Genomic DNA, 103,647 nt, shown 5'->3' with positions numbered 1-103,647 from the left:
TTAAATGTTGCAGATTCCCAACACTCAAGACCTATTGGTTGTAATGGTTGCGTTCCTGAAATATCCCAACTACAAGTTGTAGCATTAAAACTAGTGGTTTCCCAACATTCTAATTCTGTAGGTTGTGTTGGCTGACTTCCTGAAACTTCCCATAAACACGTACTATCATTAAATGTTGCAGATTCCCAACACTCAAGACCTATTGGTTGTAATGGTTGCGTTCCTGAAATATCCCAACTACAAGTCGTAGCATTAAAACTAGTAGTTTCCCAACATTCTAATTCTGTAGGTTGTGTTGGCTGTGTTCCAGATACTTCCCACAAACACGTACTATCGTTAAATGTTGCAGATTCCCAACACTCAAGACCTGCTGGTTGTATTGGCTGTGTTCCTGTAATTTCCCAACTACAAGTTGTTGTATTAAAACTAGTAGATTCCCAACACTCTAATCCAGAAGGTTCTGTTGGCTGTGTTCCAGATACTTCCCATAAACATGTTGAACTATTAAATGTTGCTGTTTCCCAACAGTCAATAGTTGGTGGTGCTGGTTGTGTTCCGGAAATATCCCAACTACACGTTGAAAAATTGAAGCTAACGGTTTCCCAACATTCCAATCCTGTTGGTTGTATTGGCTGTGTTCCTGTAATTTCCCAATCGCATGATACATCATTAAACACTGCTGTTTCCCAACACTCTAAAGTTGGTGATACTGGTGCTTGAGTGATTAAAATTTCAAAAACATTAGAAAACGTATTACAATCTGTATTGTTCAAATTAGAAGCATATTCTGCAACTTTAGCTCTGTAATATGTTGTTGATGTCACACCAGAAACAATCAAATTTTCAGTTGTCTCTCCTACAATATCAACCCAATTTATGTTGTCAAAACTTTCCTGCCACTGATAAAAATGACTACTAAAGACTGCATTATCTGGTGTTGCTGTAAGTGTCGTATTATAAGGTGCTAACGCACTACATAAAGAAACGCTATCATTAGAATTTGTGTTTTCTACTGCAATAAAATCACCACAACTTTTAAATATAATATCATCTAATGCTAAATCATTCCCACAACCACCAGAACCATTATTTATCATTTTTAAAATCACTGAGGTTTGCCCTACAATCGTTTGAAACACTAATGCATATTGTTGCCAATTAGGTGAAAATGAGGCTGAGATATTCCCTGTATCTCCTGTTGCTAACAAATTAGAATCTGTATTATCCCAAATTTCAAATTTCACATTAACAGGAATTGCTCCTGCACCACAAAAACCATTTGAAGGTGTGAGATTTAGTATCCATGATGAAAACTCATAGGATGTATTTTCACAAAGACCATTAATAGTCGTTCTATAAAACTCTCCTGCTGCAGATGCAGAATTTACTAAGAGCATTCTTCCATTAGTATCATCAGGTGTGTGATCTTGAGCGTCGAACCAATCAAAGTAATTAGTATTGCTAGTTACAGTGTATCTTCCATCATTTGGTTCGCCTCCATTTGCGTAATTGTAGGTTGTCGTTCCTGCTGGTAAAGGAGAATCTGTAGTCCCTGTTCCGAAAGTTTCATTGAAAATTGGATCACCAGAATTACCTTGACAAAAACCTAATTGGGCATATCCTTTTTCCGAAGAAAAAAATAAGCAAAAAATTAAGATAACTTTAATACAAATGAAGCTTTTTTTCACGTTAAATAGGAATAGTTGTTTGCTGAAATTACCTATATTTATTAGAAGACAATTATTAAAACTAATAAAAACCACTCTTGTATAGTTCATGTATAGGTTAATCACATATTTTAAGAGAAATAAAAAGAAAACGATTGTATTTTCAGTCCTAATAATCGTTTATTTTTTCTGTCTTCCTCGTGATTTATTTAAAGATCCAACTGCAACTGTAATCACGAGCAAAAACAATGAGCTTTTAGGAGCTCAAATTGCCTCAGATGGTCAATGGCGATTTCCTCATAATGATAGTATTCCAGAGAAATTTAAAATCTGTATCGTACAATTTGAAGATGAGTATTTTTATGATCATCCTGGTTTCAATCCCATTTCTATTTTTAAAGCATTAAGAGATAATGTAAGTTCTGGAGAAGTTAAACGTGGCGGCAGTACTCTAACACAACAAGTGATTAGATTATCTAGAAAAGGGCAAGCAAGAACCTATTTAGAAAAAGTAAAAGAAATTATTTTAGCCACACGATTAGAAGTAAGAGATTCTAAACACGAAATTCTAGCATATTACAGTAGTAATGCTCCTTTTGGAGGTAACGTTGTTGGTCTAGATGCGGCTTCTTGGCGTTATTTCAATAGAGATGCACATCATTTATCTTGGGCAGAAAGTGCAACATTAGCTGTTTTACCAAATGCACCAAGTCTCATTTATCCTGGGAAAAATCAAAAACGTTTATTAGAAAAACGCGATAGGTTATTAGCTAAACTTGTAGAAAATAAAATAATAGATAGCTTAACTTATCAATTATCCATTTCCGAAGAGCTTCCGCAAAAACCTTATGCATTACCACAAATTGCGCCTCATTTACTTCAAAAAGTAGCGACTACAAATCGCGGTGAACGTACACAAACCACAATTGATCGAAATCTTCAAGAACGCGTCAATTATATTGTAAAAAACCAATACAACATCTTAAAACAGAATGAAATTCATAACGCTTCTGTATTAGTTTTAGACGTTCATACTCGTAAAGTTTTAGCCTACGTTGGCAATACTCCAACAGATAGAGCGCATCAAAAAGATGTTGATATTATTGATAAACCAAGAAGTACAGGTAGTATTCTAAAACCATTTTTATATGCTGCCATGTTAGATGCTGGAGATTTATTGCCTAATACTTTGGTTACCGATGTTCCGAGTCAGTTTGGGAGTTATAATCCAGAGAATTTCAATAAAGAATATGATGGAGTTGTGCCTGCAAGTCGTGCGTTGTCTCGTTCTTTAAACGTTCCTGCAGTGCGAATGCTTCAGGATTTTGGACTAGATCGCTTTCATCAATATCTAAAACAATTACAGCTTAAAGATTTAAAATATAATGCCAATCATTATGGATTATCGTTGATCCTTGGAGGCGCAGAAAGTAATTTATGGGATTTGTGTAAAAGTTATGCATCTATGTCATCTACACTAAATCATTTCTCTGAAACGTCTAGCGAGTATTATACTAATGAGTTTGTAGAGCCTACTTTTTTTGCTTCGGAAATTGTAAACTTTGGAGATAAGTCTACTGAAAAAACACTCTTTGATGCTGCATCAATTTACCTCACTTACGAAAGTTTAAAGAAAGTAAATAGGCCTCAAGGTGATGAAAGTTGGGAATTTTTTGATGACTCCAAACAAATTGCTTGGAAAACAGGAACCAGCTTTGGTTTTAGAGATGCTTGGGCAATTGGGACTACAAAAGATTTTGTGGTTGGTGTTTGGGTTGGCAATGCAGATGGTGAAGGTCGTCCAGGATTAGTAGGTGTTCAAACTGCAGCACCAATTTTATTTGATGTATTTGATGTGTTACCAAATAGCGATTGGTTTGCTAAACCTTTTGACGAAATGCAAGAAGTGACTATTTGCTCTAAAAGTGGACATCGAGCATCAACCAATTGTGATGTGACTGAGCAAAATTATATACAAAATAGCGGATTGAAGACTGAACCGTGTCCTTATCATATTCTTGCTCATGTGGATAAAACTGAAACATATCAAGTTAATTCTTCATGCGAGAATCTAAGTGATATCAAACATAAATCTTGGTTTGTATTATCACCTTTAAAGGCTCATTATTATAAAAGTAAAAATCCGTTTTATAAGCCATTGCCCAAACTGCGTTTGGATTGTATGGGAGAACATCAAGTATCGATGGATTTTATTTATCCTAAAGAGAATAACTCGATTTTCCTTCCGAAGGATTTCGATGGCGAAACCAATGAACTTATTTTAAAGATTGCACATTCTAAACCAGCATCTAGTGTGTTTTGGTATGTTGACGAAACGTATATTGGGACGACGAGAGATATTCATGAACTAGCTATTCTTCCGAAGAAAGGAAACCACACCATAACTGTAGTTGACGAATTTGGAAATGAAGTGAAACGCTTGATTTCTATTTCAGAGTAAAATATCGTTTAAATTATTACCTTTGGATTATAATTTAAAACCATAACGATGTACGAAGTTGTTAAAATGATTCACTCTTACTGGGCTTACCTAGTAGTAATTATGCTAGTTGTAGCCACATTTAATGCATTAATAAAGTTTTTTGGAAATAAAGAATTTCATGCAGTAGATTTTAGAATTTCTCTATTTACTTTAATTGTAATGCACATTCAACTTTTAATTGGTTTGGTATTATATTTTACGTCACCTTTTGGATTGAAAAATATCACTGCAAACGGAATGGGAGGATTAGATCCATTTGCTAGACTCTTAGCAGTAGAACATCCATTTGTTGGCATCCTTGCTGTTACTTTTATTACAATTGGATATTCAAAACATAAAAAGAAATTGACATCAAAGCCAAAATTTAAAATGTTAGCTATTTTTTACACTTTAGGTTTACTTCTTGTCTTATCTAGAATTCCTTGGTCAAACTGGCTATAAGAAGATATATGAACAAAAAAATGCGCTATTAATAGCGCATTTTTTATTATTTCTCTACTTGAATATTATTGTACTACTTCTTTAATTAAGTGCACATATACTGGAAAGTGATCACTAAATCCATCTGAAAAACTACCGTCGGCAAAGCTTCTAAAAGGATATCCTTTCCATCGTCCTCTTTTATTAGTCAAGAATTGTTTATTATAAATTCCTGCTCTGTAAAATCTAAAAGAAGAATAATCATCTTTTTTTATTAGTTCTTTAGTAAACATAATTTGATCAAACAAACTCCACGCATCTCTGTATGCAGTAGTTCCTAATCCTTCTTTAGTAAACATGTTTTCGTAAGGATTGTAAATGTCTTTTAATTCAACATCTTCTTTATTACTTTTTGCGTTTAATACACCTTTTACACTTTCATTTGTTGGATCATCATTTAAATCACCCATAATAAAAATCTTAGCATATGGGTCTTTAACCATCAAAGAATCTTTAAGATACTTAGTCACTCCGGCTGCAGCGACACGGTTTGGTCTACTACGTGCTTCTCCTCCACTTCTTGAAGGCCAATGATTGACAATGATATGGATAAGATCTCCATCTAACTCACCACTTACCAATAATTGATCTCTAGTTTGCTTACGTTCTTTTGTATTATGATCATAAATTTTAACCTCATATGATCCATGAGTTATTGGTTTAAATAGGGCTTTTTGATACAATAATGCTACATCAATACCTCTAGCATCTGGAGATTCGTAATGAATGATACCGTAATCTTTACCAAGTAAAAGTGGATCATTGACGACATCTACTAAAACCTGTCTGTTTTCTACTTCACAAACACCAATAACGGCTGGCGAGTTTCCTGTCATATCTGCACCAATCTCTGCAATAACGCGTGCCATATTTTTAACTTTCTTAACATAGACTTCTTCTCTATTAGCATTCATTTCCATGATAGGACTAGCTTCATCAAACTTAGTTGTATCATTGATAGTATCAAATAAATTTTCTAAATTGTAGAATGCAACAGTGTGAATTTTAAAACGTTTTTCTTTTTTCTCTTCTTGAGAAAAGCCACTAAAAGTGATTAAAAAACAAAAAATTGCTATTGAAAAATGTGTTAGTTTCATAGTATGTAAATTATTTTAACATTATGATATAAGCAAATGTTGAGCCAAAAGTATGTATTTATTATAAATAATGTAAATTTGCAGGCTTTTAAATCTTAATATTTAGTTAAGCAAGATCTATTAATCATTAAAATAAGGTATGAAGAAAAGTTTTTTTATTCTATTATTCGGAATTTTCACTGTTCTCACATCATTTGCACAAGATACTATTGTAAAGGGTAGTGTGTTAGATGGTGTCACTGGTGAACCAATTCCTGATGTAACTATTACAATAGAAGAAACCGGTCAAGTTGTTAAAACTGATGTCAATGGTGAATTTCAATTTCCAGGCATTGTCCCTTTGGGAGAACAAGTATTAAAAATTGAAAAAGATGGTTTTATAACCAAACGTTATCCTATTGTTGTAAACGAAGGTAAAACCGTAGATATAAGCGGAATGACATTAAATATAGATGTCTCTGATTCTGTTGATTTATTTACTATTTCACTAACAGACGATGAATTAAATGATGATACAAGTGCTTCAGATAATATTTCTGGGTTATTACAATCATCTCAAGACATTTTTCAACGTACTGCTGCGTTTGAATTCAGTTCTTCTTTCTTTAGAGTTAGAGGTTTAGATTCAGATAATGGTTCTGTTTTAATTAACGGAATAGAAATGAACAAGATCTACAACGGTAGACCACAATGGAGTAATTGGGGAGGACTTAATGATGTTATGCGTAACCAAGAATTAACTTCTGGATTAACACCTTCAGCATATAATTTTGGTGGAATTTTAGGAACTTCAAATATTAGCACTAGAGCTACTGCATACAGACAAGGTGGAAGAGTTACATATTCTTCTTCAAATAGAAGTTATGCTAATCGTATAATGGCTAGTTATTCTTCTGGTTTAGTTGAAGGTGGATGGGCTTATACTTTTTCTTTAGGAAGACGTTGGGGAAATGAAGGTTTCCAAGATGCCTCTTTATATGACTCTAATTCGTTTTTTGCTTCCGTAGAGAAAAAAATAAATGATAAGCACAGTATTAACTTCACATCAATTTACGCACCAAATAGAAGAGGAAAGTCTTCACCTAATACTCAAGAAGTCTATGATTTAAAAGGTATTAAATATAACGAATATTGGGGTTATTTAGATGGAGAAAAACGTAACTCTCGTATTAAAGAAGTTGAAGAACCAATTTTGATGTTAAACCACTATTGGGATATTAACAGTAAAACATCTTTAAATACTAATGTTGGTTATCAATTTGGTAAATTAGGAAATAGTCGTTTAGATTATTCTGGAGGTGGAAATCCAAGTCCAGCTTATTACCAAGATTTACCTAGTTACTATTTAGCTGATGATGATGGTCCTGACAATGCAGGAGCTTATATTGCTGAACAAAATTTTATAAACGACGGTCAACTTGATTGGGAACGTATTTTAGATGCGAACGTGACAAATAATGATCCAACTAATGGTGGAGCTTCTCCAGCTGCTTATGTTCTTTATGAAGATAGAAGTGATGATAAGCAATTAACTATAAATTCAATTTTAAGTTCAGAAATTAATGAGAATATCTTATTAAACGCATCTGTTAACTATAAAAGATTAAAATCAGAGAATTTTGGAGAAATTATAGATTTACTAGGTTCTAATGTTGGTGCCTTAAACGTCGATTCTTTTGACGGTTTCCAATATGACGCACAAAACCCAGACCGTATCGTTGGTGAAGGAGATAAATTTAGATATAACTATAATTTATTTGCTAATATAATTTCTGGTTATGCTCAAGGTCAATTTAAATATAACAAAGTAGATTTTTATGTATCTGCAAGTGTTACAAACACAACTTACCAAAGAGAAGGCTTATGGGAACATAGTAGATTTGCTGGTGAAGAGTCTTTAGGTAAAGGAGATGAATTAACTTTTACTGGTATTGGAGCTAAAGGAGGATTTACTTATAAAATAACTGGTAAGCATTTAATAGATGTTAATGCTGGTTACATTACAAGAGCGCCTTCATTACGTAACACCTTTTCTAACTCAAGAGAGAATAGTAGTGTAGTAAGAGGAATAACAGAAGAAAAAGTAAGCTCAATTGATGCTAGTTACATTTTTAGATCTCCAATTGTAAAAGCAAAACTTACAGGATACTATTCTAAAATTGCAGATGCTAATGAAGTTGGCTTTTATTATGCAGATGGTTTAAGTGGTTTTGATATTGAAGACAATGACACTTCTGCATTTGTTCAAGAAGTATTACAAGGTATAGACAAAAAGCATATTGGAGTTGAACTTGGTATTGAAGCTCAAGTAACACCAACTATTAAATTAAAAGGTGCTGCTTCTGTTGGTCAATATACTTATGATAACAATCCTAACTTATATTTAACATCTGCTAGCTTTACATCTACTGATGGTTCAATTTCTTACGGACAAGCTAATTTAAAAGATTACAAAATTGCTGGAGGACCTCAACGTGCTGGTTCAATTGGTTTCGAATATCGTGATCCTGACTACTGGTGGTTTGGTGCAACAGCAAACTTTTTCTCTAATGCATATATTGATATAAATACTCTAACTAGAACAGAAAACTTTTATTTAGATGCAGATGGCTTACCATTTAATGATTATGATGAAGACATTGCTACAGGCTTATTAAAACAAGAGAAAATAGATGATTACATGGTTGTTAACCTTATTGGAGGGAAATCATGGAGAATTGATGATTACTATATTGGCTTTTTTGCAAGTGTGGGAAATATACTAGATAAGCAATACAAAACTGGAGGTTTTGAGCAAGGTAGAAATGCAAATTACAGAGAATTAAGAGATGATAATTCTAATCCTCAACGTGTTTTTGGGCCTAAATATTGGTATGGACGTGGTACAAATTACTTTGTAAATGTGTACTTTAGATTTTAAAAAAAAACAATTATGAAAAAATTAATATTAACACTTATGAAAACGAATAAAATTTTTACACTTTTCACGATTATAGCTATGAGTTTTGCTGTAACATCGTGTGTACAAGACGATGATTATACAGTGCCTAGTAGTTTAGGAGATGAAGAAAATGCACTTTTAAACGACTTATTATCAGGAAGCGCAATTGAAGTTACAATTGATCAAGTAAAAGCTATGTATTTAGTAGAATTTGACCCAGGAGATAATGCAGCAGTACTTATAGATGAAGACATTTATGTTAAAGGATATGTGTCATCATCTGACCAAACTGGAAACTTCTTTAAAGAATTTTATATCCAAGACAGTCCTACTAATCCTACAGGAGCTATAAAAATAGCAATTGATCAAGTAGATACATACAATCAATATAATTTAGGTAGAGAAGTCTATGTAAATTTAAATGGCCTTTATGTAGGAGAGCAAAGAATTGAAGATGGTGTTATCACAATTGGTGGTGATTCTGAAACAGATCAATTTGGTACTACAGTTGTAAGACTAAACGAAATCCAAAAATCTAGACAAGTATTAAGGTCTCCAACAACTGAAGTAATGGAACCATTAGTAACAACTTTTTCTCAATTAACAGCAAACTCTGTTGGACTGTTAGTTAGCATTGAAAATGTTGAATTTGCAGATAACTTAGCTGGAGAAGCTTATTTTGATCCTATTCAATCTTTTGATACTCAAAGAACTCTTCAAGCTTGTGAAGGAGCAACATATACTACATTCAACTTAGAAACAAGTAGTTTTGCAAACTTTAAAAATAACCCATTACCTCTTGGCAATGGAACAATTACAGCTGTTGTAAATAAAACTTTTGATGGTAGTAGCTTAATTTTAGCATTAAACTCACCTGATGATGTTGATATGACTAATCCAAGATGTGCTTTATTAACACCTGCATTCTTTGAAGATTTTCAAGATGTACAAGATAACTCGAACCTTGATCTTCCTGGTTGGGTTAATTTTGCAGAAGTAGGTGGTGAGTTATGGACAGAACAATATTTTGATCCAATTGGTACAGCAGAATTCTCTTCTTTTAGTACAGGAGACTCTGTAAACATTGGTTGGTTAATTTCTCCAGGAATTGACATGGATGCTCAATCTGGTGAAATATTAAACTTCAAAACAGCACAACACCATTTAGATGTTGACTCTGAAGATAATGGAATTAAAGTATTTGTATCTACAGATTTTGATGGTACTGATGTATTAGGAGCTACTTGGGAAGAAAAAACAGCAACGTTCCCAACGTCTAGTAATAGCTGGTATGATTTAATAGGATCTGGTCCAATTGATTTATCATCTTATACAGGAACATTATATGTAGCATTTAGAGTTACAGGTTCTGGAACAAATACAACTCTTGACGGAGCTTTTCAAATTGATGATGTTTCAGTCGTAGGACTTTAATTTAAAATAATTATAATAAAAGCCTGCTAATTTATTTTAGCAGGCTTTTTTTTAACCATTTATATAATGACAACCTTCAACACCCTTTTTTTTAATGTTTTTGAGCATTATAAACCTACCAAAAAGAAAAAAGCAAACACTATAGCCTTGTATTATATAACTACTCTACAATGTAGCTTACTATTATTATCTGGCATCTTTATAACTGCATTTTTAAATGAAATGAACTCTATATCTTTTTCTTCGGAAAGTGCTTGGGTGTTATTCATTTTATTATGCATTGTAATTATTTTTAGAAATTGGATGCAATATAGTGGCAAGAAACGAACAGTGCTAAAGGCAAAACTTAACAGTAAAAAAACGAAAGAACACTACAATATTAATTTATTATGGTTTTTACTAGCTGTTAGTATCGCATTACCTCTAGTAATGTTAAGTGTAATCTAAAACGTGTTTCAATTAGTACAAAATGACAGTATTCCTTTCTTTTTTAGTATGAGGTTAGAATTAACGAAACAACTACAATAGATTAAAAAGGCTAGTATAAGATTCATTAATATTACAAGTGAATATTCTTCCGAAGTGAAAAAATAAGAAGTTATTTATTTTGTTTTTATAAAACCATAATTAAAAAAGCCTCAAGCAAATATATGCTTAAGGCTTTTTAGTTATAAATTTGGTTGATTATTTCTCTCTTTGTAAGTATACCCAACCGGTTTCACTTTCTCTGTCTTCAAAGTCTACAGAATAGAAATAAGTTCCTACTGGCAACTCGTCTCCTTTATCTGATTGACCAGCCCATTCATCAACATAATTAGCTTTTTGATATACAGAAGAACCATATCTATTAAAGATTTCTAATCTAGTAACTCTAAAGTTACTTAAATCAAAACTATCATTCATACCATCACCATTTGGTGAAATTCCTTGTGGAATAAAACAACTCTCTAATTGAATAACTTCTTGCGATTGAGAAGATGTACATCCAGTATCATTAAAAGAAACCTCAATAGTATAAATACCTCCTACTAAAACAGGAAGTGTTAAACCATTTTCTCCTGCAATTAGATCTGGTGTTGCACTAGCATCAAAAGCATAATACCAACTAATTGATACTTGTGAAGCGTCATAGTTTACTGGAGTAGCCTCAATAATAATTGGTACAACTGCATTAGGACATACCTCATAATCAAAATCTTCAGTAAATGTGGTTTCAGGCTCAATACCTAATACTAAATTAAAACTTGTTGTATTAGTACAACCAGTTACATTATTAGTTACAAGTGCATACACTGTTTGAGGGTCAGAAACACTAGTGTAAGGACTCATTAATGGATCTACACCATCAATAGCATCTTGCTCAGTGAAATGATATGTTACAGTAAAATCAGAAGGACTTTGAGTATCTCCTAAAATAGAAAGATCATTGTCTGGTAAATTAAAAACTGCTGTGTCATTACCAATAGAACATCCAACTAAATCTGGAGGTGTGTTTGCAATTGGTAATGGTAAAAATTCTACAATAATATCATCTGATATAATACATGTTGGTGAAAATATAATTTGAGTTGTATAAGTACCATCTTCAGTAACAACTAAAGTATTAGTTGTTTCACCATCGATTTGAAAACCATCTTTAAACCAAACATGTGCAACAGAAGGTGCTTGTGTTTCAAGAATTACTTGTTCTCCAATACAAGCAGCAGTACCAGCTGCAACAGTAATATCTGCTCCCAACTCTACTTCACCAATATCAAAACTTCCAGCTTTTAAGAATACACCAGAATCAAGTGCGGCATCAGATGCATCAGCAATTACCAATTTAATATGATATGTTTCACCAATATTTACTGGTGAGAATGCTGTAAACACTTCTGTTCTTCCATCAAAAGAGATTGGAGGTAAATCTTGTGGTGTATAACCTCCAAAATATTCTTCATTAATAGCAGGACATCCAGGATTTTGTGGATGAATATTTGTTACTAATATTGGTGTAGTTGTTCCAGGTAAAACTGCTAAATTGGTTGTTATATTGTTTTCATCGGTTAATAAGAAAGCAAATGCATCAGAATATGTACATTCAAACGTTCCGCCTGTTGCTCCATTATATTCTTCTGAAGCCATTAAGAAATCAAAACTAATCTCATCGGATAAAGGCACAAAATCAAATTCTATAATCGAAGCATTGTTAGAGTTTATACCAACTTCAGTATCTAAATCAGCATCACCAACCCATGCAAATCCACCATCACTCATTGCATTGAAATTAGGACCACCAGCTAAAGAAGCGTCACCAGAAGTAAGTAAAATACCTTCTTCAAAAGGAAAACTATCTTCATCAGAACTAAAATATCCAATTCCATTTACATCACCAAAATCAGTTCCTGTAGATGAAGTAATGTTGGTAATTTGAGCACAAGGACTATTTATTAAAATATCCACAACCAATTCTTCAATAGTGTACGTTGTTTGATCGATTGCTACATTTCCAGATCCTGGTCTAATACATAAATCAAATGTATAATCAACTGGGTCTGAACCTGCAGAAAATACTCTTACATAATACGTATTACCAACTGTTAAAGATGGAGTTAAACTCGCATCAGCATCAGAACAATACAATTCTACTAGAGCATCACAAGTTCCTTCATAAACTGCATGGTCAAGATTCTCGAAAAAACCACTACTATCTATATTTGTTAACTGAATAATTTGAAATTCATTAAGTGCAGTAAATTCAAACCAAACATCATCATCTGGATCACCAGTACAAGAACCTGCTATTATACCAGAATCTGTTGCTTCTAATAATGTTCCAGAAGTCACAATATCACAACTATCGTCTGCATTTACTCCTGCAACAGTTGCGTTACAAGGATTATCATTATCTGGCGGACAAGCTTCTAATCTAATAGGAGAACTGTTAATTATACAATTAACATCTTGATCATTACTTAAAGTAATTACAACGTCTGTAGCAAAAGGAAATGGTCCCACTTGGTAAACACCTGCTGCTGTTACAGGAACTGTATTTGCATCAATATTATTTGAAATTGTAATTGAGGTAGCATCTCCAATAGTTGTAACATTTACATCCACTAAAAATTGTTCTCCATTTACACAATCATCAATAATTTGATATGTTGCAGCTGGATTTATACATGTAGCACAAGCTACTGTAAAATCTATACCATCTGAACAACAGAAACTATTTGCTTCACAACTTACAGAACCGTCTGACGTGACTTGAAAAGAAATGGTATCTCCAGTAGATTGAAACGTTAATCCTGAAATATCTCCATCATTACCTTCATCATTATAAAGCTCAGATCCATCTGTGTCATAAACAACTAAGAAATCAAATGGAGCACCTTCAACCTCACCTGCTATAAAAGATAAATTAAGTTGTGAACCATCTGTACTTGTATATGTTAAAATTATTGAGTCATTATTTCCGTAGCAGAAAAAACCTGGTAATGGACCTGCTCCACAGTCTACATCAAAATTTGATTGAATTGTAGTGTTAAATTCTCCTGGACCAACCCAACTACTTAATCCGTTTGCATCACAGTCTGCTCTTACCCATACTTCATATGCTGTATCAAACTCTAATCCTGTTATAGTTACCGTATTAGTTGTAGTTACAGTTCCTGCAGTTGTTGGAGGTCCTGTACCAGCAGGAATAACTATATATTCCCAACTTGTTTCAGCACCACCAGCATTCCAACTAACATCTAATGTAGATCCAGTAACATTTGCTATTGTTAATCCAGTAGGCTCTTGACATGAAGGTATTACTCTTACTCTAAAGTTATCTACAAAAACATCATTATCTTCTGTATCATCTACTGTTCCTTCAGATCCTAGAATACCAAACTGTACTATTTGTCCTGCATAAGCAGTTAAATCATATACAACCTGAGTACCTGTTGCTGGTACAACAGTTGTATTATCAAATGTTATTAGGTTTGTCCAAGAAGCTCCATTATCTGTACTTATTAAAAGCTCTACAGTATCATCAGAGCCTAAAGTTCCTGCAGTTGTCTGACTACCAAAAGTCATAATACCGAAATCAAAATCTACTTGGAATGGTCCACCTGTTAAATCAAACTGTGGAGATAAAATCCAATCACTTTTAAATGCTTGCCATAAATTAATTTTATAAGCACCTGTAAAACCGTTATTCAAAAACCCGTCAGGATTCCAATCACCTGCACCTAGACCTGTTGGACCAGTTACTGCATCTCCATCTCCAGCTTCATCCCAACAATCTGGTATTATAGTACCAAAAGACTCTAAATAATCTGGTATAAACACATCGCAACCAGTTTGAAAATTCACTGGTCCAACCCAACTACTTAAACCTTCAGCATCACAATCTGATCTTACCCAAACTTCATAGTCTGTAACTGGAGTTAATAGTGTTGCTGTATATGGATTATCTTGCGTAGCTGTTCCTGGACCTGAAGGTAAACCTGTACCAACTGGTTGAATAGCAACTTCCCAATCCATTTCTGATCCTCCAGCAACCCAGTTAATACCTGCAGTAGAAGCTGTAATATTATCTACTGTTAATCCTGTTGGTTCAGGACATGTTGGTATAGCTCTTACTCTAAAGTTATCTACAAAAACATCATTATCTTCTGTATCATCTACTGTTCCTTCTGATCCTAGAATACCAAACTGTACTATTTGTCCAGAATATGCCGTTAAATCAGCGACAACCTGAGTTCCTGTTGCTGGTACTACACTTGTATTATCAAATGTTATTAAGTTAGTCCAAGAAGTACCATTATCTGTACTAATCAATAATTGTACTGTATCATCAGACCCTAAAGTTCCTGCTGTTGTCTGACTACCAAAAGTCATAATACCAAAATCAAAATCTACTTGAAATGGACCACCTGTTAAATCAAATTGCGGAGATAAAATCCAATCGCTTTTAAATGCTTGCCATAAATTAATTTTATAAGCACCTGTAAAACCATTATTCAAAAATCCATCTTGATTCCAATCTCCTGCACCTAAATCTGTAGGTCCAGTAATTGCATCTCCATTGCCTGCTTCATCCCAACAATCTGGGATTATGGTTTCAAAATTTTCAACATATTCTGGAAAAAATACATCGCATGCTGACTGAAAGTTCACTGGACCTGCCCAAATACTAAAACCATCGGCACCACAATCTGATCTTACATAAACCTCATAATCTGTTATAGCAGTTAAAGTTGATATGGTATAAGGATTGTCGTTAGTCATAGTACCTGAACCTGAAGGTTCTCCAGAACCTGCTGGTTGTACAACAACTTCCCAATCCATTTCAGATCCACCTGCTATCCAGCTTATTTCTGCTGAATTTGCTGTAATACTTGCTACAGTTATATCTGACGGGAAATTACATGTAGAGTTATAAACTTGTACGTTATCAACTAACCAATACCAAGCCCAATTATTTCCATCATTATAGATAAATCTAATCTGCATATTAGCATTAGAATATGCTGTAATATCAATATGCTGTTGATCTGGAGCATTAAACGCTCCTGCATTAGCATTTTGATTTAATATTTCAACCCAAGTTGTACCATCAAATATTTCAACAACTGCTGTATCTGTTCCTATATTATTATAAAATTGATCAAAATCTAAGAACAATGCTATTGCACCAGTAGTGTCAAAAACTGGAGAAGTTAATGTTTCTATTAATTCAGTTCCATTTCCATTTGAATCACTATCAACAATGGCACTATTGGTACCATCAAGACTGTTCCCTGCTCCTTGTTGACCAGAAATCCAAGAATCTCCTGTAGCGCCACCACCATCTGTAATAGTCCATGTTGCAGGTATTTCTGTATTAAAATCTTCTTGTAAATACGTTTGCGCATTTACCCAAGAACAGGTTAAAATTAACGCAATTATTAAGGTAATATTTTTCATTTGTGTTGGTTGTTACTTTTCCTTATTACATAATTATTTTTTCGTAATTGAATATAAACGAACAAAAGCCCTGATGATTAATCAGAGCTTAAGGTTTAAATTTTATTGTTGTAGTGGACCACCACTAACAATAATAAATTCAGATCTTCTATTAAGTTGGTGTTCTTCATCAGTACAATTAGAACCACAATCTATTTTTAATTCATTTTCGCCTTTACCTACTCCTGAGATTCTAGACTTATCAATTCCTTTAGAAATCACATATTGAACGGTAGTTTTTGCTCTTCTATCTGATAATCTTTCGTTATATGAAGCTGGACCTCTATTATCCGTATGCGAAGTAGCATTGATTACTAAATCTGGATATTTAGTCATAATTTGAACTAATTTATCCAATTCAAAAGCTGCTTGTGCTGTTACATTTGACTTATCAAAGTCAAAATAAATAGGATTTAGATTAATGGTTTCTGGTCCTACTATTTCTTCTATTGGATCTAACATAACACTTACTTCTACTTCCTCCTCTTGTGAAGCTGAAACTGTTATCTTTTGACTTTCATAACCATCCATGGTTACTTCCAACTCAGAAGCTTTGTCACATTCTACTATAAATTCTACAGTACCATCTGAATTAGTCACTTTAGATAATACTTTATTTCCTTGATCATCATACATTGTTACAGATGAAGCGTTAATTGGATTCCCAGTTTTGCTATCTGTTACTGTTCCTGTAATTAAGACATCACATAAAGGTTGTAGTTTTTTAATTCCGTAGATATCATCACTACCTAATCCACCTTCTCTGTTAGAAGACACATAACCTTCTTCAGTTTCTTCATCTAAACTAAATGCAAAATCATCGGCATTACTATTAATAGGAATTCCGACATTTCTAATAGGTGCCATTTTACCATCAATTTCCTTAGTATAAAAAACATCTAAATTACCTAAACCTAAGTGACCGTTTGAAGAAAAGTAGATTGTATTGTTGCTACTTATAAATGGAAACATCTCTTGACCTTGAGTGTTTACTTTTTGACCAAGGTTAACTGCTTCACCTAATGATCCATCAGTATTAATAGATGCTTTATAAATATCGAATAACCCATAACCTCCTGGCATATTAGATGCAAAATAAAGTGTTTTTCCATCTGGACTAACAGATGGGTTTTTAACAGTATATTCTTTACTGTTAATAGAGAAACCTTCTACATTACTCCAAGTATCTCCATTTTTAGTTGCTTTGAACAAATGTAATTGACTCTTTTTGTAGTTTGTTAATGAATCTTTTTCAAACTCATTTTCAAAATAACTCTCACGTGAAAAATACATTGTTTTTCCATCTGGAGAAAAAGACACTAAACCTTCGTGATATTTAGTATTCACTTTATCTTCAACTAATGAAGCTGCTTGATAACTTCCATCTTCACCTTTAGCTAATTCATAAATATCTAAAAACGGTTCTTCATTCCACCCATAAGTTTTACGTGATGTATTTCTTGCTGATGTTATATATAGTTTGCCATCTTTAAGTGTACCTCCAAAATCAGAATACTTGGTATTAAAACCTAAATTTTGAATATTAAATTTCTTTCCTTTCTCTAAAATTTTTGGTAGATAATCTGGATTTTTATTGAATGCTATTGCTCTATCATCACTAGGTCGCATTTTAGCAAACTTTGTCATTTGAACATTAGATTCTTCATATTTTCCATTTGCTTTAAGCATTTGTGAATACTTAAAAATCATTTCTGGACTATCTGAACTCTCTAAAGCTTTAGCATACCAACGCTCAGCTTCTTGAGTGTTAAATACATTATAATAGGCTTCAGCTAGTTGACTGTAAACATAGGTATCTCCTTTACCATTTTCAACTAATTTTGCATAGTCTTTTGCTGCTTCAACAAATTCAAATTTGTTAAAATGTTTATCAGCTTTTTTGGTACTTGCATTTTGTGCAATTAAGCTAAAACTACTTAACGCTGCGATTGTAAAAAGTGTTAATATTTTTTTCATAATAATTAGCTTAACTGTTTAGAAATATCTTGGTGAACGTGAAACTTTTTTCGGGAAATTTAAATCAAATAATAATAAGAATTCATGTGATGCTGGTGCATACTTCTTAATATCTGAAGTCACAGCATCATACGCATATCCTATTCTCACAGATGGCGTAATAGCAAAGTTTATTAATCCTGAAAAAGAATCATCTAATCTATATGAACCACCTAGTTCAAACTTCTTGAAAAAACGTGCATTTAGGTTAACATCAAAAGATGTTGGTGCTCCAAAAGCAGACTTAACCATAAATGATGGTTTAAGCTCTGTATTGGCAGATAAGTCAAACACATAACCTCCTGTGAAAAAATAGTGTGCTTTCTCTGATCCAATTTTATTACCATTGGCATCTAAATGAACAGAGCTTAAAATATTAGGTACAGAACCTGCAAAATAGTACTTGTCTGTATAATAAAAGAAACCTGCTCCTATATTAGGTGTCGTTGTATTTATATTTTGAAAAAATGGATCGTTAGGATCTATCAAATCTATACCAGCTAATCCAATATCATGAAAAGTAGCTCCTGCTTTTATACCAAAAGCTAAGTTATGTTCACCACCTAATTTTAATGTATATGAGAAATCTGCATACACATTAGTTTCTTTAACTGGTCCTACCTCATCAGAGATAACAGATAAACCTAGTCCTACTTTTTCTCCTACTGGAGAATGTCCAAAAAATGTGGCTGTTTTAGGAGCTCCATCTATACCTGCCCACTGTGTACGATAAAGCAACCCAAATGACAAATTCTCTTTAGAACCTGCATAAGCTGGATTGATGACATTCATATTATACATGTACTGTGTATATTGAGGATCCTGTTGTCCATACACCTGTGTTGCTATAAGCAATACAATAATGATATAAAATTTTTTCATTTGTTAGTTATTTGATTTTAGTTGTTTTGGTTGAATTCAAGAATTCGTATTGTGATTATTAATTGGTTTTTATTTTAAACGTTGTATATAAACCCATGCGGTTCTTCGCTTACCGTTTTCATATTCCATAGTATAGAAATAGGTTCCTACTGGTAATTCGTCACCATCATTAGTTTGTCCGTACCATTCATCTGTATAGTTAGCTTTAGAATAAACTAATGTTCCGAAACGGTTAAATATTTCAAGTTTGCTTACATCATAACTGCTTAAATCAAACCTGTCATTCATACCATCACCATTTGGAGAAATACCTTCTGGAATAACACAACTCTCTAACTCTATGATGTTTTGAGCTGTAACATTAGTACACTGTGTACCATCATTAAATGTTACTTCAATTTCATATAAACCTGCTTCTAAGACTGGAAGGGTTAAACTGTTCTCTCCAGCAATAACACCTCCATCTTGATACCAAACAATAGTAACTTCAGACTCAGAATAATTATTTGGTGTTGCTGTAATTACAATTGGAACAGTTGCATTAGGACAAACTTCATAATCAAAATCTGTTGTAAACGTTGTACTAGGTAATGGTTTTACAATTAAATCGATAGGTACAACTGTATAACAATCAAAAGCGATATTACTTTCTACACGAGCCCAAATCGTTTGAGATGAACTGGTATATAATAATGCTATTGAACTAGTTGCGGTTTCAGCATTTGCTTCCGAAGCATAATACGTTACAGTATAATCTGTAGCACTTTGACCATCTAAGATATTGACACTATGTGCAGCTAAATCAAAATCTGCTATCCCATCTGTATCATCGTCACAAACTTCTATAGGAATACTAAGTGCCGTTGGTGTTGGTCCAGAAATTATTAAATCAAAACTTGTAGTTGCGAAACAAAACTCTGCGTTGGCATCTTCAATTCTAACAAAAATTGTTTGTGGATTTGAAATGTTAGTATAAGGTGATGATAATGCTCCTATATCTGCCTGAGCATCTGCTAAGGTTAAGTGATATGTTACATTAAAATCTGTTGCAACCTGAGTTCCTAAAACTCCTGCTGTTTGAATCTCTAAATCAAAATCTTCAACTTCATCTGCAGAATTATCATCACAAGTTATAATATCATCAACAGCATTCGCTACAGCTTCTTCTCCAAAAGTTATGGTAACAGAATCTTGTGCTTGTGTGTCACATTGTTCGTCATAAACAATAACAGTATATGTACATGTTTCAGTAACGATTAAAGAAGAAGACGTTTCTCCTTCAATGATAAATCCATTACAGTACCACTCCCAAGTATCTGCAAAAGGAGAATCTGCGATTATCTCATAAGAATCAAATCCACAAAGATTTTGATCTTCTCCTAGATCTACTTCTATTTCTGCTGTTATATCACCATCAGTTGCTCCTCCACTATTAGTTTGACTAATTGAAATTATACCTGGATCATCAGAAAAATTAGTTACTAGTAGTAAATAAATTTCTCCTGTTAGAGCGTTATCTATCGTTAAGTTTTCTACGGAAACGAAAGAATAACTACAATCTACGATATTTCCGAAGGGATAAAAATCTGGACTTGTTGTATTATTAGGACAATCATTTGGATCTGGACAACCTAAATCTAATCCATCACAAGCATCTTCTAAATCTGGGAAAGGTCCCCAAAGAACAAAATCAACATCTAATCCTGCTCCGTTTGCATCCACTTGAGAGATTTCAATTTCTATCAATCCAGGATCTCCAATTTGGATAATATTCCAAGTTGGGTTTGGCGCAGAACCTAAACAAGCGATATCTGTTGGATCAGGAATACCTATGATATTTGGTGTCGTTAATGCACCTCCAACTTCTGCACAGAAATTTTCTGCATTTTCACAAATAATATTAGTTGGAGCTTCTTTTATACACAAATCAAATGTTGTTGTTTCAGGATTATTTCCTCCTGAAAACACTCTAACATAATAGGTATTACCAATAACTAATTGAGGTGTCACACTTGCTTCTCCATCTGTACATTCTAATTCTACTAAATTATCACAATCTCCTTCATATAAAGCGTGATCTGTATTAAACCCACCACCTGCAATATTTATGATAGAAATTAATTGAACTTCACTTAATGCTGTAAATTGAAACCAAACATCATCATCTGGATTTCCGCCACAACTTCCGTTAGGTACACCAGAGTCAGTAGCCTCAATCAAAGATCCAGCTGTAACTAAATCACAAGATTGATCATCGTTAACGACTGCAATTGTTGCGTTACAAGGGTTGTCATTTTCTGGAGGACAAGCTAATAATTGTATTGCATTACTATTAATAACACAATTGATATCATCATCATTACTTACTGTAACTATAACATCTACAAGGAATGGGAATGGTCCAATTTGATATATCCCAGTTGCAGAAATAGATTCTGTTGTTGCATCTATATTATTAGATATAGTTAAAGCTGTAGCATCACCTAAACTTGTAATATTGACATCAATTAAAAATTGATCACCATTGTCACAATCATCAACAACTTGATATGTAGCTGCTGGATTTACACATGTAGCACAGGAGACTGTAAAATCAATTCCATCTGAACAACAAAAACTACCTGATTCACAACTTACAGACCCATCTGATGTCACTTGAATAGTAATTGTATCTGTAAAAGATTGAACAAATATACCATCTAATACTCCATTGTTACCTTCTCCATTATATAGTTCTGAACCATTACCATCTCGAATTATTAAGAAATCAAAAGGAGCTCCTTCAATTTCTCCAGTATTTATAGTAAGATTTAAAAGCGAACCATCTGAACTTGTATAAGTAAATATTTCAGAATCATTGTTTCCGTAGCAGAAAAAACCATTGACAGGTCCTACTGTACAATCTACTAAGTTTTCAGTACAAAATTCCTGATTTAATGTTGAACTAGTTAGTGTACAATTAGCATCATCATCATTAGCTACTGTAATTACAACAGGTGTATTATTAGCAAATGGTCCAAAAGTTACAATACCTAAAGCACTTACTGTTTGAGTAGGACTTCCTTGATCATCACTAACTGTAACTGATGTTGCAGAACCTAAATCTGTTAAGTCTACATCAACAAAAAACTCTGGTCCAACCAAACAATTTGAATTCACTGTATAGGTAGCTTCTGGCTGAGTACAAGTTGCACATGCTACTGTAAAATCCCATGGTGTAGTACAGCAGAAACTTCCGGCTGCACAGCTAACTGATCCATCAGAATCAATTTCCATAAATAGAGTATCTCCAGAAGAATTTAATTCTAACCCAGAAAGATCTCCTCCATTATTTCCTTGATATAGTAATGGTGCTGTATTATCTGCTCCATCATATACTAATATTTCATCACAGCAACCCTCAATACCACCAGCGTTAAAAGTTAATCGAATTTGACTACCATCTGTTGAAACAAATGTCCACGTATTCGTATCGTTATCATCGTAACAGTAAGTTATTTGTGTTGGAGCTTGTGTACAATCAATATTGTAAACTGACTGAATAGTCGTTGCGAAATTTATTGGTCCAGACCAAATACTAAATGTTCCACCACCACAATCTGCTCTTACCCAAACTTCATATTCTGTTTCAAAATCTAATCCAGTTATACTTTCTGTAGTTGTTGCTATTGTTGTTCCAGGACCAGAAGGCTCTCCTGTTCCTGCAGGAACAACCACATATTCCCATGAAGTTTCTCCGTTATTAGCAGTCCAGTTTATATCTGCAGATGTACCTGTAATATTAGCTACTGTTATTCCACTTGGAGCAATACAGAAGTCACCACATGATTCTACTCTTATAAAATCTATTGACATATCACCTTCAAAACCAGTACCTGCTCCACCATAACTAAATTCTAAATAGATAACTTGACCTAAATAAGCATCTAAATTAATACCAACTGGTACCCAAGCTTCATCGTCTGTAAGTTGTAAATCTCCAACCCAGCTAAATAAGTTTGTGAATGGACCTGCTACATTATTAGCTATACCAACATTTAGTGTCCCTATATCTTCTCCAAAAGCATGAAAGAAAAACGATAGTTCAGCACCATCAATTGCATCGGTTAAATCAATTGCTGGACTAATTGCAGAGGCTATATCTGTTGCATTTCCTCCTGCTTCATATTCTAAATGAGTACCTGTACCACCATCATAAGCATTTGCTGGTCCTGTATTAAATGAATTAGCATCTGCATCAGTTATATCCCAATTCCCATTAGAACCATCAAAACCGGTCCCAGTCCAACCTAATGGTGGATCTTGGTCAAAATTTTCAGTAAAAACAAAAGATGAAGTACCTGCTGCACATGAAACTCCTATTGGTGCAGGAGGAGGTGTGTTTAATGTTGTAAAATTAATTGGGCCAACCCAATTACTAAAACCATCTGCTCCACAATTACTTCTTACATATACTTCATAACCTGTACTTGGTGTTAATGACGATGCATCATATGCAATATTATCCATAGTAGATACACCTGCACCTGCTGGTAAACCTGTACCTGCAGTTTGAACAGCTATTTCCCAAGTTGTTTCTCCGCCACCTGCTGTCCAACTTATATCTGCCGAATTTTCTGTTACTGCAGCAATTGTAATTCCTGAAGGTTCTGGGCAACTTACCTCAAATATGGATACAGTATCAAAAGCCACACCTTCATCCTGAACTGAACCATCTGATCCAAATGCAACTCTTAAAGTCACACTAGATTCTCCACCTAAACCATTTAAAGCATGTCTTGCAATTAACCAACCAGCTGATCCATTATTTGTTGACACTCTACCTGACCAACCTTCTTGTTGACCTCCTGGTTCTCCTGCAATAGTTCCGTCAGTATACCAATTATTAGAATCACCATTTGCTCCAACGTTTTGCCATGATGTTCCTCCGTCAATTGAAGATTGTAATACCATACCATCCCAACTAAATTCGGAATTCCACCAAACACTCATTTCTATTGAAGGTGCATTTAAAGTTGATAAATCAAAAACTGGGCTTACTACAAATGAATCTTCATTTGCGTTATAAACTCCAGAGAGATTTGTAACCCAGGCGTTTGAGCCAGAGTCTGCAGAATTAATTACGCCTCCAGTTGGAGCTCCAAGAGCCCATGAACCTGCGTTTGTGTTGTCTACAATCCATCCACCATCACCAGATTCAAAATCTTCTAGATATGGATATGTTGTTATTTGTGCCTCGGCACACCAAATTGAAAAAATAAACAGAAATGGTAACGTGAGTAAAAATTTTTTCATATCAATGAATGCTATTAAATTAAATTAATCATTTGATAATTAATATCTTAAAATTGGTCTTTGGGACAGAACTAGCAATAGTTAATAAATACGTCTTGTAGGAAAGACCTATATAAGATACCGAAGATAAAAAAAATGATAGTTAACAGACTGTTAACATTGTTATAATAGATAAAAGGCAATTATTATCGATAAAAAGAAAAAGTATTAGTGAACTTATTTAATGGGTAATATTTATTTGAACATAAACAGGGAAGTGATCACTATAGCCTCCCTTATATTTTTTACCAACATAAGTTCTAAATGGTTGACCTTTAAATTTGCCTTTATATTGTGTTAAAAACTTCTCGTCGAAGATATTAGCTTCGTCAAATTTGAGTTTGTTTTTTTCTGTTTCGAAAAAATTGGTAGAGAATAAAATTTGATCAAACAAATTCCATTTAAAGTTATGGTTTACACTACCTCTACTATATGAAAGCAATGTTTCCATTGGGTTGTAAAGCTCACCCTTATTTGACAATAACTTAATACTATCATTACTTGGATTGTCATTAAAATCACCCATGACCAATATTTTAGGGTTTATATGGTTTTCTTTTAAACTATTAATAATTTCAACCACTTTCTCAGCAGCTTTGACACGTTTAGGGTTAGAAATTAATTCTCCTTCTCGTCTTGAAGGCCAATGATTAATAATAAGGTGTAATTTTTCAGATTTAAACATTCCTGTGACTAGCAAAATATCTCTTGTATAATCTTGTTCACCAATCTCATCTTCTAAATACACAGCATATGTTTTAGATGTTTCAACAGTAAAAACAGTTTTATCATAGATCATAGCAACGTCAATACCTCTTTCATCTTTTGAGTCATAATGAACTAAACCATAATCATAAGGCTCTAAGTCTTCACTTTTAATTAAATCATTAATGACATTTTTATTCTCTATTTCTGCTAAACCAATAATTGCTGGTGGTCGTTGAGTGTTTTCAAAACCTATTTTAGAGATCACTTGTCCTAATTTATAAAGTTTTCTTTCGTACCTTTTTTTTGTCCAACGTTTTTCTGAACCTGGCAGAAAATCGCCATCATGTTTTGTTGCATCATTATGGATATCGAATAGATTTTCGAGATTATAAAATGCAATGGTATATTCTGAAGTTTTTAATTCTTGGGAATTCACAACACAAATTTAAGTTTTAAAATGCAATACACGAACATTCAATTATGTAACTTTGTTTTTTATTAAAATTTATGATTGAAAAAAAAGACATAGCACTAGAAAAAGCAGTACTCATTGGTGTGGTTACTAGAGAACAAAATGAAGATCAATCTAATGAGTACTTAGATGAATTAGAATTTTTGACGTATACAGCTGGAGGAGAAGTTTTAAAACGATTTACTCAAAAAATGGACATGCCAAATCCTAAAACGTTTATAGGCTCTGGTAAAATGCAAGATGTTCAACAGTATATTGAAGATCATAATGTAGGAACTGCCATTTTTGATGACGAGTTATCTGCTGCTCAAGAGCGCAACATCAGTAAAATTTTAGGTTGTAAAGTTTTGGATAGAACCAACTTAATCTTAGATATTTTTGCGCAACGTGCTACAACGAGTTATGCACGTACTCAAGTAGAGTTAGCACAATGTGAATATTTATTACCTCGATTAAAAGGAATGTGGACACACCTTGAAAGACAAAAAGGTGGTATTGGTATGCGTGGTCCTGGTGAAACAGAAATTGAAACAGATAGACGTATTGTTCGTGATAAGATTGCTTTGTTAAAAAAGAAGATTAAAACTATTGATAAACAAATGGCTGTACAACGCGGTAATCGTGGTAAAATGGTACGTGTGGCTTTAGTTGGATATACAAATGTTGGTAAGTCTACTTTAATGAATGTGATTAGTAAAAGTGATGTTTTTGCTGAAAATAAATTATTTGCAACATTAGATACAACGGTTAGAAAAGTTGTCATACAAAACCTTCCATTTTTATTAACAGACACCGTTGGTTTTATCCGAAAATTGCCAACGCAACTTATTGAGAGTTTTAAGAGTACTTTAGATGAAGTAAGAGAAGCCGATTTATTACTACATGTTGTAGATATTTCTCATGCTAATTTTGAAGAGCATATTGATTCTGTAAATAAAATTCTAGGTGAAATTGATAGCTCTAATAAACCTACAATCATGGTGTTTAACAAAATTGACGCTTATAAAGCTGAACCTTTTGATGATGATGATTTAGTGACCGAAAGAACCTCATTACACTATACTCTTGAAGAATGGAAAAAAACATGGATGAATCGAGTTGGGAATAATGCTCTATTTATTTCGGCAATAAATAATAAGAATATTGATGACTTCAAAAAACGAGTATATGATGAAGTAAGAGAGATTCATGTGACTCGCTTTCCTTATAATAGTTTCTTATATCCAGATTATTCTGAAGAAGAATAATTTCCGAAGAAAATAAGATATTAAAACAAAAAAAGCATCTCGAAATTAACGAGATGCTTTTTTAATTTATGCAATAATTACATTTAGAATTTGTAAGTCAATCCTAATGTATAGTATGTTTGTAAATCGTTATCTACATTGTCAAAAGTAGGTGTTGCACCTGTTCCTATTGGATCAAATTGACCAAGAGCATAGTTTAAAGCTTCTTGCTTGTTGCTTCTTAAACCAAAATCAAAACCAACACCAATCATTTTCCAAAGTGTATAGCTAAATGAGTTTGTCCAAGTTGCGTTAGATAAGTCTCCACTCTTGTAACTTTGAAACATAGATAAGTTAGATTTGAAAGCTACAGCTCCTATTTGACGTGTATAATCTGCAACTATTTTTGCTCCTAAAGAAGATTCAAATACATTGTCATTATCTGCAAATACAAAATTGTAGTTTAATGGGTGAACCACCACGATTAAATTTTCTATTGGAGTCCAAGTTGCACCAATACCAATATCTAAATAACCAGGATCATTGAAGTTATCTAAGACTGTTGTTCTATATTCCATTAAAGCAGAAGCAGCTAATTTTTCGCTTAATTTTCTACCATATAAAGATGAAATATTAAATACATCTGTTGTAGGTTCAAATTTGTCTGAATCTAAATCTGTATCTTTATTATCTAATTTTACCCAACTAAAGTTAGTTGCTAATGAATTTCTCCAGAAATATTTATCTTCAAGTTTATTTGCGAAAGCATTGAATGAAATACCAATATTTCCTGAAGAATTATTTGCTGCAGCTTGAGAATACCAATTGTTAAAGTTTGATAAGCTTCCTCCAATAACTCCAAATCCACCTATTCTCCATCCTGGAAGTGCATCTATTTGAGCTTGTAGAGCATCTGCTTCTGCTTGTGCAGCATCTGCAACGCTTTGTTTTTCTGCTTTTTGAGCCTTTAATTCTTCTTTAGTTTGAGAAAAACCAAAAGCTATTGATAACATCAATACAGCTGTTAAAAGTACTTTTTTAGTCATAATTTTAGTTTTAATAGTTTTCAATTTATTAATTAAAGGTGCAAATATAATTCTTTCTCGATTTTTAGATTAAAGTTTTAATTTAAAATGAGTGTTTATTGACACTACACCATTGGTTTAGACTCTTATATTTATATAAAGTCACAATTAATTTCTATTTATTTTTTTTTATATAATGGAACCGAAGAACATGCCTCACCATACATTATAGATTTGGCAACTGGCTTTAATTTACTAGACAGCATAATATAAGCATTTGAAGGCACTGGTTTATGAGCACAACCTTTAATTATCAGAGGTTTATCTTGATAAGGCTCCACATCTAAATTATTTATAATGTCTTGATAAATCGAAGTTTCTAAAGCTTCTAAATCTCCTACATTAACTTTTTTTGCATAAGGCTGTAATTCTATAGTCAATAACATAAAAGCCCAAGCAGGAATAATAGCATCTGTAGAACAACCTAAGGCTATGAATTGATTTTGATGTTTTGACCAATCATAATCTTTAACCAATTGCCTAAAATCTTTTTCTTTTAGCACAAAACCTTCATACAACCAATCTTTGATATCAAAAACGACACGCTCACCTTCTGGATAATAATCTTCTAGATCTACAACCATTAGTTTACTGAGCGCTACTCTATTTACAATCTCTTTCTCCATAATACAAAATTAGGTTATTTTCTATTGATAGCCTTCTGCTTGAAGAGTGAATAATTCTGCATATAAAGATTGGTTAGCCATTAATTCTTCATGCGTTCCAATTTCTAGAACTCTACCTTCTTCTAAAACGAGAATTCGGTCTGCTTGTCTAACCGTTGAAAATCTATGAGAAATAATGATACTAGTTTTGTTTTCGGTTAAAGCAATAAAACGTTGGAATACTTCACTCTCTGCTTTTGCATCTAATGCAGATGTAGGCTCGTCAAGCACCATAACTTCAGCATCTTTCATGTATGATCGTGCTAATGCCACTTTTTGCCATTGTCCGCCAGATAGGTCTTGACCTTTTGCAAAACGTTTACCTAATTGTTGGTTATATCCTTTTTTTAATTCTGAAATGACATCACTTGCCAAGCTCATTTCCGCAGCATTTTTAATTTTATCCAAATTATCTATCTCATCAATATCACCAATAGCGATGTTTTCTTTAGCAGTAAATTCATACTTAAAGAAATCTTGAAAAATAACACCAAAAAACTCTTGATATTCTGCCTTATTAAATCGGTTAATATTAATTCCATCTAATAAGATCTCACCAGATGTAGGTTCATAAAAACGCAATAGTAATTTTGTAAGCGTCGTTTTACCTGCACCATTTTGTCCAACAAAAGCTAACTTTTCACCTGCATTTAACTTAAATGAAATGCCTTTTAGAATTTTTGTGTCAGATCCTGGATATGAGAATGTGATGTTTTTAAATTCAAATCCGGTTTTTATTTTAGCTGGTACTGGTTGATCTTCAATATGGTTTGGTTCTATTGAAATATCAATAAATTCAAAATAGTCTTTTAAGTATAATGCGCTTTCAGTAATTCGTGTGAATTTGGAGAAGAAGTCCTGTAAATTTCTAGTCAATCTATTAAATGAACCAGATAAAAAAGTAAGTTCACCTAATGTGATTACACCAGTAACAACTCTGTAAATTATAAACACATAAGCACCATAATAACTCAAAGTTCCCAGCACATTAAACAAAAACCCTAAAGCAGATCGCTTGATTGCTAGATTTTTATTGAGGTCGTAATATTCTTGTGAGAGGTTTTTAAAACGATCAACGATAAAGTCTGTGAGACCAAATAGCTTAATCTCTTTTGCTGTTTCATTATTGGCACCAATATATCTTAGATAATCTAATTCGCGACGCTCTGTTGTCCAACCTCTAGCTAAAGAATATTGCCGTTGACTAAACCAAATTTCATTTATAAACGATGGAATGATACTAATAACGAGCAGTATAATTAAATAGGGCTCAAAATAAATTAAACCTGCAACTAAAGTGGCAATAGAAATAAGACTTTGGACTTCGCCAAGTGCATTAGACATTAAACCTACACGTCCTGTGGTTTGTGTTCTTGCACGTTCTAGTTTGTCGTAAAATTCGGAATCTTCTAAAAGACTAATATCAATTTTATTTGTCTTTTTAATAATATTAACTGAAGAGTTAATAGAATAGGCATCTCCCAAAAGTCCATCTGTTAATGAGATGGCTCTACTTATTAAATCTGAAAGAATAATAAGACCAAACTCAATACCAACATATAACCAAAGTGTAGATAAATCTGTAACCTCAGCTTTTGCTTGTAAGATAATTTCGTCAATGATAAGTTTGCCAATCCATAATATGATTACAGGCAAAACTGCTGCTATTAAACGACAAAAAGCAGACCCTAAAAAAAGTGTTTTATTGGTGTTCCAGATTTCTTTAAAAAATCTGGGAATATAAATTAAGGCTTTAAAAGACCCTTTGAGGTTTACTTTATTTCCCTCAGTTATAGATTTGGGTTTTTGTCTAGGCATTTAAAAATATAATCTCTAAAAGCATCAAAGCATTCCTAATTCTAACTTTGCTTCTTCACTCATTAAATCTTGCGTCCAAGGTGGATCAAAAGTAATCTCAACTTCAGCCGTTTTGACATCATTTAAAGATTTCACTTTCTCTTCTACTTCTAATGGTAATGTTTCTGCCACTGGACAATTAGGAGTTGTCAAAGTCATGAGAATTTTTACATCATAATCCTCATTTACAAATACATCATAAATAAGTCCTAATTCGTATATATCTACTGGTATTTCTGGATCAAAGATGGTTTTTAAAACGCGTACTATTTTTTCTCCTAAAAGATTTGTATCTATTGCTGTATCGCTCATTTGAAGTTGTGTTAATATTTCCGAAGAAAAATTTAATTTAATTGTGTTTGATATGCCAAAGCATACATTTTTATTTTTTTTATCATACTTACCAATCCATTTGCACGTGTTGGTGATAAATGTTCTTTTAATCCAATCTCATCAATGAAATCTGTATTACCTTCTATGATATCTTTAGGATGCTGATTAGAAAATACTCTAATCAATATGGCTATAATTCCTTTCGTGATAATTGCATCACTATCTGCAGTGAATTCAATTTTATCATCATTCATCTCAGCATGTACCCAAACTTTACTTTGACAGCCTGTAATAATATTGTCTTCAGTTTTATATTTTGGGTCTATTAGAGGCAAGGATTTGCCAAGATCTATCATATATTGATAACGTTCTTGCCAATCATCAAACATTGAAAATTCGTCTATTATTTCTTCTTGTATTTCTGAAATTGTCATCCTTTAATTTTTGTCTATTTCAACATGTTCTTCCGAAGATACAAAGATACGACATCTCTATTGTTTCTCGATCATTGTTTTAATCGATAACATCTTTTCTACTATTGCTTTTATCGATTCTGGTGGATTCCCATGATCAAATGCGACTGTTTTGTATGAATCTTCTCCTTTTGTAACTTCAAGAGTTGCGATTTCTGCACCATCAAATTGATGCTTTGTTGAAGGTGCTTCTAGTTCTGGTAGTGACGTTGCATCAATCTCGCTTATGAGTTTTAAGAGTGCGTCTTTTTCTTCCTTCGGAATTTTATGAGTAGTAGCAGATTTAACATCTCTTTGATTTAAGATTGTTATTGTATCACCTTCTAACACAACCGATAAATAAGAGCCTCTTGAGACTGCTAGATACGTAATTTCAGAATCGTTTTGCATTTTCATATCAGACCCTTCTGTTATTGAGGTTTCAGTATTATTTTGACTCGCTAGTTGCGCTTTATTTTTATCACATTCTTTTGCTGAAATAAGCACAATGAACATACATATAATTAGTTTCATACTCTTTATTTTTAATGGTTACAATAGTAATATTACAAAAAAGAAGCCAAAGTTTAAGAGAGCATCATTTTTGCAGTCTTAACACCTTCTACTAATGCATCAATTTCTGCTTTAGTATTATAAAATGCGAATGACGCTCTAACCGTTCCTGGAATTTTAAAGAAATCCATTATAGGTTGTGCACAATGATGACCTGTTCTTACTGCTATTCCCATTTTATCTAGAATTGTTCCAATATCATAAGGATGAATGCCTTCAATATTAAATGAAATCACAGCCGTTTTTTCTTTTGCTATTCCGTAAATTTTTAATCCTTCAATTTTTAATAATTGTTGCGTAGCATAATCTAATAGTTCGTGCTCATAGCTCGCGATATTATCAAATCCAATTTCATTCATATAATCTACAGCAGCTCCAAAAGCTATACCTCCACAAATATTAGGTGTGCCAGCTTCAAACTTATGAGGTAAGCCAGCATACGTAGTTTTCTCAAAAGTAACTTGATCAATCATTTCTCCTCCTCCTTGATAAGGTGGTAATTTGTTGAGCCATTCTTCTTTTCCGTAGAGCATACCTACACCAGTTGGTCCACACATTTTATGTGCAGAAGTGACATAGAAATCAACATCTAATTCTTGAACGTCTGGTTTTATATGCGGACAAGATTGTGCACCATCAACCAAAACAGCTGCACCAACTTGATGTGCTTTTTTTATCATCTCTGCAATAGGATTAATCGTTCCTAAAGCATTTGAAATATGGTTAACAAATACCAATTTTGTTTTTTCTGAAAGCAATTCATCATAAGCGCTCATAATCAACTCTCCATTTTCATTCATGGGAATCACCCTCAAAGTTGCTCCAGTACGCTCACACAACATTTGCCAAGGCACAATATTACTATGATGCTCTAAAGCAGAAACTAAAACCTCATCTCCTTTGTTTAATAAAGTAGAGAAACCGTTAGCCACTAAGTTGATTCCGTGCGTGGTTCCAGAAGTTAATATAATTTCATAGTTATGTTTTGCGTTGAAATGTTTTTGGATTTTTAATCGTGCTTGTTCATATAAATCGGTGGCTTCTTGACTTAAAGTATGTACACCTCTATGAATATTAGCATTGTAATTTGAATAATAATCAACAATCACATCAATAACTTGTCTAGGCGTTTGAGATGTTGCAGCATTATCAAAATATATTAAGGGTTTCCCGTTAACCTTACGGTTTAATATTGGGAAATCTTCTCTTATTTTATTGACGTTTATCATAATAACAAAGTTACGAGATGTTTAGTTAAAAAGATATTCTGAAAACGAAAGTTATAATTTTTTTAATATTTTATTTGAATACATTTAAATAAAATGTATATTTGTAAAATGTATAGCAAAGAACTCACAAAAGGAACATTACAACCTATCATTTTAAAACTAATAGATAGTAGAGATAAAATGTATGGTTACGAAATAACGCAAGAGGTTAAAAAATTGACTTCTGGGAAAATAGATATTTCAGAAGGTGCTTTATATCCTATTCTTCACAAACTAGAAGCTAAAGGTGTATTAGAAACCGAAAAAGTATATATAGGAAAACGCGTAAGGAAATATTATAAAGTCACTAAAGACGGCAAATTAATGGTTGCTGAAGTCACAAAAGAAATCAATGACTTTATGGACACCTTACATATTATTTTTAATGCTAAAATTTTAAAATCATGAAATTAACAGATCAACACATTCAATTTATTGAAAACAACCTAAAACTTTATGGTGTAAAATCTAATGATTTAAGAGAAGACTTATTAGATCATATTTGCACGTATATGGAAACAAATGAATCTCAAGATTTTGATAGTTTATATCAAGAAGCGCTTCAAAAGTTTGGTGGTTATATTAGTTTTCAAAATCTTCAATTGGAGACAAATTTGCAGAAATTTTCGGCACAAGCTATTCGATTAAAACGAATACTTCATTTAGTTTCAACGATTGCTATACTATTAATATTAACAGGTTTGCTATTTAAAATGATGCATTGGCCTTCTGCTACAATCCAATTATTTTCTGGTTGTATTATATTTATTTTAATAGTGATACCTACATTTTTTTACGATCGCTATAAATCTTCAATTCATAAATTCTCATAAATTATAATTATGAAAAAATCTTTTTACGTCTTAGGATTTATCACTTTTTTTATTCTAGGTATTGGTGCTATGTTTGAATTTCTAACATGGCCTTACAGAGGCATAATCGTATTTATTGGGTTCTTGTTTTTAAATTTTGGATTGATTCCAACTTACTTTTATCAAAAATATAAGCAATGTCAAAGTTAAAAACCTTCGGCTTAATAATACTTTCATTTTGCTTTACTAATCTCAATGCTCAACACCAACTAGAGTATACAATTGATAGTATTTTAAAAACATATGACACTAATCATGAGCCAGGATTAGCTATTAGTGTCATTAAAAAAAATGATGTACTATATTCTAAAGGTTTTGGAATTGCTAATTTAGATTATGCTATAAAAAATACAGATTCTACAATTTTTAGCTTAGCATCTATTAGCAAACAATTTACAGCGGCAGCAATATGGGCTTTAATTGAGGAAGGCAAGCTTAGTTTAGATGATAACTTATATCAATTTTTTCCAAGTTTTCCAGAATATAGCAAATCCATAAAAATTAAGCATCTTTTAAATCATTCGAGTGGTATTAGAAATTATCACACAACAATGTATTTATCTGGTTTTGATTATAACAAAGATTATTATGATAACACTTATGTTCTTAATCTAGCTCAAAGACAAAAAAACCTTAATAATAAACCTGGCGAAAAAATCATTTATTCTAATACAAACTATAATCTATTAGCCTTAATTGTAGAACAGTTATCTAATCAAAATCTAGATGAATATCTCAAAGCTAAAATTCTTGTCCCTTTGGGAATGAACGACACATTTGTGAGAATTTCTCATGGTAAACCTATAAAAAATAAAGCTGTTGGTTACCAAAAACAAAACGATGACTATGTTTTTAGCACATCAAATCAGTTAAGTTATGGTGCAGGAAGTATGGGAAGTCATATAAATGATATGACAATTTGGGCCAGAATGCTTAATGAAGATATTCCTAAATTTAAAGATCTCGCAACTTTTCTTAAAACTACTGAAATTCTAACAACTGTAAAAAAAGCAACTTATGCCAGAGGATTAATGGTTGACAACTATAAAGGGTTTGCAACCTTAAGTCATAGTGGTTATGGTTTTGGAGGACGAACACAACTTATAACTGTTCCGGAAGAAAATATTGGAATCGTTATTCTAACCAATTTACAATCTATAAATCCAACTCCAATTTCTTATAAAATTTTAGATGTACTGCTAATTTCCGAAGAGAAAAAACCAATTATTATAGAAAAAAAGAGTCCGTTTAAACCTCAAAATTTGGAATCATTTATTGGAGATTACAGAGAAATTAATAGTGATATGACCATGCAGATTTCAATAGAAAATGATACACTAAAAGCTAAAGGTTCTATGGGTAAAACAAAAATCCCATTAATACAAATTAACACTAATGAATTTGTAAGACGTAATGCCCAAAATGTAAAATATGATTTTACTAAAACCAAAACTCATGATATGATTGTTTCATTTGGTGGTACACCTTTTTATTTTAAACGAGCGCAATTGGTTTACGAAAACCCAAAAAAATTAAGTGAGTTTGTAGGTCGTTACTTTTCCGAAGAGCTAGATACTACCTATACTTTTTATATAGAAAATAATGAACTAAAATTATCTTATACAAATCATGAAGCTGTTACACTATATCCAATACAACTAAATGCTTTTGGCAATCATGATAGAACATTCTATCAATTTACAAGAACAGATGATCAAACTAAAATTACCGGAATGCTTTTATCGTGCGATGGTCAAATAAGCAATATTGAATTTACTAAAGATCAAACCCAATATTAACACCCAATTTATTAGCAATAATCTTAGTGATACGTTGCTTAATTTCAGGAATTTTCACTGAATCTAGAACGTTGTTACTAAAGGCAAACATTAATAAAGCTTTGGCTTCTTTTTCTGGAATTCCACGAGAACGCATATAAAACATAGCACTTTCATCTAATTGTCCAATCGTACAACCATGTGAACATTTTACATCGTCTGCAAAAATCTCTAACTGAGGCTTACTATTAATTGATGCTTTATCACTCAATAATATATTATTATTAGACTGAAACGCATTTGTTTTTTGAGCTTCTTTATTTACAAGCACTTTTCCGTTGAAAACACCTGTAGATTGATCTGCAAAAATACCTTTATAATCTTGATGACTTTCACAGTTTGGTTCTATGTGATGAACCAATGTGTTGTGATCTACATGTTGTTTGTTTCCTATAATTGTAACGCCATTTAAAGTAGAATCCATGCGCTCTCCATTTTGATAGAAATTAAGATTGTTACGCGTTAATTTTCCACCAAAAGTAAATGTATGCATAGAAACATGACTCTCGCGTTTTTGATTAACAGAGGTGCTATCAATTAAAGAGGCCGTTTCTTTATCATTTTGAATTTTATAATAATCTACAATTGCTCTTTTACCAGCAAATATTTCTGTGACACTATTTGTTAACACAGGATTCTCTGTCAAACTTTGATGACGCTCAATAATTTGTACATGAGAATTTTCATCTACAACAATTAAGTTTCGTGGTTGTAACATTAAAGCAGATTCATTCCCTGTTGAAAAATGGATAATCTGAATAGGTTTCGCTACTAGTTTATTCTTCGGAATATGGATATATGCACCTTCTTTAGAAAAGGCAGTGTTTAAAGATGAAATACCATCTTTTGAAGCTACTTTATTAAAATAGTTTTCAATAATAAGTTGATACTTTGGTTTTGATAAAGCAGACGACATTAAACACACATCAATACCATCATGTGTTGTTTGAGATAAATGAGAACAGTATTTACCATCTATGAAGATAATTTTATAACTATCTATATCGTGAATAAAATATTTCTTTACTTCACTGTATTCAATAGCCTTTTCTTGCTTAGGAAAAACACTATAATCATGTTTTAAAACACTGTTTAGTGACGTATATTTCCAAGCTTCATCACGCTTTGAAGGAAAGCCTTTATCTTCAAAAATCTTTATCGCTTCATTACGAACATCATGCACAGGAGTATCTACATCTACCGTGTTTTCAAATGCCATAAATGACGATACTAATTTATCTTTTAATTCCATGTTTTCAGTTTTCGGTATCAGTCCTAAGTTTTCAGTAAAAACTTCAAATATATAGACTGTACTTTTCTTATTTAGTATTCATCTGAGTATACAACTGCAAACTGCGACTGAATACTGTAAACTAATCTTAAGCTTCAACTTCTTCTTTAATCCAGTCGTAACCTTTTTCTTCTAATTCGTGTGCTAATTCTTTTGTACCAGATTTTACAATACGTCCATTGTAAAGTACATGAACAAAATCAGGTACAATATGATCTAATAGCCTTTGATAATGTGTAATTACAATCACAGCATTATCTTTACTCTTTAATTTATTAACACCATTGGCAACAATACGTAAAGCATCAATATCTAAACCAGAATCAGTCTCATCTAATATTGCTAATTTAGGCTCCAACATTGCCATTTGAAAAATCTCATTACGTTTTTTCTCTCCACCTGAAAATCCTTCATTTAAAGAACGTGATAAAAATTTTCTATCAATTTCTAAAAGCTCAGCCTTTTCTTTTATCATTTTAAGCATGTCTTTAGCAGGCATATCTTCAAGACCTTTTGCTTTTCTGGTTTCGTTGATCGCTGTTTTTATAAAGTTAGTTACACTAACTCCAGGAATCTCTACAGGATATTGAAATGACAAGAACACACCTTTATGAGCACGTTCTTCAGCAGCTAATTCTTCAATATCTTGGCCATCTAAAAGAATTTGTCCTTTTTCAACTTCATATTCTTCTTTTCCAGCAATTACAGAAGCCAATGTACTTTTTCCAGAACCATTTGGTCCCATAATAGCATGAACTTCTCCAGCTTTTACTGTTAAATTGATTCCTCTTAAAATTCCTTTTCCTTCTACACTTGCGTGTAAATCTTTTATTTCTAACATACTATTTGCTTCCAATTTTTATAACATCATTTGCCTCAGGATTAGGAGGCGAAACTTTCAAAATTTCTTTTATCTCAATTTTATCTTCCCATCCTTCTTCGTTTGGGTCTTTTTTAAACATGCGTCCTCTAACAGTTACAGGAACCATATCTGTATCTTCTTTTTTGTAAGCTTTAACTTGATCTTGTAATTCTTGCATTTTCTCGTTAATAACTACACCATACATTTTTGTTGGTGTTTTTAAAACTGCTGCATCTGAGTAATAAATAAAATCACCCTGAACTGCAATTAAGCCATCACTTTGTTTTAAAGTCTTACCATCTTCTGCAACGATTATTTTATCATCTTGAGATGTAACAACTTCAGTCTTATTGTCTTCTTTACAGCTTACAAATACTGTAAGCATCATCAATAGTACAAGTAATTTTTTCATGCTATACTTTTTTGTGTTTATCCTACCGAACCTTCTAAACTTATTTCTAATAATTTTTGTGCTTCTACAGCAAATTCCATTGGTAATTTATTGAGGACTTCTTTACTAAATCCGTTAACGATTAAAGCAATTGCTTTTTCGGTTTCAATACCTCTTTGATTACAATAAAAAATTTGGTCTTCACCAATTTTACTGGTTGTTGCTTCGTGCTCTATTTGAGCCGATTTATTTTTTGCTTCTATATAAGGAAACGTATGAGCTCCACATTCATTTCCCATCAATAAACTATCACATTGCGAAAAGTTACGAGCATTATCTGCTCTAGAGCTAATTTGCACTAGTCCTCTATATGAGTTTTGGGATTTTCCTGCAGAAATTCCTTTAGAAATAATTGTTGATTTTGTATTTTTTCCTAGATGAATCATCTTGGTTCCAGTATCTGCCTGCTGATAATTATTAGTTACAGCAATAGAGTAAAACTCTCCAACAGAGTTATCACCTTTTAAAACACATGAAGGATATTTCCAAGTGACAGCACTACCAGTTTCTACTTGAGTCCAAGAAATTTTTGCGTTGGTTTCGCACAAACCTCTTTTCGTTACAAAATTGTAAACTCCACCTTTCCCTTCAGCATTTCCTGGATACCAGTTTTGTACTGTAGAGTATTTAATTTCAGCATCATCTAAAGCTATCAATTCTACAACTGCTGCGTGTAATTGATTTTCATCACGACTTGGTGCAGTACAACCTTCTAAGTAAGATACGTAACTCCCTTCATCTGCAATAACAAGTGTTCTTTCAAACTGACCAGTTCCTGCTTGATTAATTCTAAAATAAGTAGATAATTCCATAGGGCAACGCACACCTTTTGGGATATAGCAAAAGCTACCATCACTAAACACTGCACTATTTAAAGCTGCATAGAAATTATCTTTTTGCGGAACAACTGTTCCTAAATATTTTTTTACTAGTTCTGGATGTTCTTTAATTGCTTCAGAAATGCTCATGAAAATGATTCCTTTTTCGCCTAAAGTCTTTTTGAAAGTCGTTGCTACAGAAACCGAATCTACAACAATATCCATTGCCACATTATTCATTTTCTTCTGCTCATCTACAGAAATACCTAGCTTTTTGTACATCGCTAGTAAATCTGGATCTACATCATCTAATGTTTTATTAGGATCAATTGCTACTGGAGCAGAGTAATAAGCTATGGACTGAAAATCTGGTTTTTTGTAACGTACGTTTGCCCATTCTGGCTCAGTCATTTCTTTCCAGGCTTTAAAAGCTTCCAATCGCCATTCAGTCATCCATTCTGGCTCTTCTTTTTTCTTAGAAATAGCACGAACGATATCTTCATTTAATCCAATTGGGAATGTTTCAGATTCAATGTCTGTATAAAAACCATATTCGTATTCTTTGGTTTTTAATTCTTCTCTTAAATCGTCTTCCGTATATTTACTCATGTTTTTTTAATTTTATAAAGTCTTCCCCTAGGGAAGATTTAGATGGGCTAGAGTGAAAATGATTCTCCACAACCACAAGTTCTATTAGCGTTAGGATTGTTAAACACAAATCCTGCACCATTTAAACCTCCAGAATATTCTAAAGTGGTTCCTATTAAATATAAAAAGCTCTTTTTATCGACAATAATTTTTACACCATTATCTTCAAAGACTTTATCATCTTCTTGTTGTTCGTTATCAAACTTTAAATCATAAGACAAACCAGAGCAACCTCCACTTTTTACTCCAACACGCACATAGTCTGTTGTTGCATTAAAGCCATCATCACTCATGAGTTCTATGACTTTCTTTTTTGCTGTTTCTGATACTTTTATCATTTGTTATATAGATATTGTCTAAATAGATTGCAAATATACGACATAAGTCGATTTTTACCATGCATCCTAACATTATATTAGTAAATGATTGCATAAGAAATTGTAATGCTAAGAAGTTAATCTTGCATTAATTAATAAGATAAAATAATAATGATTTTTTACACGGAAATATGCCTGCGAGAATACTGACTCTGCAAAATAAAAAGCTCTTGTAAAGCGGTTCTTATTTCTTTATTTTCAAATGGATACATATCTAAACTTTCTAGATCACTATCTAATTGTTTAGATTGGCAAGTCGCACAAGATAAAACATGTGCCTTTTTTGCTTTTTTAGAAGTATACTTCAAGTTATGTCCAAAAACTGAACATAGCAGTTTGCTAGTAGTCGTTTTCATAGTAGGTCAATAGATTTGGGAAAGCTAACTTATACTAAAATTTCAATTAAACCGATTAAATACTTGTTTTTTCGATGAAATACACGTTTTAAAATTTCCGAAGTACCTAAACCTAAGTTCAAACTAATATTTTTTTCCAGTTTGATTAAATTTTTATTCGATATTAAAAACTAAATTATTTAATTTTAAAAATTCATCAAATCCATTCTCTGCTTCAAAAAATGGACTTATTTTTGCAACATGATAGAAGATAAAAACCAGTCTCGTACTTCATTAGATCAACTTGGAGAGTTTGGTCTCATTGAACACCTTACTAAAAATTTTGACATCAAACATACCTCTACAATAAAAGGTATTGGTGATGATGCTGCTGTTTTAGATGCAAAATCTAAGCAAATTGTGGTCACTACAGATTTGCTTGTTGAGAATGTACATTTTGATTTATCATATGTGCCACTTAAACATTTAGGATATAAAGCAGTCGTTGTTAATTTAAGTGATGTGTATGCTATGAATGCTAGTGCAACACAAATTACAGTGTCTATTGCGGTTTCAAATCGGTTTCCTTTAGAAGCTTTAGAAGAATTATATGCAGGAATTGAAACTGCAGCTTCATTTTACAATGTAGATGTTGTTGGAGGAGATACAACCTCATCAACTACTGGTCTTATCATATCTATAACTGCAATTGGAGAAGTTGACAAAAATAATGTTGTTTATAGAAGTGGTGCAAAACCTAATGATTTACTAGTAGTTACTGGTGATATTGGTGCTGCTTATATGGGATTACAAGTTTTAGAACGTGAGAAGGAAGTGTTTAAAGTAAATCCGCAAAATCAACCAGATTTAGATCTATACACTTACATTATTGAACGACAACTAAAACCAGAAGCTAGAAAAGATATTATAGAATTACTCGAAAAATTAGATGTTAAACCAACTAGTATGATTGATATTAGTGATGGATTGTCATCAGAAATCATACACATCTGTAAACAAAGTGATGTTGGTGCAGAGATTTATGAGAATAAAATACCTTTAGATCCACAAGTTATTTCTACTTGTGAAGAATTTAAAATTGATAGTACGACTATTGCTTTAAATGGAGGTGAGGATTATGAATTATTAATGACAGTGTCTCAGGAAGATTTCCCAAAAATAAAAGGGAATCCTAATTTAACTGTAATAGGTTATATCACCGAAAAAGCAAGAGGTATGAACTTAATCACTCGTGGTGAGCAAGCTGTACCAATTATAGCAAAAGGATGGAATGCTATGAAAAATGAGGCGTAAAATCTAAAATTTCATGATTTTGAAGTTGTGAACTTGAATTTTGCGTAATTCTAGCCACTCTTCTTTTATGAATTCGTGATAAGACAGAATTAATTTCTTGAAATTTTGGAGTTAATGGTGTTAAACCACCATTTCCACTTGTGGTTACTTGAGAATTACAATGAGAACATTTGTATTCTTTTACGTGATACGTAATGTTTTTTGAAACTTCATATTGATGTCCAAAAAATGAGCAGTAAATACTTTTCACTTTATTGCGCTATTTTAGTTATTAATTTAGAGGATATCTAAATATATGAAAACCAAATAATAACGTACGATTTTACCTTAATATATCGATGAACTGAGTGATTTTTGCTTTAAACGAGACATTCTTCGTGTGTAGATGTCTGCCAAAATAGCATTTATCTCTTGGTATTTTGGAGTGAGTTCAGTGAGTTTTCCGTTTCCGCTAGTAGTCAATTGTCGCTTACAACATGTACATGTGTACTCTTTAACATGAGAAGTGACTTTTTTTGTCATTTCATACTTGTGACCAAATATATCACAGTATATTTTTAACGGACTAGAACTTTTTTTAGTAGTAACATTTTTCATGGCTGTTAGATTTGGGACTACTAACTTATTAAATAATAATCAATTAAGGTTTAAAAGTGATTATTATTCGATGAAGCGCATTATAATGTAAGACAATTCTTTCTTGCTTTCAATATGACTCATATGACCTAATGAAAGTTCTTCACATTTGATGGTGGTTTCTTTAGTTTCGCTTAAAATGAGTTCACCTTTTATAACAGGATCTTTTTGACCAATAATAATTAATTTTTTTGCGTCAAGGTTATTATAAAAATCAAACTTATCTTCTCTCAACAGCATACCTTCTTGACTCGCAATGTAACCTTGAGGTGAAGTTTTTAGTGCTTGCTTTAAAACCTTTTCAATCTCTGTTTTGTGAGTTGTTCTACTTTCCGAAGAAAACAAATTGGTAAAAGACATCCTTACCAAATTTTCAAAATTGGTTTGAACCATGAGATTCGCCCTTTTACGAAGTGCTTTAAGTTCGTCATCATCTGCATGATAGGTAGAATTCATTAAACATAATCCTAAAACTGCTTTTGGGTTTTTCTCAGCCAAAGCTAATGCCACATATCCACCCATGGAGTGACCAATTACCTTATATGTCTTAAGTTTTAAATGATTTAAAACTGCTAATACTGCGTCTGCCATTTCACCCATCGTGTGACTATAACCTATACAGTCTGTTTGACCATGACCTAATAAATCTACACAAACAACTCTATTGCTTTTTAGTAACTGTGGTTTGAGATCGGTCCACATTGAAGAGTTTTCTAAAAATCCATGAAGCAAAATTATAGCATTGCCTTGACCTTCATCTTCGTAATAAACCGGAATATTTTTATGCTGTAAAATCATATGTACAAAGATACATTTTGTCTAGCCCTTGCAAATAACTATTTGTTATATTTGATTATTATTGATAAGTACAAAAATTAAACATCATGCATTTTTCAAAATATCTTTTACTCCTTCTCTTTCTTTCATTTACAATTTCGCATGCTCAAATTGAAGAACAACAATTAGATGACCTTATTAAAGAAACATTGACAACGTTTGATGTTCCTGGAATTTCAGTTGGGATTCTAAAAGATGGAAACATCGTGTATTCAAAAGGTCATGGTGTAAGATCGCTTACCAATAAAAAAGACATGAATGAAAACACCTTAGTTGGTGTGGCTTCAAATAGTAAAGGGTTTACCTGTTTTGCATTGGCTATGATGATTGATGAAGGCAAACTTAATTGGGATGACAAAGTGCGTAAACACATTCCAGAATTTCAATTATATGATGCTTGGGTCACTGAAGAATTTACAGTGAGAGACCTAGTAACACATAGAAGTGGTATGGGTTTAGGTGCTGGTGATTTAATGTTTTTTCCTGATGATAATGACTTTGATGTCAATGATGTTATTTCAAATGTGAAGTATCTAGAACCTGAAAGTTCTTTCCGCAGTGAATTTGCATATAATAACAACATGTTTATCATCGCTGGTGAAGTATTAAAACGCGTGAGTGGTTTAACTTGGGAAGAATTTATTGAGACCAAAATCATGAAACCAGTTGGCATGAACAATAGCAAAGCATCTTACAATCGTGTGACCGATAAATCAAATATTATTGATGCTCACACTAGAGCAGATGGTGAGGTTGTTCAAATTCCGCATGATTGGAGTCCAACAGCAAATCCAGCTGGTGGTATTGTGAGTAATGTTCCAGATATGTTGACTTGGGCAAAATTTTTGATGAATGAAGGTGTAACTTCCGAAGGAAAAAGATTGTTAAGTGAAAAACAATTTCACGAACTATGGCAATTACAAACACCTTTAAATGTGAGAAAAAATGATAGTTACGATTCAAACTTTAGAGGCTATGGTTTAGGTTGGTTTGTTACAGATGTTAAAGGCGGACACAAACAAGTCTATCATACTGGAGGGTTAATGGGTACTGTGACTCAGTTTACGATGATTCCAGACTTAGATTTAGCTATTGTAGTATTAACCAATCAAATGGTTGGTTCTGCATTTAATACCATTACAAATACAGTAAAAGATAGCTATTTAGGTTATGAAGACCGAAATTGGCTGCAACAATACGGTGATCGAAACACAAAATACATAGCTTATAACGACAGTATCAAAAAAGCAGTTTATGCAAAAGTTGAACTCGCTAAAAAAAGTAAGAGCTTACTAAAACCTTCTCAAATTACAGGCACATATACAGACGATTGGTTTGGAAATATTACAATAACACATAACGGAAAAATCTATAGCATTACATGTGAGCGTTCTTCTAATTTAAAAGGTGAATTATTACCATACAACGCTACAACATTTGTTGCCAAATGGAACAATAGAAGTTACGATGCCGATGTTTATGTTCACTTTTCATTTGACGAAACCGGAAACACAACTGGAGCAACAATGAGTTATATTGCACCAATTACAGATTTTAGTTTTGATTTTCATGACCTTAACCTTAAAAAGACTAACTAATTGAATTCTAAAAAAGAACTTTTTATCACCAGTTTTGGGTTATTCTCTCTGTTTTTTGGAGCAGGAAACTTATTATTACCACCTCTTTTAGGCTACAATGCAGGAGAGAATTGGTTTTGGGTTGCCATAGGTTTTATGATTACTGCTGTAGTCATCCCAATCATTGGTATTTTAGCTCATGCCAGATTACAAGGCACTTTGTATGACTTCGGAAAAAAAGTATCTCCACAATTTAGTCTCATTTATTGTATTTTAATTTATGTGATTGCGGTTGCAATTCCGTCACCAAGAACTGCGGCAGCAACTCACGAGATTGCAATTCATCCTACTTTTGGCACGAGTCCATTATTGACTAGTACAGTGTATTTTATTCTCGTATTGATTTTTGTTCTCAATCGCTCAAAAATATTAGGATTTATTGGCAAGTTCCTCACACCTTTAATCGTCATCATGTTATTATTGGTGATTGGTATTGGATTATTTTCTTCGGAAATGCTCACAACCACATCACAAATAAATACACCATTAGTATCTGGTATACTAGAAGGTTACCAAACTTTTGATGCTATAGGAGCAGTTGTTGTTGGTGCTGTTATTATCATTTCAATCAACTTAAGACACAAAGGGAGTTTTGAGGAGAAAAGAAAACTCATCGCTAAATCAGGTTGGTTTGCAGGAATAGGATTGTTTATAATTTATGCTGGATTGATTTCGGTTGGTGCTTATTACGGATCAGAAATTAATATTAACGACACATTACCAAGTGATATGCAACGTGCCAATCTACTTCGTGCAATAAGTTTGTCATCTCTAGGTGGATTTGGAAATACAGTATTGAGTATTTTAATCTCTCTAGCTTGTTTTACAACTGCTATTGGAATCATTGCAGGTACAGCAGATTATTTTAAAGGTTTGCTTGGTAATTCTCAATTGGTATATATAGTCACTGCAATTTTAGCAAGTGCACTTGGAGTTGTTGTTGGACAGTTGGATTTCAACTCTATTATTATCGTTGCAGTACCAGTGCTTCTATTTATTTATCCAATAACAATAGTGCTTATTCTACTCAATGTATTGCCAAAACGGTTTTCTACACCTATAGTTTTTAGAGCAGTTGTGATTGTAACCTTTATATTTAGTATTCCAGATGTGGTTGGTTTTATTTCTCCTTCGGAAGGTTTAGGGAAAATCACTCAATATATTCCTTTAGCTCAGTTTAGCTTGGGATGGGTGTTGCCAGCTTTGATTGCTTGTTTGTTTGTTGGGATTTTTGAAAAAAAAGAATAAGAGGTTATTTGTTAGTCACATAACTTCCATAATATAAAATTGCCAAACTGATTATAAGACACGGAAACAAACCTGTCAAAAAACCAGTAGCAAATCCAGCCCAAAATAAAACCAGAATAATATATAGCATAAATCCAGAACCAAATTTCAACAAACGTTCTAGAGGGTTCATGTGTTCAGTTTTATAAACGATGAAAATTGGAATAAAAAAGCTTAGCAGAAATCCTGCAAATCTACTATTCATAGTTGCTTCAGAATCTAATAGAAGATAACCAAAAACTCCCATCAATGCAAAATTCAAAACTCCCAAGAAAAAGATATTGGTAGCTATTGTCAAGTACTTATCGAAACTTGTCTTGTCTTGAATTCTTAAATCTTCTGCGTTTATTTGAAGTGCATCACAAATTAAATTCAATGTTTTTCCTCTAGGAACTGTTTCGTTATTTTCAAGACGCTGGATTGTTCTCAAGTTCACACTAGATAATTCTGCCAACTCCTCTTGAGTTAGTCCTTTTATGATTCTAGCTTCGTTTATTTTTTTACTAATCTTAGTCATTTACATTTGTTATTTATCAAATATAATTAACTCATAAAAAAATGTAGCGAATTTTGTACGTCTTTTCTACGTCATTTGAATATGTCGTAAATGTCAAATCAATAAAATTTAAATAGATTCAACTAAGAATTCATCAAATCCTCTATCTCTTCAGCTTCAATTGGAATATTGCGCATCAAATTAAATGGTTCTCCATTTTCTTGAATCACAACATCATCTTCTAAACGAATCCCAAAACCTTCCGCAGGAATATAAATTCCAGGTTCTACTGTAAATACGTTATTGGCTTGCATTGGTTCTGTAAGAATTCCGTAATCATGCGTATCTAATCCAATATGATGAGAGGTTCCATGCATAAAGTATTTCTTATAAGCTGGCCAATCTTTATCTTCATTTTGTACATCGGCTTTATCTAATAAACCTAGACCTAATAATTCCGAAGTCATTAATTTTCCAACCTCAACATGATATTCGGCCCACAATGTTCCAGGAGTTAATAGTTTTGTTGCTTCGTTTTTAACACGATTTACAGCATTGTACACTGCTTTCTGTCTGTCTGTAAAACGTCCCAAAACAGGAATCGTTCTTGACATATCACTCGCATAATTAGCATACTCTGCAGCAACATCAAATAATATTAAATCACCTGCTTTACATTGTTGATTGTTCTCGATATAATGTAACACATTAGCGTTATTACCAGAAGCAATAATTGGAGTATATGCAAAACCTTTAGAGCGATTGTTTAAAAACTCGTGCATAAACTCTGCTTCTATATTAAACTCCCAAACGTCTGGTCTTACAAAATTTAATATGCGACGAAATCCTTTTTCTGTAATATCACAAGCATGTTGCATTAAGTCAATTTCAATTTGATCTTTAACTGAACGTAAACGTTGTAAAATAGGATTGCTTTTTGCAACACTATGTGCAGGATATTTATTTGTTAACCATTTAGTGAAACGGTCTTCTCGAGTTTCTGTCACTACAGAAGCTCTGTAATGTTCGTTAGTATTAATATAAACAGTATCACATTGTGTCATAAGCTCAAACATGATTTTCTCCATGTCTTTAAGCCAGTAAACGGTTTTGATTCCGCTAGTTGCTAAAGCAGCTTCTTTGGTTAGTTTTTCACCTTCCCAAACTGCGATATGCTCATTCGTTTCTGTTAAAAATAAAATTTCTCTATGATTCTCTTTTGGACAATCTGGGAATAGAACCAAAATACTTTCTTCTTGATCTACACCACTTAGATAGAAAATATCACGATGTTGTGCAAAAGGCAATGTACTATCTGCACTTATTGGGTAAATGTCATTAGAATTAAAAACCGCCAAACTACTCGGTTTCATTTTTGACATAAAATTTTTACGATTTTTTATAAAAAGACTACTATCTATTTGGTGATATTTCATATGATTGTTGTTATCGTTTTTATTAAAGGACACATGTTAATCGCTATTAATCATTCATTTTGAATAATACCATATTTAACATGCTGAATTTAATGTTGTGATTTTATAGTGTAAAGATAAATAGATTAAGTAATTATATCAAATTATCGATAAATTGTTATATTTGACCGTCGAAATGCATTTTAAAACTTATTTTGAAACCTATCTAACTATGAAAAAAATTACAAAATCTACTTTTTTAATAGCGCTTTTTTTAAGTACCGCTATGACTTTTACATCTTTAGCTCAAGAGCTAATGATTGAAGTACCACTACCTACTCAAGTACAATCATCTTCTCAAATTATTGAAGGAAAAGTAATTTCAAAAACGTCTTTTTGGGATGATAATCACCATAATATCCATACAGTAAACACTATTGAGGTTTACAAAGTTTTTAAAGGACAAACCATTTCTGAAACTATAGAAGTCATTACTCCAGGAGGATCGGTTGGAGATAATTCTGAAGTTGTAAGTCCAAGTCTTTCGCTTAATGTAGGTGAGATTGGTGTTTTTATGCTTCATGATAACAATGTTTCTATTACTAATGGGACATCTCAAAGTAAGTTTAAGCCATATGCGTCTTCGCAAGGGTTTTACAAATATGACTTAAAATCAAACAAAGTTTTTAATCCTTTTATGAGTAAAGAAGGTATTTCAACTGAATTTCATAACACAATAAAAGCCTTAACAAATAATACAAATGTGATTGAGGTAACACATTTTGATGCTCAAGACGTTTATAATACTAACATCGCAAATCGTGATGCTAATGGAGTAATAGAAATAAACAATTTCTCACCTACGACTTTAAATGGAGGTGTTAGAGATTTACTTACAATTAACGGTATTGGTTTTGGAAATACACAAGGAACAGTCAATTTTAGAGATGCAAATTTTGGAGGTAGTCAATACTTTACAGCATTAGACACTCAAATAGTGAGTTGGAATGATTCTCAAATTGTGGTTGAAGTTCCTTCTAGAGCAGGAACTGGTGACATACAAGTTGTTACCTCCTTTAATTTTACAATTACATCGAGTAATGATCTTACAGTTTTTTATTCGCAAATCAATCCAGGTAATGAAACAAATGCTTTTCAATCACAACATTTTGATCTTAACGGGTCTGGAGGATATACATGGCAAATGGAAACAAGTTTTAATGCTAATGCAGCAGCCAATGCTTCATTTGTAAGAGCTTTTGATTCTTGGGTTTGTACTACCGGAATTAATTGGGAAATTGGTGCAGTTACAACAGTTGATATCATTGCTGATGATGATGTTAACGTTATTCGTTTTGATAATGGTGCAGAATTACCAGATGGTGTTTTAGGTCGTTGTACTTCGCGGTTTGGATCTTGTTCTAATGCGTCATCTCCAGGAGGTTTAGATATTGTTGTTACAGAATTAGACATTGTTTTTAATGATGTATTTACAGGAGATTTTTCAGTTTTATCTTGGGAATTTGGACCAGGAACCGCTACAGGTTTTGAAGTTGATTTTGAAAGTGTGGCAGTGCATGAACTTGGTCATGGTCATCAATTAGCTCATATTATAAATCCTGGTGAAGTGATGCATTATTCAATTGCTAACAGTCAAAATAGTAGAGACCTTGGTGCTAGTGATTTAGCTGGAGCAGCAGACATGATGGATAGAAATATTAATACTAGTGTTTGTGGTACTGCATCTATGACAGCTTCACCTTGTTCAACTCTTGGTGTAGATGAAGTTACATTATCAGAAAATGTGTCAATCTATCCAAACCCAGCAAAAAACAATTTAAATATTGTTACATCTTCAAACTTTCAATTAGAGTTTGCAACTATTTATGATGTAAGAGGACGACAAGTAATTACTAAAGATTTGAACACATCTAATAATCTTAATACAATTGATGTAAATCAATTACAAGCAGGTGTTTACTTTATTAAAATTGATTTAGAAAACATATCAACTACTAAAAAGTTTATTGTAGAATAACTTTTTTGTATTAAAAACCAAAAGGCGTTTGATTTTACATCAAACGCCTTTTTTAGATTTACAATGGTATTACTTGCTCATTGCATTTTTTATCATTCCAACGATGGCCATAACTACTCCACCACCAACACCTCCTCCAGCAACGCTTCCAAGAATACTGGTTAAATCCATGTCTGAAGATGCTGCTACAGCTTCTGCTCCTCCTAATCCCATCATACCAAGAAGCTGACCACCAAGTCCGCCTCCTAAAATTCCTACGATTGAATTACCAAGTGTTCCTAAAGAAAACTTTTTCATCAATGATCCTGCAAGGTTTCCACCAATAGCACCACTTACTAATTGAATAATTAAGGGTAAATACTCTTCCATTTTAATATAGTTATTAGTTAATATTTTGAAAAATACATAAAATTATAGCTAAAAAAATATTCATTATCTAATTTAATTAACATTTTTATTAGAAATTGATAATTTTTTAAGCTATTAGAGCATTTATTTAAATTATCCATAAGCTATATTTATTACCTTTAGGTTTCTGAATTCTATTAATTTCAGTTTTAAGCTATACCAATTAAAAACCATCCATTATGTTAAAATACATCTGTTATTTTATTTTTAGCGCGACACTATTTGCTAATGCCCAACAACCTTCAACCTCATCACAAACTATAGAAGATGCACTAAATAAAAAGAAGCAACTCACAAAAACCTCTTTAGTGAAAAATGTTGCTTTTGATAATATTGGACCCACAGTCATGAGTGGTCGTGTCACTGATTTAGCAGTAAATCCAGATGACCCAACAGAATTTTATGTTGGCTATGCTTCAGGAGGTGTTTGGCATACTATCAATAACGGAACAACTTTTACGCCTATTCTTGATTCTTCGGAAACTCAAAACGTTGGAGATATTGCAGTTGATTGGAAAACAAAAACCATTTGGGTTGGTACAGGAGAAAATAACGCATCTCGTTCTAGCTATGCAGGAATTGGAATTTTAAAATCTACAGATAACGGTAAAACATGGGAAAATATGGGACTCAAAGATTCCCATCATATTGGTCGTATACTAATTAATCCTAATAATGCAGACGAAGTGGTCATTGGAGCTACAGGTCATTTATATTCTGCCAACCAAGAACGAGGAATCTATAAAACAACAGATGGCGGAAACACATGGTCACAAACACTATTTATTGACGATATGAGCGGAATTATTGATGTACAAACCAATCCCAATAATTACAATTTGATGTTTGCATCTTCATGGACTAAAGATCGAAAAGCATGGAATTTTGATGGAAACGGTAATAATTCTGCCATTTACAAAAGTACAGATGCTGGAACTACTTGGACTAAAGTATCTACGGAAAATAGCGGTTTTCCAACTGGTCAAGGTGTTGGTAGAATTGGCTTAGCAGTTTATGATGATAATATTATTTATGCAGTTCATGATAGTCAGTTTCGTAGACTTTCCGAAGGAAAAAAAGAAACTTCAAACGTGCTTTCAAAAGATGATTTTAAAACGATGACAACTGACGCTTTTCTAAAATTAGATGACAAAAAATTGAATGGCTATTTAAAAATGAATGGCTTTCAAGAAAAATATAGAGCAGAAAACGTCAAGCAAATGGTAAGAAGCGGTAATGTGAAGCCTATTGATTTGGCAAGTTATTTAGAAGATGCCAATTCTATGTTATTTGATACACCAGTCATTGGCACCGAAGTTTATAAAAGTACAGATGGTGGCATTACCTGGAAAAAAACTCACGACGATTACTTAGATGATATTTATTACAGTTACGGTTATTACTTTGGTCATATTTATGTGGCTCCAAATAATGCAGATAATATTTACATTTATGGTGTGCCAATCGTAAAATCTAAAGATGGTGGAAAAACGTTCACCTCTATAAGTGCAGAAAATGTACATGCAGATCATCATGCACTTTGGATCAATCCAAAAAACCCAAATCACTTAATTAATGGTAATGATGGTGGTGTAAATATCACCTATGACGATGGCGAAAATTGGATTAAAAACAATTCTTCTTCAGTTGGTCAATTTTATGCTATTAATGTAGATAATGAAAAACCATACAATATATATGGTGGCTTACAAGACAATGGTGTTTGGAAAGGTGCTTTTGGTGCACCTGAAGATAAATATTGGCATCAAAGTGGTCAATACCCTTGGAAAAGCATTATGGGTGGCGACGGAATGCAAATTCAAATTGATAGCAGAAATCATAACATCGTTTATACAGGATTTCAGTTTGGTAACTATTATAGGCTTAATCTAGAAACCGACGAAAATACTTATATACAGCCGAAGCATGAATTAGGTGAAAATCCGTATCGTTTTAATTGGCAAACACCAATTTTACTCTCACCTCACAATCAGGACATTCTATACTTAGGAGGAAATAAACTCATGCGTTCCATGAATCAAGGGACCGATTTTACAGCTATTTCTGGAGATCTTACAAATGGTGGTAAAAAAGGAAATGTGGCTTATGGGACATTATCAAGTATTAGCGAATCTCCATTTCAATTTGGATTAATTTACACAGGTAGTGATGATGGTCTTATTCATGTCACAAATGATGGTGGAGGTAATTGGAGAAATATCTCAACAACTTTACCAAAAGACCTTTGGGTAAGTCGTGTCATAGCTTCTCAACATAAAAAAGAACGTGTTTATGCAACATTAAACGGTTACCGTTGGGACGATTTTAAAGTCTATGCTTATATGAGTGACGATATGGGAAAAACCTGGAAAGACATCAGTTCTAATATTCCTGCGTCACCTGTAAATGTCATTAGAGAAGATTCTGAAAATGAAAATATCCTTTATTTAGGAACCGATAATGGAGCTTATGTATCTTTCAATAATGGAGACAGTTGGGAAGCGTTTAGCAACGGACTACCAAATGTTGCGGTACATGATATTGTGATTCAGCCAGAAGCAAAACATCTATTAATTGGAACACATGGTCGTAGTATTTACCAGACAGATATTGAGCCTTTACAACAAATGAGTAGTGACATGCAATCTAAAAACACTACGCTTTTTAAAGTTAATGATACAAGATATTCTTCGCGTTGGGGAAGTGCCTGGAGTAAGTGGTTTGATGCTTATGAACCTAAAATAGACATCACTTTTTATTCTAATGTTTCCGAAGAAAAAACGATTAAAATTTATTCTGAAAAAGGAGCACTTTTAAACGAAGTAAAAGTTAAAGCAGATAAAGGTTTTAATTACTCAGCTTACGATTTAACGGTTACTGAAAAAGGTAGAAAAGCATTGCTAAAAGAAAACACAAGTATAGATATTAATAAAGCTAAAAATGATAAGTATTATGTGCCAAAAGGAATGTATACCATTCAAATAGGTGATGAGAAAACAACATTTGAGGTAAAATAATCGTTTAAAATAGACATGTCTATTCAATGACGCAATAATGCCAAAAGAAATTTATACTACATTAAAACCTAAAAGCGATGTGCTATCCAAGTACATCGCTTATTATTATTTTAATGCTTCTAAAGAAAAAAATTACACAAAATCCTTTGTTTTTTATCCGCATTATAGAAATTCAATAACGGTTTATAAAAATTCTAAGATGAGTTTTTCGGAAAATTCATCTAAAGTTGTTCCAGATAAGCATAAAGATTTTGAGATCACTTACACAGGAATTCATCCTAAAAGTCGAACTGGTCAAATCATAGCACCTTTTGATAAGATTGGAATCGTTTTTCAACCTCTAGGCATTAACAATTTTTTGATTGAGCCACTTTCAGATATTATTACAGAAGATCCAAAAACTAATTTTGATTACTTCGGAAACGACTTCGTCTCTGTTTTAAATAACGTTTATAACACTGAAGATTTTGATGAAAAAGTAACGTTATTTGATTCCTTTTTTATGCAGAAGGTTAAGCCTTTTCAGGAAAACCGTCTTATCAAAGCTGTGGATTTAATGTTTACAGGTGAATTTAGTGTTTTAGAGATTTCCGAAGCATTGAACATCAACCGAAAAACGTTGCTACGCATCTTCAATAAACATCTCAACTGCTCTCCAAAAGAATTTTCTAATCTCGTTAAATTTAGAAAAGCAATCAACACCTATCAAGAACATAAACCAGCATTGACAGACTTGGCGTATCAAAATGACTATTATGATCAGTCTGATTTTATAAAGCATTTTAAGAAGGTAACTGGCTTTAATCCTAAAAAATTCTTTGGTAATTTATCTCACCTTGGCACAGAAGATACATTTTGGACGGTTTTGAAGTCTAAATAATACAGTGTCCCATTTGTACAATTTTTTAACGTTTCATACACCTAGATTTGTAATGCACATATCTAAAAACTCATGTATAGACGTTTCGCTATAATTTGTATTATTTTAATTACTATGTCTTGTAAAGAGACACCAAAAGAAGACGTTGTTGTTGAAAACAATGAATCTTCATTTAATCAAGCTCTAACTGACGAACTAAGTAGAATGGCTAAAATAGACCAAGTGGCTGCATATATTCCTCAGGGGAAATACAAAGAACTATCTAAAGAAGATTGGAACAAATTTAAGGATAGTGTATTCACAACTCACGAAAAACGACTTCAGGAGATTTTTAATAAGCATGGGTTTGTTGGTTATGATTTAGCAGGTGAAGAGGGTTCAAAAAATTTTTGGTTAATGGTGCAACATTCTGACCATAATCCAGCTTTTCAAAATAAGGTATTAGAAAAAATGAAAATTGAAGTCGATAAAAACAATACGAAGTCAAGCAATTATGGACTACTAGTTGATCGTGTTAATCTCAACACAGGCAAACCTCAAGTGTATGGTACGCAAGTCACTTATAATTTTAATACAGGACAAGCCTATCCCAAAACACTTGAAGATAGTGTCAACGTCAATAAAAGAAGAAAATCCATAAATCTTGATCCTTTAGAAATGTATTTAAATGAAATGACTAAGATGCATTTTGAAATGAATAAAGAAGGTTATTTAAAAGATAAAGGAATTACAGAACCAAAACTATACACAATCAATTAGTTTAATGTAATACAGTTACAATTATATCATCATCATCAAAAAATTAACAGCATGAAAATCAATATTTTAATCGCAGTAACATTATTAACGTTTTACTCTGGGTTTACTCAGCAATATTCTGGAATTTCAAAAACGCACAAATTTGAGTCAAAAGCATTTGAAGAAGAGCGTGAAATTCATGTGTATCTTCCGTTTTCTTATACAGAAAATAAAACTCAACAGTACCCAGTTATCTATTTGTTTGACGGTCAATTTGATCCGCTTTTTGATCTAACAAGTGGCACAATGGATTATATGTCTCAAGTTGGAGAGTTTAATCAATATATCATTGTTGGTATTAAAACTACCCAACGTCCACGAGAGTTTACACCAATGTACACAGATGAAAAAACACAAGAAGGTTGGGGAGAAACTAAAGTTGGAGAAGCACACATCCTAGAAAATCATTTACAAAATGAAGTTTTTCCATTAATTGAAAAAACATACAGAACACAACCTTTTAGATTAGCAATTGGACATTCTCTTGGTGGCACATTTGTACTTAATTCGTTATTGAGTAAGCCAGCGTTTTTTCAGGCTGTAATTGCTATTAGTCCTAATTTAATGTATGATAATAGACAAATAAACAACCGTTTTGACACCTATTTTAAAACTCATGACAGTTTAAAGAAATTCATTTATGTTTCTGCTGGAACGATTGGTAGCATGGAAAACAACTTTAGAACAGCTTCAGAAAATTTAGACGCAATTATTAAGTACCATAATCCAAAACATTTGGAATATCATTTTAAAGTTTTAGAAGGAGAAAATCATTCTACAACACCTATTTACACTATTAATAGAGCATTTTCTGAAATGGCTAAAATTTGGACGATTTCCGAAGAAAAATTAGAAGATTTAATCAAAGATGAGAGTATTTCTTTTGTTGATGATCTCAAATCGTTCTATTCTCAACTTTCAGAATTTGCAGATTATGACGTTTTACCATCAGTAGATCAAATTAACACCTTTGGTTATGATTGTTTGTATTATAAAAAAAATGAAGAAGCATTAGGGGTTTTTAATTGGGCCATTTCACTATTTCCAGATAATGCAAATTTATACGACAGTACAGCAGAAGCTTATCTAAAATCTGGCAACAATGAAGAAGCTAGTCGTTATTATCAAAAGGCATTAGATGTCTTAGAAAAAACCAAAAATGATTATGATGCTGAGACCTACGACTATTATAAATCTATGTTTATAAAAAATCGTGACGCTGTAGGAAAATCATAAATTAAATACTTTTTTAATACTTTTAGAGTTATATAAAAAACTCTAAACCGATGAAACTTTTCAAACTATTGCCAATAATCGTTTTTGGAATTCTCATGTCTTGTGGAGAAGATCAAGATGATACACCACAACCAAATAGTCCTAATTTAATTATAAAATTGAAATTTGACCCAACTCAAGAACGCTTGGGTAATTTAGGTCAACCTGTATCTGTAGGTTCTGGAAATGCTGCTCAATCTCCAACAATAAATAAGATGAGTGCTAATTATATAGAATTCGCTCCAACTGCAACAACAGCTCTGGGTACTGGAGAAATTATTTTTAATGGTGATGAAACAAATGCTGGAGGCGATCAAGCCATTAATTTTCAAAACGCTGTTTTTGCTGGGAATAATGAAACATTTATTACAATTCCATTGAGTGATGTTGCTGCCGGAAACTATGAATGGGTTCGAGTGTCATTAGCATATCAAGAAGGCAATATTAATGTATTAGTGAATGGTCAAGACTATACAGGAACCTTAGCTAGCTTTGTTGGTTACAATTCTTACATCACTTCATTTGATCTCAACGGAAGCACTTTTGATGTAAATGAAAATAGACATCAAGGGTTTTGGGCTTTTGAAGCTTTAGGTTTCACAACCCAAGGTCAAGCACCTCCAGGTTCTACGACAGTTCCAAACCCTTTATTTGATTCTTCTCCAATACCTCAAGGCTCTTGTGTGGTTACTGGAGAATTTGAAAATGCATTAACCATCACTGGTAATGAAAGTCAAGATGTTACTGTAACACTTTCATTTTCTATAAATAATAGTTTTGAATGGACTGAAGTAAATATGGACAATAAATACGAACCCGAAGCTGGTGAGCAAGTTGTTGATATGGGACTAAGAGGCTTAATTCCTAGTGTTTCTAATTAATAAATTAGAAACGTTGTATATTCAATTTTTTACGAGATTTCACACTTCTTTTACATTTTTTTGACATCGTTTCAATAGACTTCACCTACTATTGTATGACGATTTCAATATAAATACTAATACAATCTATTTTTCATATAGTAAATAGATATGTACAACTAATCCTAAATTATGCTAAAGTCCGCTTTACTACTTTCAGCATTATTTATAACTTCTTTTGTGTATTCTCAAGAGGATATAAATAATCTCAATATATTTCTAGATTGCAATTTCTGTGACAACACTTATATCAAACAAAATCTTGGCAATGTCGAGTTTGTAAGAGATCAAGAACTAAGTGATGTTCATCTATTTTTTGTATCACAAGCTAATGGCAGTGGTGGATATTTATATGAAATAAATTTTATTGGTAAAGAAAGATTTGAAGCCATCAATTACATTTTAAAATTTTCTACCAATACAGATATGACAAGTGATGCTATTAGAACTGAATTAATAAAACATATAAAAATTGGTCTTGTTAGATACTGGATTGCAAACGGGAGTATAACAAATGTCTCTGTTAATGTACCAAGTCCTGAGAACGAAACAGAAGACACACAAGTTGAAGACAAATGGGATTATTGGGTGTTTAGAATTGGTGCAAGTGGTTATTTAAGTGGAGAAGAAACTAGCAACTACAGTAACCTAAATGTAGATCTTTCTGCTAAACGAGTGACCGAAAAAAATAAATTCTCATTTAGTGCACGCTTTGGGGAAAATAGATCAACCTTCACTTATGATGATGAAGACATTGTTGCTGTTAATAGCAGTAAAGCAATAGATATTAGTGATGTTCTTAGTATTAATGATCACTGGTCTTATGGTTTCTTCGGAAATATTGGCACTTCAACATATAGCAATTACAATACATATTGGAGATTTAAACCAGCGATAGAATACAACTTTTTTAATTACAAGGAATCAGCAAAAAAACAATTGATTATATCCTACAGAAATGGTTTAGTATTTAATAATTATATAGAACGCTCTGTATTTGGTGAGGATAAAGAATTACGGTTTCAGCACTCTTTACTTTTAGGAGGAAGTATACGTCAAGAATGGGGAAATATTAATGGTGAAGCTGCATTTAATCAATACTTACATGACACAACTCTTAATTCATTAGGTTTTTATGTTGGTGCAAATATTCGTGTATTTAAAGGTTTTAATTTCAATGTTGGTGGAAATTATAGAATCACTAGAGATCAAATTAATTTGCCAGCAGGTGATGTGTCATTAGAAGAGCTTTTGCTTCAACAACAACAATTACAATCTGGTTATAATTATTGGGTAAATGTAGGGTTTAGCTATTCTTTTGGCTCCATTTATAATTCAATTGTAAACCCAAGATTCAATTTTTAATTATACCCATTCTAAATAAATAAAATAGAAACTAAAATTTGCTGTACACGGCTCTGAACCTTATCTTTGTATAACAAATAATTAACCACAATTATAATGAGCGGAATTTTAAATTCGTCTATTGGAAGAAAGTTTGCCATGGCACTTTCGGCACTCTTCCTAATGATTTTCTTATTACAACATTTTGCAATTAACATTCTATCTGTCTTTAGTCCAGACTCCTTTAATGAAGTTTCTCATTTTATGGGAACCTTTTGGGCAGTACAATATTTATTGCAACCTGTTTTAATATTTGGTGTTATTTTTCACTTTGTAATGGGTTTTGTCTTAGAGATTAAAAACAACAAAGCAAGAAAAATAAACTATGCAAAAAACAATGGAGGTGCTAACTCAACTTGGATGAGCAGAAACATGATTTGGAGCGGTTTAGCAATTTTAGCTTTTATCGTTTTACACTTTATCGATTTTTGGATTCCAGAAATAAACACAAAATATATCGTTGGTGATATGTCTGGTTTACACAATGGTGAGTATAGATATTTTCATGAATTAGTTGAAAAATTTCACAGTCCACTTAGAGTTGGAGCTTATGTTATAGCATTTGTATTCTTAGCATTACACCTGTTACATGGCTTTAATTCGGCATTTCAATCTGTTGGTGCAAATAATAAATACACAAAAGGATTAAAGACTTTTAGTAAAGTATACGCAATTGGTATTCCATTAGGATTTATCTTCATTGCATTATTTCATCATTTAACAGGACATTAAAAAATAGATTCTATGGCTTTAGATTCAAAAATACCAAAAGGTCCAATTAAAGATAAATGGACAGATTATAAAAATCATATCGACTTAGTAAATCCTGCAAACAAGCGTAACATAGATGTTATTATTGTTGGTACTGGTTTAGCAGGTGGATCTGCTGCTGCTACTCTAGCAGAACTTGGATATAACGTAAAAGCATTTTGCTTTCAAGATTCTCCAAGACGTGCACACTCTATTGCAGCACAAGGAGGAATTAACGCAGCAAAAAATTATCAAGGAGATGGTGATTCAACCTATAGATTATTTTACGATACTGTAAAAGGTGGTGATTACCGATCTCGTGAAGCTAACGTTTATCGTTTAGCAGAAGTTTCAGCAAATATAATTGATCAATGCGTTGCTCAAGGTGTTCCTTTTGCAAGAGAATATGGTGGATTATTAGACAACCGTTCGTTTGGTGGAGTTCTAGTGTCTAGAACATTTTATGCTGCTGGACAAACAGGACAACAATTATTATTAGGAGCATATTCTGCCATGAACCGTCAAATTGGTCGTGGAAAAATCAAAATGTACAATCGTCACGAAATGTTAGACATTGTTAAGGTTGATGGAAAAGCTCGTGGAATTATAACACGTAACTTAATTACTGGAGAAATTGAAAGACATTCAGCGCACGCTGTAGTTCTTGGAACTGGTGGTTATGGTAACGTATTCTTCTTATCAACAAATGCGATGGGATCTAATGTAACAGCAGCCTGGAAAGCTCACAAACGTGGTGCTTACTTTGCAAATCCTTGTTACACACAAATTCATCCAACTTGTATTCCAGTTTCTGGAGATCATCAGTCTAAATTAACATTGATGTCTGAGTCTTTAAGAAATGATGGACGAATTTGGGTACCAAAACACATGAAAGATGTTGAGGCTATTAAAGCTGGAACATTAAAACCAAAAGAATTAGCTGAAGAGGATAGAGATTACTACTTAGAACGTCGTTATCCTGCATTCGGAAACTTAGTCCCTCGTGATGTTGCCTCTCGTGCAGCTAAAGAACGTTGTGATGCTGGTTTTGGTGTTAATGCAACAGGAGAAGCTGTATTCTTAGATTTTGCTTCGGCAATTGAACGTTATGGTAAAGAAACTGCTCACGTAAAAGGATTAGATGAAAATGATGCAGCTCTTGTTAAAAAATTAGGACAAGAAGTCATAAAAAATAAATACGGAAACTTATTCCAAATGTATGAGAAGATCGTAGATCAAGATCCATACAACACTCCAATGATGATTTATCCAGCAGTTCACTATACAATGGGTGGTGTTTGGGTTGATTATAACTTAATGACAACAGTTCCTGGATTATACTGTATTGGAGAAGCTAATTTCTCAGATCATGGAGCAAACAGACTTGGAGCTTCTGCACTAATGCAAGGTTTAGCAGATGGTTATTTTGTATTACCATACACAATTGGTGATTATCTATCTGATGATATTCGTACAGGACCAATTTCTACGGATACTAAAGAATTTGCTGAAGTTGAAGCTGAAGTCCGAAAAAATATCGATCACCTCATAAATAACAATGGTTCTCATTCTGTAGATTATTTCCATAAGAAATTAGGAAAAATCATGTGGAACAAAGTAGGAATGTCTAGAAATGTTAAAGGGTTAACAGAAGCTATTTCTGAAATAAAAGAACTTAGAAACCAATTCTGGAAAGATGTTAAAGTTCCTGGAACTAACGAAGAATATAACGAAGAGTTAGCAAAAGCTGGTCGTGTTGCAGATTTCTTAGAATTAGGAGAATTATTCGCTAAAGATGCTCTTAACAGAGAAGAATCTTGTGGTGGACACTTTAGAGAAGATGCAGTAGAGTTAGATGGCGAACAAAAAGGAGAAGCTAAACGTGATGATGAAAACTTTGCATACGTTTCTGCTTGGGAGTATAAAGGAGAACCTAGTGATGCTGTTTTGCATAAAGAACAGTTAGAGTTCAAGGATATAGAATTAAAACAAAGATCATACAAATAAGGAAAGCTATGAATATGAATTTAACACTTAAGATTTGGCGTCAAAAAAACGCAAGTGATAAAGGAGGTATGGTTGATTATAAAGTCAGCGATATTTCGCCAGATATGTCTTTCCTTGAAATGTTAGATGTACTTAATGAACAACTCATTAATAAAGATGAAGAACCTGTAGCTTTCGACCATGATTGTCGTGAAGGAATCTGCGGAATGTGTTCTTTATATATTAATGGAGAAGCACATGGACCAGATAGAGGCATAACTACTTGTCAATTGCACATGCGTATGTTTAAAGATGGAGACACAATTACTATCGAGCCCTTTAGAGCAACTGCATTTCCTGTAATTAAAGATTTAATTGTAGATAGAACTTCTTTTGATCGCATTCAACATGCTGGAGGATTTATTTCTGTAAACACATCAGGAAATACTATTGATGCAAACACAATTCCAATTAACAAACACGATGCAGATGAGGCTTTCTCAGCAGCAACTTGTATTGGCTGTGGTGCTTGTGTAGCATCTTGCAAAAACTCTTCAGCAATGTTATTTGTTGGAGCGAAAGTATCGCAATTCGCATTGTTGCCTCAAGGACAAATAGAAGCTACAGATCGTGTTTTAAACATGGTTAAACAAATGGACGAAGAAGGTTTTGGTAATTGTACCAATACTGGAGCTTGTGAAGTAGAATGTCCTAAAGGAATCTCTTTAGAGAACATTGCTCGTATGAATCGTGAGTACTTAAAAGCATCGCTTAAAGGTTAAGACAAACCTAAAAATATAAATATGTTTAAGCCCAAGTTGTAACGACTTGGGTTTTTTCGTTTCTTTATACCTTAAATTAATTTATGGATAATTCATTATCATTTTATAACACTCAATTAGAAACCCATAAAACTGAAGTTAGTGCACTTCAAAAGCAACTAGTACTCTATAGTATGTTGCGATTATCAATATTTCTAATTGCAGGATTTGCCATATATCTAGTATTACCAAATTGGCAATTAGCAGCTGTAATTGGAATAATTGGATTAGTAATTTTTATTTTGCTTTTAACAAAATACACTAACAAAAAAGCAAAACGAGAACTTCATAAATCATTGGTTCATATTAATGAAGAAGAATTAAAAATCGCATCTGGAAATTTTCATCATAGACCTACAGGTGAGCAATTTCAAGATCCGTTACATTTTTATAGTTTGGATATTGATCTCTTCGGAAAAGGATCATTCTTTCAATATATCAACAGAACAAGCTCTAATGAAGGCGAATCTCAACTTGCAAATACCTTAAAAGCTAATAACGTTTCTAATATTACAGATAGACAAGAAGCTGTTAAAGAGTTATCACAAAAAACGGAATGGACACAACTCTATGTAGCAACAGCAAGTCTCATAAAAACTGAAACACCTGCTCCTACAATTATAGAATGGTTAAAAACACACAACACCTTCATCCCAAAACAAATGCTTTGGGCAACGTGGCTTTTTGCTTTTATTTCTGTTTTATTATTAGCATTAGCTATTTTTAAAGTTATAGGAATTGGGTTTTTTGGTTATTGGATATTCGCAGGTTTAGGTATAACAGGATTATATCTTAAAAAGATAAATACGCTAGCTTTAAATGCAGATAAAACTAAAGACACTTTTAGACAATATGCATCTTTATTACTACAAATAGAAAACGAAACATTTGCCTCTAAACTACTTCAAGAAAAACAACAAAAAATACAATCTGAAAATAAGAAAGCTTCAGCTATTTTTTCAGAATTCTCTAAATCTCTAGACGCACTAGATAATAGAAATAATCTCTTTGGAGCTATTTTAGGGAATGGATATTTATTACTTGACATAAGAAATGCGTACAAAGTTGAGCAGTGGATTGCTGCCAATGCCAATAAAGTAGAAGAGTGGTTTGAAGTCGTGTCGTTTTTTGACGCATATAATAGTTTAGGCAATTATGCATTTAATCATCAAGAGCAAACGTTTCCTATAATTTCCGATGAAAATACTGTTATTGACGCAAAAAATTTAGGGCATCCATTGTTAGATAAAACAAAACGAGTAAACAGTGATGTCTTAATTAACAATCAAGAATTCTTTATTGTCACAGGTGCAAATATGGCTGGGAAAAGTACATTTTTACGTACAGTGTCATTACATATAGTTATGGCAAATGTTGGTTTACCTATAGCTGCAACATCAAGCAGATATTCTCCCGTAAAATTGATTACCAGTATGCGTACTAGTGATTCTTTAACAGACGATAGCAGTTATTTCTTTAGTGAATTAACGCGATTAAAATTCATCGTTGATGCTATTGTAAAAGAGCCTTATTTTATAATTCTAGATGAAATTCTAAAAGGTACAAATAGCACAGATAAAGCTATTGGTTCAAGAAAATTTGTGGAGAAATTAGTAGCAGGAAAAGCTACAGGTATTATTGCAACGCATGATTTGAGTCTTTGTGAAATTTCCGAAGAACTCAACGAAGTAAAAAACTATTATTTTGATGCCGAAATCGTTAACGACGAACTCTACTTTGATTATAAATTCAAAAAAGGGATTTGCCAAAATATGAATGCGAGCTTTCTATTAAAGAAAATGGAGATTGTGGATTAAGGCTTATAAAGTATCACTTTAAGTATCATGAATATTGTCGTGGAGACAAGAATCTATGAAAAATAAAAAAATGAGATTTTTCGCTACGCTCTGAATGACAAAAAACAAAAAACCCATTCTAATTTAGAATGGGTTTTTAATATTGTGTGATAAAATTCGATTAAGCTTCAAAAGGCTCAATAGAAACAAAAGACTTACCATCTTTTTTCTTTGTGAATTTTACTAAACCATCTACTTTAGCATGTAAAGTGTGGTCTTTTCCGCCATACACATTATCACCAGGATGATGTGTATTACCTCTTTGTCTAATGATAATGTTACCAGCTAATGCAGCTTGTCCACCAAAAATCTTAACACCTAAGCGTTTTGATTCTGATTCTCTACCATTTTTAGAACTACCTACTCCTTTTTTATGAGCCATTGTCTTAAGGTTTTATATTGTTATACTTAAGTGATTTAGCAATTATGCTTTACCACCATCTAATTCGTCTTGCCATTTCTTTAACTCATCCCACTTACCATCAGCAGCCATTTGAGCTTGTGCTGGCCATGTATCTGTTACGTGATTTCCACGAACATCTGCGATGATTTCTGAAATTTTTGCTGAATCTGTTTTTGCTAAATCAGCAAATGTTGCAATTCCTGCTTCAACTAATGTTGATGCAATCTTTGGTCCAATACCTTCAACTTTTTTCAAGTCGTCAGCTTTTCCAGTAGCTTTTTTAGGAGCAGCTGTCTTAGCTTCAGTTTTTGGAGCAGCAGCTTTTGCTTCTACTTTAGGTTCAGCTTTTTTAGCTTCTTTCTTTGGAGCAGCTTTCTTTGCTCCAGAAGTTGTAATGCTTTCAATTACGATTTCAGATAAAGATTGTCTGTGTCCATTTTTCACACGGTAACCTTTTCTTCTTTTCTTTTTGAAGACTATTACTTTGTCACCTTTAAGGTGCTTTAAGACTTTTGCACTTACTTGTGCTCCATCTATAGCTGGGGCGCCTAAAGTAATATTGTCACCATCACCAATTAAAAGAACGTTATCGAAATCTACTTTCTTACCTTCTTCTGTTGCTAAACGGTTAACAAAAACTTTTTGGTCTTTTTCAACTTTAAATTGATGCCCTGCTATCTCTACAATTGCGTACATAGCGTAACGTTTTTATTAATTATTTTATTAAAAATGTGTGCTTTCTCTTCAGAAAGCGGGTGCAAATATACATTCTAATTAATTAATCTACAAACGATTTATGTGTTTTGAGGAATATTATGGCTTTTTTTGAAAATTTGCATAAAAGCCAATGACAACACAACAGTTGAAGCTATGCCTTCAATAAAAATAATGAACACCAAAATACCTGCTCCAGAGTCATAATTTTCAAACCAAGCACCAAGCAATTCTTCTGTAAATGCTGTATCGAGATGAAACATGTAAATAGCCATAAATAGTGTAAAGAAAAGTGTACCTATGAAACCCGTAAGTAATCCTGTTTTAGTTCCATTAATATAGGAGAACTCATCTCCAGAGATACGTTTATAATACTTTATGGCATAAAATAAACCTAAAGACATAGCAATACCATTAAAAAGCCGTAACCATGGGTTTTGATGAAGACCTAACAATTTTAAAATTAAAAAATAGGCAACCAAACTTATTGCTATAAATATTCCATAGCGCAATGCAACTTTAAATGAAGTGTTCATAATTGTTGGTATTAAATGTTCTGGAATTCTACTAAAGTTCGTGAAAAAATTCTAATAACGTATTGGTTTTAAGATAAATTTTGCACTTCAAAATCAAAAATTAGCCTTTGTAATTACTATTTTTGTAGAAATAGTGTAACATTTTAACTAAATGAAACACTTGTAGTGCACATTGAAAAAAATTAACACAAAATCACAATTAATTAAAACAAACTCACAATGAAAAATTACCTATTAATTTTAGCCTCTTTGGTGCTTGTTGGCTTTTCTGCCAAAGCGCAACAGGTTGAATTTGAAGAATTTGATTTAGATAACGGACTTCACGTTATTTTACACCAAGATAATACTGCTCCTGTAGTAACAGTTGGTGTCATGTATAATGTAGGAGGAAAGGATTTAGGAGGAACTGCAGCAGCTCCTCGTACAGGTTTTGCTCACTTTTTTGAGCACCTTTTATTTGAAGGAACTGAAAATATTGGACGTGGAGAATGGTTTACAATTGTATCTTCAAATGGAGGAAGCAATAATGCGAACACATCTTTAGATAGAACTTACTATTATGAAGTTTTCCCTTCAAACAATTTAGAATTAGGACTTTGGATGGAATCTGAAAGAATGATGCATCCTGTTATTGACCAAGTTGGTGTTGATACACAAAATGAAGTTGTAAAAGAAGAAAAGCGTTTACGTTATGATAACTCTCCTTACGGTCAGTTTTTATTCGCTGTAAGTGAGAATTTGTTTAAAAATCACCCATATGCAAACAAGAATATTGGTGAAATGGCAGATTTAGATGCGTCTACTTTAGAAGAATTTCAACAATATTTTAAAGATTGGTATGGACCAAACAATGCAGCTTTAGTTATTGCTGGTGATATAGACACAAAAGAAGCTAAGAAATTAGCTGAAAAATATTTTTCAGATATTAAAAGCAGACCTGTACCAACTAGAAACTTCGCAAAAGAAGATCCTATTACAGAAAAAATAGATGCTAAATTCTACGATCCAAATATTCAAATTCCTGCAATCATTACAGCTTATAGAACTCCAGGTTTTAAAGAACGTGATGCTTATGTATTAAGTATGGTATCTGCATATTTAAGTGACGGGAAAACTTCTAAATTATATAAGACTATTGTTGATGACAAGAAAATGGCGCTTCAGGTAGGTGCAATCAATATCGATCAAATGGACTATAGTATTTATGCTATTTATGGGCTTCCGTTAGGAGATACTAAATTAGCTGATTTACTAGCTGAAATGGATAAAGAAATCGTAAAAATGCAAACTGAGCTCATTTCAGAAAATGACTATCAAAAACTTCAGAATAAATTTGAAAACAGATTTGTAAATTCTAATTCAAGTATTCAAGGTATCGCAAACTCTTTAGTAAGAAACTATATGTTATATGATGATATCAATTTAATTAATTCTGAAATTGAAATCTATCGTTCTATTACAAGACAAGAAATTCAAGATGTTGTAAAAAAATATTTGAATCCTAATCAACGTGTTGAATTAGAATATTTACCAAAAGAAAAAACTGACAACTAAAAAATAAATGAAAATGAAATTAAAAATATCAGTATTAATAGTAGCATTTTTAATGTCGGTTGGTGCATCTGCACAACTTGATCGTTCTAAAATGCCAGAACCAGGACCAGCTCCAAAAATCTCACTGGAGAAGCCTCAAGAATTTACATTAAAAAATGGTCTAACTGTTTTAGTTGTAGAAAACCATAAATTACCTAGAGTATCTTTCTCTTTAACTATTGACAATAAACCAATTACTGTTGGTGACAAAGGTGGTGTTGAGAGTTTAATTGGAGCCATGTTAGGAAATGGAACTAAAAACATCTCTAAAGATGAATTTAATGAAGAAGTAGACTTTTTAGGTGCACGATTAAGCTTTAATTTTAGAGGTGGTTTTGCTAGCTCATTATCTAAATACTCTGATCGTATTTTAGAATTAATGGCAGATGCAGCAATCAATCCATTATTAACTGAAGAAGAATTTGAAAAAGAAAAAGCAAAACTTATTGACGGTTTAAAAACTGAAGAAAACAGTGTAGATGCTGTTGCTGGAAGAGTTGGTTCTGCATTATCTTATGGAAAAAAACACCCTTATGGTGAGTTCACTACAGAAGAAACTGTAAACAATGTAACTTTTGGAGATGCTGTTGCTTTTTATGAAACCTATTTTAATCCTAACAATGCTTACTTAGTTGTTGTTGGTGATGTTAAGTTTAAAGACATTAAAAAGCAAATAGAAAAACATTTTTCTAAATGGGAAAAATCTGTTGGTGTAGATTACACTGTGCCAGATGAAGCTCCTAACGCACAATACACACAAATTAACTTTGTGGATATGCCTAATGCTGTACAATCTAATATCTCATTAACTAATAATGTAGATTTAGAAATGAAAGATGACGATTACCACTCTGTATTAATTGCTAATAAAATTTTAGGTGGAGGTTTTAATAGTTATTTAAACATGAATCTTCGTGAAGCTCATGGGTATACTTATGGAGCACGTTCTGGAATAGGAACCGATAAATATGCGTCTCGTTTTAGTGCAGGTGCTGCTGTTAGAAATATGGTAACAGATAGTGCTGTGGTTGAAACGTTGAAAGAAATTAACCGTATTAAAACAGAACCTGTTGAGCAAGACATGCTTAAAAATGCAAAAGCTAAATATGTTGGAGATTTTGTATTGGCTTTAGAAAGTCCTCAAACTATTGCACGTTATGCTTTAAATATTAAGTTGAATGATCTTCCAGATGATTTCTATACAACGTACTTACAGAAAATTAATGCAGTTACAGCAGATGATGTAAATCGTGTTGCTAATAAATATTTTAAAACTGAAAACGCTCGTATTGTAGTTATTGGTAAAGGTAGCGAAGTATTAGAAAACCTTGAGAAAACAGGGATTCCTATTAAATACTACGATAAATATGCAACAGCGACAGATAAGCCTACTTACGATATAGAAATGCCAGCAGATATGGATGCTACTAAAGTAATGCAATCTTATATCGATGCTATTGGAGGAAAAGCTGCTCTAGATAAAGTAAACTCTGTATATATGACTGCGGAAGCTGAATTACAACCAGGTGTAATGATGAATTTAGAGATGAAGAAAACGTCTAAAAATCAAGCAATGTCTGAAGTATCAGCAATGGGACAATCATTCATGAAATCTGTTGTTAGTCCTGAAGGTGGATATATTGTTCAACAAGGACAACGTAAAGATATGACACCTGAAGAATTAAAAGAAGCTACAGTAGAGTCTTCTCCTTTTCCTGAAGTTAACTATCTAAATGGTGGTGTGACTTTAGAAAAAATCGAAAATATTGATGGTGAAAATGCTTATAAAATCACTGTTGGTGATAGTAAAACATTATATTATAGTGTTGAAACTGGTTTAAAAATCAAACAAGTTGAAACTTCAGAATTAGGTTCTCAATCTGTATTTTATGATGAATATAAAGATGTTGGAGGTATTAAATTTCCTTTTAAAATTGGACAAACAGCTGGACCACGTCGTTTTGATTTTGCAGTAAAATCTGTAAAAGTAAATGAAGGTGTTACAGATGCTGATTTTGACTAATCATCTAAGTACATAAATTCTAAAAATCCGAAGTAAAATTACTTCGGATTTTTTTATGCCTTCTTTTTATTGGCTAGATATACACCTAGTAAAATAATCACACTAGCAACAATCTGTAAAGGCCCAAAAGTTTCGCCATCTAATAAACCCCAAGCTAGAGCTACAACTGGCATCAAATATGTCACAGACGATGCAAAAACAGGTGTAGATATCTGAACTAAAGTGTTAAAGAGCACTTTGGCAAGCGCAGTTCCGAAGAAAGATAAAATAACGACATATAGTATTGACATTTTAAAATCTGGATGCTCTAATGTTTCCGAAGAAAAGAAATCTGTAAACATTAATACCACAATTGCAGGAATAATGATTGCAACATAATTGCCAGTAGCAATACTCAATGGCTTTACATTTTGAAGGTGCTTTTTTATAATATTTACATTAAGCGCATACATGACTGTTGAAATAATAACGAAGCCAGCATACAAGTAATTTTGGTCAGGATTTAAGTCTGCGCCTTTCAATATTAATATACTTGTCCCAATAAATCCAATAACAACTCCTAAAAACTGACGTTTAGTAAAGCCTATTTTAAAAATCGCAAAACCTAGTAAAATAGCGTTTAACGGAACCAATGAATTAAGTATTGAAGTGATTGCACTATCTATTTCGGTTTCTGCAATAGCGAATAAAAAAGCAGGAATAAATGAACCGAGAAAACCTGAAATTACAACCCATTTCCATTCATTTTTTTTAATAGATTTTAAGTTCTTCAACCCAACTGAAAACAGAAAAATTCCTGTTATAATTGTACGTAATGCACCTAATTGATAAGGTGTTAAACCTAGTAAGGACTTTTTAATTAAAATGAAAGAACTTCCCCAAATCACTGATAAAATTAGTAGAAAAAGCCATTTTTTAGTGTTATCATTCATAAGTTCCCTTAACTAATTCACAAAATTCGTTAATTTTAATACAAGGAACATCAATATTTATTAAGTTTGTTTAAATTATTATTAAATAAGACTATGAAGACATTAAAAAATTTATTAGCTATTGCTTTGATATCAGTGTCGGTTATTGCTTGTAAAAGTGATAAAGAACCAGAAATTAAAACAGTAGAAACAACAACTGAAATAAATACAAATGCTGCTAAAAAGTTAGATCCTAATGCGACGTATGCAAAAGCAGAATTTGGTATTGAAGGTATGACTTGCGCAATGGGTTGTGCAAAGACTATTGAAAAGAAAATGGCAAAAATGGATGGCGTAAAGTCTGCTACCGTAGATTTTGAAAAAGAAATAGCTATGGTAGAGTATGATGAAGCTATGGTAACTCCAAAAACTTTAGAAGAAGCTGTTGCAAAAGCAGGAGACACTTATAAAGTTAAAAACATGAAAACTGTAGAGTCTTTTTCTACTGAAAAGCATGATTGCTCAGCAAGTTGCGCTAACAAGACTGAAGCTGAAAAAGCTGCTTGTAAAGCAAAATGTGCAAACAAAACTGAAGCTGAAAAAATGGCTTGTGCAGCAGATTGTAAAAAAGATTGTTGCGCTAAGAAAGTTTAATTTAAGCGATACAAAATATAATAACCACTCTATTTGAGTGGTTTTTTTATGACCAGTTTTTAAAAGGGTGTTGACTTAATTGAGAATTGTAATATCGCTTATCACCTGTGACTTCTTTTCCTAACCAAGCTGGTTTCTCAAAAGCTTCTTCTTCGTTATTTAATTCTACTTCAGCAATAATTAGACCTTCATTTTCTTCATGAAACACATCAACTTCAAAAACATGTTCTCCCATTTTAACTTCGTATCGAATTTTATCAATAACACCTTTTTCGCATAACTTTAAAAGTGCTTCCGCATCTGGTTTTGAGATCTCTTTTTCCCATTCAAAACGAGACAAGCCATCTTGTGTAGATTTTCCTTTAACAGTTAAAAAACCTTTATCTCCTTTTATTCTAACTCTAACTGTTCGTTCTGGATTGGTATTTAAGAACCCTTGAATGATCCTTGTGTGTTTATGGGATTCGGTTTTAAATGCTTCCGAAGTCACTAAAAATTTACGTTCTATTTCTATCATCTTTAGTTCCCATACAAATGGGAATCTATTTTAATTAATATTTATTTTATCTATTTGATGTGTATGATATTTTCCGAAGATAATCAAAGCCAAAATAGCTCCAATCGTAGCATACAACATATCAGATTGTGTATCCCAAATATAACCTTGAGTTCCCAAAAAAGAATTTCCACCTTCTCCTGTTCCTAGTGAAACTGCCCATTCTATAAACTCATAAGTCACGCTAATTGCCATAGCAATACAAACCACAATAAAGTTGAGCCAACTATTTGAATTCACGACTTTTTTACGAATCAATAATTCTCTTGTAATCATAGCTGGTACAAAACCTTGAGCAAAATGACCTACCTTATCATAATTATTCCTGGTTTGGTTAAAGGCTTCTTGAAGCCAATCAAACAAAGGAACTTCAGCATATGTATAATGACCTCCAATGATTAAAATAGCGCAGTGAAAAAATATGAGTACGTAGACAAAATTTGTGAATCTAAATTTATTAAACGTGAGTATGAGTACCAAAACACCAATAACAGCAGGTGAAACCTCCAAAAACCACGTGAAATATTCAAAAGGATCAATAGCAGACCAAATCAATAATAAAACTATTAATCCTAAAAGAGTGTATATAAGTTTCATGTTTTGCGCATCGATTAAATCAAAGATATTATAAATTTGTTTTATGCTAAGCGAATTACCAATTAGAAAAATTATTCATGTTGATATGGACGCATTTTATGCCTCTGTAGCAGAAATGGATGATCCAAGTCTAAAAGGTAAAGCCATTGCTGTTGGTGGAGGCGGAACTCGAGGTGTTATAAGTGCTGCAAGTTATGAGGCACGAAAATTTGGCGTAAAAAGTGCTATGTCTGGACGATTGGCTATCAAATTATGTCCGCATCTTATTTTCGTAAAAACCGATTTTGCACGTTATACTGAAATTTCAAAAAAAGTTCGTAGCATCTTTTTTGACTATACAGATCTTGTTGAACCTTTGTCTCTAGACGAAGCTTATTTGGATGTGACTGAGAATAAAAAAGGAAATCCCAGCGCATCTTTATTAGCTCAAGAGATTAGAACTCGCATTTTTAATGAGGTAGGTTTAACAGCCTCTGCAGGAATTTCTATCAACAAGTTTATTGCAAAAGTAGCTAGTGATTATAATAAACCCAACGGACAAAAGACCGTGAATCCAGAGGAAGTCCTTCAATTTTTGGAGGATTTAGATATTAGAAAATTTTATGGTGTTGGCAAAGTAACTGCCGAAAAAATGTATCAAAAAGGGATTTTTACCGGTAAGGATTTAAAATCAAAATCGTTAGAGTATTTAGATGAAAACTTCGGAAAGTCGGGACGTTACTATTACCATGTTGTTAGAGGTATTCACACGAGTGAAGTGAAACCCAACCGAATTAGAAAATCACTCGCTGCAGAACGTACGTTTAGTGAGAATTTATCTTCGGAAATTTTCATGCTAGAAAAACTAGAGCATATTGCAGAAGAAGTTGCAAAGCGACTCCAAAAAAGTAAAGTCTCTGGAAAAACAGTGACATTAAAAATAAAGTATAGTGATTTCACATTACAAACAAGAAGCAAAACCTTGCCTTATTTTGTGAGTGATAAGAGCATTATTCTCGAAACGGCTAAGGATTTATTATTTCAAGAAAAAATGAATAATTCTGTACGCTTACTAGGAATTTCTTTATCTAATTTAAATACTGAGGATTCTAAAAAGAAGAAAAAAGAAATAAAGGAAGAACCTGTTAGTGTGCAGTTGCGGTTTGAGTTTTAATCACAAATTATTCAAACTTTTTATTTAGAACCTCAACAATATGTTCAATTTTTGTGTTTTTATCAGCTCTTTCTAAAGCTAATGCTGGAGCTTGCCTTACTTTACAATCTTTTATAGAACATCGTTCACACGTAACACCAACTTCTTCTGTTTTAATGGTTTTATCACCTAAAAATTTTAGTTTACGTTCTAATTGTTTATTGATCAATAAACCAATACTTATACTTCTATATTGATGATCTCTAAATGGATCTTTAGTTGCAGATGACAATATTAAATAGGTTGCATCATCATTTACATAATTAGAGATTTGAATATCAAACTCATGAGCATTTTTATTGACACTAATATCTTTTAATACGTTTAATGAAACCCATCGTCTGCAATAATGTTCATTGTTTTCATTAGCACGAGGAGAATGCTGATGAGATAAATGAAGTTCTTTTTTTAAATAAAATTTCCCGCTATTTGCTTTGTGTGTAAATCTTAAAAAGAACAAATTTTGAATATTATAGGCTTTAGGTAAAATATTGGTTAAACGTTGATAAAATGATTCTGGTGATGCGTTAAAAGCATTCATTGCTTTAATAAACAAGGCTTCGTCAAAAGTGTCTTTTTCAAAAACTTCATCCAATTGAGCTATTAAATTTGCTTTAGGAATGAGTAATGCGCCTGCAAAATATGATGCATAAAAGTTATTTAAAACTTGATCAAAATTCTCAAATTTTATCCACGGAAATGTATATAATCGATCCTTAATGTCTAAAAAATTACACGCTATTTCTTTAGCATAGATGAAAGAACGTTGTGCTTCATCAATACCATCTGCAAGTAATAGAGTTTTAGTTTTAGGCACAAAAACTGAACGTAAATTTTCTAATACCTCATATTTACTTAACTCATCATCTATGATAACATAACCGTATTCTTCAATTAAAATTTCTTCTAAATCATCAGAAGCTATAGGTTTGGTTAAATCAATTTGATATGCTTTTGAAAACTTTAAAACCTGCTGTTCTAAATCGTCAAAATAATTATTATTTGCTTCTTGAAACGTTCTAACGGAAGCCAAGAAAAAACTTTCTCTACTAAAATTATAATGTTGAGCAATTTCAATTATTGTGCTAATAAATGCATTCACTTTTGCAGGTGCATTTGCAACTATATCTATTAAGTTACTTTCTTTAATCCCAAAAAGTTCTAACGGAATTTCTTTTAAAATTTTAGACTGTAATATGTCTCCAATTGGAGCTAAGTTTTTATCCAACTTTAAAGACACCATTTGATCATAAGGAATGTCTAATTTCTCTGAAAGCATAGAAATTTTATCTGGTTTCGGATATTTTTTTCCTTTTTCTATTTCGTTTAAATACGATTTCGAAAGACCCGAAAGTTTAGATAAACCAAATAAGGATAAATTCTTCTCAGTCCTTATCTGCTTTAGTTTTAAGCCAAATATGAGTTTAATATAATCTTCTTCCATAAAAGCAAATATAAGCTATTTTGCGAATATACTTTTTCAGCGAAAAAATATTTTTAGCGAACGTTCGCTAGGATTTTAAAAAAGTTTATTCTATCATTGTAGTGTAAAATTATAATAAGATGGAAAACAAGCTTTTAAAATTACCTAAAACACAATTCGCTAAAGATGTTAAAAATTATTATCCAGAAATACTTACGGATGACGCCTTAGCTTTTATTACAGCGCTTCATGAAAAGTTTAATTCTAAACGGTTAGAAGTGTTAAAGAGACGTGAGCAAGAACAGCAAGTTTTTGATACTGGAAAATTTCCAGAGTTTCCAAGAGAAACCAAACATATTAGAGAAAGCAATTGGACTGCAGGACATATTCCTTTAGATATGCAAGACAGACGTGTTGAAATTACTGGTCCTGTAGATAGAAAAATGATCATTAATGCTTTAAACTCTGGTGCTAAAACGTTTATGGCAGATTTAGAAGACAGTAATGCACCAACTTGGAAAAATACAATTGAAGGTCAGCAAAACTTAATAGATGCGAATACAAAAACGATCTCTTTATATGATTCTAGAAAAGATAAATCGTATCAATTAAATCCTAAAACTGCAGTATTATTAGTGAGACCTAGAGGTTTACATTTAAACGAACGGCATATTCTTATTAATAAAGAGGAAGCTTCAGGGAGTTTAGTAGATTTTGGTTTGTACGTTTTTCACAACACTAAAACCATGTTAGAAAACGAAACTGCACCCTATTTTTATCTTCCGAAGTTAGAGCATTACTTAGAAGCTCGTTGGTGGAATGAGGTATTTGCTTTTGCGCAAGATTATTTAGAAGTACCACAAGGTACATTTAAAGCAACAGTTTTGGTAGAAACGATTACAGCTACTTTTCAATTGGATGAAATCATTTATGAGCTTAAAGATCATATCGTAGGTTTAAATTGTGGACGTTGGGATTATATCTTTTCATATATCAAGAAATTTAGAAATCATCCAAACTTTGTGGTTCCTAATCGCGATCAAGTAACAATGACGACACCTTTTATGGATGCATATTCTAAACTAGTGATACAACGTTGCCATAAAAGAGGCATTCTTGCTATTGGTGGAATGGCTGCCCAAATTCCTATTAAAAACAATGAAGAAGCCAATGCTGCAGCTTTAGAAAAAGTACGAAAAGACAAAGAACGTGAAGTTAAAAACGGTCACGATGGCACTTGGGTAGCACATCCAGATTTAGTTGAAGTTGCCATGAAAGAGTTCGATACATACATGCCAACACCAAATCAATTACATGTTTTACGTGAAGATATACACATTACTGAACAAGATTTGGTTGAAATTCCTCTAGGAACTGTAACAGAAGCAGGAATTAGAAAAAACATAAACGTTGGTATTTTATATACTGAAGCTTGGTTAAGAGGTCATGGAGCAGTAGCGCTTTATAATTTAATGGAAGATGCTGCAACTGCCGAAATATCAAGAACTCAAGTTTGGCAATGGTTAAAAAATGAAGTCAAACTAGAAGATGGAAGATTATTTACCAGAACATTATTTGATGACATTTTTGATAATGAAGTTGAAAAGATCATTACAGAAATAGGTCAAGATAACATCGTAAATACCAAATTTAAATTAGCAATAGAATTGTTTAACAAACTAGTAACACAAGAAAAATTTGAAGAGTTTTTAACGCTTCCTGCTTACCAATACATTTAAAAAAAATGTCTCGCAACTACTGGAATAGTGTGCGAGACTACCATATCAAAATCTAGAAAAAACCTTAATACGTAAACACAAAATTATGAAAAATTTAGCACAAAGCAATTATGGTTCTGCATTAGAAACTGTAAGAAATCTTAAAGCAAAGTATGGAAATTCATGGAATGCTATTAATCCAGAAAGTGCAGCTAGAATGGTTGCTCAAAATCGTTTTAACACAGGATTAGATATCGCTAAACATACAGCTTCTGTTATGAGAGAAGACATGGCAGCTTATGACAAAGACCCTTCAAATTACACACAATCTTTAGGTTGCTGGCATGGTTTTATTGCGCAGCAAAAAATGATTGCAGTAAAAAAGCATCACAAAACTACTAGCAAAAGATATTTATACCTTTCTGGTTGGATGGTTGCTGCATTACGTTCAGAATTTGGACCATTACCAGATCAATCTATGCACGAAAAAACCGCAGTACCTAGTCTTATAGCAGAAATCTATGATTTTTTACGTCAGGCAGATGCTATTGCATTAAATGATTTATTTAGACGATTAGAAAAAGGGGAAGATGTGCAGGATGACATCGATAATTTTGAATCACATATTGTTCCTATCATAGCAGATATTGATGCTGGCTTCGGAAATGAGGAAGCTACCTATTTATTGGCTAAAAAAATGATTCAGGCTGGAGCTTGTGCTATTCAAATTGAAAATCAAGTATCTGATGCGAAACAATGTGGTCATCAAGACGGAAAAGTAACAGTACCACACGAAGATTTTATTGCAAAATTAAATGCTGTGAGATATGCATTTCTAGAATTAGGAGTTGATAACGGAATTATTGTAGCAAGAACAGACTCAGAAGGTGCAGGTTTAACTCAAAAACTTCCAGTAAGCCAAGAACCAGGAGATTTAGCATCTCAATATTTAGCTTTTGTGGAAGCTGAAGAAATTGCTATCAATGAAGCCAGAGAAGATGATGTATTACTAAAAAGGGATGGGAAACTGGTGCGTCCTGTAAGATTACCAAATGGTTTGTATAAGTTTAAAGATGGCACCAATATAGACCGTGTAGTTTTAGATTGTGTGACTAGTCTTCAAAATGGAGCCGATTTATTATGGATTGAAACACCTACACCAAATGTGAAACAAATTGCACATATGGTAAATAGAGTTAAAGACATTGTGCCTAATGCTAAATTGGTGTATAACAATTCGCCATCATTTAACTGGACGTTGAATTTCCGTAATCAAGCATACGATGACATGCTTGCTGAAGGTGAGAACATGACAGCTTATGATAGAAACAATTTGATGGATTCTCAATATGATGGTTCTGAATTATGCTTTCGTGCAGATGAGAAAATTAAGACTTTTCAAATAGATGGTGCAAAAGAAGCTGGGATTTTTCATCACCTAATCACACTTCCAACATATCACACAACAGCATTACACATGAATGATCTAACCGAAGGTTATTTTGGAGAAGAAGGTATGTTGGCTTATGTAAAAGGTGTACAACGACAAGAAATTAGAAAAGGCGTTGCTTGTGTAAAACATCAAAGAATGGCAGGTTCCGATCTTGGTGATGACCACAAAACGTTTTTTGCTGGAGATAAAGCTTTAAAAGCTGGAGGACAAAATAATACGTCTAATCAATTTGAAGTGAAGTCAGTGAAGAACACTGCTGTAGAAAAACTACGTGCAGCTGTATAAGTTATTTTTGCTAAAATAATTTTCAAAATAATTAATGCGTTACCTTTTTAGGTTAACGCATTTTTTTTGAGGTTCTAATTAATGTGTCTTCGGAAATTTTAATTCTACAAAAAAACCTCACTAAAATAAATTAGCAAGGTTGTTGTTTTTTGCGTTAGCGATTGAACGGTCTGTTTGAGCTCCTCGAAGAGAGCGAGTAGTGAAAGCGCGACCTTTAGGTAACGCCCAAATTACAATGACAATTCAACTTCGCTCAGTGTCTTAAATAGTTTTAGAAACTACAACTAGTAATCTCTGTAACACGCAATGTATTTACCATACCTTTTTCTTGAATAGGCATTGCTGCTAAACTAATGAGCATATCTCCTACTTCTAGATAGCCTTTTTTACAAGCAATAGCATTAACATCTTCTATGGTTTCATCTGTACTAACAAATTTATCGTAGTAAAAGGATTCAACTCCCCAAAGCATACTCAATTGTGTTAAGATTCTTTTATTAGACGTGAACACTAAAATATGTGCACTTGGTCTCCAAGCCGAAATTTGAAATGCTGTATAACCTGAGTTAGTTAATGTAGAAATCGCTTTTGCATTAATATCATTAGCCATATGCGCTGCATGATAACAAATAGACTTAGTGATATAACGTTTTGTCTTAATATGTGGTGGTGATTGTGGTACTTTGATCAAATCTGAGTCTTCAACACTTCTAATAATATTTGCCATTTGAGTGATCACCTGTATTGGATATTTACCAACAGATGTTTCTCCAGATAACATTACTGCATCTGCGCCATCCATCACAGAATTGGCAACATCATTAACCTCAGCACGTGTTGGAGTTAAACTTGTAATCATCGTTTCCATCATTTGGGTAGCGATTATTACAGGAATTCTAGCACGTTTAGCACGCAAGACCAATTTCTTTTGAACTAAAGGCACTTCCTCTGCTGGAATTTCAACTCCTAAATCTCCACGAGCAACCATCAAACCATCACAATAGGCAACTATCTTATCGATATTTTCTACTGCTTCTGGTTTTTCAATTTTTGCTATAATAGGAATTTTATGTTCACTATGCTTTTTGATTAAATCTTCTAATTGCATTAAATCTTCTGCATGACGAACAAATGATAATGCCATCCAATCTACTTTCAAACTACAAGCAAAAATAGCATCTTCGATATCTTTTTCTGTTAATGCTGGTTGTGAGATATTAGTATTTGGAAGATTAACACCTTTTTTAGAACGTAATGGTCCTCCTTGAATGACACGAGTTAAGACTTCAGATTTACCATCAGTAGACACAACTTCAAAAATTAATTTTCCATCATCTAAAAGGATACGTTCTCCTGGATTTGCATCTTGAGGAAATTTATCATAAGTCATGTAAACACGCTCTTTTGTCCCTTCAAAACGTTTTCCGGTAGCAAAAATAATTTCATCACCTTTATTGACAATCACTTCACCTTTCATGACACCAACTCTTAATTTTGGCCCTTGAAGATCTGCAAGAATAGCAGCATTGAAACCAAATTCATCGTTAAGCCCTCTAATCATGTTTACACGCTCTTCTACATCTTTGTAATCTGCATGAGAAAAATTGATTCTGAATACATTTACGCCTTCTTCTAACATGCCTTTAAGTACTTCTTTAGTACTTGTTGCTGGTCCGAGTGTAGCTACTATTTTTGTTTTTTTTCTTCTTAACATTAGTCGAAAATTAAGTGTTCTTTAGATTTTAATTGGTCTATATCAACAATATATGTTGTTATAACTTGTGGTATTGTTTGTATTTTATTTAAAATGATTTTCTCATTAAAGTGCCGATCTTCATTGGTGACTTTAATGAGGTAATCTACTTTTTTTAATTCTGGTAATAGGTTTATGGTTCTTGTAACAGTTGCTTGATTTGCAAATAATGATCCTGAACTTTGCAAACCAGCTTCTTCTTTTTTACAGACGTTAGAGACAAGATTCCATACACTATCAATCTTTTCGTTTTCCCATTCATAAATTGCGAAAGAAGCATCAAAATAATTATAATCTAAATCGTGTTCCTTACGTTTTAAATTAAGTTCTAAATGCTTATTAAGAAGATAAGCTAGACGATAATCTTCTAACCTACAGTGAATCGCAATTAGCGAAAACGAAGCATCATAAAAATCGTCAACAAGTAATTTGTGTAATGCCATAATCAATCAACCACATTATGAACTTGTTTATGCTTTTTTAATTAGTTAATAAATTAAAAAGTTCAAATAAGTTAAATGTAAATATAGTACAATATAGCTATTAAAACGTGAAGTTTTGGTTAATCTTAACGACGCTATACAGCGAAAACGTTGTAGTTGTAAAGAATTGATTACAAAATTTATAAGTGGCTTAAAACGCTTTACTTATTTCATTCTGAAATGCAAAAAATGCACGTTTAGACGCTTTTTCTTCTGCTTTCTTTTTAGAAGTTGCTCTTGCTTTTGCAATTACTTTTTCATCTATTGAGAGCTTTACAGAAAAATGTTTTAATTCATCGTTTCCTGTATCTTCATAAACATTATAGTCGAATGTTTTCTTTTCTTTTTGACACCACTCAATTAATAAACTCTTATAACTAATTACACGACCTTCTAAGGTTTCGATATCTACATGAGGCTTAATCACACGTTTATGAATGAATTTTTCGCAGTATTGATAGCCTTTATCTAAATAGATAGCACCTACTAGAGACTCAAAAAGGTTTCCATGAATATTGTTTCCGAAGTTAGATTTAGGGATTTTACTTTCTACCAAATCTATAAGTTTTAACTCCTTACCTAATTCATTAAGGTGTTCTCTACTTACTACTTTAGAACGCATTTTGGTTAAATAGCCTTCGTCACCATGAGGTACTTCTTCAAATAAGTAAGCAGCAATTACGGCACTTAGCATTGCATCACCTACAAACTCTAATCGCTCATAATTTAAAGCATTACCTTTTTTGTCCTTAATATTCATAGAACGATGGGTAAAAGCCTTGAAGTAAAGTGATTTATTTTTAACCTTATAACCTAGAATATCGTTGAGTAATAAAAAAAAATTCCCGTCTTTAACTGAACGGGAATTTTTTAATATGTTACGAATGAAGCTCATTCGGGATTTAATCTAGTTTTTTGAATAATACACAAGCGTTGTGACCGCCAAATCCAAACGTATTACTCATAGCAACTTTAACGTCTCTTTTTTGTGCTTTATTTAATGTTAAATTAAGTTTAGGATCTATATTCTCATCAACTACTTTGTGGTTTATTGTTGGAGGTACGATACCATGTTCCATTGCTAAAATTGATGCAATAGATTCTATAGCTCCTGCAGCTCCTAATAAATGTCCAGTCATGGACTTAGTAGAGTTGATGTTGATATTTTTTGCATGATCACCAAACACTTCAGAAATCGCTTTAAGTTCAGCAACATCTCCAAGAGGTGTTGATGTTCCATGCGTGTTGATATGATCAACTTCTTCAGGTTTAATACCAGCATTTTCTAAACAATTTCTCATTACAGCAATAACACCAATACCATCAGGATGAGGTGCAGTCATATGATGTGCATCAGATGATAAACCGCCTCCTAATAATTCAGCATAAATTTTAGCGCCTCTTGCTTTTGCGTGCTCATATTCTTCAAGAATAATAGCTCCTGCTCCTTCTCCTAACACAAATCCATCTCTGGTTGCATCAAAAGGTCTAGAAGCTGTTTCTGGGCTTTCATTTCTTGTTGACAGTGCGTGCATAGCATTAAAACCACCCATTCCTGCAATAGTTACTGCTGCCTCACTACCACCTGTTACGATAACATCACAATGACCCAAACGAATCATATTTAATGAATCAAACATAGCATTAGCTGAGGATGCGCATGCGGATACTGTTGTGTAATTAGGCCCCATAAATCCATGTTTAATAGATATGTTACCTGGTGCAATATCTGCAATCATTTTTGGGATAAAGAATGGATTAAATCTTGGTGTGCCATCTCCAGCTGCAAAGTTTAATACTTCGTCTTGAAATGTTTCCAAGCCTCCAATTCCTGCTCCCCAAATAACGCCTACTCGTAATTTATTTATTTTTTCTAGATCTAGCTTAGAATCTATGATAGCTTCATCTGAAGCTACCATAGCATACTGTGCAAATCTATCCATTTTACGAGCCTCTTTTCTATCTAGAAAATCGGTAGCATTAAAGTTTTTTAATTCGCAAGCGAACTTCGTTTTGAACTTTTCAGCATCAAAATATGTTATAGGTGCAGCACCACTTTTACCACTAATAAGCGCATCCCAAAATTCATCTTTGGTATTGCCTATAGGTGTAAGTGCTCCTAAACCAGTAACTACAACTCGCTTTAATTCCATAAATTTTTATTGAATTATTTTGCTGCTTCTATATAAGAGACTGCTTGACCAACTGTAGCAATGTTCTCAGCTTGATCGTCTGGGATTTGAATATCAAATTCTTTTTCAAATTCCATGATTAATTCAACAGTATCTAGAGAATCTGCTCCTAAATCGTTCGTGAAGCTAGCTTCAGTTACAACTTCGTTTTCATCTACTCCTAATTTGTCTACTATAATCGCTTTTACTCTTGATGCAATGTCTGACATAATTTTTTAATTTTAAATTTTAATTTAGGTCGCAAAAATAAAAAAACTTTATTTCAATACACACCTTTAGTTTAAAAATGTGATGGTAATTTAGTAAAATTACTTTGAAGATTTTATCTTTTACGTTCTAATTGTTAATTATTATTCTTTTTTTTGTTTTGAATAACACTAACTGATTGTCTGTAAATGAAACGTATTGTAATTTTTGCGTCCGGAAGTGGCACTAATGCTGAAAATTTAATTAAGTTTTTTCACAACAGAGAAAATGCTTCTGTCATTCAGGTACTTACTAACAATCCTCATGCCAAAGTTTTAGATCGTGCCAAAAAGCTTAAAGTTAGTGCGCTATCATTCAATAAAATAGCTTTAACTGAAACTGATGATATTTTAAATCTCTTAATAACATCACAACCAGATTTAATAATACTAGCTGGTTTTTTATGGATGTTTCCGAAGAAAATTTTAAACAAGTTTCCAAATAAAGTCATTAATATACATCCTGCGTTGTTACCTAAATATGGAGGAAAAGGCATGTATGGTATGAAAGTTCATGAAGCTATTGTTGCTAATAAAGAAACCGAAACTGGGATTACCATACATTATGTGAATGAACATTATGATGAAGGTGCAATAATTTTTCAGTCGAAATGTGCTGTGCTCGACACTGATTCTGTTCAAGATGTTGCAGATAAAATTCACAAATTGGAGATGGAGCATTTTCCTGAGGTGGTAGATAAATTATTAAATAAATAGATTGTGTCATTCAGAAGGAGGCACTACTGAAGAATCTCTAGACCTTATAATATAAAAGATTCTTCGTTATCGCTCAGAATGACAAGACATTAAATTAAAGAGATTTCCATTTTAACGGAAACTAAAAATGAGTAAAAAGAAAAAAAAATATTATACCGTTTGGAAAGGTCACCATACAGGTGTCTTTGAATCCTGGAATGATTGTAAAGCACAAATCAAAAATTTTGAAGGTGCACAATACAAGTCCTTCGCTACATTTGATGCTGCCAAAGCAGCTTTAAAAGGAAACTACTTTGATTATATAGGAAAAAATAAATCTTTTAAAAGTGAACTCACAGCTGAACAACTCAAAAAAATAGGGAAACCAAATTACAACTCCATTGCTGTTGATGCTGCGTCATCTGGTAATCCAGGAATTATGGAATATCGTGGTGTAGACACCAAAACAAAAAAACAATTATTTATTCAAGGTCCCTTTGCGCAAGGCACAAATAATTTAGGAGAGTTTTTAGCACTTGTACATGGATTAGGATTTCTAAAAAAACACGATAGTGATCGTATCTTATATACAGACTCTAAAACAGCCATGAGTTGGGTGCGCAAAAAAACATGCAACTCAAAGTTAGAACGCAATGAAAAGAACAAGCCTGTTTATGATTTGGTAGATCGTGCTGTGCAATGGTTGAAAGATAATGACTACAAAACGACTATTGTGAAATGGGAAACCAAAGCTTGGGGAGAAATTCCTGCAGATTTTGGTCGAAAATAAATTCGCAATTTAGTCCTTAAAAACTGTATATTTGCAGCAAATTTTAAAACGCTTTATGAGCAAATTAGTTATAGTTGGTACAGTAGCTTTCGATGCTATTGAAACACCATTTGGAAAAACAGACAAAATTCTTGGAGGCGCAGCTACCTATATCGGTTTATCTGCTTCAAATTTCAATGTTGATGCAGCAGCAGTATCTGTTGTAGGTGGAGATTTTCCGCAGAAATATTTAGATCTTTTATCTGATAGAAACGTTAATACAGAAGGTATTGAAATTGTAAAAGATGGCAAAACATTTTTTTGGAGTGGTAAATATCATAACGATATGAATTCTCGTGACACCTTAGTAACAGAGCTAAATGTTTTAGAACATTTTAATCCTGTTGTGCCTGAAGCATATAGAGATGCAGAAGTTGTGATGCTTGGAAATTTACATCCAATGGTACAACAAGGTGTGTTAGACCAAATGTCTAAAAAGCCTAAATTGGCTATTTTAGATACCATGAATTTTTGGATGGACATCGCATTAGACGATTTACTATCAGTTATTAAAAATGTAGATGTTATTACTATTAATGATGAAGAAGCGAGACAATTAACGGGAGAATACTCTTTAGTTGTTGCAGCTAGAAAGATTCATGAAATGGGACCAAAGTATGTGGTGATCAAAAAAGGAGAACATGGCGCTTTATTATTTCATGATGACCATATGTTCTATGCACCAGCTTTACCTTTAGAAGAAGTTTTTGATCCAACTGGAGCAGGAGATACATTTGCTGGAGGATTTGCAGGTTATTTAGCAAAGACAGAAGATTACAGTTTTGAGAATATGAAAAACGCAGTCATCTATGGATCAACACTAGCATCTTTTTGTGTAGAAAAATTTGGAACAGAACGTATGCAAAATTTAACCAAAGACGATGTCGAGTATCGATTAAAAGACTTTAAGAGACTCACTCAATTTAATATTGAATTAACATAAACCAACGCGCTCAAAATTGAGCGCGTTTTTTATTTTATACTAAACCCGAAATTTATAATTTTGGAAGACTTAAAAACAATAACATACCAATGAGCGATGCTTTAAAACATGAATGCGGAATTGCACTCATAAGACTCAAAAAACCATTAGAATTCTACAAAGAAAAATATGGAAGTGCATTTTATGGCGTAAATAAAATGTATCTCTTAATGGAAAAACAACACAATCGTGGACAAGATGGTGCTGGTTTTGCAAGTATTAAGTTAGATACAAAACCTGGAGAACGTTATATAAGTCGTGTACGCTCAATTGCTCAACAACCCATACAAGATATTTTTGCTCAAATTAATGAACGTATTAATGATGAGCTAACAAATCATCCAGAATATCAAGACAATGTAGCGCTTCAAAAACAACATATTCCATACATTGGAGAGTTGTTTTTAGGTCACGTTCGTTATGGTACTTTTGGCAAGAACAGTGTGGAGAGTGTTCATCCTTTTTTAAGACAAAATAATTGGATGCACAGAAACCTTATTGTTGCAGGTAACTTTAATATGACCAATGTAAATGAGTTATTTGATGGATTAGTAAAAATAGGACAACATCCAAAAGAAAAGGCAGATACCATTACGATAATGGAAAAAATTGGTCATTTCTTGGATGATGCTGTTGCAAAAATTTATAAAAAACTTAAAAAAGAAGGTTATAATAAAAACGAATGTTCGCCATTAATTGCAGAGCGTTTAAATGTTGCCAAAATATTAAAGAAAGCTGCTAAAAATTGGGATGGTGGTTATGCAATGGCTGGATTATTAGGTCATGGAGATTCGTTTGTTTTACGTGATCCTTCTGGGATTAGACCAGCATATTATTATGAAGATGATGAAATTGTTGTTGTTGCCTCAGAACGTCCAGTGATACAAACCGTTTTTAATGTAGATTTTGATGATGTTAAAGAATTAGCACCAGGTCATGCCATTATTACAAAAAAATCTGGTGACGTATTTATCGAACAAATTTTAGAACCTCTAGAACGTAAAGCGTGTTCTTTTGAACGTATTTATTTTTCTCGAGGAAGCGATGCAGAAATCTATCAAGAACGTAAAAACTTAGGAAAATTGTTAATGCCTAAAGTATTAGAAGCAATTGATGGTGATACAAAAAATTCGGTGTTTTCATATATTCCAAATACTGCGGAAACATCTTTCTATGGTATGATTGAAACTGTTGAGCAACACCTTAACGAACAAAAAACAAAAGCTATATTGGAAGGGAATGGTAAACTTTCCGCAGAAAAAGTTACCGAGATCCTATCTGAAAGACCTCGTATTGAAAAAATAGCGATTAAGGATGTTAAACTAAGAACCTTTATTACAGAAGATAGTAGTCGTGATGATTTAGTGGCTCACGTTTATGATGTCACTTATGGTGTTATTAAACCAACTGATAACCTTGTTATTATTGACGATAGTATTGTAAGAGGTACAACGCTTAAAATGAGTATTATTAAAATGATGGACCGACTCCATCCTAAACAAATTATTGTTGTGTCGTCTGCACCACAAATTCGATATCCAGATTGTTATGGGATTGATATGGCTAATCTAGAAAGTTTGATTGCTTTTAGAGCAATGTTATCACTATTGAAAGAAAATGATAAATACCATTTAATTGAAGAGGTCTATCATAAATGCAAAGCACAATTAAAACTTAAAGATATAGAGGTTAAAAATTATGTAAAGGATTTATATGGTCAATTTACAGCAGATGAGATATCAGATAAAATTGCTGAGTTAATTTCTGACACTTCTGTAAAGGCGAAAGTGAAAACTATTTTTCAACCTATTGAAAATTTACACAAGGCTTGTCCTAAAAATTTAGGCGATTGGTACTTTACTGGAAACTACCCTACACCTGGAGGTAATCGTGTGGTTAACAGAGCGTTTGTCAATTTTTATGAAGGAAATAAAGAAAGAGCTTACTAGATAAAATGCATATAACTGTCACTTTATCCAAGAAAATATGCTTTTTACCTGATAAATAGGTATTTCGTCTAATTTTTAGCAACCTATATATAAATAACGCATACATTGGACTCACCATAACATAAGTAGGTTAAGTTCATGGTAGATTTGGGGCAAAAAAAGGTGAACATCTGTTCACCTTTTTTTATGGTTACAACTCAAGTATTATTTCTTAAGTACAAATCTCAACACATCCTTTTAAGATTTCGTTAATTCGTAGTGTGCATGTTTTCACTTGCTAGCACCATTATATTGTATTTTTAAAAACAAAAAGTATCCTATTTCCTCGTTTAAGCCAATTTATTCGTCGTTGGTCTAAAAATTAATGCATTAACTAAAAGTGCTGTTATATTTGTTTCACCATAACATAAGTAGGTTAAGTTTATGGTAGATTTGGGGCAAAAAAGGTGAACTCTCGTTCACCTTTTTTCATTTTTAGTCCATTCGTAATTTAAATCTTTTCTATTTTTTAATAAGCATAAAAAAAAGCAAACCCAATGAGTTTGCTTTCTTAAAATTTATGTGATGAAAACTATTTAGCTTCTGCGTAACGACGTTCAACTTCATTCCAGTTAACAACATTAAAAAATGCGCTAATGTAATCTGGTCTTCTATTTTGATAGTTTAAGTAGTATGCATGTTCCCAAACATCTATTCCTAAAATTGGTGTTCCTCCACAAGTTACTCCAGGCATTAATGGATTGTCTTGGTTTGGAGTTGAACATACTTCAACTTTTCCTCCTTTATGAACGCACAACCAAGCCCATCCAGATCCAAATTGAGTTGCTGCAGCATTACTAAAAGCTTCAATAAAAGCATCTTTAGATCCAAAAGCAGCATCAATTGCATCTTTTAAATCTCCAGAAAGATACCCTCTATCTTCTGGATTCATTACTTCCCAGTATAAAGAATGGTTATAAAAACCTCCTCCATTGTTTCTAACAGCACTATTTTTCATATCTAGATTACCTAAGATATTTTCAATAGATTTTCCTTCTAAATCTGTGCCTTCAATTGCTGCATTTAATTTATTAGTATAACCTTGGTGATGTTTAGTGTGATGTATTTCCATTGTACGAGCGTCGATATTTGGTTCTAGAGCGTCGTATGCATATTTTAATTTCGGTAATTCGAAAGCCATAATATTATTGGTTTTTATTGTTAATATTTAATTCATTCAAATTTAAGCATAATACAGCGCAATTAAAAATATTAAATATCTATGAGTTCATAGATATTTAATATAATTTTAAGCGTGCAAAATAAATCTCAATTTACAATTTACAATGCTTCTGCAGGAAGTGGAAAAACCTATACGCTAGTAAAGGATTATCTCAGGCTATTGTTTCAATCTAAAAGCAGGTTGACATTTAGAAATATTCTAGCGCTTACGTTTACAAATAAAGCTGTTGGCGAAATGAAAGAGCGTATTATTGATATGCTTAAAGAATTTTCCGAAGAAAAAATTATTGAGAACCCAAACGACATGTTTGAGGATTTAAGTAGTGAGCTTGAAATTTCACCAAAAGATCTTCACCAAAGATCAAAACTATTGCTGGAGACCATTGTTCATAATTATGCAGCTTTTGATATTTCTACTATTGATAAGTTTAACCATAAACTTATTAGAACCTTTGCTTTTGATCTCAAGTTACCCGTAAATTTTGAAGTTGAATTAGATACAGCTTCTATTTTAGCAAAAGCTGTTGATAAACTTATTGATAAAGCTGGAAGTGATGATGAACTCACTAAGGTATTGGTAGATTTTGCGATTGAAAAAGCTGATGATGATAAAAGCTGGGACATTTCTTATGATTTTAATACCATAGCTCAACTATTAGTTAAGGAAAATGATATTACATATTTAAATGACATTAAGGATAAATCTTTGAGTGATTTTAAGGCTCTAAAAAGTAATTTACAGAAACAATACAACGTATTAACTTCACAAGTCACTGAAGTTGCAAAAAGTATTCTATCATTAATAGAACAATCACAATTAGAACATAACGATTTTACAAGCAGTTATATACCCAAACATTTTATTAAACTTTCCGAAGAAAATTTCAACGTCTCTTTTTCTCCCAAATGGCAAATTGATTTAGTAGAAGGAGGTTCTATATTTCCTAAACGTGTAACACCTGATGTAGGAAATACCATCGAAAGTATACGTCCTCAATTAATTGAAGCTTTTTTGAGAACTAAAACAGCTATATTTCAAATTAAATTCTTAAAAAACGCTTTAAAAAATATCACGCCTTTATCTGTTTTGAGTGCCATTGGTAAAACTCTTCAAGATATTAAAGATGAAGACGATATATTATTAATCTCAGAATTTAATGCCATCATAAATACTGAAATAAACCAACAACCTGCTCCATATATTTATGAACGGATTGGAGAAAAGTTTAAGCACTATTTTATTGATGAATTTCAGGATACTTCGCAATTACAATGGGAAAACTTAATTCCGTTAATTAATAATGTGGTTTCTGGAGAAAATTTAAAAGGAGAAACTGGCACTTCTATGTTAGTTGGCGATGCAAAACAAGCTATTTACAGATGGCGTGGCGGACGAGCAGAACAATTTATAAATCTTTACAATGAAAGTCAAAATCCACTTGCTGTTCAACAAATTGTAAAAAACCTTCCAGATAATTATCGTAGTCATAAAACCATTGTAGAATTCAATAACACGTTTTTTAATCATATTGCAGATGTTTCATTTACAAATAAACAGCACAAACAGATCTATAAAAATGCATCACAGAACATAATCATTGATAAAATGGGTTATGTAGAACTATCCTTTTTAAACACTGAAGATGTAGACAAAAACGAACTACAATGTGAAGCCGTTTTAAACACTATAAAAAAGGCAGAAAGTAACGGTTTTAAAAGAAAAGATATTTGCATCATTGTTAGAAAAAAGAAAGAGGGTTTCGCAATTGCAGAATATTTAAGCGATTTAAATATTGATATTATTTCTTCGGAAAGTTTATTACTCAAAAATTCTCCAGAAGTACAGTTTATCAGCCAGATAATAACTTTGAGTTTACAACCTCAAAACCATGCAATAAAAACCACCCTTTTAAATTTCATTGCTGAAAATAAATTGCAGTTAGAAGATACTCATGAATTTTATGAAAGTCTTGTGCATTTAAAAAACGATTCTTTCTTTAAAAAACTAAACTCATTTGGTTTTGATTTTGATTACAGTAATTTTTTACAACTCCCAATTTATGAAGCCATAGAAAGTATCATTAGAGGATTTGAATTAAATAAAACATCTAATGCCTATTTACAATTTTACTTAGATGAAGTTTTTGATTACTCACAAAAGTATAATGCAAGTTTTCAAGGGTTATTAGACTATTGGGAACGTAAAAAAGATACGTTAAGCATTGTATCTCCTTCTGGAAAAGATGCTATACAAATAATGACGATCCATAAATCTAAAGGGTTAGAATTTCCGGTAGTTATTTTCCCGTATGCAAATCAAGATATTTATTTTGATATGAGTCCTAAAATTTGGTTTCCTGTAAATAAGGACAATTTTAATGGATTCTCTAACCTATATATTACTATTAATAAAGATTTAGAATCCTTTAGTGAATTAGGAGCAGAGATTTATTCAACTTATCGATCGCAATTAGAACTAGATAGTTTAAACCTGTTATATGTTGTTTTGACTAGAGCAATTGAGCAATTGTATATTATTTCAGAATATGATGTCGATAAAAAAACGGGTAATGAAAAACTAACGCTTTATTCAGGATTGTTTATCAATTACCTTAAAGCTCTCGGTAAATGGAATGATAATCAATTAGAGTATAGCTTTGGTGAGGACAAAAAAACTTCCGAAGAAAAAATAAAAAAAGAAGAACATATTACCATTGAGCAAGGTCAATTGATTTCTACTAGAAAAGAAGATCACAATCTTAATATCATAACTAATTCTGGCTATTTATGGGATACTGCTCAAGAAAAAGCAATTGAACGTGGTGATCTTGTTCATAACATCATGGCTCATATCAAAACACCAGCCGATGTTAGCTTTGCCCTAGATCATTTTTTAAGTTCTGGTAGTATTAACGATGTTCAATATGACGAACTTAAAATCCTTATATCTCGCATCATAAATCACGAGCAACTACAACCCTATTTTGAGATTACAAATACGGTATATAATGAACAGGATATCATATCTAAAACTGGAAAACTATTTAGACCAGACCGAGTTGTTGTCAATGCAAATAATCAAACTGTAATTATAGATTACAAAACTGGGTTACAGGACTCAAAACATAAAGAGCAACTATTTGACTACCAACTCATTTTAGAAGAAATGAATTTTAAAGTCATAAAAAAAGTGCTTATTTATATTAACGATGAGATAGTTATAAAAGAATTTTAAATTTGTAAAAAATCAAACCAATTATGTACGGAAAAATCCAACAGCACTTACAAAACGAAATAGAATCTATAAAAAACGATGGTCTCTTTAAAGAAGAACGCTTTATTACATCACCTCAAGGCGCAGAAATAAGCTTATCTACAGGACAAACAGTTCTAAATTTTTGTGCGAACAATTATTTAGGCTTATCGTCTCATCCAGATGTAATTCAGGCTGCAAAAGATGCTATGGATACTCATGGATTTGGAATGTCATCTGTTCGTTTTATCTGCGGAACACAAGATATTCACAAAGAACTGGAGCAAAAAATTGCAGATTTCTACGGAACAGAAGACACTATATTATATGCTGCAGCATTTGATGCTAATGGTGGTGTTTTTGAACCTTTGTTAGGAAAAGAAGATGCTATAATTTCAGATTCTTTAAATCATGCATCTATTATAGATGGTGTGAGATTATGTAAAGCGGCTCGATATCGTTATGCCAATAGCAACATGCAGGATCTAGAACAACAACTCATTGCAGCAAATGAAAATGGAGCAAGATTTAAGATTATTGTAACAGATGGTGTGTTTTCTATGGATGGTTTAGTAGCACCTCTAGATGAAATTTGTGACTTGGCAGATAAATATGATGCATTAGTTATGATTGATGAATGTCATGCAACAGGCTTTATAGGTAAAACAGGTAGAGGAACTCTTGAAGAAAAAGGCGTTTTAGGTCGCATTGATATTATTACAGGAACTCTAGGAAAAGCAATGGGTGGTGCAATGGGTGGTTATACAACTGCTAAAAAAGAAGTGATTGAAATTTTACGTCAACGTTCTAGACCTTATTTGTTTTCAAATTCATTAGCTCCTGCAATTGTTGGTGCCTCTATAAAAGTTTTTGATATGCTTGCAAATGATACATCATTGAGAGACACATTAGAAAGCAATACAAATTATTTTAAAAAAGGAATGATAGACGCTGGTTTTGATGTTATTGATGGAGATTCTGCAATTGTACCAGTAATGCTTTATGATGCAAAATTATCTCAAACCATGGCTAAAATGCTGTTAAATGAAGGAATTTATGTGATAGGATTCTTTTTTCCTGTAGTACCTAGAGATAAAGCTAGAATACGTGTTCAACTGTCTGCAGCACACACAAAAGCGCATTTAGACAAGGCGATTACTGCATTTATAAAGGTAGGTAAAGCATTAGAAATTATTTAAAACAATTCCAAACTCCCTATTTATAGTACAATTAATCAATATTTTTTTATATTTGTTTTGTTAATAAAATTTAACAACTTACTTTTGCCTTTAATTAACACTTAAAAATTAAATTATTTTGAATATGAAAAATCTTAGCAGATTATTTTTCGCTTTGTTGCTAGTATTAAGCTTCAATGCTAATGCACAAGATAGCGACAATCCTTGGAAAATCGTTCTTGGTGCTAATGCAGTTGATCTTTATCCTGTTGGAGAAGATGCACCACGTGGTGAGTATTTTGATGAATTCTTCAATGCTGAAGACCACTGGAATATGTTACCTTCATTATCAACTCTATCTGTATCTAGATATTTAGATAGTGGTTTTACATTAACTGCAGCTGGTTCTATTAATGAAATTAGCAAAATTGGAGATTCTACCGCTGACGATTTATCTTACTACGCTTTAGATGGTACTGTATCTTATAGCTTTAAGAAACTTATCAATAAAGATTGGCTTGACCCTTACTTGGGTGCAGGTGGTGGTTACACATGGGTAGATGATATTGGTGCTGGTACTTTAAACGGTACATTAGGTATCAACTTCTGGTTCTCAGATAACGTAGGTATTACTGCTCAAAGTTCATACAAACATGCTTTCGAAGATTACCTTCCAAGTCACTGGCAACATACTTTAGGTCTTGCTATCAAATTTGGTGGAAAAGATACTGATGGTGATGGTATATATGACAAAGATGATGCTTGTCCAGATGTTCCTGGTTTAGAAGCATTCAACGGATGTCCAGATTCTGATAACGATGGTATCGAAGATTCTAAAGATGATTGTCCTAACCAAGCTGGTTTAGCTGAGTTTAACGGTTGTCCTGATGGAGATAGCGATGGTGTTGCTGATAAAGATGATGCTTGTCCAACAGTTGCTGGATTAAAAGCTTTAGGCGGATGTCCTGATGCTGATGGTGACGGTGTTGCTGATAAAGATGATGAATGTCCTAACGAAAAAGGTCCTTCTGCTAATAAAGGATGTCCTTGGCCTGATACTGATGGTGACGGAATCTTAGATAAAGATGATCAATGTCCTAACGAAGCTGGAACTGTAGCAAACAATGGTTGCCCAGAAGTTGATCCAACTCCTGAAGTAATCAAAACTTTAAATGATTACGCTAGAACAATCTTATTTGATACTGGTAAAGCTTCAATTAAAGCTGAATCTAATGAAGTATTAGCTGCAATGACAGCAATCTTTAAAGAGTATCCAAAAGCTGATTTCTCTATCAATGGTCATACTGACAGTGTAGGTTCTAAGAAAACTAACCAGTTATTATCTGAAAGAAGAGCTAACTCAGTAAGAGATTACTTAATCGCAAACGGAATCGATGCAGCTAGATTAACTGCAAATGGTTACGGTGAAGATTATCCTATCGCTAATAACAAAACTAGAAACGGTAGAAAAGAAAACAGACGTGTTGAAGTAAAACTTAAATAAGTTTACATTCACAACATATATAAGTAAAAAAACGCTCCGAAATTCGGAGCGTTTTTTATTTTTATAATAATGAAGTCATTTAATCTTTTTCTTTTGTTGTAAATTTATCTTATCACCTTGCTTTAGACTTTTAAACATAACTTAATTAAGTTTGTGTTATTCAAAAAAAACTCCATCAAGATGAAGAAATCTGTCCCGAAAATTTGGGATTAGCTACAAAATAAAACGTGTAAATTACTCCAATGAGAACATTCATAGATGACGTTATTACAGATTTATTAGATAAAAATCATGATATTTCTCAACTCACATTTGTATTACCTAGTAAACGAGCTGGTACTTTTTTAAAACAAGCTATTTCAAAGCATGTTAAAAAAACTATATTTTCTCCTAACATAGTCTCAATTGAGGAATTTGTTGAAACACTTTCTGATTTTCAATATGCAACCAACGCAGAACTACTTTTTGAGTTCTATGATGTTTATATTAAAAACACTCCTAAAGAACATATAGAACCCTTTGACAAATTTTCTAAATGGGCACAAATACTACTTCAAGACTTTAATGAATTAGATCGTTATTTAATTGAAACGAATAAGGTCTTTGATTATTTAACTGCCATCAAGGAAATTGAAAACTTTCATTGGTCTTTAGATGAAGAACCTACGCAATACATTAAAAATTACCTTCAATTTTGGAATCGTTTAAAAACATATTATACTAAATTTCAAAAACAGCTTAGAGATAAGAAAAAAGGATATCAAGGTTTAATATACAAAGAAGCAGTAGATAATATTGAACAGTACATATCAATAAGTTCAAATAAAAAATTTGTATTCATTGGTTTCAATGCGTTAAACAAAGCAGAAGAACTTATCATACAAGAATTATTGCAACAAGATCTTGCTATCATTTATTGGGATATTGATGAAACCTTTATAAATAACACTATTCATGATGCTGGTTTGTTTACAAGAGCACATAAAGAACAATGGACATATTTTAATACCCATGATTTTAATTGGGTAAAAAGTCATTATTCCGAAGAAAAAAATATTGAAATTATTGGTGCCCCAAAAAATATTAGTCAGATAAAATATGTTGGCGAACTGTTAGAAAACATACATACAAAAAAACAAAACCTCCAAGATGTTGCTGTTATACTAGGTGATGAAACTTTACTTATTCCTTTGCTAAATTCTATCCCTAAATCAATAAAAGCAATTAATATTACAATGGGATTACCGCTTAAAGCAATTCCGTTAGCATCATTATTTGAAAGTCTTTTCATTAGTCACAAATCAACTACTCAAAACCTATATTATAAGGATATAATCAATCTACTATCCAACCCTTTTGTAATGCCTTTATTTGAAAATGAAACATCAAATAGCGCAGAAGAGTTAATTAATCATATACAACTCAATAATAAAGTGTACTTAACGCTAGAAGGGATTAAAGAGATTGTAAGTAACCATAATGATCTTTTAGATATTCTTTTTGATAATTGGGAAGATCAACCTAAAAAGGCACTTAAAAACTGTTCTAGCCTTATTTATCTTATTAAAACAAATTTAGAAAAAGATAAGACCAGTAACCTGCTACCATTAGAATATTTATTCCGTTTTAATCAGGTATTTAATACCCTTGACACTTTAAATTCATCCTTTTCTCATATCAATTCTATTGCAACACTTTTTAGTTTATATAGAGAGCTTATAAAAAGTGAGACCTTAGATTTTAAAGGTGAACCACTTAAAGGCTTGCAAATTATGGGTATGTTAGAATCTAGAGTATTAGATTTTGAAACCGTTATTATAACCTCTGTAAATGAAGGGATTTTACCAGCTGGTAAAAGCAACAACTCATTTATTCCTTTTGATGTGAAAATTGAGAATTCATTACCAACTTATAAAGAAAAAGATGCGGTTTACACCTATCATTTTTATCGGTTGTTACAACGAGCTAAAAACGCTTATATCTTATACAATACAGAACCAGATGTGTTAAATGGAGGCGAAAAAAGCAGATTTATCACACAACTTGAAATTGAAAAGAAACATGACATCAAACATTATATCGTTTCGGCTCAAGTGCCATCCTTAGAAAAAAGTTTAAAACAAATAAAAAAGACACCAAAGGTCATTTCAAAACTTAATAATGTTGCTACAAAAGGGTTTTCACCTTCATCGTTGACTAATTATATGAGAAACCCTATTGACTTTTATTATGAAAAAGTTTTAGGCATTAAGAGATATGAAGACGTTGAAGAGAGTGTCGCCTTCAATACACTAGGAACCGTAATTCATAATACATTAGAAGATTTTTATGAACCTCTCATTGGTAAAATCCTAACAACAGATAACATTAAGGAGATGCGATTAAAAATTGATGCAACTGTAACTTATCATTTCAAAAAGGAATTTAAAGAAGGAGACATTACTAGTGGTAAAAACCTCATCATTTTTGAAATTTCAAAACGTTATATCTCTAATTTTTTAGATGTTGAAATGAAGGATATTAAAAAAGGAAATGCCATCAAAATAATAGCAATTGAAACTAAAAATGATGTACCTATTTATATCGAAAACATTTCAAAAACCGTAAACCTCACAGGTAAAGTTGATCGTGTAGATGAATATAATGGCACCATTAGAATCGTTGACTATAAAACTGGAAAAGTAGATCCTGGAAAAGTAAATATTGTAGATTGGGAAGACATCACAACAGATTATGACAAATACAGCAAAAGCTTTCAAGTATTGATGTACGCTTATATGATGTATAAAGATAATAAGATAAGTTTGCCTGTAGAAGCTGGTATCATATCCTTCAAAAGTTTAAATTCTGGGTTGTTAAAATTTGCAACTAAACCTTCTTCAAATAGTAGAACAAAGGATTATTCTATTACTTCGGAAACTTTAGAGTGCTTCGAGATTGAGCTAAAAAAATTAATTACAGAAATCTTCAATCCAGATGTGAATTTTATAGAAAAGGAAGTATGATATCATTAAATCAAGTTTTATATAGAGGTCATAAAAAACCAATAGTTTGGGATGCCTATTTTAATTCTAACGGAAAGCGAAAACCAATCGTAATTTTTTGTCATGGTTACAAAGGATTTAAGGATTGGGGAGGCTGGAATTTAGTAGCAGAACATTTTAGTCAACAAAATTTATTTTTTGTAAAATTCAACTTCTCACATAATGGTGGCACTATAGAAAATCCAATAGATTTTCACGACTTAGAAGCTTTTGCAGAAAATAATTATAGTAAAGAACTTGATGATTTAGACGCTATGTTAAATCATCTCATTTCCGAAGCATTTGAACATAAAAATGAAATCGATATTTCAAATATCACTTTAATTGGTCATTCTAGAGGTGGTGGAATATCAATCATTAAAACACATGAAGATAAACGTATTACTAAACTCATCACTTGGGCTAGCATTTGTGATTTTGGAAAAAGAACGGCTACCACTGGAGAATTAAAACAATGGCAAAAAGATGGTGTAAAATATGTTTTAAACGGAAGAACAAAACAGCAAATGCCTCATAACTATCAGTTTTATGAAGATTTTAAAGCTCATGAACAGCGTTTGCATATTGAAACTGCTATAAAACATATTGATGTTCCTGTACTAATAATCCATGCTAAAAATGATCCATCTGTGACATTTGATGAAGCAGTAGCTTTGCATTCTTGGAATTCTAAAAACGAATTAGTGCCAATAGAAAACTCCAATCATGTATTTGGCTCAAACCATCCTTGGGAAAACGACAAACTACCTATAGCATTAAAAACCGTAGTTGAAAAAAGTATAGATTTTATAAAAGACTAATTGATTTCAAAATAAGTCAATACGCTATAAAATAGATTATTTCAATCCGCTTAAGACTAAAACTGGTAAACTAGAACTATGAAAATCTTTCTTTAAAATGGTATTACTTTCCCATAACTTAGTGAAGAATCCACGTTTACGTCTCACAACACATAATAAATCTGGTTTATTCGCTTGGTGATGTTCTAAAACACCTTGAAATGTTGTTGGGTTTTCAGAATAGGTCGTTTTAGTAATTAAAGCTGCTAAATTTTCATTCACATCAAAATCGCCTTCATTATAAAACGTTGTTTTTACCAGTAATAAATTAACAATAGATTTAAATTGATTCTTAATATCCTTTAATGGTTGTAACGCTTCGGGTTTCTTAATCTGAGCAGATTTTAACGCCATTAAAATATAAATAATAGGTCTATATGTATATCCTTCTGGTATAATTAAAGCTGGAATATTGGTTTGCTTTATTATTTTTCCAGAGGTCTTACCTAAATACACTTCGTCTTTAATAGAATTAGTTCGAGGTTCTAATAAAATGAGATCTATATCTAAAGCCTCACAAGCCAACTCTATGGTATCTACTAATTTCCCTTTAAAGGTTTTAACAATAACCTCAACACCTTTGGTGTCTATTTTAGCGACATGTTCTTTTAAAAAAGATAAACTTTCTCGTTCTAAAATATGATCTACTTTAATCATAGTACCTGCTTTAGTATAGACATTGAAAATTTGTACAACGTACAATTTAGCGCCAAAAACACGTGCAAAATCTACAGCGTATTGTAAATGACTTTCTGCATTTTTAGAGGATCCAACAGGAACAAGAATAGACTTCATAATCAAATTTTTAAAAGTAACTTTGTAGCATACTATTTTGCAAAGGTAATTATTAAAAATGATACGTAAAGCAACACGAAACGATATTGATGATATAATAAAAATCACCAAGGCATGTGCAAAACACATGATTGATCAAAATATTTTTCAATGGAACGAACATTATCCAAAACCTGAAGCCTTTGAAAATGATGTTGATAGACACGAACTTTATGTATTAGAAATAGAAAACAATATTGCTGGTTGTATTGTAATCTCCACACTTATGGATGAAGAATATAAACCTATAAAATGGCTTACAACAAATACTAACAATATTTATATTCATCGTTTAGCAATCCATCCTAAACATCAAGGTAAAGGTTATGCTCAAAAGTTAATGGAATATGCTGAGGAATATTCAAAAAGCAATAACTATATATCTGTGAGATTAGATACATTCTCTCAAAATCAAAGAAATCAAAAATTTTACGAGAAACGTGGTTATCAAAAACTGGGTGATATCTATTTCCCTAAACAAAGTGAACATCCTTTTCACTGTTATGAACTTGTGTTTTGAAAACAGAAATCACTTTAAAAAACATTAACAAACTCGCAATTCCTGCACTAATATCTGGAGTTGCAGAGCCAATATTATCACTAACAGACACTGCAATTATTGGTAACGTAGATTTTAATGCTGCAGAATCTTTAGCTGCTGTTGGCATCGTTGGCACATTTATTTCTATGCTAATTTGGGTACTAGGTCAAACACGAAGTGCCATCTCCTCTATCGTGTCTCAACATGTTGGCGCAAACAAATTAGACCATGTTAAAAACCTTCCTGCTCAAGCTATTTTTATTATTACATCTATAAGTATTCTCATTATTGTAACGACATTACCTTTTTCTTCGGAAATTTTTAAACTCTACAATGCGTCTGGTACCATTTTAAATTATAGCATTGAGTATTACAATATTCGCGTGTTCGGATTTCCATTTACATTATTCACAATTGCTATTTTCGGAACATTTAGAGGACTACAAAGCACCTACTACCCAATGATTATTGCAATTATTGGTACAATTATAAACATCGTTTTAGACTTTGCTTTTGTTTATGGGATTGAAGGTATTATCAACCCAATGCATATTAAAGGTGCAGCTTATGCAAGCGTCATCGCTCAAATCGTAATGGCTATTTGCTCTGCTTACTATTTACTCAAAAAGACAGATATTTCTTTACGAGTTACATTTCCGCTAAATCCAGAAATTAAAACTTTTATTGTGATGATACTTAATCTTTTTGTGCGCACATTAGCATTAAATGCAACACTTTATTTTGCTACTCGTTTTGCAACATCTTACGGTACAGAGTACATTGCTGCTTATACAATTGCTATTAATCTTTGGTTTTTGGGTGCTTTTATTATAGATGGTTATGCAAGTGCTGGTAATATTCTCTCCGGAAAATTGCTAGGCGAGAAAAATTATAAAAAACTGGTTGAACTCAGTAATTTTCTCATTAAATGCGGACTTGGAGTTGGAATCATACTCACATTATTAGGATTAATAGCTTACAATTTTATTGGTCCAATATTTACAAAAGACCCAAAAGTATTAGAACAATTTTATAACGTGTTTTGGATTGTTCTTGCTATGCAACCCCTTTGTGCGCTCGCTTTTATTTTTGATGGGATGTTTAAAGGTATGGGTAAAATGAAGTTTCTTAGAAATTTACTCCTGCTGTCAACTGGACTTGTATTTATACCATTATTGTTTTTGTTAGATAGTTTTGATCTAAAATTATATGCTGTCTTTATTGCGCTAACCGTTTGGATTATTGCCAGAGGTTTTCCGTTAATCATAAAATTTAGACAACTTTTTTTGTCACTTTCACAAAAGACGTAACTTTGGTCTACAATTAAATTAAAATATGCTTTTAATACATCTTCTCATTCAAGATTCATCAGCTTACGATTCTGGATATACTATTGGCTATGCTATTGGTAAATATTTACCATTCGTAGTTCTAGTTGTAATTGCATTTTTTCTGTTCAGATATTTTAAAAATAAATCTAAAAAATAACCTTATGGATTTTATGTCATTTATTAGTGGAAGTGGACTCTTCCTTATTTTAGGAATCGTTTTGGTAATCGTTTATTTCTATAACCGAAACAAAAAACGTTAGTTACCTTGTTTTTAACCAACCCGTAATACTTAAGCGTTCGGTTTCTACAGGTTTAACTTCGTGCTCTATAAGCTGACTCTCAAAAATCACAATGCGTCCAGGAAAAGGGTAAATTACTTTTTCAGTTTCTATACCATTGTCATCAAGATATAAAACGAGTTCTCCTCCATTTTCTGGTTTCCAATCTTCACTGTTTAAATAGCATACAAAAGATAATTTACGTCTATCATCATTTTGAAATGTATCAATATGACGCTTATAAAAAGTACCTTTAGGATAAAGTGCGTAATGAAATTCTTTATGCAGAATTCCCATAAAACAGGTTTTATTTAGATAAGTAACTAAATCATTTATTTGACCAAAAAACAAATCTTCTGCAGTATTGGAAGTTGTTTCATCAATCCATAAAATATGATCTCCTCTAATAGATTTTATGATTAATTCATTGACACGATTACCAATGGCTGCTTTTTTAAAACAATCTTCTTCATGTTTATTTAGTAGAGATTGTCTTAAATGTGAGACGGTTTCCGAAGAAAAGAAATTATCTATAATACTAAATTGCTGTAATCCGATGTCTTGGATTATTTGCTCATATACTGGGTTTTCAACAAATGGAATCTCTTCGAAAAGTTGATTAGGCAATCCTTCAATCATAACTTTCCTTTTTAAAATTTAAGCTTCCAACGTTAAAAGCGAGCAAATGTAATCTAAAAACCAATTACTTTCACAAAATGAATATCTTTGCATTGAAAACACATAATTAAATGAGTAACATTCGTATCACAAAGCAATTTTCTTTTGAAACTGGCCATGCTTTATATGGTTATGACGGAAAATGTAAAAACGTCCATGGTCACAGTTATCGCTTGGATGTCACAGTTATTGGACAACCTATTACAGATAATACAAATGTAAAATTTGGAATGGTCATTGACTTTACTGATCTCAAAAAAATAGTGAAAGAAGAAATTGTAGATGTATTTGATCATGCAACTGTATTTAATAAAAACACGCCTCATGTTGAACTCGCAAAAGAATTACAAGAGAGAGATCATAATGTGCTTTTGGTAGATTATCAACCTACAAGTGAAATGATGGTCATTGATTTTGCTTCAAAAATTAAAAATCGCTTGCCAAATAATATTAAATTACATTCTTTAAAGCTACAGGAAACAGCAAGCTCATATGCACAGTGGTTTGCTTCAGATAATGACTAAACCTACTAACATAACAATTCCTAAAGGAAAGAAAGTTTATTTTTCTAGCGATAATCATCTTGGTGCTCCAACTAATGAAGCATCATTACCTCGTGAGAAGAAATTTGTAGCTTGGCTAGACGAAGTAAAACAAGATGCTGCAGCTATTTTTCTATTAGGAGATTTATTCGACTTTTGGTTTGAATATAGTACTGTTGTACCAAAAGGTTTTGTAAGAACTTTAGGGAAACTTGCTGAAATTAGCGACTCTGGAATTCCAATCTATTTCTTTGTTGGTAATCATGATTTATGGATGAATGGGTATTTTGAAAAAGAACTCAATATTCCTGTATTTCATAAGCCTAAAGAATTTACTTTCAACGATAAAACATTTTACATTGCTCATGGCGACGGATTAGGACCATATGACAAAGGTTATAAACGCATGAAAAAAGTGTTTACAAACCCTGTATTTAAGTTTCTATTTAAATGGGTTCATCCAGATATTGGTGTTAAAATTGCACAATATTTATCTGTAAAAAATAAATTGATTTCTGGAGATGATGATGCGAAATATTTAGGAGAAGATAATGAGTGGCTCATTCAATATAGTAAATCACAACTTCAAGAACAACATCGTGATTTCTTCTTGTATGGTCATCGTCATCTACCTATGGACTTGGATTTAGGTCAAAATTCTAAATATGTAAACCTAGGTGATTGGATTACTTACTTTACTTATGGCGTTTTTGATGGTGAAGAGTTTGAGTTGAAGACTTTTAAGTAGTTTTAAACTATGAGAAAATTACTTTATCATTCTTTCTAATTTTTCAATAAGTCTATCTTTATCTTGCAAGCGAGCCTCATAAAGTTGAATGATTTTTTGATGTTGTTCTTTGTTTTCCTGATGAAAACGTTCTAATTGCTGTGAATTATCAGTTACAATCTCTTTATTGGATGGGTTTATGACATTTATTTCTAATAACTCATAAACATTTACCTCAAATAATTCAGCAATTCT

85 protein-coding genes and 1 pseudogene (1 of these 86 only partly in view) are annotated in these 103,647 nt (G+C 32.5%); 44 read left to right on the top strand and 42 right to left on the bottom strand.

Going from position 1 to position 103,647, the window contains the following annotated elements; genetic code table 11:
* Positions 1–1,688: pseudogene (locus WNY78_RS12075) on the bottom strand (hypothetical protein); the annotation flags it as partial.
* A gap of 88 nt (positions 1,689–1,776) precedes the next feature.
* Between WNY78_RS12075 and pbpC the strand changes: the two are divergent.
* Together pbpC and WNY78_RS12065 are read left to right on the top strand one after the other, a co-directional pair.
* The gene (pbpC, locus tag WNY78_RS12070; protein WP_342873459.1) at positions 1,777–4,128 is read left to right on the top strand and encodes a penicillin-binding protein 1C; all 2,352 of its coding nucleotides are present in this window, start codon (positions 1,777–1,779) and stop codon (positions 4,126–4,128) included.
* A gap of 48 nt (positions 4,129–4,176) precedes the next feature.
* The gene (locus WNY78_RS12065; RefSeq protein ID WP_342873458.1) at positions 4,177–4,611 is read left to right on the top strand and encodes a hypothetical protein; all 435 of its coding nucleotides are present in this window, start codon (positions 4,177–4,179) and stop codon (positions 4,609–4,611) included.
* Positions 4,612–4,676: 65 nt separating this feature from the next.
* Here WNY78_RS12065 and WNY78_RS12060 read toward each other — a convergent pair whose 3' ends face one another.
* Positions 4,677–5,747: an endonuclease/exonuclease/phosphatase family protein gene (locus tag WNY78_RS12060; RefSeq protein ID WP_342873457.1), complete on the bottom strand. Its 1,071-nt coding sequence runs from the start codon at positions 5,745–5,747 to the stop codon at positions 4,677–4,679.
* 139 nt (positions 5,748–5,886) lie between these two features.
* Here WNY78_RS12060 and WNY78_RS12055 point away from each other — a divergent pair, with 139 nt between their 5' ends.
* From WNY78_RS12055 to WNY78_RS12045, 3 genes are all read left to right on the top strand, one after another.
* Positions 5,887–8,667: a TonB-dependent receptor gene (locus WNY78_RS12055; protein ID WP_342873456.1), complete on the top strand. Its 2,781-nt coding sequence runs from the start codon at positions 5,887–5,889 to the stop codon at positions 8,665–8,667.
* A gap of 12 nt (positions 8,668–8,679) precedes the next feature.
* Entirely contained in the window at positions 8,680–10,122 is a 1,443-nt protein-coding gene (locus tag WNY78_RS12050) for a DUF5689 domain-containing protein (RefSeq protein WP_342873455.1), read from the top strand.
* Positions 10,123–10,188: 66 nt separating this feature from the next.
* Positions 10,189–10,569 carry a hypothetical protein gene (locus WNY78_RS12045; protein ID WP_342873454.1) on the top strand — a complete coding sequence of 127 codons (381 nt, stop codon included), beginning with the start codon at positions 10,189–10,191 and terminating at the stop codon, positions 10,567–10,569.
* Between the two features lie 237 nt (positions 10,570–10,806).
* Here the strand turns inward: WNY78_RS12045 and WNY78_RS12040 are convergent, their stop codons facing one another.
* The 5 genes from WNY78_RS12040 to WNY78_RS12020 all read right to left on the bottom strand — a co-directional run bounded on the left by WNY78_RS12040 (position 10,807) and on the right by WNY78_RS12020 (position 25,474).
* On the bottom strand, positions 10,807–16,059 hold the full coding sequence (locus WNY78_RS12040) for a choice-of-anchor L domain-containing protein (protein WP_342873453.1): 5,253 nt from the start codon (positions 16,057–16,059) through the stop codon (positions 10,807–10,809).
* A gap of 102 nt (positions 16,060–16,161) precedes the next feature.
* Positions 16,162–18,075, bottom strand: coding sequence for an OmpA family protein (locus WNY78_RS12035; RefSeq protein ID WP_342873452.1), 1,914 nt, complete (start codon positions 18,073–18,075; stop codon positions 16,162–16,164).
* A gap of 18 nt (positions 18,076–18,093) precedes the next feature.
* Positions 18,094–18,996 (bottom strand): type IX secretion system membrane protein PorP/SprF, encoded by a 903-nt coding sequence (locus tag WNY78_RS12030; RefSeq protein WP_342873451.1) that lies wholly within the window; start codon positions 18,994–18,996, stop codon positions 18,094–18,096.
* A 69-nt stretch (positions 18,997–19,065) separates the two neighbouring features.
* Complete coding sequence (locus tag WNY78_RS12025) at positions 19,066–24,291, bottom strand: gliding motility-associated C-terminal domain-containing protein (RefSeq protein ID WP_342873450.1); 5,226 nt, start codon at positions 24,289–24,291, stop codon at positions 19,066–19,068.
* 220 nt (positions 24,292–24,511) lie between these two features.
* Positions 24,512–25,474, bottom strand: a complete 963-nt coding sequence (locus WNY78_RS12020; protein ID WP_342873449.1) for an endonuclease — start codon at positions 25,472–25,474, stop codon at positions 24,512–24,514.
* Between the two features lie 71 nt (positions 25,475–25,545).
* Here WNY78_RS12020 and hflX point away from each other — a divergent pair, with 71 nt between their 5' ends.
* The gene (gene hflX / locus WNY78_RS12015; protein WP_342873448.1) at positions 25,546–26,757 is read left to right on the top strand and encodes a GTPase HflX; all 1,212 of its coding nucleotides are present in this window, start codon (positions 25,546–25,548) and stop codon (positions 26,755–26,757) included.
* 83 nt (positions 26,758–26,840) lie between these two features.
* Here the strand turns inward: hflX and WNY78_RS12010 are convergent, their stop codons facing one another.
* From WNY78_RS12010 to WNY78_RS11980, 7 genes are all read right to left on the bottom strand, one after another.
* The gene (locus tag WNY78_RS12010; RefSeq protein WP_342873447.1) at positions 26,841–27,782 is read right to left on the bottom strand and encodes a DUF3078 domain-containing protein; all 942 of its coding nucleotides are present in this window, start codon (positions 27,780–27,782) and stop codon (positions 26,841–26,843) included.
* Positions 27,783–27,940: 158 nt separating this feature from the next.
* The gene (locus tag WNY78_RS12005) at positions 27,941–28,447 is read right to left on the bottom strand and encodes a DUF2480 family protein (RefSeq protein ID WP_342873446.1); all 507 of its coding nucleotides are present in this window, start codon (positions 28,445–28,447) and stop codon (positions 27,941–27,943) included.
* Between the two features lie 21 nt (positions 28,448–28,468).
* The gene (locus tag WNY78_RS12000; protein WP_342873445.1) at positions 28,469–30,304 is read right to left on the bottom strand and encodes an ABC transporter ATP-binding protein; all 1,836 of its coding nucleotides are present in this window, start codon (positions 30,302–30,304) and stop codon (positions 28,469–28,471) included.
* Between the two features lie 24 nt (positions 30,305–30,328).
* Positions 30,329–30,655, bottom strand: coding sequence for a DUF59 domain-containing protein (locus WNY78_RS11995; RefSeq protein ID WP_342873444.1), 327 nt, complete (start codon positions 30,653–30,655; stop codon positions 30,329–30,331).
* A 32-nt stretch (positions 30,656–30,687) separates the two neighbouring features.
* The gene (locus tag WNY78_RS11990; RefSeq protein ID WP_342873443.1) at positions 30,688–31,110 is read right to left on the bottom strand and encodes a SufE family protein; all 423 of its coding nucleotides are present in this window, start codon (positions 31,108–31,110) and stop codon (positions 30,688–30,690) included.
* A 57-nt stretch (positions 31,111–31,167) separates the two neighbouring features.
* Positions 31,168–31,662 carry a hypothetical protein gene (locus WNY78_RS11985; protein ID WP_342873442.1) on the bottom strand — a complete coding sequence of 165 codons (495 nt, stop codon included), beginning with the start codon at positions 31,660–31,662 and terminating at the stop codon, positions 31,168–31,170.
* A gap of 53 nt (positions 31,663–31,715) precedes the next feature.
* The gene (locus WNY78_RS11980; RefSeq protein ID WP_342873441.1) at positions 31,716–32,930 is read right to left on the bottom strand and encodes a cysteine desulfurase; all 1,215 of its coding nucleotides are present in this window, start codon (positions 32,928–32,930) and stop codon (positions 31,716–31,718) included.
* A gap of 108 nt (positions 32,931–33,038) precedes the next feature.
* Here WNY78_RS11980 and WNY78_RS11975 point away from each other — a divergent pair, with 108 nt between their 5' ends.
* The 4 genes from WNY78_RS11975 to WNY78_RS11960 are packed head-to-tail and all read left to right on the top strand — an operon-like array spanning position 33,039 to position 35,640.
* Positions 33,039–33,377 (top strand): PadR family transcriptional regulator, encoded by a 339-nt coding sequence (locus WNY78_RS11975; RefSeq protein ID WP_342873440.1) that lies wholly within the window; start codon positions 33,039–33,041, stop codon positions 33,375–33,377.
* Positions 33,374–33,802 carry a hypothetical protein gene (locus WNY78_RS11970; protein ID WP_342873439.1) on the top strand — a complete coding sequence of 143 codons (429 nt, stop codon included), beginning with the start codon at positions 33,374–33,376 and terminating at the stop codon, positions 33,800–33,802. The genes WNY78_RS11975 and WNY78_RS11970 overlap by 4 nt, the downstream gene beginning before the upstream one ends.
* Positions 33,803–33,811: 9 nt before the next feature.
* Entirely contained in the window at positions 33,812–33,991 is a 180-nt protein-coding gene (locus WNY78_RS11965) for a hypothetical protein (protein ID WP_342873438.1), read from the top strand.
* Positions 33,979–35,640, top strand: a complete 1,662-nt coding sequence (locus tag WNY78_RS11960) for a serine hydrolase domain-containing protein (protein ID WP_342873437.1) — start codon at positions 33,979–33,981, stop codon at positions 35,638–35,640. The genes WNY78_RS11965 and WNY78_RS11960 overlap by 13 nt, the downstream gene beginning before the upstream one ends.
* Here WNY78_RS11960 and sufD read toward each other — a convergent pair.
* The 6 genes from sufD to WNY78_RS11930 form a co-directional block, all read right to left on the bottom strand.
* The gene (sufD, locus tag WNY78_RS11955) at positions 35,618–36,931 is read right to left on the bottom strand and encodes a Fe-S cluster assembly protein SufD (RefSeq protein ID WP_342873436.1); all 1,314 of its coding nucleotides are present in this window, start codon (positions 36,929–36,931) and stop codon (positions 35,618–35,620) included. The genes WNY78_RS11960 and sufD overlap by 23 nt on opposite strands.
* A gap of 127 nt (positions 36,932–37,058) precedes the next feature.
* Positions 37,059–37,811: a Fe-S cluster assembly ATPase SufC gene (gene sufC, locus WNY78_RS11950; RefSeq protein WP_342873435.1), complete on the bottom strand. Its 753-nt coding sequence runs from the start codon at positions 37,809–37,811 to the stop codon at positions 37,059–37,061.
* Position 37,812: 1 nt separating this feature from the next.
* Positions 37,813–38,244 (bottom strand): hypothetical protein, encoded by a 432-nt coding sequence (locus WNY78_RS11945; RefSeq protein ID WP_342873434.1) that lies wholly within the window; start codon positions 38,242–38,244, stop codon positions 37,813–37,815.
* Between the two features lie 17 nt (positions 38,245–38,261).
* Positions 38,262–39,710, bottom strand: coding sequence for a Fe-S cluster assembly protein SufB (gene sufB / locus WNY78_RS11940; RefSeq protein WP_342873433.1), 1,449 nt, complete (start codon positions 39,708–39,710; stop codon positions 38,262–38,264).
* 47 nt (positions 39,711–39,757) lie between these two features.
* A complete protein-coding gene (locus tag WNY78_RS11935; protein ID WP_342873432.1) occupies positions 39,758–40,087 on the bottom strand; it encodes an iron-sulfur cluster assembly accessory protein in 330 nt (109 codons plus the stop codon).
* A gap of 158 nt (positions 40,088–40,245) precedes the next feature.
* Complete coding sequence (locus WNY78_RS11930; RefSeq protein ID WP_342873431.1) at positions 40,246–40,482, bottom strand: hypothetical protein; 237 nt, start codon at positions 40,480–40,482, stop codon at positions 40,246–40,248.
* A 240-nt stretch (positions 40,483–40,722) separates the two neighbouring features.
* Here WNY78_RS11930 and thiL point away from each other — a divergent pair, with 240 nt between their 5' ends.
* Positions 40,723–41,775, top strand: a complete 1,053-nt coding sequence (gene thiL / locus WNY78_RS11925; RefSeq protein ID WP_342873430.1) for a thiamine-phosphate kinase — start codon at positions 40,723–40,725, stop codon at positions 41,773–41,775.
* On the opposite strand, the gene WNY78_RS11920 is transcribed toward thiL, so the two are convergent.
* From WNY78_RS11920 to WNY78_RS11910, 3 genes are all read right to left on the bottom strand, one after another.
* Positions 41,756–42,025: a hypothetical protein gene (locus WNY78_RS11920; protein WP_342873429.1), complete on the bottom strand. Its 270-nt coding sequence runs from the start codon at positions 42,023–42,025 to the stop codon at positions 41,756–41,758. The two genes, thiL and WNY78_RS11920, sit on opposite strands and share 20 nt — an antisense overlap.
* A gap of 77 nt (positions 42,026–42,102) precedes the next feature.
* Complete coding sequence (locus WNY78_RS11915; protein WP_342873428.1) at positions 42,103–42,372, bottom strand: hypothetical protein; 270 nt, start codon at positions 42,370–42,372, stop codon at positions 42,103–42,105.
* Positions 42,373–42,435: 63 nt separating this feature from the next.
* Entirely contained in the window at positions 42,436–43,209 is a 774-nt protein-coding gene (locus tag WNY78_RS11910; RefSeq protein WP_342873427.1) for an alpha/beta hydrolase, read from the bottom strand.
* Between the two features lie 86 nt (positions 43,210–43,295).
* Here WNY78_RS11910 and WNY78_RS11905 point away from each other — a divergent pair, with 86 nt between their 5' ends.
* Positions 43,296–44,846 (top strand): serine hydrolase, encoded by a 1,551-nt coding sequence (locus WNY78_RS11905; protein ID WP_342873426.1) that lies wholly within the window; start codon positions 43,296–43,298, stop codon positions 44,844–44,846.
* On the top strand, positions 44,847–46,133 hold the full coding sequence (gene brnQ / locus WNY78_RS11900; RefSeq protein ID WP_342873425.1) for a branched-chain amino acid transport system II carrier protein: 1,287 nt from the start codon (positions 44,847–44,849) through the stop codon (positions 46,131–46,133).
* A gap of 4 nt (positions 46,134–46,137) precedes the next feature.
* Here the strand turns inward: brnQ and WNY78_RS11895 are convergent, their stop codons facing one another.
* The gene (locus WNY78_RS11895) at positions 46,138–46,689 is read right to left on the bottom strand and encodes a helix-turn-helix transcriptional regulator (protein WP_342873424.1); all 552 of its coding nucleotides are present in this window, start codon (positions 46,687–46,689) and stop codon (positions 46,138–46,140) included.
* 122 nt (positions 46,690–46,811) lie between these two features.
* Positions 46,812–48,104, bottom strand: a complete 1,293-nt coding sequence (locus tag WNY78_RS11890) for an aminopeptidase P family protein (RefSeq protein WP_342873423.1) — start codon at positions 48,102–48,104, stop codon at positions 46,812–46,814.
* A 211-nt stretch (positions 48,105–48,315) separates the two neighbouring features.
* On the opposite strand from WNY78_RS11890, the gene WNY78_RS11885 reads away from it, so the two are divergent.
* Positions 48,316–50,121: a T9SS type A sorting domain-containing protein gene (locus WNY78_RS11885; RefSeq protein WP_342873422.1), complete on the top strand. Its 1,806-nt coding sequence runs from the start codon at positions 48,316–48,318 to the stop codon at positions 50,119–50,121.
* 69 nt (positions 50,122–50,190) lie between these two features.
* Here WNY78_RS11885 and WNY78_RS11880 read toward each other — a convergent pair whose 3' ends face one another.
* Entirely contained in the window at positions 50,191–50,490 is a 300-nt protein-coding gene (locus WNY78_RS11880) for a hypothetical protein (protein ID WP_342873421.1), read from the bottom strand.
* A 218-nt stretch (positions 50,491–50,708) separates the two neighbouring features.
* On the opposite strand from WNY78_RS11880, the gene WNY78_RS11875 reads away from it, so the two are divergent.
* From WNY78_RS11875 to WNY78_RS11830, 10 genes are all read left to right on the top strand, one after another.
* Positions 50,709–53,546 carry a glycosyl hydrolase gene (locus tag WNY78_RS11875; protein WP_342873420.1) on the top strand — a complete coding sequence of 946 codons (2,838 nt, stop codon included), beginning with the start codon at positions 50,709–50,711 and terminating at the stop codon, positions 53,544–53,546.
* 37 nt (positions 53,547–53,583) lie between these two features.
* Positions 53,584–54,426 carry an AraC family transcriptional regulator gene (locus WNY78_RS11870; protein ID WP_342873419.1) on the top strand — a complete coding sequence of 281 codons (843 nt, stop codon included), beginning with the start codon at positions 53,584–53,586 and terminating at the stop codon, positions 54,424–54,426.
* Positions 54,427–54,540: 114 nt separating this feature from the next.
* Complete coding sequence (locus WNY78_RS11865; protein WP_342873418.1) at positions 54,541–55,185, top strand: DUF6624 domain-containing protein; 645 nt, start codon at positions 54,541–54,543, stop codon at positions 55,183–55,185.
* A 51-nt stretch (positions 55,186–55,236) separates the two neighbouring features.
* Positions 55,237–56,460 (top strand): alpha/beta hydrolase-fold protein, encoded by a 1,224-nt coding sequence (locus WNY78_RS11860; RefSeq protein WP_342873417.1) that lies wholly within the window; start codon positions 55,237–55,239, stop codon positions 56,458–56,460.
* Positions 56,461–56,510: 50 nt separating this feature from the next.
* The gene (locus WNY78_RS11855) at positions 56,511–57,380 is read left to right on the top strand and encodes a hypothetical protein (protein WP_342873416.1); all 870 of its coding nucleotides are present in this window, start codon (positions 56,511–56,513) and stop codon (positions 57,378–57,380) included.
* A 171-nt stretch (positions 57,381–57,551) separates the two neighbouring features.
* A complete protein-coding gene (locus WNY78_RS11850; RefSeq protein ID WP_342873415.1) occupies positions 57,552–58,784 on the top strand; it encodes a hypothetical protein in 1,233 nt (410 codons plus the stop codon).
* A gap of 96 nt (positions 58,785–58,880) precedes the next feature.
* Positions 58,881–59,555, top strand: a complete 675-nt coding sequence (locus WNY78_RS11845) for a succinate dehydrogenase cytochrome b subunit (protein ID WP_342873414.1) — start codon at positions 58,881–58,883, stop codon at positions 59,553–59,555.
* Positions 59,556–59,567: 12 nt separating this feature from the next.
* Positions 59,568–61,580: a fumarate reductase/succinate dehydrogenase flavoprotein subunit gene (locus WNY78_RS11840; protein WP_342873413.1), complete on the top strand. Its 2,013-nt coding sequence runs from the start codon at positions 59,568–59,570 to the stop codon at positions 61,578–61,580.
* Positions 61,581–61,594: 14 nt separating this feature from the next.
* Positions 61,595–62,341 (top strand): succinate dehydrogenase/fumarate reductase iron-sulfur subunit, encoded by a 747-nt coding sequence (locus tag WNY78_RS11835; RefSeq protein ID WP_342873412.1) that lies wholly within the window; start codon positions 61,595–61,597, stop codon positions 62,339–62,341.
* 83 nt (positions 62,342–62,424) lie between these two features.
* Entirely contained in the window at positions 62,425–64,197 is a 1,773-nt protein-coding gene (locus tag WNY78_RS11830; protein ID WP_342873411.1) for a DNA mismatch repair protein MutS, read from the top strand.
* Positions 64,198–64,357: 160 nt separating this feature from the next.
* On the opposite strand, the gene rpmA is transcribed toward WNY78_RS11830, so the two are convergent.
* The 3 genes from rpmA to WNY78_RS11815 form a co-directional block, all read right to left on the bottom strand.
* Positions 64,358–64,618, bottom strand: coding sequence for a 50S ribosomal protein L27 (gene rpmA, locus WNY78_RS11825; RefSeq protein WP_342873410.1), 261 nt, complete (start codon positions 64,616–64,618; stop codon positions 64,358–64,360).
* A 42-nt stretch (positions 64,619–64,660) separates the two neighbouring features.
* Positions 64,661–65,335, bottom strand: coding sequence for a 50S ribosomal protein L21 (gene rplU / locus WNY78_RS11820; protein ID WP_342873409.1), 675 nt, complete (start codon positions 65,333–65,335; stop codon positions 64,661–64,663).
* Between the two features lie 98 nt (positions 65,336–65,433).
* Positions 65,434–65,889 (bottom strand): DUF4199 family protein, encoded by a 456-nt coding sequence (locus tag WNY78_RS11815; protein WP_342873408.1) that lies wholly within the window; start codon positions 65,887–65,889, stop codon positions 65,434–65,436.
* A 219-nt stretch (positions 65,890–66,108) separates the two neighbouring features.
* Between WNY78_RS11815 and WNY78_RS11810 the strand changes: the two genes are divergently transcribed.
* Together WNY78_RS11810 and WNY78_RS11805 are read left to right on the top strand one after the other, a co-directional pair.
* The gene (locus WNY78_RS11810; RefSeq protein WP_342873407.1) at positions 66,109–67,443 is read left to right on the top strand and encodes a pitrilysin family protein; all 1,335 of its coding nucleotides are present in this window, start codon (positions 66,109–66,111) and stop codon (positions 67,441–67,443) included.
* Positions 67,444–67,456: 13 nt separating this feature from the next.
* A complete protein-coding gene (locus WNY78_RS11805) occupies positions 67,457–69,505 on the top strand; it encodes a pitrilysin family protein (RefSeq protein ID WP_342873406.1) in 2,049 nt (682 codons plus the stop codon).
* A 53-nt stretch (positions 69,506–69,558) separates the two neighbouring features.
* Here WNY78_RS11805 and WNY78_RS11800 read toward each other — a convergent pair whose 3' ends face one another.
* Positions 69,559–70,437 carry an EamA family transporter gene (locus WNY78_RS11800; protein ID WP_342873405.1) on the bottom strand — a complete coding sequence of 293 codons (879 nt, stop codon included), beginning with the start codon at positions 70,435–70,437 and terminating at the stop codon, positions 69,559–69,561.
* Between the two features lie 93 nt (positions 70,438–70,530).
* Here WNY78_RS11800 and WNY78_RS11795 point away from each other — a divergent pair, with 93 nt between their 5' ends.
* Positions 70,531–71,070, top strand: coding sequence for a heavy metal-associated domain-containing protein (locus tag WNY78_RS11795; protein WP_342873404.1), 540 nt, complete (start codon positions 70,531–70,533; stop codon positions 71,068–71,070).
* A 46-nt stretch (positions 71,071–71,116) separates the two neighbouring features.
* On the opposite strand, the gene WNY78_RS11790 is transcribed toward WNY78_RS11795, so the two are convergent.
* Both WNY78_RS11790 and WNY78_RS11785 read right to left on the bottom strand, forming a co-directional pair.
* Positions 71,117–71,587, bottom strand: coding sequence for a CYTH domain-containing protein (locus WNY78_RS11790; protein WP_342873403.1), 471 nt, complete (start codon positions 71,585–71,587; stop codon positions 71,117–71,119).
* A 30-nt stretch (positions 71,588–71,617) separates the two neighbouring features.
* On the bottom strand, positions 71,618–72,223 hold the full coding sequence (locus WNY78_RS11785; protein ID WP_342873402.1) for a DUF2238 domain-containing protein: 606 nt from the start codon (positions 72,221–72,223) through the stop codon (positions 71,618–71,620).
* A gap of 43 nt (positions 72,224–72,266) precedes the next feature.
* On the opposite strand from WNY78_RS11785, the gene dinB reads away from it, so the two are divergent.
* Positions 72,267–73,376 carry a DNA polymerase IV gene (gene dinB, locus WNY78_RS11780; protein WP_342873401.1) on the top strand — a complete coding sequence of 370 codons (1,110 nt, stop codon included), beginning with the start codon at positions 72,267–72,269 and terminating at the stop codon, positions 73,374–73,376.
* Positions 73,377–73,383: 7 nt separating this feature from the next.
* Here dinB and WNY78_RS11775 read toward each other — a convergent pair whose 3' ends face one another.
* Positions 73,384–74,859, bottom strand: coding sequence for a helix-turn-helix domain-containing protein (locus tag WNY78_RS11775; RefSeq protein ID WP_342873400.1), 1,476 nt, complete (start codon positions 74,857–74,859; stop codon positions 73,384–73,386).
* A gap of 119 nt (positions 74,860–74,978) precedes the next feature.
* On the opposite strand from WNY78_RS11775, the gene aceB reads away from it, so the two are divergent.
* Both aceB and WNY78_RS11765 read left to right on the top strand, forming a co-directional pair.
* On the top strand, positions 74,979–76,577 hold the full coding sequence (aceB, locus tag WNY78_RS11770) for a malate synthase A (protein ID WP_342873399.1): 1,599 nt from the start codon (positions 74,979–74,981) through the stop codon (positions 76,575–76,577).
* A gap of 85 nt (positions 76,578–76,662) precedes the next feature.
* Positions 76,663–78,294 carry an isocitrate lyase gene (locus tag WNY78_RS11765; protein ID WP_342873398.1) on the top strand — a complete coding sequence of 544 codons (1,632 nt, stop codon included), beginning with the start codon at positions 76,663–76,665 and terminating at the stop codon, positions 78,292–78,294.
* A gap of 271 nt (positions 78,295–78,565) precedes the next feature.
* Here WNY78_RS11765 and pyk read toward each other — a convergent pair whose 3' ends face one another.
* From pyk to WNY78_RS11740, 5 genes are all read right to left on the bottom strand, one after another.
* Positions 78,566–80,008, bottom strand: a complete 1,443-nt coding sequence (gene pyk / locus WNY78_RS11760; protein ID WP_342873397.1) for a pyruvate kinase — start codon at positions 80,006–80,008, stop codon at positions 78,566–78,568.
* Entirely contained in the window at positions 80,008–80,490 is a 483-nt protein-coding gene (locus tag WNY78_RS11755) for an IPExxxVDY family protein (protein ID WP_342873396.1), read from the bottom strand. The genes pyk and WNY78_RS11755 overlap by 1 nt, the downstream gene beginning before the upstream one ends.
* A gap of 190 nt (positions 80,491–80,680) precedes the next feature.
* Positions 80,681–81,424, bottom strand: a complete 744-nt coding sequence (gene rnc / locus WNY78_RS11750; RefSeq protein ID WP_342873395.1) for a ribonuclease III — start codon at positions 81,422–81,424, stop codon at positions 80,681–80,683.
* Positions 81,425–81,431: 7 nt separating this feature from the next.
* On the bottom strand, positions 81,432–82,682 hold the full coding sequence (gene fabF / locus WNY78_RS11745; protein WP_342873394.1) for a beta-ketoacyl-ACP synthase II: 1,251 nt from the start codon (positions 82,680–82,682) through the stop codon (positions 81,432–81,434).
* Between the two features lie 14 nt (positions 82,683–82,696).
* Positions 82,697–82,930 carry an acyl carrier protein gene (locus WNY78_RS11740; protein WP_013869581.1) on the bottom strand — a complete coding sequence of 78 codons (234 nt, stop codon included), beginning with the start codon at positions 82,928–82,930 and terminating at the stop codon, positions 82,697–82,699.
* 186 nt (positions 82,931–83,116) lie between these two features.
* Here WNY78_RS11740 and WNY78_RS11735 point away from each other — a divergent pair, with 186 nt between their 5' ends.
* The 4 genes from WNY78_RS11735 to WNY78_RS11720 all read left to right on the top strand — a co-directional run bounded on the left by WNY78_RS11735 (position 83,117) and on the right by WNY78_RS11720 (position 87,422).
* Positions 83,117–83,683 carry a phosphoribosylglycinamide formyltransferase gene (locus WNY78_RS11735; protein ID WP_342873393.1) on the top strand — a complete coding sequence of 189 codons (567 nt, stop codon included), beginning with the start codon at positions 83,117–83,119 and terminating at the stop codon, positions 83,681–83,683.
* A gap of 127 nt (positions 83,684–83,810) precedes the next feature.
* Positions 83,811–84,452, top strand: a complete 642-nt coding sequence (locus tag WNY78_RS11730; RefSeq protein ID WP_342873392.1) for a ribonuclease H family protein — start codon at positions 83,811–83,813, stop codon at positions 84,450–84,452.
* Positions 84,453–84,507: 55 nt separating this feature from the next.
* Positions 84,508–85,434: a PfkB family carbohydrate kinase gene (locus tag WNY78_RS11725; protein WP_342873391.1), complete on the top strand. Its 927-nt coding sequence runs from the start codon at positions 84,508–84,510 to the stop codon at positions 85,432–85,434.
* Positions 85,435–85,523: 89 nt separating this feature from the next.
* Positions 85,524–87,422, top strand: a complete 1,899-nt coding sequence (locus tag WNY78_RS11720; protein WP_342873390.1) for an amidophosphoribosyltransferase — start codon at positions 85,524–85,526, stop codon at positions 87,420–87,422.
* A gap of 571 nt (positions 87,423–87,993) precedes the next feature.
* On the opposite strand, the gene WNY78_RS11715 is transcribed toward WNY78_RS11720, so the two are convergent.
* Positions 87,994–88,602 (bottom strand): superoxide dismutase, encoded by a 609-nt coding sequence (locus WNY78_RS11715; protein WP_342873389.1) that lies wholly within the window; start codon positions 88,600–88,602, stop codon positions 87,994–87,996.
* A gap of 114 nt (positions 88,603–88,716) precedes the next feature.
* Between WNY78_RS11715 and WNY78_RS11710 the strand changes: the two genes are divergently transcribed.
* The 5 genes from WNY78_RS11710 to WNY78_RS11690 all read left to right on the top strand — a co-directional run bounded on the left by WNY78_RS11710 (position 88,717) and on the right by WNY78_RS11690 (position 98,422).
* Positions 88,717–91,878, top strand: coding sequence for a UvrD-helicase domain-containing protein (locus WNY78_RS11710; protein WP_342873388.1), 3,162 nt, complete (start codon positions 88,717–88,719; stop codon positions 91,876–91,878).
* A gap of 23 nt (positions 91,879–91,901) precedes the next feature.
* Positions 91,902–93,095, top strand: a complete 1,194-nt coding sequence (gene kbl / locus WNY78_RS11705) for a glycine C-acetyltransferase (protein WP_342873387.1) — start codon at positions 91,902–91,904, stop codon at positions 93,093–93,095.
* A gap of 124 nt (positions 93,096–93,219) precedes the next feature.
* Positions 93,220–94,578 carry an OmpA family protein gene (locus WNY78_RS11700; protein WP_342873386.1) on the top strand — a complete coding sequence of 453 codons (1,359 nt, stop codon included), beginning with the start codon at positions 93,220–93,222 and terminating at the stop codon, positions 94,576–94,578.
* Between the two features lie 242 nt (positions 94,579–94,820).
* Positions 94,821–97,583 (top strand): PD-(D/E)XK nuclease family protein, encoded by a 2,763-nt coding sequence (locus WNY78_RS11695; protein WP_342873385.1) that lies wholly within the window; start codon positions 94,821–94,823, stop codon positions 97,581–97,583.
* A complete protein-coding gene (locus tag WNY78_RS11690; protein ID WP_342873384.1) occupies positions 97,580–98,422 on the top strand; it encodes an alpha/beta hydrolase in 843 nt (280 codons plus the stop codon). Before WNY78_RS11695 ends, WNY78_RS11690 begins: the two co-directional genes overlap by 4 nt.
* Positions 98,423–98,458: 36 nt before the next feature.
* Here the strand turns inward: WNY78_RS11690 and WNY78_RS11685 are convergent, their stop codons facing one another.
* Positions 98,459–99,256, bottom strand: coding sequence for a universal stress protein (locus tag WNY78_RS11685; RefSeq protein ID WP_342873383.1), 798 nt, complete (start codon positions 99,254–99,256; stop codon positions 98,459–98,461).
* Between the two features lie 58 nt (positions 99,257–99,314).
* On the opposite strand from WNY78_RS11685, the gene WNY78_RS11680 reads away from it, so the two are divergent.
* Genes WNY78_RS11680 through WNY78_RS11670 form a run of 3 tightly spaced genes read left to right on the top strand, consistent with a single transcriptional unit; the run spans position 99,315 to position 101,324 of the window.
* Entirely contained in the window at positions 99,315–99,815 is a 501-nt protein-coding gene (locus WNY78_RS11680; RefSeq protein WP_342873382.1) for a GNAT family N-acetyltransferase, read from the top strand.
* Positions 99,812–101,146: an MATE family efflux transporter gene (locus tag WNY78_RS11675; RefSeq protein ID WP_342873381.1), complete on the top strand. Its 1,335-nt coding sequence runs from the start codon at positions 99,812–99,814 to the stop codon at positions 101,144–101,146. Before WNY78_RS11680 ends, WNY78_RS11675 begins: the two co-directional genes overlap by 4 nt.
* 25 nt (positions 101,147–101,171) lie before the next feature.
* Entirely contained in the window at positions 101,172–101,324 is a 153-nt protein-coding gene (locus WNY78_RS11670) for a hypothetical protein (protein WP_342873380.1), read from the top strand.
* Positions 101,325–101,427: 103 nt separating this feature from the next.
* Here the strand turns inward: WNY78_RS11670 and WNY78_RS11665 are convergent, their stop codons facing one another.
* Positions 101,428–102,084 carry a 2OG-Fe(II) oxygenase gene (locus WNY78_RS11665; RefSeq protein WP_342873379.1) on the bottom strand — a complete coding sequence of 219 codons (657 nt, stop codon included), beginning with the start codon at positions 102,082–102,084 and terminating at the stop codon, positions 101,428–101,430.
* Between the two features lie 110 nt (positions 102,085–102,194).
* Between WNY78_RS11665 and WNY78_RS11660 the strand changes: the two genes are divergently transcribed.
* Both WNY78_RS11660 and WNY78_RS11655 read left to right on the top strand, forming a co-directional pair.
* Complete coding sequence (locus WNY78_RS11660) at positions 102,195–102,647, top strand: 6-carboxytetrahydropterin synthase (protein WP_342873378.1); 453 nt, start codon at positions 102,195–102,197, stop codon at positions 102,645–102,647.
* 10 nt (positions 102,648–102,657) lie between these two features.
* A complete protein-coding gene (locus WNY78_RS11655) occupies positions 102,658–103,413 on the top strand; it encodes a UDP-2,3-diacylglucosamine diphosphatase (protein ID WP_342873463.1) in 756 nt (251 codons plus the stop codon).
* A gap of 18 nt (positions 103,414–103,431) precedes the next feature.
* Here WNY78_RS11655 and WNY78_RS11650 read toward each other — a convergent pair whose 3' ends face one another.
* Positions 103,432–103,647: the 3' portion of a helix-turn-helix transcriptional regulator gene (locus tag WNY78_RS11650; protein WP_342873377.1), read on the bottom strand. 147 nt of this gene lie beyond the right edge of the window; the window shows 216 of its 363 coding nt (coding positions 148–363); the start codon falls outside the window, past its right edge — the gene reads right to left on this strand; the stop codon is at positions 103,432–103,434.

Source organism: Psychroserpens sp. AS72 (assembly GCF_038900375.1).
Lineage (GTDB): Bacteria > Bacteroidota > Bacteroidia > Flavobacteriales > Flavobacteriaceae > Psychroserpens.
The sequence above is the reverse complement of the archived record's forward strand: the minus strand, read 5'-3'. Positions and strand labels throughout refer to the sequence as shown.

What these genes read in the sequence shown, in the direction of transcription:
- pbpC (WP_342873459.1), top strand. Translation starts at nt 1,777, where the DNA reads ATGTATAGGTTAATCACATATTTTAAGAGAAATAAAAAGAAAACGATT.
- WNY78_RS12065 (WP_342873458.1), top strand. Translation starts at nt 4,177, where the DNA reads ATGTACGAAGTTGTTAAAATGATTCACTCTTACTGGGCTTACCTAGTA.
- WNY78_RS12060 (WP_342873457.1), bottom strand. Translation starts at nt 5,747, where the DNA reads ATGAAACTAACACATTTTTCAATAGCAATTTTTTGTTTTTTAATCACT.
- WNY78_RS12055 (WP_342873456.1), top strand. Translation starts at nt 5,887, where the DNA reads ATGAAGAAAAGTTTTTTTATTCTATTATTCGGAATTTTCACTGTTCTC.
- WNY78_RS12050 (WP_342873455.1), top strand. Translation starts at nt 8,680, where the DNA reads ATGAAAAAATTAATATTAACACTTATGAAAACGAATAAAATTTTTACA.
- WNY78_RS12045 (WP_342873454.1), top strand. Translation starts at nt 10,189, where the DNA reads ATGACAACCTTCAACACCCTTTTTTTTAATGTTTTTGAGCATTATAAA.
- WNY78_RS12040 (WP_342873453.1), bottom strand. Translation starts at nt 16,059, where the DNA reads ATGAAAAATATTACCTTAATAATTGCGTTAATTTTAACCTGTTCTTGG.
- WNY78_RS12035 (WP_342873452.1), bottom strand. Translation starts at nt 18,075, where the DNA reads ATGAAAAAAATATTAACACTTTTTACAATCGCAGCGTTAAGTAGTTTT.
- WNY78_RS12030 (WP_342873451.1), bottom strand. Translation starts at nt 18,996, where the DNA reads ATGAAAAAATTTTATATCATTATTGTATTGCTTATAGCAACACAGGTG.
- WNY78_RS12025 (WP_342873450.1), bottom strand. Translation starts at nt 24,291, where the DNA reads ATGAAAAAATTTTTACTCACGTTACCATTTCTGTTTATTTTTTCAATT.
- hflX (WP_342873448.1), top strand. Translation starts at nt 25,546, where the DNA reads ATGATTGAAAAAAAAGACATAGCACTAGAAAAAGCAGTACTCATTGGT.
- WNY78_RS12010 (WP_342873447.1), bottom strand. Translation starts at nt 27,782, where the DNA reads ATGACTAAAAAAGTACTTTTAACAGCTGTATTGATGTTATCAATAGCT.
- WNY78_RS12005 (WP_342873446.1), bottom strand. Translation starts at nt 28,447, where the DNA reads ATGGAGAAAGAGATTGTAAATAGAGTAGCGCTCAGTAAACTAATGGTT.
- WNY78_RS12000 (WP_342873445.1), bottom strand. Translation starts at nt 30,304, where the DNA reads ATGCCTAGACAAAAACCCAAATCTATAACTGAGGGAAATAAAGTAAAC.
- WNY78_RS11995 (WP_342873444.1), bottom strand. Translation starts at nt 30,655, where the DNA reads ATGAGCGATACAGCAATAGATACAAATCTTTTAGGAGAAAAAATAGTA.
- WNY78_RS11990 (WP_342873443.1), bottom strand. Translation starts at nt 31,110, where the DNA reads ATGACAATTTCAGAAATACAAGAAGAAATAATAGACGAATTTTCAATG.
- WNY78_RS11985 (WP_342873442.1), bottom strand. Translation starts at nt 31,662, where the DNA reads ATGAAACTAATTATATGTATGTTCATTGTGCTTATTTCAGCAAAAGAA.
- WNY78_RS11980 (WP_342873441.1), bottom strand. Translation starts at nt 32,930, where the DNA reads ATGATAAACGTCAATAAAATAAGAGAAGATTTCCCAATATTAAACCGT.
- WNY78_RS11975 (WP_342873440.1), top strand. Translation starts at nt 33,039, where the DNA reads ATGTATAGCAAAGAACTCACAAAAGGAACATTACAACCTATCATTTTA.
- WNY78_RS11970 (WP_342873439.1), top strand. Translation starts at nt 33,374, where the DNA reads ATGAAATTAACAGATCAACACATTCAATTTATTGAAAACAACCTAAAA.
- WNY78_RS11965 (WP_342873438.1), top strand. Translation starts at nt 33,812, where the DNA reads ATGAAAAAATCTTTTTACGTCTTAGGATTTATCACTTTTTTTATTCTA.
- WNY78_RS11960 (WP_342873437.1), top strand. Translation starts at nt 33,979, where the DNA reads ATGTCAAAGTTAAAAACCTTCGGCTTAATAATACTTTCATTTTGCTTT.
- sufD (WP_342873436.1), bottom strand. Translation starts at nt 36,931, where the DNA reads ATGGAATTAAAAGATAAATTAGTATCGTCATTTATGGCATTTGAAAAC.
- sufC (WP_342873435.1), bottom strand. Translation starts at nt 37,811, where the DNA reads ATGTTAGAAATAAAAGATTTACACGCAAGTGTAGAAGGAAAAGGAATT.
- WNY78_RS11945 (WP_342873434.1), bottom strand. Translation starts at nt 38,244, where the DNA reads ATGAAAAAATTACTTGTACTATTGATGATGCTTACAGTATTTGTAAGC.
- sufB (WP_342873433.1), bottom strand. Translation starts at nt 39,710, where the DNA reads ATGAGTAAATATACGGAAGACGATTTAAGAGAAGAATTAAAAACCAAA.
- WNY78_RS11935 (WP_342873432.1), bottom strand. Translation starts at nt 40,087, where the DNA reads ATGATAAAAGTATCAGAAACAGCAAAAAAGAAAGTCATAGAACTCATG.
- WNY78_RS11930 (WP_342873431.1), bottom strand. Translation starts at nt 40,482, where the DNA reads ATGAAAACGACTACTAGCAAACTGCTATGTTCAGTTTTTGGACATAAC.
- thiL (WP_342873430.1), top strand. Translation starts at nt 40,723, where the DNA reads ATGATAGAAGATAAAAACCAGTCTCGTACTTCATTAGATCAACTTGGA.
- WNY78_RS11915 (WP_342873428.1), bottom strand. Translation starts at nt 42,372, where the DNA reads ATGAAAAATGTTACTACTAAAAAAAGTTCTAGTCCGTTAAAAATATAC.
- WNY78_RS11910 (WP_342873427.1), bottom strand. Translation starts at nt 43,209, where the DNA reads ATGATTTTACAGCATAAAAATATTCCGGTTTATTACGAAGATGAAGGT.
- WNY78_RS11905 (WP_342873426.1), top strand. Translation starts at nt 43,296, where the DNA reads ATGCATTTTTCAAAATATCTTTTACTCCTTCTCTTTCTTTCATTTACA.
- WNY78_RS11895 (WP_342873424.1), bottom strand. Translation starts at nt 46,689, where the DNA reads ATGACTAAGATTAGTAAAAAAATAAACGAAGCTAGAATCATAAAAGGA.
- WNY78_RS11890 (WP_342873423.1), bottom strand. Translation starts at nt 48,104, where the DNA reads ATGAAATATCACCAAATAGATAGTAGTCTTTTTATAAAAAATCGTAAA.
- WNY78_RS11885 (WP_342873422.1), top strand. Translation starts at nt 48,316, where the DNA reads ATGAAAAAAATTACAAAATCTACTTTTTTAATAGCGCTTTTTTTAAGT.
- WNY78_RS11880 (WP_342873421.1), bottom strand. Translation starts at nt 50,490, where the DNA reads ATGGAAGAGTATTTACCCTTAATTATTCAATTAGTAAGTGGTGCTATT.
- WNY78_RS11875 (WP_342873420.1), top strand. Translation starts at nt 50,709, where the DNA reads ATGTTAAAATACATCTGTTATTTTATTTTTAGCGCGACACTATTTGCT.
- WNY78_RS11870 (WP_342873419.1), top strand. Translation starts at nt 53,584, where the DNA reads ATGCCAAAAGAAATTTATACTACATTAAAACCTAAAAGCGATGTGCTA.
- WNY78_RS11865 (WP_342873418.1), top strand. Translation starts at nt 54,541, where the DNA reads ATGTCTTGTAAAGAGACACCAAAAGAAGACGTTGTTGTTGAAAACAAT.
- WNY78_RS11860 (WP_342873417.1), top strand. Translation starts at nt 55,237, where the DNA reads ATGAAAATCAATATTTTAATCGCAGTAACATTATTAACGTTTTACTCT.
- WNY78_RS11855 (WP_342873416.1), top strand. Translation starts at nt 56,511, where the DNA reads ATGAAACTTTTCAAACTATTGCCAATAATCGTTTTTGGAATTCTCATG.
- WNY78_RS11850 (WP_342873415.1), top strand. Translation starts at nt 57,552, where the DNA reads ATGCTAAAGTCCGCTTTACTACTTTCAGCATTATTTATAACTTCTTTT.
- WNY78_RS11845 (WP_342873414.1), top strand. Translation starts at nt 58,881, where the DNA reads ATGAGCGGAATTTTAAATTCGTCTATTGGAAGAAAGTTTGCCATGGCA.
- WNY78_RS11840 (WP_342873413.1), top strand. Translation starts at nt 59,568, where the DNA reads ATGGCTTTAGATTCAAAAATACCAAAAGGTCCAATTAAAGATAAATGG.
- WNY78_RS11835 (WP_342873412.1), top strand. Translation starts at nt 61,595, where the DNA reads ATGAATTTAACACTTAAGATTTGGCGTCAAAAAAACGCAAGTGATAAA.
- WNY78_RS11830 (WP_342873411.1), top strand. Translation starts at nt 62,425, where the DNA reads ATGGATAATTCATTATCATTTTATAACACTCAATTAGAAACCCATAAA.
- rpmA (WP_342873410.1), bottom strand. Translation starts at nt 64,618, where the DNA reads ATGGCTCATAAAAAAGGAGTAGGTAGTTCTAAAAATGGTAGAGAATCA.
- rplU (WP_342873409.1), bottom strand. Translation starts at nt 65,335, where the DNA reads ATGTACGCAATTGTAGAGATAGCAGGGCATCAATTTAAAGTTGAAAAA.
- WNY78_RS11815 (WP_342873408.1), bottom strand. Translation starts at nt 65,889, where the DNA reads ATGAACACTTCATTTAAAGTTGCATTGCGCTATGGAATATTTATAGCA.
- WNY78_RS11810 (WP_342873407.1), top strand. Translation starts at nt 66,109, where the DNA reads ATGAAAAATTACCTATTAATTTTAGCCTCTTTGGTGCTTGTTGGCTTT.
- WNY78_RS11805 (WP_342873406.1), top strand. Translation starts at nt 67,457, where the DNA reads ATGAAATTAAAAATATCAGTATTAATAGTAGCATTTTTAATGTCGGTT.
- WNY78_RS11800 (WP_342873405.1), bottom strand. Translation starts at nt 70,437, where the DNA reads ATGAATGATAACACTAAAAAATGGCTTTTTCTACTAATTTTATCAGTG.
- WNY78_RS11795 (WP_342873404.1), top strand. Translation starts at nt 70,531, where the DNA reads ATGAAGACATTAAAAAATTTATTAGCTATTGCTTTGATATCAGTGTCG.
- WNY78_RS11790 (WP_342873403.1), bottom strand. Translation starts at nt 71,587, where the DNA reads ATGATAGAAATAGAACGTAAATTTTTAGTGACTTCGGAAGCATTTAAA.
- WNY78_RS11785 (WP_342873402.1), bottom strand. Translation starts at nt 72,223, where the DNA reads ATGAAACTTATATACACTCTTTTAGGATTAATAGTTTTATTATTGATT.
- dinB (WP_342873401.1), top strand. Translation starts at nt 72,267, where the DNA reads ATGCTAAGCGAATTACCAATTAGAAAAATTATTCATGTTGATATGGAC.
- WNY78_RS11775 (WP_342873400.1), bottom strand. Translation starts at nt 74,859, where the DNA reads ATGGAAGAAGATTATATTAAACTCATATTTGGCTTAAAACTAAAGCAG.
- aceB (WP_342873399.1), top strand. Translation starts at nt 74,979, where the DNA reads ATGGAAAACAAGCTTTTAAAATTACCTAAAACACAATTCGCTAAAGAT.
- WNY78_RS11765 (WP_342873398.1), top strand. Translation starts at nt 76,663, where the DNA reads ATGAAAAATTTAGCACAAAGCAATTATGGTTCTGCATTAGAAACTGTA.
- pyk (WP_342873397.1), bottom strand. Translation starts at nt 80,008, where the DNA reads ATGTTAAGAAGAAAAAAAACAAAAATAGTAGCTACACTCGGACCAGCA.
- WNY78_RS11755 (WP_342873396.1), bottom strand. Translation starts at nt 80,490, where the DNA reads ATGGCATTACACAAATTACTTGTTGACGATTTTTATGATGCTTCGTTT.
- rnc (WP_342873395.1), bottom strand. Translation starts at nt 81,424, where the DNA reads ATGAGCTTCATTCGTAACATATTAAAAAATTCCCGTTCAGTTAAAGAC.
- fabF (WP_342873394.1), bottom strand. Translation starts at nt 82,682, where the DNA reads ATGGAATTAAAGCGAGTTGTAGTTACTGGTTTAGGAGCACTTACACCT.
- WNY78_RS11740 (WP_013869581.1), bottom strand. Translation starts at nt 82,930, where the DNA reads ATGTCAGACATTGCATCAAGAGTAAAAGCGATTATAGTAGACAAATTA.
- WNY78_RS11735 (WP_342873393.1), top strand. Translation starts at nt 83,117, where the DNA reads ATGAAACGTATTGTAATTTTTGCGTCCGGAAGTGGCACTAATGCTGAA.
- WNY78_RS11730 (WP_342873392.1), top strand. Translation starts at nt 83,811, where the DNA reads ATGAGTAAAAAGAAAAAAAAATATTATACCGTTTGGAAAGGTCACCAT.
- WNY78_RS11725 (WP_342873391.1), top strand. Translation starts at nt 84,508, where the DNA reads ATGAGCAAATTAGTTATAGTTGGTACAGTAGCTTTCGATGCTATTGAA.
- WNY78_RS11720 (WP_342873390.1), top strand. Translation starts at nt 85,524, where the DNA reads ATGAGCGATGCTTTAAAACATGAATGCGGAATTGCACTCATAAGACTC.
- WNY78_RS11715 (WP_342873389.1), bottom strand. Translation starts at nt 88,602, where the DNA reads ATGGCTTTCGAATTACCGAAATTAAAATATGCATACGACGCTCTAGAA.
- kbl (WP_342873387.1), top strand. Translation starts at nt 91,902, where the DNA reads ATGTACGGAAAAATCCAACAGCACTTACAAAACGAAATAGAATCTATA.
- WNY78_RS11700 (WP_342873386.1), top strand. Translation starts at nt 93,220, where the DNA reads ATGAAAAATCTTAGCAGATTATTTTTCGCTTTGTTGCTAGTATTAAGC.
- WNY78_RS11695 (WP_342873385.1), top strand. Translation starts at nt 94,821, where the DNA reads ATGAGAACATTCATAGATGACGTTATTACAGATTTATTAGATAAAAAT.
- WNY78_RS11690 (WP_342873384.1), top strand. Translation starts at nt 97,580, where the DNA reads ATGATATCATTAAATCAAGTTTTATATAGAGGTCATAAAAAACCAATA.
- WNY78_RS11685 (WP_342873383.1), bottom strand. Translation starts at nt 99,256, where the DNA reads ATGAAGTCTATTCTTGTTCCTGTTGGATCCTCTAAAAATGCAGAAAGT.
- WNY78_RS11680 (WP_342873382.1), top strand. Translation starts at nt 99,315, where the DNA reads ATGATACGTAAAGCAACACGAAACGATATTGATGATATAATAAAAATC.
- WNY78_RS11670 (WP_342873380.1), top strand. Translation starts at nt 101,172, where the DNA reads ATGCTTTTAATACATCTTCTCATTCAAGATTCATCAGCTTACGATTCT.
- WNY78_RS11665 (WP_342873379.1), bottom strand. Translation starts at nt 102,084, where the DNA reads ATGATTGAAGGATTGCCTAATCAACTTTTCGAAGAGATTCCATTTGTT.
- WNY78_RS11660 (WP_342873378.1), top strand. Translation starts at nt 102,195, where the DNA reads ATGAGTAACATTCGTATCACAAAGCAATTTTCTTTTGAAACTGGCCAT.